The sequence below is a fragment of the Variovorax soli genome, from assembly GCF_031454625.1.
Lineage (GTDB): Bacteria > Pseudomonadota > Gammaproteobacteria > Burkholderiales > Burkholderiaceae_C > Variovorax > Variovorax soli_A.
Window position 1 is genome coordinate 110557 of record NZ_JAVDRF010000009.1, and the last position, 111029, is coordinate 221585.

The window sequence follows — 111029 nt, forward strand, 5'->3', positions numbered from 1 at the left end:
AGAGGCCGAGCGGCGACTCGTTGACCGGCGAGCCCTTGATGGAATAGAAGGGCACCTGCTCCATCAGCTGCTTCAGGCGCTCTGCGATCGAGCTCTTGCCGCCGCCGACGGGACCGAGCAGATAGAGGATCTGCTTGCGCTCTTCCAGGCCCTGCGCCGCGTGCCGGAAGTAGGAGACCACCTGCTCGATGGCGTCCTCCATGCCGTAGAACTCGCGGAAGGCCGGGTAGATCTTGATGACCTTGTTGGCGAAGATGCGCGACAGGCGCGGATCGTTGCGCGTGTCGACGAGCTCCGGCTCCCCGATGGCCTTGAGCATTCGCTCGGCCGCGGTCGCGTAGGCCGCGGGCTCCCGTTTGCAGATCTCGAGGTACTCCTGCAGGGAGAGGACCTCTTCGCGAGTCCGCTCGTAACGGGCGGCGAAGTTGCTGATGACATCCATAAACACCTCCATCGAGTCAGCGGGGCGCTGCCCGGAGTTTCCGTGCTGCACACATCGCATCGTTCGCAGGAATGGTGCCAGGTGAGTTGAGCACGCTTAGGAAAAACTCCTCGAGCAGTAACTTGGCTCAAAGCATAGAACAAACAACGCGTCGAGCAAATTGGTTTTCAAATAAGAACGAACCGTCCGTCTAAAAGTTCCAACGCGAAAGCGGCAGCAATGAGCATAAACGCATGTAAATCGAACCGGGTCTGCCATCACGCTCGAGCGCTCTGGCGACTTGCACCAAGGGCGATGTAGGACATCATCAACGATTCGCGCGGCGGCGTCAGCAAGGCCTGTGCAAAGACTATTCCGGCCACGACGTGAAGGCACGATGCGGCGATGCCAAAAGGTGCACAGGCTCCCGCCGTCTGTGCTTGAGTGCCCTCGCGCCGTTACTCCACCTTGCCGATCTTGCGGACTGCATCGATCATCACGGCCGCATCGGAGCGCCAGTAGGACTCGAACTCGGGGGCATCGAGGTAGGCGATCGGGCTGCCCGCCTTCTCGATGACCTGGACCACCGCCCGGTCCGCGGCCGCCTTGGCCGAAGCGGCGCGCAGCTTGCCGACGACGTCGTCCGGCGTCGCCGCCGGCACGAACAGCCCCGACCACTGCGCGAACTTCACCTTGAAGCCTGACTGCTCGAGGCTGGGGACGCCCGGCAGCGCGGCCAAGGGCCGGTCGCCCCAGTGCGCCAGCGCGCGCAGCTTGCCGGCCTTGATCTGCTGCACCACGGTGGCCGGGCCGCTGGCGATCGCATCCACCTGGCCCGCGAGCAGCGCGACCACGGCGGGACCCGCGCCGGTGTACGGGATGTGGGTCATGCGGAAGCCCGCGGCGTTCTTCAGCATCTCCATGGGCACGTGCATGGTGCCGTAGTTGCCGGAGCTCCCATAGTTGTAAGTGCCGGGCTTGCGGCGCGCGTCGGCGACGAACTCGGCGAGCGTCTGCCAGGGCGCGTCGGCCCGCACCACCAGCACGGTCGGGTCGGCCGTGAAGCGCGCGATCGGCTTCAACTGGCTCATCTGGTAGGCCGGCTTGCGCGCCAGGAGGGCGTCGGCCTCCGGCAGGATCGATATCGAGGACAGGCTCAGCAGTACCGTGTAACCGTCGGCGGGCGCGCGCGCCACGAAGCCGATGCCCACGGCCCCGCCGGCGCCCGCCCGGTTCTCGACGATCACCGACTGTCCGAGTTCGCGCGACAGGGCCTCGGCCACGGGCCGGGCCACCGTGTCGGCCACGCCGCCGGGCGGAAAGGGCACGATCATGGTGATCGGCTTCTCGGGCCAGTTCGATTGGGCCAGCGCGTTTGCCGCAATGCAGCAAGCAGCCGTGAGCAGGACGGCGCGCAGCCGCAGGGACCGTTGCATGGTGCGTGTCTCCGTTTTATGTATATATATGTGCATGAAATGAGATGCATGAGGGAGCTTCAGGCGAAGGCGTTTTCCAGCGTGCCCAGGCCATCGATCTCGATGCGGACCCTGTCGCCGGCCTTGAGATAGCGCGGCGGCGAGAAGCCCATGCCCACGCCCGCGGGCGTCCCGGTCGCGATCACGTCGCCCGGGTGCAGGGTGATGCCGCGCGAGCAGGTCTCGATCAACGTCGGAATGTCGAAGATGAAGTCGGTGGTCGGCGCGTCCTGGCGCAGTTCGCCATTGACCCAGCAGCGCACGCGGGTGCGCGAGCCGTCCAGCGCGTCGGCGCTCACGATCCACGGGCCCATGGGGCAGAAGGTGTCGAAGGACTTGCCGAGATCCCATTGTTGGTGGCGCATCTGCACATCACGGGCGGTGACGTCGTTCACGATGGTGTAGCCGAACACGTGGGCCATCGCGTCCGACCGCGCGATGTTGCGGCCGGCCTTGCCGATGACCACCGCCAGCTCGGCCTCGTAGTCGATCTGCGCGGAAATCGCATCGCCCGGCAGCCGGACCTCGTCGCCTGGGCCGATCACGCACTCGGGCACCTTGGTGAAGACGATCGGCCACTCCTGCGGGTTCGCGGCGTTGTTCTTGAACACCGAGCCCGACAGCTCCTTGGCATGGGCGTGGTAATTGCGCCCCACGCAGAAGAGGTTGCGGCGCGGCAGGGGCAAGGGCGCCTCGAGCTTCACGTCAGCCAGGTGCACGGGCTGGCCGGTCGGCGCGGGCCAGGCCGTGCCAGCGGCATGGTCCTCGATCAGGGGCAGGGCGCCGCGCTGCGCGCGATCCGCATCGAGGGGGAGGCGGTGGAGGGTGCTTCCGTCGTCTGAAACCAGGCCGACCTGGCGGCGGCCTTGATATTGGTAGGTGGCGATGCGCAAAATGACCTCCTTTGAGACCAAATGCTACCAATCGGATACCAATCTCACAACAAGGGGAGCGGCTTGGCGTGCTTGCTACGATAGCCGCCGCTCTTCGTCCCACCCTCGAACCTCGATCGTGTACACCGCCCTGACCCTGCGGGAAGCCATTCTCGACAACCTCCAGTCGCGCACGTGGCGTGCCGGCCATCGCCTGCCCACCGAGCGTGCGCTGAGCGGCCAGTTCGGCCTCAGCCGGTCGACGGTGCGCCGGGTCCTGGCGGAGCTGAAGGAGCTCGGCCTCATCACCCAGACCGTCGGCAGCGGAACGTATGTAAGCGCCGAGGTGGCCGCGGCGCTGGCGGGTCTGAGCGACGGGGAGGCGCCGCTCGCCACCAGTCCGGCGGAATTGATGAGTGCGCGCCTGGTGCTGGAGCCGGCGATCATCGCCATGGTGATCGGCAACGCCACCGCTGCGGATTTCTCGCGCATGGAAACGTGCTGCGAGAAAGGCGAGGCGGCCGCCACGCTCGAGGATTTCGAATTGTGGGACGGCCGTTTGCACGAGGCCATTGCCGATGCCGCGCACAACGCCTTCATTTCGACGGTGTTTCAGCGCATGAACGAGGTGCGGGCCCAGAGCGAGTGGGGCATGCTCAAGCGCCGCAGCGCAACGCCCGAGCGCCGGCTCGACTACCAGCGCGAGCACCGCCAGCTGGTCGCCGCCCTCAAGGACCGGGACGGCCCGCGCGCCGTGCAGCTCTGCACGGAGCACCTGGCGCACGTGCGGCGCAACCTGCTTGGCTTCTGAGCCCTTGGGCCCCAGCAATACCAATCAGGCCCAATTTCCCCAGCGGCCGGCGAACCCTGGGAAAGCGCCAGATCAGCTGAAGAACTCTTTCGCCTTGTCGAACCAGCCCTTGTCGGTCGGGCTGTGCTTGTTCCCGCCCTTCTTGAGCGACTCGTCGAGGTCCTTCATCAGCTTGCGCTGGTGCTCGGTCAGCTTGACGGGGGTTTCAACGCGGATGTGGCAGTAGAGGTCGCCCGGGTAGCTGGAGCGCACGCCCTTGATGCCCTTGCCGCGCAAGCGGAACTGCTTGCCGCTCTGGGTGCCGTCCGGGATGTCGATGGCGGCCGGGCCCTTGAGCGTGGGCACGCTGATCTCGCCGCCCAGCGCAGCGGTCGTGATGCTGACCGGCACGACGCAGTGCAGGTCGTCGCCGTCGCGCTCGAACAGCTCGTGCTTCTTGAGCCGGATCTCGATGTAGAGGTCGCCCGGCGGCCCGCCGTTGGTTCCTGGCTCGCCGTTCCCGGTGCTGCGGATGCGCATGCCGTCGTCGATGCCCGCCGGGATCTTCACCTCCAGCGTCTTGTTGTTCTTGATCTTGCCCTGGCCGTGGCAGGTGGCGCACGGCTCCGGAATGATCTTGCCGGTGCCATGGCAGGTCGGGCAGGTCTGCTGCACGCTGAAGAAACCCTGGCGCATCTGGACGACGCCATTGCCATGGCAGGTGGTGCAAGTGATCGGCTTGGTGCCGGGCTTGGCGCCGGTGCCCTTGCAGCTGCCGCAGTCGTCCCAGCTGGGGATGCGGATCTGCGCATCCTTGCCGTCGGCCGCCTCCTCGAGCGTGATCTCCATTGCGTAGCTCAGGTCGCTTCCGCGGAACACCTGTCGGCCGCCGCCGCCGCGGCCGGCGCGCGCGCCGAACACGTCGCCGAAGATGTCGCCGAAGGCTTCCGCGAAGCCGCCGAAGCCCTCGGGGCCGGGGCCGCCGCGCATGTTGGGGTCGACACCGGCGTGCCCATACTGGTCGTAGGCCGCCCGCTTCTGCGGGTCCGACAGCATCTCGTAGGCTTCCTTGACCTCCTTGAACTTGGTCTCGGCATCCTTGCTGTCGCCATGGTTGCGGTCAGGGTGGTGCTTCATCGCCAGCTTGCGATAAGCCTTCTTGATTTCATCCTCGCTCGCGTTCTTGGGAACGCCGAGGGTTTCGTAATAGTCGCGTTTGGTAGCCATGGTCGGTCGCAGTGGTCGAGAACGGAAAAAGGCCGGACCGCCTTGTCAGGAGATCCAGCCTCGTATCAGGATCGGGAAATCAACCCTTCTTGACTTCCTTGACCTCGGCGTCGACCACGTTGTCGTCCGCCGGCGCGCTGCCTGCAGCTTCCTGGCCCGCCCCCGCGGAGCCGCCGCCCGCCGCTGCGCCGGCTGCACCGGCCGCGGCCTGTGCGTCCGCGTACATCTTCTCGCCCAGCTTCTGGCTGGCAGTCATCAGCGTGTTGGTCTTTTCCTCGATCGCCGTCTTGTCTTCGGACTTCAGGATTTCTTCCAGCTCCTTGATGGCGGTCTCGATCTTTTCCTTCTCGCCGGCTTCGAGGCTCGCGCCGTGCTCGGCCAGCGACTTCTTCACGCTGTGCGCCATGGCCTCGCCCTGGTTGCGGGCCTGGGCCAGCTCGACCTTCTTCTTGTCCTCGGCTGCGTTGAGCTCGGCGTCCTTCACCATCTTCTGGATCTCGTCCTCCGACAGGCCCGAGTTCGCCTTGATGGTGATCTTGTTCTCCTTGCCCGTGCCCTTGTCCTTGGCGCCGACGTGCAGGATGCCGTTCGCGTCGATGTCGAAGCTCACCTCGATCTGCGGCGTGCCGCGCGCGGCCGGCGGGATGCCCTCGAGGTTGAACTCGCCGAGCAGCTTGTTGCCCGCGGCCACCTCGCGTTCGCCCTGGAACACCTTGATGGTCACGGCCGGCTGGTTGTCCTCGGCGGTGGAGAAGGTCTGCGCGAACTTGGTCGGGATCGTGGTGTTCTTCGTGATCATCTTGGTCATCACGCCGCCCATGGTCTCGATGCCGAGCGACAGCGGGGTCACGTCGAGCAGCAGCACGTCCTTGCGGTCGCCCGAGAGCACCTGGCCCTGGATCGCGGCGCCGACGGCCACGGCCTCGTCGGGGTTCACGTCCTTGCGCGGCTCGCGGCCGAAGAACTCCTTCACCTTCTCCTGCACCTTGGGCATGCGGGTCATGCCGCCGACCAGGATCACGTCATGGATGTCGCTGACCGACACGCCCGCGTCCTTGATGGCGGTGCGGCAGGGCGCGATGGTGCGCTCGATCAGCTCGTCGACCAGGCTCTCGAGCTTGGCGCGGGTGAGCTTGATGTTCAGGTGCTTGGGGCCCGACGCATCGGCCGTGATGTAGGGCAGGTTGATGTCCGTCTGCGCGCTGTTCGACAGCTCGATCTTGGCCTTCTCGGCGGCTTCCTTCAGGCGCTGCAGGGCGAGCACGTCCTTGCTCAGGTCCACGCCCTGGTCCTTCTTGAACTCGCCGATGATGTAGTCGATCACGCGCTGGTCGAAATCCTCACCGCCCAGGAAGGTGTCGCCGTTGGTCGACAGCACTTCGAATTGCTTCTCGCCGTCCACGTCCGCGATCTCGATGATCGAGATGTCGAAGGTGCCGCCGCCCAGGTCGTACACGGCGATCTTGCGGTCGGCGCGGTCCTGCTTGTCCAGGCCGAAGGCCAGCGCGGCAGCGGTCGGCTCGTTGATGATGCGCTTGACGTCCAGGCCCGCGATGCGGCCGGCGTCCTTGGTGGCCTGGCGCTGGCTGTCGTTGAAGTAGGCCGGCACGGTGATCACGGCCTCGGTCACGGCCTCGCCGAGATAGTCCTCGGCGGTCTTTTTCATCTTGCGCAGGATCTCGGCGCTGACCTGCGGCGGCGCCAGCTTCTTGTTGCGGACTTCCACCCATGCGTCGCCGTTGTCGGCCTTGACGATGCTGTAGGGCATCAGGTCGATGTCCTTCTGGACTTCCTTCTCCTCGAACTTGCGGCCGATCAGGCGCTTGACCGCGTAGATGGTGTTCTTGGGGTTGGTGACCGCCTGGCGCTTGGCCGAGGCGCCGACGAGCACTTCGCCGTCTTCCTGGTACGCGACGATCGAGGGCGTGGTGCGCGCGCCTTCCGAGTTTTCGATCACCCGCGTGGTGTTGCCTTCCATGATCGACACGCACGAGTTCGTGGTGCCGAGGTCGATGCCGATGATTTTGCCCATGTTGTTGCTCCTGAACGCGAAAAAGATGTTGTTGTGAACTTGTGGATAACCCGGCTCGATTCAAGGGAAGAGGCGGGGATTTCCTGTGGTTTTCGTGTGGGTGGCTCAGTTGGCCGGCGTGACGGTCACCAGGGCCGGGCGCAGGACGCGCTCGGCGATGGTGTAGCCCTTCTGGAGCACGCCGACGATGGTGTTGGGCTCCTGCCCTTCGGCCGGCACCACGGAGATCGCCTGGTGCTGGTGCGGATCGAACTTGCTGCCGGCGGCTGGCGCGATCTCGATCACCTTGTTGCGCTCCAGGGCGCTCTTGAGCTGGCGCAGCGTGGCTTCTGCGCCTTCGCGGATCTGCTCGGGCGTGGCGTCCTGGTGGGCCAGGCCGGCCTCGAGGCTGTCGAGCACCGGCACCAGACTCTCGGCAAAGGACTCGATGGCGAACTTGCGGCCTTTCGTGATTTCATCGTCGGCGCGGCGGCGCGCGTTCTGCACGTCGGCCTGGGCCCGCAGGAACTGGTCGGCCAGTTCGGCGTTCTTGGCCTTGAGTTCGGCGATCTCGGCGCCGGCGGCAGCCAGCGCGTCCGCTTCGTTGGCGGCTTGCGCGGCCTCCAGTTCCTCGGGGCTCGCTTCGCCCTGCAGGGTCTCGGGATTCGATGGATGGTTTTGCGGGTCAGTCATGCTCGAAAAGCCGGCGGCTCGCCGGGAACTGAAGAAAAAATTGAACGATCCGGGCCAACTGGGGCCGTTGCCGCGGATTTCAAGAAAAAAATGCGCCTCGGGAGGCGCATTTCGCGGGCCGGCGAGGGTGCCGCCGCGGCGCCTGTCTCAGTGGGCGTCGAGCAGCTCGACGTCGAACTTCAAGGTGGCATTGGGCGGGATCACCCCGCCTGCGCCGCGTGCGCCGTAGCCCAGGGCGGGCGGAATGATCAGGGTGCGCTTGCCGCCGATCTTCATGCCGGCGACGCCCTCGTCCCAGCCCTTGATCACCTGGCCGGCGCCCAGCGAGAAGGCGAAGGGGTCGTTGCGGTCGCGGCTGGAGTCGAACTTGGCGCCCTGCACGCCGTCGTTGAAGAGCCAGCCGGTGTAGTGCACGTGCACATGGTGGCCGGCTTTGGCTTCCGCGCCGTCGCCGACGACGCTGTCTTCGTACTGGAGGCCGGAGGGAGTGGTGGGCATGGCGGTCCTTGGGAAGTGGAGGAAAAGCCCCGCAGTTTAACGAGGCGCCGGGGGTGCCTCCGGCGGCGGCGGCACGAGCGGCTTGACCGGCGCCGGCGTGTTCTTCTTGACCTGGTTCAGCTGCCATTTCACCGCGAAGGCCTGCAGGTCGGAGAGGCGCTTGAGCAGGTCCTGGCCGCTGGGCGTCAGGCTGTAGCCCTCGCCGCCGTGGCTCACGATGCCGGCCTCGCGCAATTCCTTGATGCGGGTGTTGAGCGTGTTGGGCGTGATGTTGCCGACGCTGTCCTGCAGCAGGCGGAAGGTCTGGGCGTGGCCGTCGCGCAGCGCCCAGAGCACGCGCAGCGCATAACGGGCTTCGAGTAACGCGAGCAGTTGGCTGACGGCCGCGTTTTCCTTGCTGCTCATGGAACCGGTCTCCTCTGCACGGTGGCGATGACCACCGCCTGTTCTTGTGACTGGGGGCCGGGGACTATAGCCCAGAAGACTACGTGCTACAAGATTAATAGCTGTGCAGCAAAGCCCGCTGCGGCCGCCGAGGGCGAAGCCTCAGGCGAGCGGGTAGCGTGCCATCGTTTCGCCGAGCCGGACCGAAGCGCCTGGCGCCCAGTTCGCGTTGAAGTCCAGCGGCGGCTTCGGGAACAGCATGACGACTGTGGAGCCCAGCAGGAAGCGGCCCATCTCCTCGCCTTGCTTGAGCATGATGTGCTGATCGGCGTAGTGCCACTCCCGCAGCTCGCCACTGCGCGGCGGATTGACCACGCCGTGCCAGACGGTGGCCATGCTGCCGACGATGGTGGCGCCGACCAGCGCCAGCACGAAGGGCCCGCGTGTCGATTCGAACACGCACACCACCCGCTCGTTGCGGGCGAACAGGCCGGGCACGCCGCGAGCCGTGACCGGGTTCACCGAGAACAGCTCGCCCGGCACGTGGATCATGCGCAGCAGGCGGCCGTCGCAGGGCATGTGGATGCGGTGGTAGTCCTTGGGACTCAGGTACAGGGTGGCAAAGCTGCCGTGTGCGAACTGCGCGGCCAAGGCTGCGTCGCCGCCCACCAGCGCGGTGGTGCTGTAGCGGTGGCCCTTGGCCTGGATGATCTGGTCGCCCTCGATGACGCCGAACTGGCTGATCGCGCCGTCCACCGGGCAGACCAGGTCGGCCTGCGCGATCGGCCGCACGCCGGGCTTCAGGGCGCGGGTGAAGAATTCGTTGAAGCTCGGGTAGCTCGCGATGTCGCTGTCCAGCGCCTCCGCCATGTCGACGCCGTACTTGGCAACGAAGCGCCGGATGATCCAGGTCGTGAGCGCGCCGCGTTCCTTGCCCGCGACCCAGCCGGCGAAGTTGGTCAGCGCCTGCTTGGGAAAAAGGTACTGCGGCAGGACGGAGAGGCGGTCGGACACGAAGGGGCTTCCCGAAAAGGAAGGCGATTCTAGCCACCGCCTTTCCGGTGGCGTGCGGGACGGCGCCTACTCCGGCTTGATGTTCGCCGCCTTGATCACCTGCGCCCATTTCTCGACCTCGGCCTTCTGGAAGGCCGCGATCTGCGCGGTGCTCATGTCGGCCGGCTGCATGCCGAAGCCCTTGAGCTTCTCCTGCATCTCGGGCTCGGCCAGGATCTTGCGGATCTCGTTGTGCAGTCGATCGATCACCGGCGCCGGCGTGCCGGCCGGCACGAAGATCGCCTGCCACGACAGCACCTCGAAGTCCTTCAGTCCCGGCAGGCCCGACTCGGCCACCGTGGGCACGTCGGGCATGGAGGCCAGGCGCTTCGCCGAGCTGACCGCGATCGCACGCAGCTTGCCGCTCTGGATGTGCGGTCCGGCGACGACGGTCGTGTCGAACATCATGTCCACCTGGCCGCCGATCACGTCCTGGATCGCCGGGCCGCTGCCCTTGTAGGGCACGTGGGTGAACTTCACGCCCGACTTGTAGGCCAGCAATTCCAGCGTCAGGTGCTGCGAGGTGCCGGTGCCGGCCGAGGCCGAGGAGAGTCCGCCCGACTTGGCCTGGCTGGCGTCCAGCACGTCCTTCAGCGTCTTGTAGGGGCTGGCCTGCGGCACCACCAGCACCACCGGGTTCGTGCCGATCAGCGTCACCGGCGCGAAGGATTTCAGCGGGTCGTAGCCGATCTTCGGATAGAGGCTGACGTTGATCGCGTGCGAGCTGATGGTCCCGCCCAGCATCGTGTAGCCGTCCGGCGCGGCACGGGAGGCGATCTCGGAGCCCACGCTGCCGCCGGCGCCGCCCTTGTTGTCGACCACCACGCTGGTGCCCAGCACCGGCCCGAGCTTCTGGCCGATAAGGCGGGCCAGGACGTCGGTGGTGCCGCCCGCGGGGAAGGGCACGAGGTAGGTGATGGCCTTGCCCGTGGGCCAGGGGCCTTGCGCCAGAGCAGGCAGGGCCGGCAGGCCCGCGGCGAGCGAGGCGAGCGCGGTGCGCATCAGGGTGCGGCGTTGCATGAAGGTGTCTCCTTGAGTTCGGGGTACAAAAATGGCTGCGCGCTCACGGCGTCTCGACGATCTCGACCCAGTTCGGGTTCTTGCCGACAGGCAGCCGCTGGGGTGCGCCCAGGGCGCCCGAGGCGGTGTCGATCGGATACACCGAGGCGCTGTGGGACTCCTGGCCGACGGCGACCAGGAAGCGGCCGCTCGGATCGATGGCGAAGCCGCGCGGCGTCTTCTCGGTCGGCGTCTGGCCCAGCGGCTGCAGCCGGCCGGTCGCGGCGTCCACCTTGAAGGCCGACAGCGTGCTGGACGTACGCTCCGACGCGTAGAGATAGCGGCCGTCGGGCGTGAGATGCAGATCGGCCGCCCAGGGCTTGCCTGAGAAGCCCGTGGGCAGGACGGTGCTGCTCTGCTGCAGCTGCAGCGTGCCGCGGGCTGCATCCCAGGCATACACCTGCAGCCCGGCGTCGAGCTCGTTCAGCAAATAGACGAAGCGCTGCGCCTTGTCCCAGATGAAGTGGCGCGGTCCCGACTTGGCGGTGCCGATCGTCAGCGGCGGATCGTTGGGCGACAAGGCGCCGGTCTGGGCGTCGAAGCGCCAGCTCGAGACGTTGTCGCCGCCCAGGCTCGTCGCCAGCACGAAGCGATTGGCGGCGTCGGCGTGGATCGCATGGGCGTTGGGCGCCGTGGCCAGCAACTGCTGGATGGGGCCGACGCTGCCGGTTTTCGGGTCGATGCTGTTGACCGTGATCTTGTGCCCCGGGTAGGAGGCCGCGAACAGCCACCGGCCGCTGGCGTCGATGTCGATGTTGGCCATGCTGTCGGCCAGCGGCGCCTCGCCCAGCTTCTTCAGCTTGCCGCTGGCGCCGTCGATCGCGAAGCTCGCAACGCGGAAGGGCTGCGAGCGCAGCGCGGCGTAAAGGAAGCGCTTGTCGGGGCTCACGGCCATCGGCATCACCGTGCCGCCGACATTCACGGATTCCACGGGTTTCAGCGTGCCCTGGGCGCGGTCGAGTTCGAGCACCGAGATGTCCTGGCTGTCCGCGTTGGAGATGTAGACCCAGGTGGCGGCCGAGGCGCTGCCGCCGATCGCGGCGAGCGCCGGCACGAGGAGCAGCGAGAGACGGCGCAGTGCGCGCGAAGCGATGGTCGGATGCATGTTCTTCCTTCTTGTGTCGGTACTGGGAACTCGTTCAGGGCATGTACTGGCCGCCGTTCACCTCGAGGATCTGGCCCGTCACGTAGCCGGAGAGCTGTTCCGACGCGAGGTACAGAAAGGCGCCCACGCAGTCGTCGGGCTCCCCGATGCGGGCCATGGGGATCGTGGCCTTGAAGGACTCGAGCATCTGCGGCGTCGAGAACTGGTCGTGGAAAGGCGTCTGGATCACGCCCGGCGCGACCGCGTTGACGCGGATGCCGTCGGGTGCGAGTTCCTTCGCGAGGCCGCGCGTGGCGGTGCTGACGAAACCCTTGGCGCCGGCATAGAGCGAGGCCCCGGGGCCGCCGCCATGGCGCGCGGCCACTGACGAGACGTTGATGATGCTGCCGCCGCGACCCTGCGTCCGCATCAGCGGCACCACGTCACGGCAGAAGGCGAGCACCGAGCGCGCGTTGAGGTGCATCACCTCGTCGAAGAGGGCATCGTCGAACTCGGCGATCGGCACGCGCTTCACGAGGCTGCCCGCGTTGTTGACGAGCACGTCGATGCCGCCCCACCGCGCGCTGGCTTCCTGCACCATGCGGCGAATGGCCTCGGTGTCGCGCACGTCGCCCTGCAGCGCGAAGGCTTCGCCGCCGGCTGCCGCGATCGCGTCGACCACTGCGCGGGCCTGCCGGGCCGAGGCGTTGTAGTGCACGGCCACCCGCATGCCGCGCGCGGCGTAGGCCTTGGCGACGGCGGCGCCGATGCCGGTGCTGGCACCGGTGACGAGGGCGATCTTTCCCTTGAGATCTTCCATGGCTTGTCTTCCTTTCAGGTGACCGGTGCGGGGTTGAAAAGCACCAGCGCGTTGTGCAGCTTCCAGTGTTCGGCCCAGGTCTTCTTGCGCCCGCTGGCCACTTCGAGCATCAGCCGGAACAGCTCCCAGCCCACCTCTTCGATCGTGGCCTCGCCGTCGGCGATGCGGCCGGCGTTCACGTCCATCAGGTCGTGCCAGCGGCGCGCGAGGTCGCTGCGCGTGGCCACCTTGATCACCGGCACTTCGGCCAGTCCGTAAGGCGTGCCGCGGCCGGTGGTGAACACGTGCAGATTGATGCCTGCGGCGAGCTGCAGCGTGCCGCAGATGAAATCGGAAGCCGGCGTCGCGGCATAGAGCAGGCCCTTCTGACGCGCCTTCTCGCCCGGCGCGACCACGCCGGAGATCGGCGCGGAGCCGGACTTCACGATCGAGCCCATCGCCTTCTCGACGATGTTGGACAGCCCGCCCTTCTTGTTGCCGGGCGTGGTGTTGGCGCTGCGGTCGACGCGGCCCTTGTCCAGGTAGGCGTCGTACCAGGCCATCTCGCGGATCATGGCCTCGGCCACCTCCGGCGTGGCGGCGCGCGAGGTGAGCTGGTCGATGCCGTCGCGCACCTCGGTCACCTCGGAGAACATCACGGTGGCGCCGGCGCGCACCAACAGGTCGGTGCAGAAGCCCACCGCCGGATTGGCCGTGACGCCGGAGAAGGCGTCGCTGCCGCCGCACTGCACGCCGACCACCAGTTCGCTGGCCGGCACCGTCTCGCGCCGGCGGGCATTCAGGCGCTCCAGGTGCTCCTCGGCCTGCCGCAGGATCGACTCGACCATCGACATGAAACCGACGTGGGCGTCGTCCTGCAGGCACACCACGTCGAGCTTTGCGTCGGCCGTTTCGCCGATGTCGGCGATGTTGCGTTCGTCGATCAGCGGGATGGTGCCGGGCGGCATCAGGCGCTCGGGCTGCAGCTTCTCGCAGCCCAGGCTCACCACCATCACTTCGCCGCCGAAGTTGGGGTTGAGGCTGATGTTGCGCAGGGTTCGGATCGGGATGACCGCGTCCGGGGCATCGATGGCCACGCCGCAGCCGTAGCCGTGCTCGAGGGCCACCACGTCGTCCACGTTGGGGTACTTGGGCAGCAGCTCCTTCTTGATCCGATCGACGGCGAACGCGGTGACGCCGGCGACGCACTGCACGGTCTGCGTGATGGCCAGGATGTTGCGCGAGCCCACCGACCCGTCGGCATTGCGGTAGCCCTCGAAGGTGTAGCCCTCGAGCGGCGGCCACGGCGCAGGCTTGACGGTGGCGATCGGCAAGCCCTGCAGCTCGCGCGCGGCGGGCATCCTCAGCAGCCGCTCATGCACCCAGGCGCCGGCTTGGATGGGTTTGAGCGCGTAGCCGATCACCACGTCGTAGCGCCGCACTTCGCCGCCCTCGGGGATGTCGGCCAGCGCCACCTTGTGCGCCTGCGGCACCTTCTCGACCAGGGTCAGGCCGGACGCGAAGACGGTGCCCGCGGGCAGGCCGCCGTCGTTGGCCACGATCGCGACGTTGTCGCGCTCGTGCATGGTGATGTAGAGCGGCTGGCTGTTCTGAATGGTCGACATGGTATGGGTCCTCAGCGGTCGAGCGCGATGCTCTCGACCCAGTTCGGCCCGCGCCCCGCTGCGCAATCGCCCAGCGCGTTCAGCGCGCCCGTCTGCGCATCGATCGCGTACAGCGCGACCCGGTGCGAGCGCTGGCCGGCTGCGATCAGGAAACGGCCGTCGGGCGTCACATTGAAGCCGCGCGGCTGGGCCTCGGTCGGCACGTGGCCGACGAGCGTCAGCGTGCCGTTCTCGGCATCGACGCGGAAGGCCGCCAGCGTGCCCGAGCGGCGCTCGCTGCTGTAAAGAAAGCGCCCGTCGGGCGTGAGATGGATGTCGGCGGCCCAGGGCTCGCCGTCGAATCCGCGCGGCAGCGAGTCGAGGGTCTGCACCGTGCGCAGCGTGCCGCTGTTGCCATCGAGTGCCAGCACGTCGATGGCGGCGTCGAGCTCGGTCAGCAGGTAGACGAAGCGCGCGTCGTGGCCGAACGCGAAGTGGCGCGGGCTGGCCTCGGCATGCGGCTGCAGCGCGGCCGGCGTGTTCGGCGCAAGGCGCCCGCTCGCGGCGTCGAAGCGGAACTGCAGCATCACGCCGCTGCCCAGGCTGGTGGCGAAGACGAAGCGGTTCGACGGATCGGCATGGATCGCGTGGGCATGCGGCCCTGTCGGGAGCACCTGATGCGCTGCCTGCACGACGCCGTCCGCATCGATCGGGCTGACGGCGATCACGTTGCCGCCGTAGGACGCGCTGAAGAGAAAGCGGCCGCTGCGGTCGGTGGCGATCGAGGCCATGCTGTGCGGCAGGGCCGCGGCGCCGATGGCGTCGAGTCTGCCGCTTTTCGGATCGATCTCGAAACTGAGCACTTCGCGCGGTTCGGAGCGCCGCACCGCATAGAGGCGCGTGCGCGCCGGGCCGAGCGCGAGGGGCATGACTTCGCCGCCGACCTCGACGCGCTGCACCGCCGTCAGCGCACCGCGCTCCGCATCCAGGCGCAGCACCGAGATGTCGCCGCTTTCGGCATTGGAGACGTAGACGGCGTACATGTTCAGAACACCGGGTGACCGGTGATCAGCGACGGCAGCCAGGTCGAGAACGAGGGCACGTAGGTCACCAGCGTGATGGCGATGAAGATCGCCAGGTAATAGGGCCATGCGGTCTTGGTCGCTTCGCCGATCGAGATCTTGCCGATCGCGCAGCCGATGAACTGCACCGTGCCCACCGGCGGATGGACCAGCCCGAGTGCGCAGTTGAGCAGGAGCATCATGCCGAACTGCACCGGGCCGACGCCCATCTGGATCGCAAGCGGCAGGAACAGCGGCGTGGTGATCAGGATGTGCGCCGCCATGTCCAGGAAGATGCCGAGGAAGATCTGGATGATGTTGATGTACAGGAGCATCAGCCAAGGCGTGGTGGTCGCGGCCAGGAGGGCTGCCTCGATCGTGTCCGGGATCTCCAGGTATGCCATCTGGTAGCGCAGCATGTTGGACACGCCGATCAGCAGCAGGATCACGCCCGTCGTCTTCGAGGCCTTGGCCAGCGACTTGAGGAGATTGCGACGCGTCATCGTGCGGTAGACGACGACGGTCAGCAGCAGCGAATAGGTGACCGCGATGGCCGCCGCCTCGGTGGCCGTGGCGATGCCCTTCATGACGCTCACCAGGATGATCACGATCACCATCAGCCCGGGGATCGCCGCGACGAAGGTGCGCAGCACCATGCCCCAGCCCGGGAAGCGTTCGAGCATCGTGGTGCCGTCGGGGCGTTTCGGATAGCCGTACTTCGCGGCCTGCCAGTAAGCGGCGACCAGCATGCAGACCATGATCCAGAACACCGGGATCAGGCCCGCGAACATCAGGTCGCCGATCGACACGCCCTTGATCGTGTGGCCCGCGATCTCGCCGACGGCCGCCTGCGCCGCGAAGGCGTAGATGATCATGTTGTGCGAGGTCGGCATCAGCGCGCCCGACAGCGACGCATGGGTGGTGACGTTGACCGCATAGGCCGCGCTGTAGCCCTCGCGCTCCATCACGGGAATCATCACCCCGCCCATGGCCGAGGTGTCCGCCACCGGCGAGCCCGAGACGCCGCCGAACAGCGTCGAGGCCACCACGTTGGCCAGCCCCAGGCCGCCCTTCCAGTGGCCGATCAGGCTGCGCGCGAAGGCGACGATCTTGTCGGCAATGCCGCCGTGCAGCATCAACTCGCCGGAGAAGATGAAGAAGGGGATGGCGAGGAACGAGAACACGTTCATGCCCGACACCATCATCTGGATCGCGGTTTCGAAAGGCAGCCCTTCGAAGGCGAAGGTCAGCAGGCAGCTCAGCCCGATCGCGAAGGCGACCGGCATGCCGAGCACGAGGAAGATCAGAAAGCTCAGCGACAGCAGTGTCAGTGCCATGACGGGACGACCTCGTGGACGGTGAATTGAGCCGCGAGGTGCTCGATGGAAAACAAGGTGATGAGCACACCGGCGACAAGCACCGGCAGGTAGCGGACCGCCTCGGACAAGCCGATGGTGGGGATCGTGTCGTGGCGCGTCGACAACGCCATCTCCGCGCCACCGGCAAAGAGGGCAATGGCGAACGCGATGGTCAGCAGGTAGACGATGAACTTGCACCAGAACTGAGCGCGCGCGGGCAACGCCTTCACCAGCGAATCCAGGCCGATGTGCCCGGCGTCCCGGACGCCGGCCGAGGCGCCGAACATGGCGACCGAGATCACCAGCAGCAGCGCCACCTGCTCGACGTACGAAGGCGCGTCGTTGAAGACGTAGCGCAGCACAACGCCGTAGACGACGACCCCGAGCAGGCCGACCAGGCACGCGCAGGCCAGGTACATGGTCCAGCGCGACAGCCGCGCATTCAGTTGAGAGAACAGGTGCATCGTCGGGCCGTCACTTGGTGTCGACGATTTCCTGTACCAGCGCCTTCAGCTCGGGCGTGGTCGCGAACTTGTTCCATACCGGCTTCTCGACCTCGACGAAGCCCTTGCGATCGATGTCGGCCGCGGCGACGATCTTGGCGCCGCCCTTGATGACTGCCGCCTTGGCGTCCTTCTCGCGCGGCTCCCAGAGCTTCACGTAGTAAGGCACCGAATCCTTGGCCGCCTTGCGGATGGCTGCCTGCTCTTCCTTGGGCAGCGTGTCCCAGATCTTCTTCGAGAACACCAGCACCTCGGGCGTCATCACGTGCATGGTCTCGGAATAGACCGGCGCCGCTTCATAGTGCTTGGCTTCCTCGTACGAGGGATAGTTGTTTTCCGCGGCGTCCACCAGCCCGGTCTTCAGGCCCGTGTAGACCTCGGCGATCGGCATGGGGGTCGGCGATGCGCCAGTCGCCCCCACCAGGCTCACCATCAGGTCGGAGGGCTGGACACGGATCTTCAGGCCCTTCATGTCGGCGACCGTCTTGATCGGCTTCTTGGCATAGACGGAGCGCGCCCCGCTTTCGTACATGCACAGGCCGATGAAGCCGGCCTTCTCGAACGAGGCCAGGATCTTGTCGCCGGTCGGGCCGTACATGGTCTTGCGGAAATGGTCGATGTCGCGGAACAGGAAAGGCAGTGAAGGAATCACCGAATCCGGCACGATGCCGTGGAAGGACGCGGAGCTGACGCGCACCATGTCGAGCGCGCCGATCTTGACCTGCTCGACGGTGTCCTTCTCGGAGCCCAGCGAGCTGTCGGCGAAGATCTTGATCTTGTCCTTGCCACCCGTCGCGGCTGAGAGCTGGTCGCTCATGTACTTGACCGCCATGTTGGTCGGGAAGTCCTTGGCGTGGACCTCCGCGGAGCGGAAGTCACGTGCCTGGGCCTGCATGGCGGCAAGCGACAGGACGGCGGTCGCGATCAGGCTGAGCAGGTGGCTGTTTGAAGTCTTCATGTCTCTTCCTCTGTTTGAAATCGATGGTCTGGAAAAAGGCGTAGGAGGGGAAAGCTTGGCTTGTTCGAACGAGCCTTGCTCGGGGAAGGCGCCGCCCTGGCGGGAGGCATTGCAGTCGGCCGGCGCGCGCTGCGGGTGCGCCTCGGCCTCGGCGCCGGATTAGTCGAAGGGACCTTGCGCGGTGAAGGCACCGCCCTGGTAGATGGCGTTCGGGTCCGACGCCGCGACCGGTGGCTGCGCCTCGACCTTGGCGCGGAACACTTCCGAGCTGTCTTGCGGCACGTAGCCCAGGTGCGCGGCCGCGCTGTTGTCCCACCAGACATCGCGATTGGCCGACACGCCGTAGACCACGGTGTGCTTCACGTCCGGCGTGAAGAGCGACTTCTCGACCAATGAGGTGAGGTCGCGGTAGCTCAGCCAGGTGCTCATCATCCGGCGGTTGGCCGGCTCCGGGAAGGATGAGCCGATGCGGATGCTCACCGTCTCGATGCCCCAGCGGTCGAAATAGAACTGGGCCACGTCCTCGCCGAAGGACTTGGACAGCCCGTAGTAGCTGTCAGGCCGGCGCTTGGCGTGGGCGTCGATCGGCTCGGTTTGCTTGTAGAAGCCGATCACATGGTTCGAACTCGCGAACACCACGCGCTTGACGTCGTGGCGGCGCGCGGCTTCATAGAGGTGGAAGACACCCTTGATGTTGGCTTCGAGGACTTCCTCGAAGGGGCGCTCCACCGAGACGCCCCCCAGGTGCACGATCGCATCGCAGCCGGCGACCAGCGCGTCGACCGCGGCCTTGTCGGCGAGGTTGCAGGGCACCACTTCCTCGTGCGCGCCGGCAGCCGGCGCGAGGGCTGCGATGTCGGACAGGCGCAGCGTTTGCGCGAAGGTGGGCAGGCGCTCGCGCAGGATCTTGCCCAGTCCGCCGGCGGCGCCGGTCAGCAGAAGGCGGTTCAGGCGGGGTCGAGGGGAGGAGGGCTCGCTCATTTGTCTCTTGGAGTCGTAAGTTATCGGTTGTCGTACAACGTTCGCTTGATTATCATCAACGCATGTCGAGCCTGTCAACGGGGTCAACCTCAGCCGCCGAGCCGGCCGCCTTGAGCGGCAGCCCGCGCCGTCGCGGCCGCGGCCTGGCGCACGGCCTGGTCGACGACCTGGGCGAAAAAATCCGCAGCCAGCAGCTGCGGCCGGGCGACAAGCTGCCCACCGAGTCGGCCATCATGCAGGCCTACGGCGTCAGTCGCACCGTGGTGCGCGAGGCACTGTCGAAGCTGCAGGCCGGCGGGCTCGTGGAGACGCACCATGGCATCGGCACTTTCGTGCTGCCGCCGAAGGCGCCGGGCATGTTCCGGCTCGAGGGCTCGGACGTCGCGACCTCCGTCGACGTGCTGGCGGTGCTGGAGCTGCGCATCAGCCTGGAGACCGAGTCGGCCGGCCTGGCTGCCACTCGCCGCACCGAGGAGCAACTGCAGGCGATGCGCGAGGCGCTGGACGATTTCCAGCGCAACGTGGAGGAGGCGGGAGACACCGTCGCGCCCGACTTCCGCTTCCACCTGCAGATCGCGGAGGCCACGGGCAATGTGTACTTCGCGGACATCATGAGCCACCTGGGCACCACGATCATTCCGCGCACGCGCATCACCGCCATCCGCAATCACGACCGACGCGGCGAGTACCTGAGCCGCGTCAACCGCGAGCACGAAGAGATCTACGCCGCCATCGCGCGGCGCGATCCGGAGTCGGCCCGCGCGGCCATGCGGATCCATCTGACCAACAGCCGCGAACGCCTTCGCCTGGCGCAGGAGGCCGCTCGGCGCGAATCACAGGGCCCGGCGCCTGGCGGCAGCACGCCTGCAGCCTGAGCGCTTCGACGCGCCATGCTGGACAGGTTGCCGCTCTAGTTGTACGATGACTGATAACTAAGAATCTCAAGCCGACCTTCGAGTGTGCCCATGGCGCACTCGTCCTTACCTCCAGGAGACCTTTGACATGAAGTTGAATCGACGCGATCTCGTGCTCGGCGCCGTCGGCGCGAGCCTGCTGGCCGGCCATGCCTCGGCAGCCGATGCCTGGCCCTCGAAGCCCTTGCGCATCGTGGTGCCCTACCCACCGGGTGGCTCCTCCGACATCATTGCGCGCGCCATCAGCCAGCCGCTGTCGGAGGCGCTCAAGCAATCGGTGATCGTGGAGAACCGTGCAGGCGCCAATGGCAACCTGGGCGCGGATCTCGTGGCCAAGGCGCCGGGCGACGGGTACACGCTGCTCCTGTGCGACGTGGGCGCGCTCGCCATCAGCCCCTCGGTCTACACCAAGCTTGCCTTCGATCCCTCGAAGGACCTGCGCGGCGTCACCATGCTGGCCTACTCGCCGCACCTGCTGGTGGTGCACCCGTCGGTCCAGGCGAACAACCTGAAGGAACTGGTCGCGCTGTCGAAGAAGGCCGACTTGAACTTCGCCGTCACCGCCACCGGCAGCGCGCCGCACCTGGCCGGCGTGGCGCTGGAGCGCGCCAGCGGCGCGCGCTGGCAGTACGTGCCTTACAAGGGTGGCGTGCAGGCCATCCAGGACACGGTGGGCGGCCAGACCCAGGTGCTGATGAACGGCATGCTCGCGACCCTGCCGCACGTGCAGAGCGGCAAGCTCAAGGTACTGGGCGTCTCCAAGGCCACCCGCATGCCGCTGATCGGCGACGTGCCCACCATTGCCGAGCAGGGCGTGGCGGGCTTCGAGTCCGGCACCTGGCAAGGCTTGCTGGCGCCGCGCGGCACGCCCGACGCGGTGATCCAGCGCCTCAACAAGGAGCTGGTCGCCATCATCCGCTCGGCCGACATCCGCTCGCGCCTGGCCGGGCAGGGCGCCGAGGTCGTGACGATGACGCCGGCCGAACACGAGCAGTTCTTCAACAAGGAACGCGTGCGCTGGGCCAAGGTGGTCGACGCGGCGCAGATCAAGCTCGACTGACATCGGACATGGGCACGCCGAGGGCGCGAAGGTTTTCGCGTCCGGGCGTCCGCTGCCGTTCTTTTCTTCTTTCCAGGATCTTTCGATGAATCCCCAAGAACTCAAATCCATCATGGGCTCCGGCCTGCTGTCCTTTCCCCTGACCGACTTCGATGCCGAGGGCAACTTCGACAGGAAGGGCTACATCCGGCGCCTCGAATGGCTGGCGCCCTACGGCGCGAGCGCGCTGTTCGCGGCCGGCGGCACCGGCGAGTTCTTCTCGCTGACCGGCGAGGAGTACCCGGGGATCATCGAGACCGCCGTCCAGACCTGCCGCGGCAAGGTGCCGATCATCGCCGGCGCCGGCGGGCCGACGCGCTTCGCGATCCAGTGCGCGCAGGCGGCCGAGAAGGCCGGCGCGCACGGCATCCTGCTGTTGCCGCACTATCTGACCGAGGCCGGCCAGGAAGGCCTGGCCGCGCACGTGGAGGCGGTGTGCAAGAGCGTGAAGTTCGGCGTGATCGTCTACAACCGCGGGCAGAGCAGGCTCTATCCCGATACGCTGGCGAAGCTGGCCGAGCGCTGTCCCAACCTGGTGGGCTTCAAGGACGGCATCGGCGACATCGAGCTGATGAGCTCCATTCACCTGCGCATGGGCGATCGCTTCGCCTATCTCGGCGGGCTGCCGACGGCCGAGGTCTACGCGGCGGCCTACAAGGCGCTGGGCACGCCGGTGTATTCCTCGGCCGTCTTCAACTTCATTCCGAAAACCGCGATGGACTTCTACGAGGCGGTGGCGGCGGACGACATGGCCACGCAGCACCGCCTGCTCAAGCAGTTCTTCATGCCCTACCTGGAGATCCGCAACAAGGGCCAGGGCTACGCGGTGAGCATCGTGAAGGCCGGCGCGCGCATCGTGGGCCATGATGCCGGCCCGGTGCGCACGCCGCTGACCGAGCTCAAGACCGACGAGTACGATGCGCTGGCGGCACTGATCGACAAGCTCGGGCCGCAGTAGCCATCGCAGCGAGGCGACTGGCCCCGGCGCGGCGCCGCCCAGGCGCCCGCGCTTTTTTCGACCGACCCCAAGGACCCAGCCATGCAGAACTTCGACAATCTGATCAACGGCGAATGGCGCGCGGGCGCCAGCTACAGCCCCAACACCAACCCGAGCAACCTCGAGGACGTTCTGGGCCACTACGCGCAGGGCGATGCAGCGCAAGTGGACGAGGCCGTGGCCGCAGCGACCGCGGCCTTCCCCGGCTGGGCCACCGGCAGCGTGCAGGCACGCTCGGATGCCCTCGACAAGATCGGCAACGAGATCCTCGCCCGCAAGGAAGAGCTGGGCACCCTGCTCGCGCGCGAGGAGGGCAAGACCCGCGCCGAGGGCATCGGCGAAGCCACGCGCGCCGGCCACATCTTCAAGTTCTTCGCCGGCGAATGCCTGCGCCTGTCGGGCGAAGTGATCCCCTCGGTGCGCCCCGGCATCGGGGTGGAGATCACGCGCGAGCCGGTGGGCGTGGTCGGCCTCATCACGCCGTGGAACTTCCCGATCGCGATCCCCGCCTGGAAGATCGCGCCGGCCCTGGCGTTCGGCAACTGCGTGGTGCTCAAGCCCGCCGACCTGGTGCCCGGCTGCGCCTGGGCGCTGGCCGAGATCATCAGCCGCTCGGGCATTCCCGCCGGCGTCTTCAACCTGGTGATGGGCCGGGGCAGCGTGATCGGCAATGCGCTGGTCGACCACCCCGGCATCCATGCCATCAGCTTCACAGGCTCGGTCGGGGTTGGCCGCAACATCGCGGTGCAGTGCGCGACCAAGCACAAGAAGGTGCAGCTCGAGATGGGCGGCAAGAACCCGCAGGTGGTGCTGGACGATGCCGACCTGAACCAGGCGGTGGAGCTCAGCGTGCAGAGCGCCTTCTATTCCACCGGCCAGCGCTGCACGGCTTCGAGCCGGCTGATCGTGACCGAGGGCATCTACCCGAAGTTCATCGAGGCGATGAAGGCGCGCATGGCCAAGATCAAGGTCGGCGATGCACTGGCGCAGGGCACCGACATCGGGCCGGTCTCCAGCGAGAGCCAGTTGCAGCAGGACCTGGAATACATCGAAATCGGCCAGAGCGAAGGCGCCACGCTGGCCGCGGGCGGCGGTCGGCTCAAGCTCGCGACCGAGGGCTTCTACATGTCGCCGGCGCTGTTCAGTGAATCGGTGGCGAGCATGCGCATCAACAAGGAAGAGATCTTCGGACCGGTGGCGAGCGTGATCCGGGTGAAGAACTACGAGGAGGCGCTGGCTACGGCCAACGACACCGAGTTCGGGCTGTCGGCCGGCATCGCGACGACCTCGCTGAAGTACGCGACGCACTTCAAGCGGCACAGCCAGGCCGGGATGGTGATGGTGAACCTGCCGACGGCGGGGGTGGACTATCACGTGCCCTTCGGCGGACGCAAGGGCTCGAGCTACGGCCCGCGGGAGCAGGGCAGGTATGCGCAGGAGTTCTTCACGGTGGTGAAGACGGCGTACACCCTGGCCTGAGGTCTTCGATCCCTTCCCTCCGGGGGAGGGGCTCAGGCCGCCCGGCCTCGCCGCAGCCAATACTCGATCGCTTCGAACACCCCTTCGCTCAACAGCGCCAGCACCGCGGCCGGCACCGCACCCGCCACCAGCAGCCCGCGGTCGTTGAGCGCCAGCCCGGTCACGATGCGCTCGCCGAATCCTCCGGCACCGATGAACGCCGCGATGGTCGCGGTCCCGATGGCGATCGTCGTGGCCGTGCGCACGCCCGCCAGCAGCGTCGGCAGCGACAGCGGCAGCAGCACCAGCCGCAAGCTCTGCCCGCCGGTCATGCCCAGCGCCGTCCCGGCCTGGCGCAGTCCGGCCGGGACTTCGGCCAGCCCGGTCACGGTGTTGCGCATGATGGGCAGCAGCGAGTAGAGCGTGAGCGCGATCAGCGCCGGCAGTGTGCCGATGGCGCCGATCAGCGAGATGAGCAGCGCCAGCAGCGCGAGCGAGGGCACGGTCTGCAGCAGGCCCGTGAGCCCGAGCACCAACGCTCGAAGCCGCAGGTGCGGGAACACGAGGATGCCCAGCGGCACGGCAATGAGGATGGCCAACCCGACCGAGATCGCCACCAGCAGCAGGTGCTGGCGCGTGAGCCGGCCGAGATCGGCCCCGAAGAGCTTGGCCACGAAGCCGCGCGCGCCCCCGCTGCCTGCTGCGACGGCCTTCCCGCCCGCCTTGCCTTGCGCCAGGAAATCGCGAGCGATCGCATCGAAGGCCACGCCTTGCAGCTCGGCGCGCGCGTTCATCGCGATCATCGCGCGCTCGTCGATGCGGCCCTCCAGCTTCTGCAGCGCAGCCCAGGCGGCCGGCCAGCGCGCCGGTACATCGAGCCGGTACAGCACCACCGCGTCGTAGCGCGGGAAGAAGGCGCGGTCATCCGTGAGCACGCGCAGGCCGAGGTGCTCGATCTTGGCGTCCGTCGTGTAGATGTCGATGACGTCGATCTGCTTCGCCGCGATGGCGTCGTAGGCGAGGCCATGGTCCAGCCCCGTCGGCTTCTGTGCGATGCCGTAGCGCGAAGCCAGGCCCTGCCAGCCGTCGGCGCGGCCGATGAATTCGTTCGACAGGCCCAGTCGCAGCTCGGGATGGCGTGCCAGGTCGCTCAGCGTCTTCACGCCGAGGCGCTCGGCGTCGGCTGCGCGCATGGCGAGCGCATAGCCGTCGTTGAAGCCCAGCGGGATCGCGATGCCCAGGCCGAGCGGCGCCAGCGCGGCATTCATGGCTTCGCGCGTCATCGGCTGCGGGTTCTTGAGGATCTCCAGCGCCACCGTGCCCGTGTATTCGGCATAGAGATCGATGCTGCCCGAGCGCAGGGCCTCGTAGACGATCGCAGTGTTGCCGAGGCCTTGCCGCAGCTGCGGCGGGGCCGGCAGGTGCGGCAAGGCGGTCTGCGCCAAGACCTCCGCCAGGATGTAGGACTCGGTGAAGCGTTTCGAGCCGATGTGCAGGGTCGTGTCCTGCGCCTGCGAAGGCGCGGCCGCCCAGAGCAGGCCCAGGCAGGACAACGCGAGAAGCCGCAGGCGGCGCAGGCAATGCATGCGGGGCAGTGTATCGGCGTGCTGCGGATCGCGACAGGCCGCCTTCCTACAGTCGATCGTGCGCGGGGCTGATGCGATGCCGGTGGCGCCTGGCCGCACAGTGCGGCGGTGCGCATCAATTACGTCCGGCGGGGTCAAGGCAAGCCGCTGCTGCTGGTCCATGGACTGGGCAGCAGCTGGCGCTCGTGGCAGGGCATCCTGCAACCCCTGGCGGCCCGGCGCAGCGTGATCGCGATCGACCTGCCCGGCTTCGGCAAGAGCCCGCCGCTGGATGGCGCGGTCACGGTGGGAGCGCTGGCCGATGCGCTCGAGCAGTTTCTGCAGGAGCATGACCTCATCGGCACCGATGCGGCCGGCAGTTCGATCGGCGCGCGCCTGCTGCTCGAGCTGGCAAGCCGCGATGGCGTGCTGGGCTCGGTGGTCTCGCTGGGGCCGGGCGGCTTCTGGGTCGGCTGGGAGCGCTTCCTTTTCGCCGCGTCGGTCTGGCTCTCGTGCCGGCTGGCACGGAGCCTGCAATTCGCAATGCCGGCCCTCGTCTCGCACGGCTGGTCGCGCCACCTGCTGCTGGCGCGGTTCTCGGTCCAGCCGGCCGCGCTTCCGTTTTCGATGGTGCTCGAAGAAATGCGCAGCTACGCGTCCGCGCGCTCCTTCGAGGCCGTGCTGCTGGCGCTGCTGCGCGAGCCGGCGCAACGGGGTGCGGACGCGGGCCGCATGCCGGGGCCGCTGGTGATCGGCTGGGGGCGGCTCGACCGCATCTGCCTGCCGCGGCAGGCGGCACGCGCGCTGCAGCTCTATCCCGGGGCGCGCCTGCACTGGTTCGAGCGCTGCGGGCATTTTCCGCACTGGGATGCACCCGAGGAAACGACCCGCCTTATCCTCGAAGCCACGGCCGATTGACCCAAGCAACCGCCTAACCCCCGAAGGACTTCATTGGGCTCCGAACACAAGACGCAATCGAAGAAGAAGAGCGAGGCCCGGCCGGCGCCGACGCCGCCGTGGACCGACGTCCACGGCGCGCGGGAGTTGCCCGCAGTGCTGGTCGAGGGCTACAGCCTCCAGTTGCGCGGCGGGGAAGGCTTCCTGGGCGACCAGGCCAGCCAGACGGCCTTCCGCGAGCTGCTGGAACGGTGGCGCCGGCGACATCGCAAGAAGCGCAAGAAGGACCCGTTGGGCGAGCGCCATTCCCGGGAGCTGGCCAAGGGCACGCTCGATGCGGCCCTCAAAGAGGGCAAGGCCTCGGAGGCGACGGACGTGGTCCACGCGGCCATCGAGGAATTCGCCGAGGCGCTGGCCGATGTCATCCGCAGCTTCCTGCGCCAGCCCTCGTGGAAGGGGGTCCAGCGCATCGTGATCGGTGGCGGCTTTCCGGAAAGCGACGTGGGCGAGCGGGCGGTGCTGCAGGCGGCCGCCATCCTGCAGGAATTGAAGGTGCAGGTGGAACTCGCGCGCATCAGCCACGAGACCGACGACGGCGGGCTGCTCGGCTGGGTGCACCTCGCGCCACCCGAACTGCTGGAGCACTACGACGCCATCCTCGCGCTCGACATCGGCGGTACCAACGTGCGCTGCGGCATCGTGAAGACGCGGCGCAAGCGCGCGCCCGACCTGTCGCAGGCCAAGGTGCTGCGGCGCGAGAAATGGCGCCATGCCGACGAGGGCCCGAACCGCCGCGTTCTGGTGGCGCGGCTGGCCGACATGCTGGAAGAGCAGGTGCGCTACTGCAAGAAGAAGGGCATTCGGCTCGCACCCTTCGTCGGCATCGGGTGCCCGGGCCTGATCCGCAAGGACGGCTCGATCGCGCGCGGCGCGCAGAACATGCCTGGCGACTGGACCAGCGAGCATTTCCACCTGCCCACCGCGCTCGCCAGGAAGATCCCGACCATCCGCGGCGTCCCGACGATGGTGCTGATGCACAACGATGCCGTGGTGCAGGGCCTGAGCGAGCTGCCCTTCATGCGAGACGTGAAGCACTGGGCGGTGCTCACCATCGGCACGGGGCTGGGCAACGCCAGCTACAGCAATCGGGAGCCGCCGAAGAAATCCAGGGGCGCCTAAAGCTGGAAGGCGATGGTCAGCAGCAGCCCCTCCGCGACGTCGCGCACCAGTCCCGGCCGCCGCGCGCGGTAGGTCTCGCCGGCCGAGGCGGTGGTCTCGATCCACTGCGCCAGCCAATCGATCTGCTCGGCACCGTAGAACACCACCGCCGCCTCGTGGTTCAGCAGCAGGCTGCGCAGGTCGAGGTTGATCGAGCCGCACAGCGCGAGTTGATCGTCCACCACCACCGCCTTGGCATGGGCCATGAAGGGCAGCATGCGGAAGATGACGCCGGCGCGGGCGAGGTCGCGCATGGCGCGCGCGCGCACGAAGTCGGCCAGCCGGTGGTTGGATCGGGCGGGCAGCGCGATCGTGACCTGCACCCCGCGCCGCGCCGCCAGCCGCAGCGCATCGCGCAGGCCGTCGCCGGGCACGAAATAGGGCGTGATCGCGAGCAGCCGGTGCTCGGCGCGAAAGCATGCGTCGATCAGCAGCGCATGCGCCGTGTCCTCGGTCTGGTCGGGCCCGCTGGGCAGGAACTGCGCGAGCTCGCCCGTGACCGGTGTCTCGGCGGCGATGGCGCGGGGCTTGCGTCCGCGCACCGAGGCCCAGTCGTGGTCGAACTGGCGCGCCGCCGCCGCGGCCACGCTGCCCTGCAGGTCGAAGGAGAGGTCGTGCCACGCGTCCGGGTATTCGTCGTTGCCGACAAAGTATTCGCCAGCCAGGTTGCGCCCGCCCGACCACAGCCAGCTGTCGTCCGCGATGGTGAGCTTGCGGTGGTTGCGCAGGTTGCGCGGTCCCGTGCGGCGCAGGCTGAAGATGGGGCGGAACACGGCTACCTCGGCGCCGGCGTCGCGCAGCGTGTCGAAGTGTTGGCGCGGCAGCGACAGGGCGCCGAAGCCGTCGAGCAGCACGCGCACCTTGATGCCCTCGCGCGCGCGCCGCGACAGGCGATTGATCGCTTCGTGGCCCAATGCGTCGTCGCCGATGATGAAGGTGCAGACGTCGATGCGCTTGCGCGCGCCCTCGATGACCGCCCACAGCGCATCCCGCGCCGCGACGCCGTCGGCATGGAAGCGCACCTTGCAGGGTCCCGGCGGCGCGAGACCGAAGCTCTCGATCAGGTCGGCCGCCCAGTGCCCTGCCGGCGCCGAGCGCGATGGCCGCGGCGAGCCCCCGGGCCGCAGCTTGCGCTGGCCGAACAGCAGGTAAACGGGCAGGACGAAGTAGGGCAGCAGCACCAGGCCCATGACCCAGGCGATCGCGGTGGTGGGCGCGCGCTGCTCGCGCCGCGCGCGCGTGCTCAGCACGTAGACCAGCACCGCGAAGGTCACGACCAGCAGGTGCTGCGACGGCGAAGGCAGCCAGTCGAGCCAGTCGTCGATGCGGTTCACGCGAGGTGCGACTGCAAGGCCGCGGGGACCGGCCGGCCTTCGGAGGCCAGGAAGCGCATCATCGGCCCGACCACCGCGCGCACCGCGGGGCGCGCACCCACGCGCTCGCGCCAGGCCAGCAGGCGGGGCGTGGCGTCCGTCATGCCGGCGCCCTTGCGGTCGGCGAAGACCTGCGCCATGTAGAAGGCGATGTCGGCGAAGGTATAGGGGCCGGCCAGGTGCTCGGCGTGCGCCAGCCGCTGTTCCATCTGCGCGTAGAAGTGGGCGCAGGCGGCGCAGGCCGCCTGCGCCGCCTCGCCCTGCATGTCGTGCTGCAGGCCCATGAGCTTGATCACGTGCGGGAAGAACACCTCGTCGGACAGGTGCTCGATCTGGCGCGCCCGCGCTCGGCCGGCGACGTCACGCGGCCACAGCGGCGGCTCGGGCACCTTGTCTTCGAGGTACTCGAAGATCTGCGTCGAGTCGAAGAGCTCCACCTCGCCGTCGATCAGCACCGGCACCTGACGCTTGGGATTGATGCGCAGCACCTCCGGGTGCTTGGGGAGGTAGTTGTCGTCCTTGTCGAAAGGCACCATCACGGTTTCGACCGCAAGGCCCTTTTCGAGTGCCGCGATCTGCGCCTTGGCGCCGAACATGCTGAGGGGACCGGTGAAGAGCTTCATGAGGCGCGATCATGCCGCGACTTCACCGCGCGCGCACCTCAGCTAGCGCCCCAGACCTCCTGTGCGGTCTCCACCACCAGCCGCAGCTTCGCCCGCTGGGCCTCCACCGCGATGTTGTTGCCGTGCACGGTGCTGGAGAAGCCGCACTGCGGCGACAGCGCCAGCTGCTCCAGCGGCACGTACCTGGCCGCCGCCTCGATGCGCGCCTTGAGCTCGTCCTTGTCCTCCATCTCGCCGAACTTGGTGGTCACCAGGCCCAGCACCACGGTCTTGCCCTTGGGCAGGAAGCGCAGCGGCCGGAAGTCGCCCGAGCGCGCGTCGTCGTACTCGAGGAAATAGGCGTCCAGGTCCATCTCCTTGAGCAGCGCCTCGGCCACCGGCTCGTAGTTGCCGGCCGCCGCGTGGGTGCTCTTGAAGTTGCCGCGGCACAGGTGCATTGCCAGCGTCATGCCCGCGGGTTTCTGCGCCACCACCTTGTTGATGAAGGCGGCATAGCGGTGCGGCAGCTCGTTGGGGTCGTCGCCGCGCTGGCGGGCGGCCTCGCGCATCTTTTCGTCGCAGAGGTAGGCGAGGTTGGTGTCGTCCATCTGCACGTAGGTGCAGCCGGCCGCGGCCAGGGAGCGCAGCTCGTCGCCGTAGGCCTGGGCCACGTCGTCGTAGAACGCCGGGTCGAGCTCGGGATAGGCCTGCTTGCTGATGCCGGCGCGGCCGCCGCGGAAGTGCAGCATGGTGGGCGAGGGGATGGTGACCTTCGGCGTATTGCCGGCGGACACCTGGCTCTTCAGGTATTCGAAGTCCGCCAGTTGAATGCACTTCGCGTGGGTCACCTTGTCGATGACGCGCATCACCGGCGGCGCGAGTTCCTCGGTGCCGTCGGGCTTTCGGATGGTGACCGGGATGTCGGTCTTCACGCCGCCCAGCTGCTCGAGGAAGTCGATGTGAAAGTAGGTGCGGCGGAATTCGCCGTCGGTGATGCTCTTGAGGCCGATGTCCTCCTGGAACTTCACGATCTCGGTGATGGCCTTGTCTTCGACCTTGCGAAGCTGCTCGGGCGTGATCTCGCCCTTGGCCTTCTGCTCGCGGGCCTCGAGCAGGTACTTGGGGCGCAGGAAGCTGCCGACGTGGTCGTAGCGGGCAGGCAGGCGGGCATGTTCGGACATGGGGTGGCTCCGTCGAATCTGAAAAGAACGACCGATCGTAAACGCACATCGGTCGACTTGAATGGATACATAGAGACTGGTATTTACCCTTGAATAAGCCGGAAAGTATTGGCTTTCAGAGGATCAATGTATACATTGCGTATCCTATGAGCCGATCCCCAAGCCCCTTTCCCCTGAACGCCTGGTATGCCGCGGCCTACGACGTCGAGGTCAGGCACAGCCTGCTGGCCCGCACGATCTGCAAGCAGAAGCTGGTGCTGTACCGGCGCTCCGACGGGCAGGTGGCCGCGCTGGAAGACGCCTGCTGGCATCGCCTGATGCCGCTGTCACTGGGCCGCCTGGAAGGCGACGAACTGGTCTGCGGCTACCACGGCCTGGTCTACAACAGCCAGGGGCGTTGCACCCACATGCCGAGCCAGGAGACGCTGAACCCCTCGGCCTGCGTGCGCGCCTACCCGGTGGTGGAGAAGCACCGCTTCGTCTGGGTGTGGCCCGGCGACCCGGCCCTGGCAGACCCGGCCCTGGTGCCCGACATGCACTGGAACGACGACCCGGCCTGGGCCGGCGACGGCAAGATGATCCGCGTGGCCTGCGACTACCGGCTGGTGGTCGACAACCTGATGGACCTCACGCACGAGACCTTCGTGCACGGCTCCTCGATCGGCAACCGCGCCGTGGCGGAGGCGCCTTTCGTCGCCACCCACGGCGATCGCTCGGCCACCGTCACGCGCTGGATGGAGAACATCGACCCGCCGCCCTTCTGGGCCGGGCAGATCAGGCATGCCCATGGCTACGAGGGCAAGGTGGACCGCTGGCAGATCATCCGCTTCGAGGGGCCATGCACCGTCAACATCGACGTGGGCGTGGCCCCGGCGGGCAGCGGCGCGGTGCCGCGCGAGGGCCAGCCGGGCGACCGCAGCCGCGGCGTGAACGGCTACGTGCTCAACACCATCACGCCCGAGACCGACACGAGCTGCCTCTACTTCTGGGCGTTTGCGCGCAACTACTGCATCGGCGAGCAGCGCCTCACGCACGAGCTGCGCGAGGGCGTGGCAGGCATCTTCCGCGAGGACGAGCTGGTGCTCGAAGCCCAGCAGCGCGCCATCGACGAGCGGCCGGGACGCGAGTTCAACAACCTCAACATCGATGCGGGCGCGATGTGGGCGCGCAGGCTCATCGACCAGCTGATCGCGAAGGAAAAGCCGGCCGCGGCGCCGATCCCGATCCGGCCGCAGCCGGTGGCGCACCCATGAGCGCGGCCGAGCCGAGCGAGAACGGCAGCTCGCAGGCCGTCAAGGCCCAGCTGAGGCTGCGCGAGATGGTGCTGGCCGGCGAGCTCGCCGGCGGCGCGCGCATCACGGAGGTCGCCATCTCGGAGCTGCTGGGCGTCTCGCGCACGCCGGTGCGCAGCGCGCTCATGCGGCTCGAACAGGAAGGCCTGCTCGAAGCCTTGCCGAATGGCGGCTACGCAGTGCGCACCTTTTCCGAGCGGGACGTGGCCGATGCCATCGAGCTGCGCGGCACGCTCGAGGGCCTGGCGGCGCGGCTCGCGGCCGAGCGCGGCGCCGCGCCGGTGGTGCTTCGCGAGGCGCGGGCCTGCCTCAAGCGAATCGACGAACTGCTTAGGGAGCCTGCGCTCGACGACGCGGCCTTCTCCCGCTACGTGGCTTTCAACGAGCAGTTCCACCGGCTGCTGTCGGAGATGGCCGGCAGCCCGTTGATCGCGCAGCAACTGGAGCGCGCGACCAGTCTGCCCTTCGCGTCGCCCTCCGGTTTCGTGGTGGTGCAGGCCAATTCGCCGGCCGCGCGCGACATGCTCGTGATCGCGCAGGACCAGCATGGCCAGGTGCTCGATGCCATCGAGAACCGCGAGGGTACGCGCGCCGAGGCGCTGATGCGCGAGCACAGCCGAATCGCGCAGCGCAACCTGCGCGAGGCGCTGCATGGCACGCATCTCCATCCCCTGCCCGGCGTGCAGCTGATCCGCCGCCGGGCCTGACCATCTCTCCATCACGATGACAAACGAAGTCCACTGGATGCCTGCGCGCATCGCGGCCTGCCGCGATCTGACGCCCACGGTGCGCGAGTTCGAGATCACGCCCGAGACGGGTTTCGCGGCGGCGTATGAGCCCGGCTCGCATCTTCAAGTCCAGTTGCTGGTCGGCGCTCCTGGAACAGGCCGGATGCAGACCCGCCACTATTCGCTCGTCGGCGAGCCGGATGGCCGCGCATGGCGCATCGCCGTCAAGCGCCTGGACGACGGGCGCGGCGGCTCGCTCGCGATGTGGCGGCTGGCGCCCGGCGATCGCCTGCTGGTGACACAGCCGCAGAACCACTTCGGTCTCGACACGACGGCGCCCGGCTACCTGCTGGTGGCGGGCGGCATCGGGATCACGCCGATGGTCTTCATGGCCCAGCGCCTGGGTGCGCTCGCCGCCCGCCGCGGCATTGCCGTGCGCATGCTCTATGGAGCACGCAGCGCCGAGGAACTCGCCTACCTGCCCTTGCTGCAGAAAGCGCTCGGCGCCTCGGAGGCGTGCAGCGTGCAGGCTCACACGGGGAGCGCGCCCATCGATTTCGCCGCCGAGATCGAGGCCCTGCCGCGCGGCGGCCAGCTCTACACCTGCGGGCCGGTGCCGATGCTCGAAGCCGTCAAGCGCGCCTGGGCGGCGGCAGGGCGGCCGCCGGCCGACCTGCGCTTCGAAACCTTCGGCAGCAGCGGCCGGTTGCCCGCGCAGGCCTTCGAGGTGCGCATTCCTCGCCACGGGCTCAGCATCCAGGTGCCGGCGGACAGCAGTCTGCTCGAGGCACTGGAAGCCGCCGGGGTCCAGACACTGTGGGACTGCCGTCGCGGCGAGTGCGGCCTGTGCGCCATGGACGTGATTGCCGTCGACGGCGAGATCGACCATCGCGACGTGTTCCTGAGCGAGGACGAGAAGCGCGAGGGTCGACGCATCTGCGCCTGCGTCTCCCGCGCAGTGGGCAGCATCACCCTCGACTCCGCGTGGCGGCCCGACGCCTCGTGAAGTTCCCCCGCTGCGCGATGATCGCGCAATCGATCGAACGATCGCGCAGAAGCATGGCCGCGCGGCGGCGCCTTAGGTGTTTGCCGAGGCGCGAACTCCGTTTCAATTGATCACAATACGCCCCGTCCCGCTTCCATCCACAAGGAGACTTCCATGCAACGTCGCCACCTCATGCAGGCCGCGAGCCTCACGGCCCTCGCATTGGCCATGCCGCTGGCGCAGGCCCAGGGCAATACCTTCAAGATCGGCCTGGTGCTGCCGATGACCGGCCAGCAGGCCACCACCGGCCGCCAGATCGAGGCCGCGGCGCGGCTCTACATGGCGCAGAACGGCGACACCGTGGCGGGCAAGAAGATCGAGCTCATCGTCAAGGACGACACCAGCCTGCCCGACGTGACCAAGCGCCTGGCGCAGGAGCTGGTGGTGAACGACAAGGTCAACGTGCTCGCAGGCTTCGGCATCACGCCCTCGGCCATGGCCACGGCGCCCATCGCCACGCAGTCGAAGACGCCGATGGTCGTGATGGCGGCTGCCACCTCGAGCATCACCGAGGCCTCGCCCTACGTCGTGCGCACCAGCTTCACGCTGCCGCAGGTCTCGGTCGCCATGGGCGACTGGGCGCCGAAGAACGGTATCAAGTCGGTGGTCACGCTGGTCACCGACTACGGGCCGGGCAACGACGCCGAGAAGTTCTTCAGCGAGCGCTTCGCGCTGAACGGCGGCAAGGTCCTCGACAAGCTGCGCGTGCCGCTGCGCAACCCGGACTTCGCGCCCTTCCTGCAGAAAGTGCGCGACGCCAAGCCGGACGCGCTCTTCGTCTTCGTGCCCTCGGGCGCCGGCGCGGCAGTGATGAAGCAGTTCATCGAACGCGGCATGGACAAGGCCGGCATCAAGCTGATCGCCACCGGCGACGTCACCGACGACGACCAGCTCAACGACATGGGCGACGGCGCGCTGGGCGTTGTCACCACGCACCACTACTCGGCCGCGCACCCCTCGGCGCTCAACAAGAAGTTCGTCGACGCCTTCGAGAAAGCCAACAAGAACTTGCGCCCCAACTTCATGGCCGTGGGCGGCTACGACGGCATGCGCGTGATCTACGAAGCGCTCAAGGCCACCAAGGGCCAGGGCGGCGGCGACGCCTTGCTGGCCGCGATGAAGGGTCAGATCTTCGAGAGCCCGCGCGGCCAGGTGCTGATCGACGCCCAGACGCGCGACATCGTGCAGGACGTGTACCTGCGCAAGGTCGAGAAGAAGGACGGGCAGCTCTACAACGTCGAGTTCGACGTGATCAAGGCAGTCAAGGACCCGGGCAAGGCCAAGCAATAAGCTCATCCTCAGGCCGATGCTCACCATCCTCTTCGACGGCATCGCCTACGGCATGCTGCTGTTCGTGCTCGCCGTCGGCCTGGCCGTGACGCTCGGGCTGATGAACTTCATCAACCTCGCGCATGGCGCCTTCGCGATGGCCGGCGGCTATCTCACGGTGTTCGCGATGCAGAAGGCGGGCGTGCCGTTTCTGGCCTGCCTGCCGCTGGCCTTCGTGCTGGTGGGGCTGCTGGGCGCGCTGCTCGAGCGCACGTTGTACAGGCCGATGTACGGCAAGTCGCACCTGGACCAGGTGCTGTTTTCCATCGGCCTGGCCTTCATGGCGGTGGCGGCGGTCGACTTCTTCGTGGGGTCTTCGCAGCAGAACATCCACCTGCCCGAGTGGCTGCGCGGGCGCACCGAGATCGGCGACGGCGCGCTGCTGCTGGGCATGGGGCACTACCGCATCTTCATCATCGTGCTGTGCGCGCTGCTCACGGTGGTGCTGCAGCTCATCCTGTCGAAGACGCGCTTCGGCAGCCGCTTGCGCGCGGCGGTGGACGATCCGCGCGTGGCGGCCGGGCTGGGCATCAACGTCAACGTGGTGTTCCTGGCGACCTTCGCGGTGGGCTCGGGCCTGGCCGGCCTCGGCGGCGCGCTCGGCGCCGAGATCCTGGGCATGGACCCCACCTTTCCGCTCAAGTACATGATCTATTTCCTGATCGTGGTCTCGGTCGGCGGCACCTCTTCCATCACCGGGCCGCTGCTGGCCGCGCTGCTGCTGGGTATCGCCGATGTGGCGGGCAAGTACTTCATTCCCAAGATGGGGGCCTTCACGGTCTACCTGCTGATGATCGTGATCCTCATGTGGCGGCCGCAGGGCCTGTTCACCCGACGGGGTGGGCGCTGATGAGCGGCACCAATTCACGCGATGCGCTGCTCGCCCGGACGCGCTGGCGACCGTGGGAGTTCGTTTTCTGGGCCGTGGTCTTCGTGCTGCCGGCGCTGCTGCCGTCGAAGGCGCTGATGATCAACGAGATCGCGATCACGGCGCTGTTCGCCCTGTCGCTGGACCTGATCCTCGGCTACACCGGCATCGTCTCGCTGGGGCACGCGGCCTTCTTCGGCTTCGGTGCCTACACGTCAGCGCTCTTCGCCAAGCACGTAATGCCGGACCCGACCGTCGGCCTGCTGGTCGCCATCGCCGCGTCGGCCGCGCTGGGCGCCGTGGCCAGCATCACCATCCTGCGCGGCAGCGACCTCACGCGCCTCATGGTCACGCTGGGCACCGCGCTGCTGCTGCTCGAACTGGCCAACAAGCTGGACTGGCTCACCGGCGGCGCCGACGGGCTGCAGGGCGTGGTGATGGGGCCGGTGCTGGGCCTGTTCGACTTCGACCTCTACGGGCGCACTGCGGCGTGGTACTCGCTGGCCGTGCTGTTGCTGCTGTTCCTCGTCATGCGGCGCCTGGTGCAATCTTCCTTCGGCGCCACGCTCAAGGCGATCCGCGACAACCGGTTGCGCGCGATGGCGATCGGCATCCCGGTGGTCTCGCGCATCGCGGTGATCTACACGGTGGCCGCGGCGGTGGCCGGCGCGGCGGGCGCGCTGCTGGCGCAGACCTCCGGCTTCGCCTCGCTGGACGTGCTGGCCTTCGACCGCTCGGCCGACGTGCTGCTGATGCTGGTGATCGGCGGCGTGGGCTGGCTTTACGGCGGCATTGCCGGCGCCATCGTCTTCAAGCTGCTGCAGGACACGCTCTCGACCGTGACGCCGCAGTACTGGATGTTCTGGATCGGGCTGATCCTGGTGCTGCTGGTGCTGGTCGGGCGCGACCGGCTGCTCAGGCCCTGGACCTTGTTGACCAAGCGAACGGGTGGGGCGCGATGAGCGATACCGTGCTGTCCGCCACGGGTCTCGTCATGCGCTTCGGCGGCATCACGGCAACCGACAACGTGACGCTGAACCTGAGGCGCGGTGCGCGCCACGCGCTGATCGGCCCCAACGGCGCCGGCAAGACCACGCTGGTCAACCTGCTGACGGGCGTCCTCACGCCGACGGCGGGACGCATCGTGCTGGAGGGCGAGGACATCACGCGCCTGGCGCCGCATGCCCGTGTGGCGCGCGGCATGGTGCGCACCTTCCAGATCAACCAGCTCTTCGACTCGATGACGCCGCTGGAGACGCTGGCGCTGGTGGTGTCGCAGCGCGCCGGCCTGGGCGCGCAGTGGTGGCGGCCGCTGGGCGCGTCGGCCCAGGTCGCGGAACGGGCTGCGCAATTGCTGGAACAGTTCCACCTGGCCGACGTGGCACAGCAGCCGACGCGCGAACTGGCCTACGGCAAGCGCCGGCTGCTGGAGATCGCGATCGCCCTGGCCTGCGAGCCGCGCGTGCTGCTGCTCGACGAACCCGTGGCTGGCGTGCCGGCCGGCGAGCGCGAGGAGTTGCTGCAGACGGTGGCTGCGTTGCCGGCCGATGTGTCGGTGCTGCTGATCGAGCACGACATGGACTTGGTGTTCAGCTTCGCCGACCGCATGACGGTGCTGGTCAACGGCGCCTTGCTCACGGAGGGCGATCCCGACGCCATTGCCCGCGACCCGAAGGTCAAGGAGGTCTACCTGGGCCACGGAGCCGCGCATGTCTGAGTTGCTTCGCATCGAGAAGCTGAGCGCCGGCTATGGCGAAGCGGTGGTCCTGCACGACGTCTCGCTCGCCCTTGGCGAAGGACAAACGCTGGCGCTGCTGGGCCGCAACGGCACCGGCAAGACCACGCTGATCAACACGCTCGCCGGCGCGACGCGCCAGCACGGTGGCAGCATCATGCTCTCGGGCACGGCGCTGCACAGGCTCTCGCCGCACCAGCGCGCGGCAGCGGGCATCGGCTGGGTGCCGCAGGAGCGCAACATCTTCAAGTCGCTCACGGTGCACGAGAACCTGACGGCGGTGGAGCGGCCGGGCCGGTGGAATCCGCAGCGCGTCTACGAGATGTTTCCGCGCCTGGCCGAGCGCAAGCGCAACCTGGGCACGCAGCTCTCGGGCGGCGAGCAGCAGATGCTGGCGGTGGGGCGCGCGCTGGTGGTGAATCCGCGGCTGCTGCTGCTGGACGAGCCGCTCGAAGGCCTCGCGCCCATCATCGTGGAAGAGTTGCTGCGCGCCATCCGCCGCATCACGCAGGATGAAGGCCTGGCGGCCATCATCGTGGAGCAGCATCCGCAGGCCATCCTCGCGATCTCCGACGAGGCGGTGGTGCTGGACCACGGCACGGTGGTGCATGCCGATCGCGCAGGCACCTTGCGCGCGCAGCCCGAGGTGCTTGAGCGCCTGCTGGGCGTCTCGCGCTGAGCCCACGTCGGACCTACACTGGTCCGAACGGGATCAGCGCCACGGCGCTTCATCGACAGGAGACCCGAACATGGCAAGCATTCGACGCGAAACGCAGGTGGCCGCGAGCCCGGCGCAGATCTGGGAGGTGGTGCGCGACATCGGCGCCATCCACCGGCGCCTGGTGCCCGGCTTCGTGACCGACTGCAGGCTGGAGGGCGATGCACGCATCGTCACTTTCGGCAACGGTGTGGTGGCGCGCGAAGTGATCGTCGACGTGGACGATGCCGCGCGCCGGCTGGTCTGGTCGGCCAGCGGCGGGCGGCTCACCCATCACAATGCCTCGCTACAGATCTTCGAAGAGGGCGGCGGGGGCAGCCGACTGGTGTGGATCGCCGACCTGCTGCCGCACGAGATGGCGGGCCCCATCGCCGGCATGATCGACGAGGGCATGCGCACGATGAAGAAAACCCTGGAGGCGCAGGCCGACCCTCGGTAGCCCGGTCAGCGCACCGGTCACCAGCGGTCTGAACTCATCAGCGGTTCCCAGCGGCCCCCGCGCGGGCGATAGACGCCCACGCTGCCGTAGATCTGCTCGCCGTCGGGCCCGAACTTCATCACGTTGGTGACCGGGGCCATGAAGTCGAGCTCGCGAAGCTTGGCGGTCAGCATCTTCCCGTCGACCGACCTGGCCCGTTGCACGGCGTTGGAAAGCAGGTACATCGCATCGTAGGCGTAGTGCGAGCCGTACACCGGTGCGTGACCGTATGCAGTGCTGTAGGCCTCGACGAACTTCGCGCCGCGGTAGAACTCCGTCGGCTCCAGCACGGGCGACGTGGCGAAGACTTCGAGCGGGAGCTTTTGTGCCAGCAGCTTGTTCGTCTTGAGCGTGTCGCCGCCCACGATCTTGATGTTGTTCAGGCCGGCGTCCGCCAGCTGCTTGACGAGCGCGACCACTTGAAAGTCCGCGAGCGTCGTGACGATGGTCTCCACCGAACGGGTCTTCAACTCCTTCACCAGGGAGCCGAACTCGGTGGTCTTGTCGTCGAACGAGCGGCGCGCGGCGACGGTCCGGCCATGGGCATTGAGCGATTTTTCCGCCAGATCGGCCAACGCCTTGCCGTAGGACGAGCTGTCATCGACGACTGCACAGGCGCCTGCGCTATCGCTGAGCGTCGTGGCTGCAAAGGCGCCCATCGCGCGTCCCTGGATCGTGTCGCTGGCCACCAGTCGCAGCGTCGTGGGAAGGCCGAGCTGCGTGTACTTGGGCTGGGTGGAAATGGCGAGCTGCGGAATGTTGCTCGCCGCGTAGATCGGCGCGGCCTGGATGCTCACACCGGAATTGAGGTGACCGATGACCGCGACCACGCCCTCGTCGACAAGATGGCGCGCCACCTGTTCGCCGACGCGTGGACTCGATTGATCGTCGACGGCGACAACCTGGAAGTGCACGGTCTTCCCGTCTACCTGGACGCCGCTGGTGTTGATTTCCTTCACCGCCAGCTCGACGCCCTGGAGCATGTCCTTGCCCAGCGCGGCCAGCGGGCCTGAAAGAGGCTGAGCGACGCCGATCTTCACGGTGTCAGGTACCTTGGAGCAGGCGATGAGCCCGACGAGCGCGAATGCGGAAATGCCGGCAGCGACAAACTTCATGGAACCCCTCTGGAAAGTTGCAAAAAAATTCTAAGAGGGGTGCCGGAAAGAATGAGCGCACCAACAGATTTCGCGCGATTTCATGCCGCGATGATCCAGGGCGCTTGCGTGATGAAGAAGGCGCTCGAGGCGCCTGGGGTGGACGTTCAGTAGCCGACGGTGAAGCGCTGGCGCGAATGCGCGGGCTTCTCGATCTCGTCGGCCATCGCGATCGCGTAGTCCTCCATCGAGATCCAGCTCTTGCCCTGGGCATCGGCGAGCAGCTGGTCGCCGCCGGTGCGGTAGCTGCCTGTGCGCTCGCCCGGCTCGAGCAAGGCGGAAGGCGAGAGGAAGGTCCAGTCGAGTTCCTTCTCGGCGCGCAGTGCCTCCAGGAAGGTGCGGCCCGCCAGTGCCTCGGGCTTGTAGGCGGCCGGGAATTCGGGCGTGTCGACGAGCGCCTTGCCAGGCGCGATCTCGAGGCTGCCCGCGCCGCCCACGACCAGCAGGCGCGGTACGTTGGCCTTCTTGGCGGCCGAGACTGCGGTGGCCGCGTCGGTGCCCCCGGCGAAGTGCGTCGCACTGACGACGGCGTCGTGGCCGCGCAGCAGCGGCACCAGCGCGTCGAGCCGGGTGGCGTCGCCCTGCTTGAGCTGCAGGCCGGGCTTGGGCTGGACCTTGTCGATGTTGCGCGCGATGCCCGTGACGGTGTGGCCGCGTGCAAGCAGTTCGTTGGCAATACGGGAACCGACGCGGCCGCTGATGCCGAGAATGACGATGTGGCTCATGGAAGAACTCCTGGTTGAACAAACGAGAACAAGAAAAAGGGTCAGGCCTGCCCCGCCGCCTGGACCAGGTGCTGCTGCCAGGCCTCGGGCCTGCCCAGGAAGGGGCTGGCGTCGATGCGGTCGAGGCCGCCGTCGCCGCGCGCCAGCGCGAAGCTCGGGAAACCGCCGCCGCCCATGCGGGACAACAGCGCGCGGCTGGCAGCGACATGGCCGCGCGTGGGCTCGCCCGCATGCGCTTCGAACGCGGCGGCGAAGGCCGAGCTGTCGAGGCCGATGTCGGCAGCCAGTTCGCGCAGCACTGCGGCATCGGCGATGCGCCGCCCCTCGACGTAGTGGGCGCGCTGGAGGCGCTGGAGCAGATCGAGCCCGCGGCCTCCGAGTGTCTCCGCTGCAAGGATGGCCGTGGTCGGCGGTTCGGAATCCATCACCGCCTTGGTGTCGCGCAGCAGCCCTTCGAAGTAGGCCTCGCCGAAGGGCTGGGCGGTCAGTTGCGCGATGCGCCGGTCGTGCGGCAACACGTAGTCGCGCCACTGGGGCGTGATGGTGCGCCGGTTCGGGCCGGTCATCATGCCGCCGCCATGCAGCGTGATCGCGAGCCCCGGGACGGCGCGGCCTGCCTGCACCAGCGGTGCGGCGGCATAGCACCAGCCGCACAGCGGGTCGAAGACGTAATGAAGGGTGGAGGTGTTCATGCGATGGGCACTTCAGCAACGGAGTGGCAACGATCTTATGTTTCTCGATCCGATCGAAAAACCGCTTAGCATGCAAAGGTTTGTTGCTTGTATCGATCGGATCAAATGGACCGCATCACCGCCTCGCAGGTGTTCGTGAACGTGGCGGAGCGCGGCAGCATGACCGCGGCGGCAGAGGCGCTGGGCATGTCGCGCGCCATGGTCACGCGTTACCTGGCCCAGATGGAGGGCTGGGCCGGCGCCCGCCTGCTGCATCGGACCACGCGGCGCCTCAGTCTCACGGCGGCTGGCGAGGAGACGCTCGCGCGCTGCCGCCAGATGCTCGAGATCGCGGGGCAGATGCCGGTCGCGGCCGATATGCCGGCCGACGTCCCGCAGGGCCTGCTGCGCCTGAGCTGTGCGCAGTCGCTGGCGCAGGACGTTCTCGCATCCGCCGTGGCAGCCTATCTGCGCCAGTATCCGCAGACGGCGATCGACCTGAGCATCAGCAGCCGCACCGTCAACCTGGTGGAAGAGCGAATCGACCTCGCGATCCGGATCACGAACGACCTCGATCCGAACCTGATCGCCCGCCCTCTGGGCCACTGCGCCTCGGTGGTGTGCGCGACGCCGGCCTACCTGAGCGCGCACGGCACGCCGCGCACGCCGCAGGAGCTCGCGCTGCACAACTGCCTGACCTATTCGTACTTCGGCAAGAGCCTCTGGCAGTTCGGGCACAAGGGGCGCCAGGTTGCGGTACCGGTGGGTGGCAACCTCAGCGCCAATGAATCGTCGGTCCTGCTGACGGCCGCGCTCGAAGGCGCCGGCATCGCGATGCAGCCGGAGTACTCGGCTGCGCCGTGGGTGGCGAATGGCCGTCTGGTCGCGCTGCTGCCTGATTGGAGGCCGCTGGCGATGGGGGTCTACGGTGTCTACAGCTCGCGCCGCCAAATGCCGGCGGCATTGCGCGCGATGCTGGACTTTCTGGCGCTGCGCTTCAGCGACCCGCGCCACTGGCCGCCGGCGGCGCCTCCGGTCCCACGGCGCGGTACAGCGCGCGCACGAAGTCGGACTGCGTGATCATCCCGGCGAGGCGCCGCTCGCCATCGATGATCGGGATGTGGTGGTGCCCGCCTTCCGAGAACAGCGGCACCAGTTCGACCATCGGCCGTTCGTCGCTGGCCACGCGCACCTGCCGCGTCATGATCTGGCCCACCACCTCCGGCTTGCTCGACATCACGGTACGCGTCGCGCGGATGAAGTCGCGCAGGCGGCCGGCCAGGCCTTCATGGTGATCCAGGTCGATGTGGCGGAAGAAGTCGGCTTGGGTCACGATGCCGACCACGCGGCGCATGCGGTCGGTCACCGGCAGCGCCTTGATACGCCGCGCCTGCATCAAGGCCCAGGCCTCCTGCAGCGGCGTGCCGAACTCAACGGCCACCGGCGCTCGCGTCATGATGTCGGCGCAACGCACGGTGCCGAGCCGGCGGCGGTAGGACTCCAGCTCGGTCTCGCGGATCAGCGATTCGAGATCGTCGCGGCTGATGTCCAGCACCTGGTTGTAGCGCTTGAGCACCGCATCGACGTCCGCCGAGCTGAAGCGGGCGTCCGGCTGCGGGTCGCGCGGCTTGAGCTGCACATGCGGATAGCGCCGGCCGGTGAGGCTGTTGTAAAGCACGCCAGCCAGCACCATCAGCACGGAATTGGTCAGCACCGGATAGAGCGAGAAGGGGAAGTGCGTCGTCTGGCTCAGCACCGCGAACAGCGCCACCGCGCCGCCCGGCGGGTGCAGGCATCGCATCGCGAACATCAGCCCGATGGCCAGTGCGGGCGCCAGTGCGCTGGCCCACACCGGGTCCGGTATCCAGCGTGCGCAAGCGACGCCGACCAGCGCCGAGAACATGTTGCCGGCGATCACCGACCAAGGTTGGGCCAGTGGACTGGCCGGCAGCGCGAACACCAGCACCGCGCTGGCGCCCAGAGGCGCGATCAGCCAGCGGCTGTCCATCGATGAGCCCGTCATCTGCGAGAGCAGGGCAGTGACGAGGAGTCCCAGCCCTGCGCCGGCGACAGCGCGCAGCCGTTCGCGCGTGTTGACGTTGGTGCGCGCCGGCAGCCACGCCCGCGCGAAGGTCCGCAGCGCCTCGCGCGCCATGCTCAGGCGGCCTCGCCGACGACCCGGCGCCCGATCTCCGGCCAGCGCCCGTGCAGCCAGCCCCAGGCCAGCAGGCCCACGCTCATCATCCCGATGGAGGTGAGCGCCAGCGCCAGGGTCGAATGCATGACCAGGGGCGCAATGATGCCGGCCACGATGCCGTTGGCGGTCGAGCCGATCACGGCCTGCAGCGAGGACGCCATGCCGCGGCGCTCGGGGTGCAGGTCGAGCACCAGCAACGTGACCACCGGCACCATCAGTGCCCAGCCGAAGGCGAAGACCGCGAGCGGCCACAGCGCCCAGGCAGCGTGGGGCGGGAAGAGGGCGTTGGCAGTGACGTTGACCACCGAGGTCAGCAGCATGATCAGAAAGCCGTCGCGGATCTGCCGCTTGGGCGCCACCTTGCCCGCCATGCGGCCGCTGGCCCAGGCGCCACTCATGATGCCGCCGATGGTCAGCAGGAAGAACCAGAAGAACTGGGTCGGCGCGAGGGACAGGTGGTCGCCGAGGAAGGCGGGCGCCGCCAGCACGTAGAGGAACATGCCGTTGAAGGGCACGCCGCTCGCCAGCGCGAGCAGCAGGAAGCGCGGGTCGGAGCACAGGTTCCAGTACCCGCGCATCAGGTGCCGCACTTCGAAGGGCTGGCGCTGGCTCTGGTGCAGGGTTTCAGGCAGGAGCTTCCAGTTGGCCGCGAACAGCACCACGCCCACGGCGACCAGGAACCAGAAGACGCTGTGCCAGCCCAGGTGCACGAACAGGAAACCGCCGACGATCGGCGCAATGGCCGGCGCGACGCCGAAGTAGATCGTGACCTGGCTCATCACCCGCTGCGCCTCGGCCGGCGGGAACATGTCGCGGATCACCGCGCGCGAGACGACGATGCCTGCGCCGGTCGACAGGCCTTGCAATGCGCGAAAGAGCACCAGCTGCCCGATGGTCTGGGACAGCGCGCAACCCAGCGAGGCGACGGTGAACACTGCCAGTCCCCACAGCACCACCGGCCGCCGGCCGAAGCTGTCCGACAGCGCACCGTGGAACAGGTTCATGAAGGCGAAACCGAACAGATAGGCCGAGAGCGTCTGCTGCATCTGGGCCGGCGTCGCGCCGATGGTCTGCGCGATGCCCGAGAAGGCCGGGATGTAGGTGTCGATCGAAAAAGGCCCGAGCATGCCCAGCACCGCCAGCAGCACGGCTAACGCCCAGCGGGGCGCGTGCCAGAGTTTGTCGGCGTCGGGGTTCATGCGGCTCCAGGGAAATGAAAACGGACTTGGCCGTCCGGTCAAGTCCGTTTCGATTGCGCCACTGTACTTACAGCGTATCGATGAAGCTGCGCAGCTTGTCCGAGCGCGAAGGATGCTTGAGCTTGCGCAGCGCCTTGGCCTCGATCTGGCGGATGCGCTCGCGGGTGACGTCGAACTGCTTGCCGACTTCTTCCAGCGTGTGGTCGGTCGACATCTCGATGCCGAAGCGCATCCGAAGCACCTTGGCCTCGCGCGGCGTCAGGCTGTCGAGGATGTCCTTGACCACGTCGCGCAGGCCGGCCTGCATCGCGGCCTCGATCGGCGCCGTGTTGCTGCTGTCCTCGATGAAGTCGCCCAGGTGCGAATCGTCGTCGTCGCCGATGGGGGTTTCCATCGAGATCGGCTCCTTGGCGATCTTCATGATCTTGCGGATCTTGTCTTCCGGGATCTCCATCTTGGCGGCCAGGATGCCGGCGTCGGGCTCGAAGCCGAACTCCTGCAAGTGCTGGCGGCTGATGCGGTTCATCTTGTTGATGGTCTCGATCATGTGCACCGGGATACGGATGGTGCGCGCCTGGTCGGCGATCGAGCGGGTGATGGCTTGGCGGATCCACCACGTCGCATAGGTCGAGAATTTGTAGCCGCGGCGGTATTCGAACTTGTCGACCGCCTTCATCAGGCCGATGTTGCCCTCCTGGATCAGGTCGAGGAATTGGAGGCCGCGGTTGGTGTACTTCTTGGCGATGGAGATGACGAGGCGCAGGTTGGCCTCGATCATTTCCTTCTTGGCGTCGCGCGAGGACGACTCGCCCTCGTTCATGCGCTTGTTGATGTCCTTGAGCTCGGCCAGCGGCACCACCACGCGCGACTGGATGTCGGTCAGTTTCTGCTGCAGTTCCTGCACCGGCGGGATGTTGCGCGCCAGCACGGCGCTCCAGGGCTTGCCGGCGGCGGCTTGCTTCTCGACCCACTTGAGGTTGAGCAGGTTGGAGGCCACGCGATGACCGTTCTTGTCGTAGCCGCTGAAGTCGCGGATGAACTCGTCCTGCGGGAAGCCGCACTTGTCCACGATGATGCGGCGCAGCTCGCGCTCCTTCTTGCGCACGTCGTCGACTTGCGTGCGCACCAGGTCGCACAGCTTCTCGATGGTGCGGGCCGTGAAGCGGATGGTCATCAGCTCCTCGGACAGGGCGTGCTGCGCCTTCTGGTAGGCCGGCGTGCCGTAGCCTTCCTTGTCGTAGATCTTGTGGACCTTCTCGAAGAGGAGGGCGATGCGGTCGAAGCGGGTGAGGGCCTCGTTCTTGAGCTCTTCCAGCTTCTTGGTCAGGGCTTTGGAGCCGCCCTTGCCGTCGTCGTCGTCTTCCTCGTCGAATTCGTCGAAGTCTTCCTCGGCCACGTAGTCGTCGGCCTCGTTGGGGTTGGAGAAGCCGTCCACGATGGTGGAGATGACCACCTTGCCTTCACGGATCTCCTGGCCCAGGCGCAGGATCTCGGCAATGGTGGCGGGGGAGGCCGAGATGGCCTCCATCATCGCCATCAGGCCGCCTTCGATGCGCTTGGCGATCTCGATCTCGCCCTCGCGCGTGAGCAGTTCGACCGTGCCCATTTCGCGCATGTACATGCGCACCGGGTCGGTGGTGCGGCCGAATTCGCTGTCCACGGTCGAGAGCGCGGCCTCGGCCTCCTCTTCGGCTTCTTCGACGGTGGTGGCGGTCGGCGCGGTGTTGTTCAGCAGCAGCGTCTCGGCGTCGGGCGTCTGCTCGTAGACAGCCACGCCCATGTCGTTGAGCATGGTGACCACGACTTCCATGGTCTCGGCGTCGACCAGCTTGTCGGGCAGGTGGTCGGAAATCTCGCCGTGCGTCAGGTAGCCGCGTGTCTTGCCCAGGGTGATCAGCGTCTTGAGGCGGGACCGGCGCTTGGCCAGGTCTTCCTCGGAGAGCACGGTTTCGTCGAGGCCGAACTCCTTCATCAAGGCGCGTTCCTTCGCCTTGCTGATCTTCATGCGCAGGGGCTTGACCTTTTCCTCGGTCGCCGCGGGCTCGTCGCCGACCAGCTCGTCCTCGATGTCGGACAAATCGACATCGCTGGCCGGCGCTTCGGCGGCGGCCTTGGGCTTGCGGCCGCGCTTGGCGCCGCCGGCGGACGCCGCCCCGGCCGCCTTGGGCGGGCGGCCGACCTTGCGGGCGGACGTGGCGGGGGCGTCGGCGACCGCTGCTGCGGCGGCTTTTTTCGGTTCGGCGGTGGGAGACGTTTTGGTGGGCACGGTTTTCACTTTCGTTGCGGCGGTCGCCTTGGACACGGCGGTACCCGTCTTAGTTGCCGGCAGGGCCGCAGCTTTCAACGGTTTCTCTGCCGGCTTCTTGGCGATGGACACGGCGGGCTTCTTTGAACTGGGCATACGACCTCGTACAACAAGAATGGACCAACGGAATCACAGGCGCCAACAGCCCGGCGCAGGCGGGAGTACAAAAAACGGATAGGGGCGCACAAAAGGCTGGCGGCCTCTCGAACGCTCTTCAAAAGGCAAGATGTCGGGCGAACATTTGGTGTGCAGTCCTTGCGGTTTTGACCCGTATTCCGATGTGAATTCATCGAAAAGTGCGTTGCGCATCGAGTCGGCCCGGAGGTGCTGCTGTCGCTCTTGCCTATTTCGCTTGTTTGCGAAGCCTTACATTATAGCGCGCTGCGCATTTTTCAAGCAAGTTCACGCTAGCGCGGATGAAGGCGCGCGCGGAGCTCCAGCCGGCGTGCTTCCAGGGCCTTGTAGCGCTCCAGGGCACGTGGGTCGCTGCCGACGGCGGCGATCGCCTCGCTCTGCTGGGCCTTGAGCCGCTCGTCCAGCATGAAATCGAGCACATTGCGCAGCTCGCGCGCAGTCTCCGCCGCCTGCTCGCCCTCGGCATCGCCGACCGGGGCCCCGTCGGGGCCTGTCATGACGCGCAGCGCCAGCGCCTCGAAATCCAGGCCTCGCAGACCCTCGCGCAGCGCTGCCCAGGGCTGGACGCCGTGTTCGTGCAGTTGGCTGTCCAGCCAGGCGAAGAGCTGGCCGTGCTCCCGGGGCAGCTCGCACAGCAGGTCATGGAGCTCGTGAGGCAGCGCCTCCCATTCCGCCATGTTCGACAGCAGCAGGCGCGCGGCCACATCGGCTCGGCCGGGCGGCAAGGTGCGGCCGCGGGCGGGCGGGCGCGGGGACGAAGTGCGGGACGCGTACCGGTCTTCCCGCGGGCGGGCTCTGCCCTCGCGACGCTCGCGCGCGACGGAGCCGGCGGGGCGGGCCGCCCCGGGGGGCAGCCACAGCTCGCCTAGCTCCTGGGCATTCAGCTGCACCAGCTCCGCGATTTCGGTGAGCAGTTGCCGCTTGAGTGCACCTTCCGGCAGCGCGCTCCACAGCGGCCGCGCATTGCTGGCCATGTGGGCCCGACCTTCGGCGCTGCCCAGGTCGCAGCCCTCGCGGGCTACTTCGACCATGAAGCGGCTGAGTGGCGTGGCCTCGTTCACGAAGCGGGCAAAAGCGTCGGCGCCGAACTCGCGAATGAAGCTGTCGGGATCGTGGTCGGCGGGCAGGAACAGGAACTTGACGCTGCGCACGTCGGTGGCGTAGGGCAGGGCGCCATCGAGCGCCTTGCGTGCAGCGCGCCGGCCGGCGGCATCTCCGTCGAAGCTGAAGACCACCGATTCGGTGAAGCGGAACAGCTTCTGCACATGGTCCGTGGTGCAGGCCGTGCCCAGGGTCGCGACCGCGTTCGGGAACCCCAGCTGGGCCAGGGCCACCACGTCCATGTAGCCTTCGGTCACCAGCGCATAGCCGCGCTCGCGCAAGGCGGCGCGGGCTTCGTAGAGGCCATAGAGCTCGCGGCCCTTGCTGAAGACGGGTGTCTCGGGCGAGTTGAGGTACTTGGGCTTCTCGTCGCCCAGCACCCGGCCGCCGAACCCGATGCATTCGCCCTTGACGTTGCGGATCGGGAACATCACCCGGTCGCGGAAGCGGTCGTATCGCTTGCCTTCATTGTTTTCGTCGGCCTCCCCCGCGATCACCAGGCCGCTCTCGGCCAGCAGCGGATCGTCGTAGTCGGGAAACACGCCGGCCAGCGTGCGCCAGCCGGGCGGCGCGTAGCCGATGCCGAATTCCCGGGCGATTTCGCCCGAAAGGCCGCGGTCCTTGAGGTAGGCGATGGCGGCCGGGGACTGGCGCAACTGCTTGCGGTAGGCCTCGCCCGCCTTTTCGAGCACTTCGGACAAAGTGGCCTGCTTCTGTCGCTGTCCGGCCGCACGAGCCCGCTCCTCCGGCGATGCGTCGTCCTCGGGCACCTGAAGGCCGTACTGGCCGGCGAGGTCGTGCACCGCCTCGACGAAGCCCATGCCGGCGTGCTCCATCAGGAAACCGATGGCATTGCCGTGCGCCCCGCAACCGAAGCAGTGATAGAACTGCTTGGTCGGGCTGACGGAGAAGGAGGGCGACTTCTCGCCATGGAAAGGGCACAGCCCCATGAAATTGGCGCCGGCCTTCTTCAGCTGCACGTACCGCCCGACGATTTCCACCACGTCGGCGCGCGCGATCAGTTCCTGGATGAAGGAGGCGGGTATTGTCATGGCAAGGGGAACGGCAAATCATACGCAAGCCTCTCCACTCCTCCCCGGCGGGCGGCATACTGGCTGGACCGACACGGCACCGCATGATCCGCAGTTCCTACCTTCACGCCGCACCCCTGCTGCGCCACCCGCTGAAGTTCGCCTGGGAGGCACTGAAAGCTTTCAAGGCCAACCAGGGCTTGCTGCTCGCGGGTGCCGTGGCCTATTACGCCCTGCTGTCGATCGTGCCGCTTCTGATCGTGAGTGTGATCGCACTCTCCCACGTGATCGATCAGGAAGCGCTTCTCGGCGCGGTCGGACGCTACCTGGCTTGGTTGCTGCCGGGGCAGTCGGGTGCGCTGGTCGCGGAGCTGTCCAACTTCCTGACCCATCGCGACGTGATGGGACCGGTGCTGGTGGCCACGATGATCTTCTTCAGCTCGCTCGCCTTTACGGTGCTCGAGAGCGCCATGGCGGTGATCTTCCACCACCGCAAGGCGGACCATTCGCGCCATCTCCTGGTATCGGCGGTGATGCCGTACATCTACATCCTGTGCCTCTGCGTCGGGCTGCTGCTGGTGACGCTCGTGTCGGGCGCGTTGCAGGTGATCGGGCAGGAAAGCGTGGACCTGTTCGGCTACAGCTGGCCGCTGTCCGGCGTGTCGGGCGTGCTCCTGTACTTGCTGGGACTGGGCGGCGAGATCTTCATGCTGACTTCGCTGTACCTGGTCATGCCGGTCGGTCGACTGCGGCTGCGTCACGCGCTTCTGGGCGGCGTCACGGCGGCGCTGCTATGGGAGGTGACGCGCCGCTTGCTGGTCTGGTATTTCTCGACCTTGTCCCAGGTGAACGTGGTCTATGGCTCCCTGACCACGGCAATCGTGGTCCTGCTGAGCCTGGAGATCGCGGCCACGCTCGTGCTGTTCGGCGCCCAGGTGATCGCGCAATTCGAGCGCCTGGAGCGCACCGGCGGCCTGGGGGGGATCGAGGGTGAGGGAGAAGTCGACCGCTAGGGAGGCCAAGTCCCACGGTAGCGGGCTGGCTACCGCGGCGCCAGGCGGATGGCCCCGTCGAGGCGGATCACCTCGCCATTGAGCATATCGTTCTCGATGATGTGCTTCGCCAGTTTTGCGTAATCCTCGGGCGTGCCCAGGCGCGACGGGAAGGGCACGCTGGCAGCCAGTGCATCCTGGACTTCCTGCGGCATGCCGAACAGCATCGGCGTACCGAAGATGCCCGGGGCGATCGTCATGTTGCGGATGCCATTGCGCGCCAGATCGCGCGCGATCGGCAGCGTCATGCCGACCACGCCGCCTTTGGAGGCGCTGTAGGCGGCCTGGCCGATCTGGCCCTCGTAGGCCGCCACCGAGGCGGTGGAGATCAGCACGCCGCGCTCGCCGGTGGCCTCGGGCTCGTTCTTCGCCATGGCGTCGGCGGCGAGGCGGATCATGTTGAAGCTGCCGACCAGGTTGACGGTGACGGTCTTGCTGAACACGGCCAGCGCGTGCGGGCCGCTCTTGCCGACGGTCTTCTCGGCCGGCGCGATGCCGGCACAGTTGACCAGGCCGACCAACTTGCCGAGTTTCTGGGCAGCGGCCACCACGGCCTGGCCGTCTTCCTCCCGGCTCACGTCGCACTTGACGAAGACGCCGCCGATCTCCTTGGCGACCGCTTCGCCCTTGTCCGCCTGCATGTCGGCGACGACGACCTTGCCGCCGTTCGCGGCGAGCATGCGCGCCGTGCCTTCGCCGAGGCCCGAAGCGCCGCCGGTGACGATGAAAACCTTGCCCTCGATCTGCATGTGCTCAGCTCCTCAAAGAATGCTTCGTTGGGCGATCATAGAGCGCAAAAAAAGAGGCCCCGTCCGAAGATGGGGCCCTTGAATTGGATCCCGAAGGACCCAAGGAGACAATCGTCGCCCGCTCGAGGCGGGCTTGTTGCTGATCAGGCGCGCTTGCGGGCAGCGGTTTGAGCGGTGCTCTTGGCGGCGTTCACGGCCGTCGTCGAAACGGCCTGGAAGTTGGCTTCGGCCACGTCCGTGGCTTGCTTCACGGCCTTCTGGACCGATTCGAAGGCGTTGTTGGCGGCGGCCACGGCGCTCTTCATCACGGCGACGGCGGTTTCCGAACCGGCCGGGGCGTTCTTGGCAGCGCTGTCGACCAGGCCGACGAAGGCTTGCTGGGCTTCAGAAGCCTTGGACTCGAAAGCCTTCGTGAATTCGGCGCCGGTGCCCTGGGCGATTTCGTACAGGTGGCGGCTGTAGGCAGCGGTCTTCTCGGCCAGGGGCTGGAACAGGCCGGCTTGCAGGGCCAGCAGCTCTTGCGCGTCCTTGACGCTCAGGAGCGCTTGCGTGGTGCCGGCGGCTTCGGTGAGGGCGGCCTTGGAAGCGGTCACGTTCAGTTCGACCAGCTTCTCGACGCCTTCGAAGGCCTTGGTGGTGAGGCCGAACAGCGTTTCGACGTTGGCCTTGTGAGAGGCGATGATTTGGTCAGCGGTGAGTGCCATGTGGGAGCTCCAGTTGAATGAAAGGGTTGGGTTCGCGGTGCGCTGCTCCTTCGACTTTATGTTGCGGCGCAGCATGACGGAAGTATAGGCAGCGCCTTGGCGCTCTCCAAGAGGTTTTTGCTGCTTTGCAGCAATTTAGAAGCGACTTTCTAAAACCCTCCCGGGCAATGTTCCTGATGCGTGCTTTTTATTCGGGCCACTTCGTCCTGCCGCTGCCGCCCGGTCATCGGCCCGATGGGGCGCAACCCACTGCTGCGCGAGCAGATGGAGCAACACCTGCCCGCCGTCCGGATGTTGGAGGCGGCACGCGCCAGCGACGGCGAGCTCGCCCTGGCGCACACGCCGCAATGGATCGCAGCCATCAGCGACGGCAGTGTCGACGCGCAGGCCATGCGTGAGATCGGGTTTCCCTGGAGCGAAGCCATGGTCGAGCGCTCGCGCCGCTCGGTCGGTGCACTTTCGCCAAGACCCGCGTGGTCACGCTATTCGCGGTGGCCAGCGGCTACGGGCAGCGACATTGCCGAGACGGTGCGGGTGCAGCTCGCTACTTTCCCCGTGGCCTTCGACGACTGGGGGCGATGGCAGAATGCCCCAGCAAGAGGGCGTCGATGAGCGCCGCCCGCACCCGAATGCGCTCGGCACCGCAGACAGAGCCCCACACACTCCCGATGAGCGCCAGACCCACCCCCCACCACCGCAGCGCATTCCGAGTTTTCCGCAGCATCCCGACGCGCTGGGCCGACAACGACATGTACGGGCATGTCAACAACGTCGTCTACTACGGCTGGTTCGACACCGCTGTCAATGCACTGCTGATCGAGCGCGGTGCCTTGGACGTCCACCACGGCGACACCATCGGCTTTGTGGTGGAGACGCAGTGCAATTACTTCGCACCGCTGTCATTTCCGCAGACGGTGGAAGCCGGTGTGCGGGTGGCCCATGCGGGCAGCTCCAGCGTGCGATACGAGATCGCGCTGTTCGCCGAAGGCGCCGAAACCGCGGCTGCCCAGGGCCATTTCATTCACGTCTACGTCGACAGGACGACCCATCGGCCGGTGACGCTTTCTGCGGCACTGCAGGCCGTCGTCGACGAGCTGCGCGGCTAAGACCCGCGCAAAGAAAAAGCGGCGTCTGGTGGACGCCGCTTTGGCTATTGCCGGACTTGGCTCTTATTGCGTCTTGGTGGAGGCGGGCTTCATCATGTTCTTGATCTCGGCCTTGGCCTTGGTTTCGTCAGCCTTGGCCTGCTTTTCGCAGGCGCTCTTGGCGTCGCCCTTCTGGTCGTCGCACTTCTCCTTCGCGACCTCGTAATTGGCCTTCACCTTTTCTTCCTCGACCTTGCGCGCGTTCGAGTCGCTGGGCTTGTATTGCTGCTCGAGTTCAGCCTTGGCGACATTTTCCTTGCCCTTGGCTTCCTTGTCGCAGACGTCCTTGGCGTTGCCCTTCAGCGGGTCGCACTTGGCCTTGTCCATCTTGTAGTTGGCCTCGATCTTTTCCTTCGCGGCCTTGTATTCGTCGTGGGTCATCGCGCTGGCCTGCGCGGCCACCAGGCACGACGAGGCGATCGCGAGCATGAGCAAATTCTTCTTCATGAGATTCTCCTTTGATGTGAGGTTGCCGGAATCAGTACTTCTCGAACCACAGCGCGTCCGGCGTGCGGCCGTCGCGGTTTTCCCAGTCCTTGACCTGCCTTTCTGCTTCATCGCGACTGATTCCGTGTCTTTCCTGGATGCGTCCGAGCAGCTGGTCGCGCTTGCCGGCAATGACATCGAAGTCGTCGTCGGTCAGCTTGCCCCACTGCTGCTTGACCTTGCCCTTGAGCTGCTTCCAATTGCCTTCGATGGTGTCCTTGTTCATCGACCGATCTCCTTCAGATGAGAGGTTGGTTATGTCGCTGACCCATTGCATATGGCCGGCGTGAGACAACTCTGGCGTGCGGGTCTGAAGCGCGCGGTAGGACGCCCGGGGAACGGTCCGTAGGCACATGCCGACGCGGCCCGTGATAATCGGGCGCACGCAGAAACCGGACGCCAGCGCGCCGCATCATGATCATCCACAGCCTGCTCGATACCGACCTCTACAAGTTCACGATGATGCAGGTGGTGCTGCACCACTTCCCCGGCGCTCGCGTCGAGTACCGCTTCAAATGCCGAAACCCGGGAATCGACCTGGCGCAGTTCGCCGCACAGATCCGCGAGGAAGTCCGCCACCTGTGTTCGCTGCAGTTCCGGGATGCGGAGTTGAGCTACCTGCGCTCCATGCGCTTCATCAAGAGCGACTTCGTCGATTTCCTCGGGCTGTTCCGCCTCAACGAGAAGTACATCGACATCGTCCCCAAGGCCTCGGGCGAGCTCGATATCCGGATCGTTGGGCCCTGGCTGCACACCATCCTGTTCGAGATTCCCGTGCTGGCGATCGTCAACGAGGTCTACTTCCGCAACACCCGGCCGCACCCTGACTTCGCCGAGGGCCGGCGGCGCCTGGAGACCAAGATGGCGCAGTTGCAGGGGGAGGGGCTGCAGGACCTGAAGATCGCGGACTACGGCACCCGCCGCCGCTTCTCCAAGGACTGGCACGAGGAGGTACTGCGCACTTTGAGCGCGCGGCTCGGTCCGGTGACCTCCCCGTCGCAGCGCAACGTCGACAAGCCGCCGCAGTTCGCCGGCACCAGCAACGTGCTTTACGCCATGAAACTCGGCCTGATCCCGCTGGGCACCATGGCGCACGAGTACCTCCAGGCCTGCCAGGCGCTGGGTCCGCGACTGCGCGACAGCCAGGTCTTCGGCTTCGAGTGCTGGGCGCGCGAATACCGGGGCGACCTCGGCATCGCGCTGTCGGACGTCTACGGCATGAGCGCTTTCCTGCGCGATTTCGACATGTACTTCTGCAAGCTGTTCGACGGCGCGCGGCACGACAGCGGCGATCCTTTCCAGTGGGGCGAGCGCATGCTGGCCCACTACGCCGCCAACCGCGTCGATCCCCAGACCAAGACGCTGATCTTCAGCGACAGCCTCACGGTTCCGCGCACCATCGAGCTCTACCGGCAGTTCCGGGGCCGCTGTCAGCTGGCCTTCGGCATCGGCACCAACCTCACCAACGACCTGGGCTATGAGCCGCTCCAGATCGTGATCAAGATGGTTCGCTGCAACGATCAGCCGGTGGCCAAGCTGTCCGACACGCCTTCCAAGAACATGTGCGACGACGAGCGCTACCTGGCCTACCTGCGCCAGGTCTTCGAGATTGCGCAGCCGATCGCATGAGCCTGTCGTTGCACGTCCCCCGACGCCTTCGCCTGCTGGCTGCTGCCGCACTGCCCACCCTCACGCCCACCCTGGCTTTCGCCGCCGAAGTCGACGGCCGCGTGCTGTCGCCATGGTGGGGGCTGCCCTTTGCGGGCCTCCTGCTGTCCATCGCGCTGATGCCGCTCCTGACGCCGTCCTTCTGGCACCACCACGTCGGCAAGGTGTCGGCCGCCTGGGCGCTGGCCTTTTTGCTGCCGTTCGCGGCCATCCATGGCGCCGGACTGGCGGGCGCGCAGCTCCTGCATGCGCTGTTGGCCGAGTACATCCCCTTCATCCTTCTGCTCATCGCGCTGTTCGCGGTGGCGGGCGGCATCCACATCCGCGGCAACCTGCGCGGCACGCCGAGGCTGAACACCGCCATCCTCGCGATCGGGGCATTGCTCGCGAGCCTGATGGGCACGACCGGCGCCTCCATGCTGCTGATCCGCCCCCTGATTCGCGCCAACGACAACCGCCGCCACCGGGCGCACGTGATCGTGTTCTTCATCTTCATCGTGTCGAACGTGGGGGGCTCGCTCACGCCGCTGGGCGATCCACCTCTGTTCCTCGGCTTCCTGAAGGGCGTGGACTTCTTCTGGACGGCGCGCAACATCCTGCCGGAGACCCTGTTCGTCGTCGGGGTGCTGCTGGCGCTGTTCCATGCGCTCGACCGCTGGTACTACCGAAAGGAAGGCGTGCTGCCTTTCGATCCCACGCCCGACACGCGAGGCATCCGCTTCGAAGGCGCGGTCAATTTCTGGCTGCTGGGCGGCATCATCGTCCTGGTGCTGTCGAGCGGCATCTGGAAGTCGCCCGTCAGCTTCGACATCCATGGCACCGAGCTCGGGCTTCCCGGCCTCGTGCGCGATGCCGGGCTGGTCGCCATCACGCTGCTCTCGCTTCGGATCACGGCGCCGAAGGTCCATGCCGACAACCACTTCGGCTGGGCGCCGATGGCGGAAGTGGCGAAGCTCTTCGCGGGCATCTTCCTGACCATCATCCCGGTGATCGCGATGCTCAAGGCGGGCATCCACGGCCCTTTCGGCGCGGTCGTCTCGCTCGTGACGCGGCCTGACGGCCAGCCCGATCCGGCCATGTACTTCTGGGCCACCGGGGTGCTGAGCTCCTTCCTCGACAATGCGCCCACATACCTCGTGTTCTTCAACACGGCTGGCGGCGATGCGCAGATCCTCATGGGCACGCATGCTGCGACCCTGGTCGCTGTCTCGGCGGGCGCGGTGTACATGGGGGCCAATACCTACATCGGCAATGCGCCCAACCTGATGGTCAAGTCCATCGCGGAAAGCCGGGGTGTGCGCATGCCGAGCTTCTTCGGCTACATGGTGTGGTCGGGTGCCTTCCTGGTGCCGCTGTTCATCCTCTCCACCTTCATCTTCTTCCGCTGATCATGAGCAAACCCAAGATCCTCGTCGCCCGTTCGGTCTTTCCCGAAACCATCGCCCGGCTGGAAGCCCATTTCGAGGTCGAGTCCAACCAGGACGACCAGACCTGGAGCAAGCCGCAGCTGATCCAGAAGCTCCACGGCAAGCAGGGCGCCTTCACCACCGGCAGCGAGCGCATCGATGCCGAGGTGCTGGCGGCCTGCCCGGAGCTGAAGATCTGCGCCAACATGGCCGTGGGCTACAACAACTTCGACGTCGATGAGATGACCGCTCGCGGCGTGCTCGCCACCAATGCGCCCGACGTGCTGACCGAGACCACGGCCGACTTCGGCTTCGCGCTGCTGATGGCGACCGCGCGCCGCATCACGGAGAGCGAGCATTTCCTGCGCGCCGGCAAGTGGCAGAAGTGGAGCTACGACATGTTCGCCGGCTCCGACATCCACGGCGCCACGCTGGGCATCATCGGCATGGGTCGCATCGGGCAGGGCATCGCCAGGCGCGGCGCGCATGGCTTCGGCATGAAGGTGATCTACCACAACCGCTCGCGGCTCGATGCGCAGCTCGAGGCCGAATGCAAGGCCAGCTACGTGGGCAAGGAAGAACTGCTGAAGACAGCCGACCACGTCGTGCTCGTGGTGCCGTATTCGCCTGCCTCGCACCATACGATCGGTGCCGCCGAGCTGGCCCTGATGAAGCCGACCGCCACACTGGTGAACATCGCCCGCGGCGGAATCGTCGACGATGCGGCGCTGGCGGCGGCGCTGCGTGAAAAGCGACTCTCGGCGGCGGGCCTGGACGTGTTCGAAGGCGAGCCCAAGGTGCATCCCGCGTTGCTCGAGGTGCCGAACGTCGTGCTCACGCCGCACATTGCCAGCGCCACCATCCCGACGCGGCGCGCGATGGCCGAGCTGGCGGCGGACAACCTGGTCGGCTTCCTGGTCCACGGCAAGCCGGTCACACCGCTCAATCCCGCGGTGTTGGGAGGCAAGTAGACCTGCCATGTCTTTGCCGGAATCCTGGGTCCTCATCGGCCTCGCTGCCTTCAATGTCCTCCTGCTGCTCTGGCTGCTGCTGCGCAAGCCGCCCGCACCCGACCACAGCACACTGGTTGCCACGCTGGGCGCGGCTAACGAGCGCATCGAGCGCGAGCTGCGGCACGAGATCGGCGAGTCCTCCCGCGGCGCGCGGCAGGAGACGAGCCAGGCCTTTGCGACTTTCCAGCAGGCGCTCGTGCAGCAGGGGGCCGAGGCCATCCGCACGCAGAACGCCCAGATCGACGCCTTTGCGCAGCAGCTGAGCCTGTTGCAGAAGACGCTGGCCGATACCTTGAACACCCAGCTGCAGGGGCTGGCCGAATCGAACGCGCGGCGGCTGGCCGAGGTGCGCGCGACGATGGAGACCCAGCTGGCGCAGCTCCAGCAAAGCAATACGGCCAAGCTCGACGAGATGCGCAAGACCGTCGACGAGAAGCTGCAGAGCACGCTCGAGGCTCGCCTGGGCGAAAGCTTCAAGCAGGTGGCGGACCGGCTGGAGCAGGTGCACAAGGGCCTGGGCGAGATGCAGACGCTGGCCGTCGGCGTCGGCAGCCTCCAGCGCGTGCTGACCAACGTCAAGACGCGCGGCGTGTTCGGCGAGGTGCAACTCGAAGCGCTGCTCGAGCAGGTGCTCACGCCCGAGCAGTACGCCCGGCAGGTCGAGACCAAGCCACGCAGCGGCCAGCGGGTGGATTTCGCGATCCGCTTTCCCGGTCGCGGCACCGACGGCGCGCCGGTCTGGCTGCCGATCGACGCCAAGTTTCCGCGCGACGACTACGAGCGCCTGCTCGATGCGCACGAGCGCATCGACGCCGGCGCCGCCGAGCTCGCGGCGCGCGCGCTGGAGGCGCGCATCCGCAGCGAGGCCCGCTCGATCGCCGAGAACTACCTGGCTGCGCCGCACACCACCGATTTCGCGATCCTGTTCCTGCCGGTGGAGAGCCTGTATGCCGAGGTGCTGCGCCGCCCCGGACTGATGGACGCCATCCAGCGCCAGCACCGCGTCACATTGGCGGGGCCGACCACGCTGCTGGCGATGCTCAACAGCCTGCACATGGGCTTTCGCACGCTGGCGCTGGAGCAGCAGGCCTCCGAGGTGTGGAAGGTGCTCGGCGCCGTCAAGACCGAGTTCGAGCGCTATGGCGAATGGGTGGCGCGCATCAAGGAGCAGGTGGCCAAGGCTTCCGACACGCTCGACAAGGCCGATACCCGCGCCAAGCAGATGCGCCTGGCGCTGCGCAAGGTCGAGGCGCTGCCGGAGGCGCAGTCGCAGGCGCTTCTGCCGGGCGCCGACGACGGCGAACTGGGCACGTGAACGGCGCCCGGCCGCCACGGGGGGGAGCCAGCCGATGACCTCGGAGCTGCTGCGTCTGATCGCGGCGCAGATCCTGCTGCATGCGGCCATGGCCGGCATGCGCCTCGGTGCCCCCTTGCTGGCGCTGCAGCATGGCTACAGCGCGGCCGCGGTGGGCGTGCTGATCGCGCTGTTTGCGCTCACCCAGGTGTTCCTCGCACTGCCGGCCGGGCGCTTTGCCGACCGGCATGGGCTCAAGCGGCCACTGATGCTGGCGGTGATCGCCGCCTCCTCGGGTGCTGCGCTGGCGGCCGTCCTGCCGTCGTTCCCGGTGATGTGCCTGTCCGCGCTGCTGACGGGAGGCGCCACCGGCGCAGCCGTCATCGCCTTGCAGCGCCATGTCGGACGCGCCGCGAGCAACCCGGTGCAGCTCAAGCAGGTGTTCAGCTGGCTGGCGATCGCGCCGGCGGTCGCCAACTTCGTCGGCCCTTTCTGCGCCGGCCTGCTGATCGACCATGCGGGCCGCAGTCCGGCCGACCTGACGGGCTTCCGCGTCGCCTTCGCCGTGCTGGCGCTGCTGCCGCTGGCGGGCTGGCTCTTCGCGCGCCGCACGCGGGAGCTCCCGCCGGTCGCGACGATGGATGGCGGTGCCAGGCCGCGTGCCTGGGACCTGCTGCGGCAATCCATGTTCCGGCGCCTGCTGTTCGTGAACTGGCTGCAGTCCTCCAGCTGGGACGTGCACGCCTTCCTGTTGCCGATCCTGGGTCACGAGCGCGGGCTGGGCGCCTCGGTCATCGGGTCCATCCTCGGTGCATTCGCCATCGCGGCGGCCGTGATTCGCATCGTCCTGCCCCTGGCGGCCGCGCGGGCGTCGGAGCGCAGCGTGATCGCCACCTCATCGGTGGTGACGGCCATGGTGTTCGCGGTCTATCCGCTGCTGTCGTCGGCACCGGCAATGGCCGTCTGCTCGGTGGTGCTCGGCTTCGCGCTGGGGGCGGTGCAGCCGATGGTGATGAGCATGCTGCACCAGATCACGCCGCACACGCGGCACGGCGAGGCGCTCGGGCTGCGGTTGATGACCATCAACGCCTCCAGCGTCGCCATGCCGATGCTGTTCGGCTCGATCGGCGCGCTGATCGGCATCGGCGGCGTGTTCTGGCTGGCGGGGGGCGTGGTGGCGCTCGGGACGCGGGCGGTCTGGGGACTGAAGGCCTGAGCGCGGCCCCTGCGCAGGGCGCGCGGCGTCGCGACGCTGGGGCCGCAGGTGCACCGCCGAGTGCCGCCGCCTCCCGAACGGCCTGGAGAGATTCTTCGAGCGGGCGGGTTCCGCCTGTCGGCTCAGAGCTTGTAGAAGCGCTTGATCGCTGCCCAGGCGTCCTGCGGGGTGTCGACGTACTCGATGAGCTTCACGTCTTCCGGCGAGATCACGCCTTCCTCGGCCAGGAAGTCGAAGTTGATCAGCTGCTTCCAATAGTCCGAGCCGAAGAGCACGATGGGGACCGGCCGGGCCTTGCGGGTCTGGACCAGTGTGATCACCTCGAACAGCTCGTCCAGGGTGCCGAAGCCGCCCGGGAAGGCCACCAGCGCCTTCGCCCGCATCATGAAGTGCATCTTGCGGATGGCGAAGTAATGGAACTTGAAGCTCAGCGCCGGGGTGACGTAGGGGTTGGCTTCCTCCTCCATCGGCAGCGCGATCGCCAGGCCGACCGAGAGGCCGCCGCCCTCGTAAGCGCCGCGGTTGGCGGCCTGCATGATGCCGGGGCCTCCGCCGGTGGCGACGAAGAGCTTGTCCTCCGGGTCCTTGTCGTCGCTGTACTGGGCCACCAGCTTGCCGAAGGCGCGCGCCTTCTCGTAGTAGTGCGAGCTGCGCGCCAGCTTTCGCCAGCGCGCGGCGGCCACCGTGTCGCCGGCGGCGTCGGCCTGGGCGATCAGGGCGCCGGATTCTTCCTCGCTGCGAAAACGGGCGCTGCCGAAGACCACCACCGTGTTCTCGATGCCGTGGGCGCGCATTTCGAGGTCGGGTTTCATCAGCTCGAGCTGCATGCGCAGCCCGCGCGTCTCGCGTCGCAGGAGGAACTCGGGGTCGGCGAAGGCAAGCCGCGAGGGGTCGGCGTGGAGCGGAAGGCCCTTGTCGGCATGGGACTGGAGGGTGGCCCAGGCGTCGGCAAGGCGCTTGTTATGGAGGTCGTGTGCGTTGTTGGGCATGGTCTGTCGTCAGGGCGAGTCTCGGATTGTGCGCGCAGCAGGATCCGGGCCCGGGATGAAAAGGAGGCGCGGCATCAGAAGCGGCCGTGGCGGCCCTCGCCTGCGGCGAAACGGGCGGCGCCCGCGGCACCCTCCGCTGCAACGAGGGGCACTCCCAGCCGGCCCTCCTGCCGCAGCGCCTCCGCGAGCGGCAGGTTCCATTGGGCGTGGACGGAGGCGCGGTCGGCCAGCATGCATTGCTGCGGAAAGGCGGCCAGCTCGCGCGCCAGCGCCTCGGCGGCCGCGCGAGCCGTGCCCTCGGGCACGACGCGATTGACCAGGCCCATCGCCAGCGCCTCGTCGGCCGCCACCGGGCGGCCGGTAAGGATCAGGTCCAAGGCGCGGCCCATCCCGATCAGGCGCGGCAGCCGCACCGTGCCGCCGTCGATCAGCGGCACGCCGAAGCGGCGACAGAACACGCCGAGCACGGCGCTGCTTTCGGCCACCCGCAGATCGGCCAGCAGCGCGAGCTCCAGGCCGCCGGCCACCGCGTGGCCGCTGATGGCCGCAATCAGCGGCTTGGCCAAGGCCATGCGGGTGGGGCCCATGGGCCCGGTGCCGCCGCCTTCCGGGTCGAGCTCGTTGCGGCGTCCCGGATCGTTCATCGCGCCGAGGTCGGCGCCGGCGCAGAACACGCCGTGCTCGCCCCAGAGCACCGCCACGCGCTGGCTGTCGTCGGCTTCGAAGCGCTCGAAGGCTTCGCGCAGCCGCTCGGCCATGTCGCGGTCCACCGCGTTGCGCTGCCGGGGGCGGCTCATGACGATGGTGCTGACCGGGCCATCGATCTCGGTGCGTACGGAAGGGCTGTTCATGGCTGGAGCGTACGCAAAAAAGGCTCCCGAAGGAGCCTTTGACGCCGGCGGGGCAGCCGCTCAGACGCGCTTGCGGTATTCGCCCGTACGGGTGTCGATCTCGATCCGGTCGCCCTGGGAGACGAACAGCGGCACGGGGACTTCGAAGCCGGTGGCGATCTTTGCTGGCTTCAGCACCTTGCCCGAGGTGTCGCCCTTGACGGCCGGCTCGGTCCAGGTGATCTCGCGCTCGACGCTGGTGGGCAGCTCGACGGAAATGGCCTTGCCGTCGTAAAACACCACTTCGACCGGCATGCCGTCTTCGAGGTAGTTGAGCGCGTCGCCCATGTTCTCTGCCTCGACCTCGTACTGGTTGAATTCGCTGTCCATGCAGACGTACATCGGGTCGGCAAAGTAGGAGTAGGTGCAGTCCTTCTTTTCGAGCACGATCTGCTCCATCTTGTCGTCGGCCTTGAACACCACTTCGGTGTTGAAGTTCGCGATGAGGCTCTTGAGCTTCATGCGCACGGTGGCGGAGTTGCGGCCGCCGCGGCTGTATTCGGTCTTGAGCACGACCATCGGGTCCTTGCCGTGCATGATCACGTTGCCGGCGCGGATTTCTTGAGCGATTTTCATAATCAGGGTCTCTGGATGTTGGCCGCTCGGTGTGTCGGTGGGCTGGATCCTCGACACATTCACCGCGGCGGGTTCAGCGGATGAGTGCGGCAGGGCCCTTGGGAGCCTGGCCGGAAATCCGCAAAGCCCGCAATTCTAACTTTTTTGGACGACGAACCTCCGCAAGCGCTCCAGAAGGCCATCCTGCGCGAGGACGCGATCGCGTGCTGCGGCGGTGGCAGCCCGCCAGTGTGCGAGCGCCGACGGGCCGATCTCCGGCAACTCGCCCGCAGCCATTCCGTTCCAGAGGTGATGAAGGCGGCGCAGAGCGGGCGGGGCTTCCATCCAGTCCAGGAACGCGTCCAGCTTGCTGTGGTGGGCGTCGTCGTCCTGGGCATAGATCTGCCAGATGAAAGGAGCGCCGGCCCAAAGGGCGCGCACCAGCGAATCCTCGCCTCGCACGAAGTTCAGGTCGCACGCCCACAGCAGGTGGTCGAAGTCGGTCTGGGTCAGGTGGGGCAGCCAGTCGATGGACAGGGCGCCCCGCCGGGCCGGCCCTGGCGGCAGGGCGCGCGATGCCCGGCCGGCGGTCACCAGCAGGCGGGTGGGTTCGCCCGCGTGCTCGAGTCGGGCCAGCAGCGCGTCGAGCGCGGGCGGCTCGTAGCAGAACAGGCAGACCAGGCGTTCGCCGTTCCAGGGGATGTTCTGCCTGGCAAGCCAGGCGGCCCGGTCGAAGCGCTCGCGGCGTGCCGCCAGGTCGGCTTCGCGCATCAGGCCGCCCGTCGAAGGGGTGAAGCCGGGGTAGAAGAAGTGCTTGGTCAAGCCCGCGCCCGGGCCCTTGAACACCGGCGAGGCCAGGCCGTGGAGGCGTTCGACATAAGGCTCGGCCGAGAGGTATTCGAGGTTCAGCCATACGCGCCGCGCCGCGCCCGGAGGTGCCGGCTGCGCGAAGCGTGCAACGAGCTCGGGCGCGGGATCGCAGCCGAAGGCCTCGATCAGCACGTCGGGCGGCGGGGCGGCGTCGGCCTCCTGCGCGGCGCCGGCGGCGGTCCAGGCGACCACGCGTACATCGGGATGGCCCCGTGGCGCCATCCATGCCAGTGCCGACGGGTCGTCGATCCACAGCCGGACCGTGCCGCCGTCGGCCGCGAGCGCGCACGCCAGGCGCCAGCACACGCCGACATCGCCGAGGTTGTCGATGACCTTGCAGAAAATGTCCCATCGCATCGCGGGATACTCTACAGCCCGTTTCCCGGCGGCCCTCGCAGGATCGCGCCAGCACAATAGCGCCCGATGTCAGACACGCATTCCGATCAACTGCTCAGCGAGGTCGCGGCGCTGCCGCAACTGCCGGGCGTCTACCGCTATTTCGACGCCTCGGGCGCGGTGCTGTACGTGGGCAAGGCGCGCAACCTGAAGAAGCGCGTCGCCAACTATTTCCAGAAGAACCACGCCGGCACGCGCATCGGCCACATGATCTCGAAGATCGCGCGCATGGAGACCACCGTGGTGCGCTCCGAAGCGGAGGCGCTGCTGCTCGAGAACAACCTGATCAAGACGCTCAAGCCTCGCTACAACATCCTGTTCAGGGACGACAAGAGCTACCCCTATCTCAAGATCGCATCGCACACCTTTCCGCGCCTGGCGTACTACCGCGGATCGGTCGACCGCAAGCACCGCTACTTCGGCCCCTATCCGAGCGCGTGGGCCGTGAAGGAATCGATCCAGCTGCTGCAGAAGGTCTTCAAGCTGCGCACCTGCGAGGACACGGTGTATGCCAACCGCACCCGCCCTTGCCTGCTCTTCCAGATCAAGCGCTGCACGGGCCCTTGCGTGGGCTACATCACGCCCGAAGCCTACGCGCAGGACGTGGCCAATGCCGAGGCCTTCCTGATGGGCGACACCCAGGCGGTGCTCTCGCAGCTGGAGGCGCGCATGACGGCACATGCCGAGAAGCTGGAGTTCGAGCAGGCGGCCGAGCTGCGCAACCAGATGTCGGCGCTGTCGCGGGTGCTGCACCAGCAGTCGGTTGAAATCGCTTCCGACAAGGACGTGGACATCCTTGCGGTCAAGGTGCAGGGCGGCAAGGCTTGCGTCAACCTGGCGATGGTGCGCGGCGGCCGGCACCTGGGCGATCGCGCCTACTTTCCGGTACACGTGGAAGACGCGACGCAGATCCAGCAAGGCGCCCAGGACGCCGAAGGCGAGGAAGCCCCGGACGCGTTCGCGGAATCGGTCGAGGTCCAGGTGCTCGAGGCCTTCATTGCCCAGCATTACATCGACGTGCCGGTCCCGCCCACGCTGGTCCTGAGCGAGCTGGTGAGCCGCGCGCTGATCGAGGCCATCTCGCAACAGGCCGGCACCCGCGTCACGGCCGTGTTCCAGCCGCGCGAGCAACGCCGGCACTGGCTGGAGATGGCGCAGACCAATGCTGCCCTGCAGCTTGCACGCCTGCTGGCCGAGGAAGGTTCGCAGCAGGCGCGCACGCGCGCACTGGTCGACGCGCTGGAGCTTGCGCCGGACGATCTCGACAACTTCCGTGTCGAGTGCTTCGACATCTCGCACACGGCAGGCGAGGCCACGCAGGCCTCCTGCGTGGTGTTCGAGCATCACGCCATGCAGAACCGCGAGTACCGCCGCTACAACATCGACGGCATCACGCCCGGCGACGACTACGCTGCGATGCGCCAGGTGCTGCATCGGCGCTACGGCAAGCTGGCCGAGGCGATGGCGGCGGAGACCGATGCGCCGCCCGCGGGCGATGCGGCAGGTGTCGGTGCCGATGCCCGGCCCGGCACGCGCAGCGCGCGCATGCCGGACCTGGTGCTGGTTGATGGAGGCAAGGGCCAGGTGTCGATGGCGCGCGAAGTCTTCGGCGAACTGGGCCTGCCGCTGTCGCTGATCGTCGGGGTGGAGAAGGGCGAAGGACGCAAGGTCGGCCTGGAGGAACTGGTCTTCGCCGATGGACGCGAGAAGGTCTACCTCGGGCGCGATTCGGCGGCCCTGATGCTGGTGGCGCAGATCCGCGACGAGGCGCATCGCTTCGCCATCACCGGCATGCGCGCCAAGCGGGCCAAGGTGCGGGTGGGCGGAAGCCAGTTGGAGGACATTCCCGGCATCGGCCCCAAGCGGCGGGCGCGCCTGCTTCAACGCTTCGGCGGCATCCGCGGCGTGGCAGCGGCGAGCATCGAAGACATCGCTTCGGTCGATGGCATCGCGTTCGAGCTTGCGGAAGAAATCTACCGGGCGCTGCACTAGCCCCGCAAGGCGAGCAAGCCCGGGGCGAGCCATATACTCGCCGACATGTTCTGGACGCTTCCCACCATCATGACCTGGACGCGCATCGTCGCGATCCCGCTGATCGTGGGGGTGTTCTACCTGCCCGTGAGCGAGTCCATGCGCAACCTCGTGGCCACGGTGCTGTTCATCGTGTTCGCCGCCACCGATTGGCTCGACGGTTTTCTCGCGCGGCGGCTCAACCAGACCTCGGCCTTCGGCGCTTTCCTCGATCCGGTGGCCGACAAGTTCCTGGTGTGCGCGTCGCTCCTGGTGCTGGTGCATCTGAACCGTGCCGACGTGTTCGTGGCGCTCATCATCATCGGCCGCGAGATCGCCATCTCCGCCCTGCGCGAATGGATGGCGCAGATCGGCGCCGGCAAGAGCGTGGCGGTCCACATGATCGGCAAGGTCAAGACCGTGGTGCAGATGGTGGCGATTCCGTTCCTGCTTTTCAACGGCCTCCTGTTCGGGGCCATCGACACCGGCGCCTGGGGACAGTGGCTGATCTGGATCTCGGCAGTGCTCACGGTGTGGTCGATGATCTATTACCTCCAGAAGGCCATACCGGAGATCCGGGCCCGCGCCAAATGAGGGCCGTCGCAATGCCGGCGTCGGGATGGGTGCGGGCCATGCCCGCGGTCTTCGTGCTGATCTGGAGCACCGGCTTCATCGTGGCGCGCTACGGCATGCCCTATGCGCCGCCGCTCAAGTTCCTGTCCGTGCGCTATGCGCTGTCGGTTCTCTGCTTCCTGGCCTGGGTATGGGCCGCGCGCGTGCGCTGGCCGCGCGAGCGCGCGCAGTGGGGGCACCTGGCGGTCACCGGCATCCTGATGCAGGCCGGCTATCTGGGCGGCGTATGGGCGGCGGTTCGGGCCGGCATGGGGTCGGGGCTGATCGCTTTGCTGGTCGGCATCCAGCCCGTGCTCACGGCCATCTGGCTGTCGATGCGCGGCGGTTCGATCTCTCGCCGGCAATGGGCCGGCCTCGCGATGGGTTTCGCTGGGCTGGTGCTGGTGGTGCTGCGCAAGCTCGGGCAGGGCGGCGAGGTGAGTGCGCTGACCATGGGGTTGGCGCTGATGGCGCTCGTTTCCATCACTTCCGGAACGCTATATCAGAAGCGCTTCGTCGCGCCATGCGACGTGCGCATCGCGGGCGCGATCCAGCTGGCCGCCGCATTGCTGGCTACGTTGCCCTTCGCGGCCCTGGAACCGGACAGCATTCAATGGAACCTGCACTCCGGCGGCGCCATGGCCTGGTCGGTGCTGGCGCTGTCACTGGGGGGCAGTTCGCTGCTCTACATGCTGATCCAGCGCGGGACAGCGACGGCGGTGACCAGCCTGCTGTACCTCGTGCCGCCCTGCACGGCGCTGATGGCATGGCTTCTGTTCGCGGAGCCGATCACCGTGCCGACGCTGGTGGGCATCGCCATGACGGCGGTGGGCGTCGGCCTCGTGGTGCGCGGCGACCGCTGAATGAGCCCGCTCAGCGGGTGCGGCGTGCGGCGGGCTTCCACGGCTCGCCGCGAAAGCCGTCGAGCAGGAAGTCGAGCAGCGCGCGTACGCGCCTCGGCGTCTTGGGGCGCCAGGGGGCGACCCATTGGATGTCGGCATCCGGCATCGCGTACTGCGGCAGCAACTGCACCAGCTCGCCGGACGCAAGCTGCGGCGCGATGTCCCACAGGCTTCGCAGCATGACGCCGTGGCCGGCCAGGCACCAGTCGCGTACCAGCTCTCCCGAATTGCTGGCGAGCGGGCCGCGCACGCGCACCCTCGCGATGCTGCCGTCCCTGGCGTTGCGCAGCGACCAGAGCGTGGCATCGCGATCGCCGGCCTCGCCGCCGTTCTCGCGCGCCACCAGGCAATCGTGCGTTGCCAGCGCGGCAAGGTCCGCAGGCCGCCCGCGTCGCGCGAGGTAGCCGGGTGCAGCTGCGAGCACGCGCTGGTTGCGTGCGATCCGGCGCGTGACCCAGTCCTTCGCATGGTGGCGCTGCACCGGCCACAGCCAGATGGCGCCGTCGTAGCCGCCCGCGCCGAGCTCGGGCAATTGCTCGGTCAGCTGCAGTTGGATCTGCAGTGCGGGGTGGCGCGCCTGGAAACTCGCCAACGCCGGGCCCAGCCAGCGCCGGCCGAAGCCGAAGGTCGCGGCCAGGCGGATCGACCCCGCCAGTTCGTTCTGCCGCTCGCCGAGCTCGTTCTCGAGAGCCGCGAAGCCTTGCAGCAGGGCTTGGGCATGCAGGCACACTGTTTCGCCTTCGGCGGTGGCGCTGAGCCGGCGCGTGGTGCGATCGAACAGGCGCTGCCCGAGCCGTGCCTCGAGCGCACTCAGGCGCTTGGTGACGACGGAGGGCACGACGTCCAGCACGGCGGCCGCCCCGGCGAGGCTGCCGCGCTCGCGGATGGCCGTCACGAGTTCGAGGTCTGCGCGATCCATTGCTGCCATGATGGAAAGTATCAATTGGCCGATTGTTGCTTGCTCCGGTTCGCGACGCAACGCACAATTCCGCCGTGTTCACCGACTTCAGCAGCTTCGACCTTTCGCGCGACGGCGTCCGTGTGCATGGCCGTGTCGGCGGGCAGGGCGCGCCACTGCTTCTTCTGCACGGCCACCCGCAGACGCATGCCATCTGGCATCGCACCGCACCGGCGCTGGCGCAGCACTTCACGGTGGTCGCTGTCGATCTGCGCGGCTATGGCGATTCAGGGCGCCCGCAAGCCGATGCGCAGCACGTGCGCTACAGCAAGCGCGAGATGGCGCTCGATGCCCTGGCCGCCATGCATCACCACGGCTTCGACCGCTTCGGCGTGCTCGCGCATGACCGCGGCGCCCGCGTGGCCCATCGGTTGGCGATGGATCATCCCTCGGCCGTCGAGCGCCTCATGTTGCTGGACATCGCGCCCACGCTCGCGATGTATCAGAAGACCACGGAAGCCTTCGCGCGCGCCTACTGGCACTGGTTCTTCCTGATCCAGCCGCCGCCCTTGCCCGAGGCTCTCATCGAAGCCGACCCGGTCCGCTACGTGCGAAGCGTCATGGGCGCTCGCCATGCGGGGCTGGCACCCTTCGCCCCCGAAGCAATGGCCGAGTACGAACGCTGTATCGCGATCGAAGGCACCGCGCAAGGCGTGTGCGAGGACTACCGCGCATCGGCGACCGTCGACCTCGAGCACGATCGCTCCGACGTCGCCGCCGGCCGCAAGCTTGCCCAGCCGCTGCGCGTGCTGTGGGGCGAGCACGGTGTGGTGGGCCGCTGCTTCGACGTGCTCGCGCTGTGGCGCGAGCGCGCCCTCCAGGTCTCGGGCGGCACGCTGCCCTGCGGCCACTACATTCCCGAAGAGGCGCCGCGCGAGCTGCTGGCAGAGGCGCTGCCTTTCTTTCTCCAGCGCACAGACCCAGGACAGAGACCATGAGCAAGCACCGCATCGCAGTCATCGCAGGCGACGGCATCGGCAAGGAAACCATGCCGGAGGGGCTGCGGGTCCTCGATGCCGCCGCGCGCAAGTTCGGCATTGACCTGCATTTCGATCATTTCGATTTTTCCAGCTGGGACTATTGCGAGAAGCACGGCAAGATGCTGCCGGACGACTGGAAGGATCAGATCGGCGGCCACGACGCGATCTACTTCGGCGCCGTCGGCTGGCCCGAGAAGATTCCCGACCACGTGTCGCTCTGGGGTTCGCTGCTGTTGTTCCGCCGAGAATTCGATCAGTACATCAACCTGCGGCCGGCGCGCCTGATGCCCGGCATCATCGCGCCGGTGGTGCGGCGCGACGGCACACCGCGGCAGCCCGGCGAGATCGACATGTACATCGTGCGCGAGAACACCGAAGGCGAGTACTCGAGCATCGGCGGGCGCATGTACGAGGGCACGGCACGCGAAATCGTCATCCAGGAGACGGTGATGTCGCGCATCGGCGTGGACCGTGTCCTCAAGTTCGCATTCGAGCTGGCACAGTCGCGGCCGAAGAAGCACCTGACGAGCGCGACCAAGTCCAACGGCATCTCGATCACGATGCCGTACTGGGACGAGCGCGTGGCGGAGATGGCGAAGCGTTATCCCGGCGTCAAGCTCGACAAGTTCCACATCGACATCCTGACCGCGCACTTCGTGCAGCGCCCCGATTTCTTCGACGTGGTGGTGGCGAGCAACCTGTTCGGCGATATCCTGTCCGACCTCGGCCCGGCCTGCACCGGCACCATCGGCATCGCGCCGAGTGCCAACCTCAACCCTGACCGCATCACGCCATCGCTGTTCGAGCCGGTGCATGGTTCGGCACCCGACATCGCGGGCAAGGGCATCGCCAACCCCATCGGCCAGATCTGGTGCGGCGCGATGATGCTGGAGTTCCTGGGCCACAAGAATGCGCATGATGCGATCCTGGCTGCGATCGAGCAGGTCCTGGCGCCGGCGAGCGGCGCGCCGCGCACGCCGGACATCGGCGGTAGCGCGAACACGGCCGACGTGGGCCGTGCGATCGCACAGGCGCTTTGACTGCCGGCGCCTGAAAAGGACCGGCGCGAAACGCCACTAGAATCGCGGTCCTCGCTGGATTGCACTGAGGGATGTCGTATTGACACCCCGTGGACCAGTGGTTGTAATCCTTCTCGGCAGTGCGCTGCCGCGCGACAGAACTGCCATCCTTCTTTCTTAAACGAACCCCGTGGCTTCGTCACGGGGCCGGCACCGCTTCTGACGCTACCTGATCAACTAATTTTCCTGCAAGGGGTCCTTGTGAACAAAACCGAACTGATTGAGCACATCGCAAAAAACGCCGATATCTCCAAGGCCGCGGCCACGCGTGCACTGGAGTCGACCATCGGCGCCATTCGTACCACGCTCAAGAAGGGCGGCTCGGTCTCGCTCGTCGGTTTCGGTACTTTCGCTGTGGGTAAACGCGCTGCGCGCACGGGCCGTAATCCGCGCACCGGCGACGCGATTAAAATCAAGGCCGCCAAGATCCCGAAGTTCCGCCCCGGCAAGGCGCTGAAAGATGCGCTGAACTGATGGACGAAACCCGGTTGGGTGCTTAGCTCAGCTGGTAGAGCGGCGCCCTTACAAGGCGTAGGTCGGGGGTTCGAACCCCTCAGCACCCACCAACCGATGCAAAGGCGAACAGACAGTTCGCCTTTTTTGTTTTTCGCTACAGAGACTCCCATCCATGTTCGATTTCATCCGACAGCACAACAAAGCCCTGATGGTCGTCTTGTTCCTGTTGATCGTGCCGTCTTTCGTGGTGGTCGGCGTGCTGGATCGCTACCGGGCTTCCGGCGACAAGGGCGAGAAGGTCGCCAGCGTGGCCGGCGAGAGCATTCGCCGGCCTGAATGGGACGCACAGCACCGCAATGACATCGATCGCATCCGCCAGCAAAGGCCCGACGTGGACGCGGCGATGTTCGATACCGACGCGGAGCGCTTTGCGACCCTGGAGCGCATGGTGCGCGACCGCGTGCTCGCGGCCGCCGCGGCCCAGGACCACTTCGTGATGACGGAGCAGCGGCAGCTGGAGATCTTCCAGAACGATCCGAGTCTGGCCAGCTTCGTGGTCGTCAAGGATGGCAAGCGCCAGTTCGACCGCGAACTGTTCCTGCGCGCCACGGGCATGACACCCGAGCAGCACCAGGCTGCGCTTGCGGCGCAGACGGTGCGCCAGCAGGTCTTGAAGGGCATTGCGGACACTGCCTTTGCGTCGCCGGCGCAGGCCGCGGTTGCGCTCAACGCCTTCTATGACCGGCGCGAGATCCAGGTCGCGCGTTTCTCCCCCGGCGATTTCGCGACGAAGGTCAATGTGAGCGATGCGGACCTGGAGGGCTATTACAAGCAGCACCTTGCGCAGTTCCAGGTGCCGGAGCAGGCGAGCATCGAATATGTCGTGTTGGACCTCGAGGCTGCCAAGAAGAACATCGCCGTCAGCGAGGCCGACTTGCGGACCTATTACGAACAGAATAGCGGGCGCTTCGGAACGAAGGAGGAGCGGCGTGCCAGCCATATCCTGATCAGCGCACCCTCGGGCGCCCCTGCCGCGGAGCGTGAAAAGGCGCGCGCGAAGGCCCAGCAATTGCTGGCCGAGATCAAGAAGGCGCCGGGCAGTTTCGCCGACCTCGCGCGCAAGAATTCGCAGGACCCAGGCTCGGCGGAGAAGGGAGGCGATCTCGACTTCGTGACGCGCGGCGCGATGGTGAAGCCGTTCGAGGATGCGATGTTCGCGCTCAAGAAGGGCGAGATCAGCGACGTCGTCGAGACCGAATTCGGCTACCACATCATTCAGCTCAACGACATCAGGCCGGCCGTGGTGCCGCCTTTCGAGCAGGTGCGCGCGAAGGTCGAGGACGAGGTCCGCAGCCAACAGGCGACGCAGGAGTTCGCCAAGGCGGCGGAGACCTTCACCGATGCCGTCTATCAGCAGCCCGACAGCCTGAAGCCCGCGGCCGACAAGCTCAAGCTCACGATCCGGACTGCCGACAAGGTGGGGCGCACGCCGACGCCTGGGGCGACGGGTGTCCTGGCCAGCCGCAATTTTCTGAACGCCTTGTTTGCCGCCGATTCGCTCGAGCGCAAGCACAACACGGAGGCCATCGAAATCGGACCCAACCAGCTCGCATCGGGCAGGGTGACGCAATACAGCCCGGCAAGGGCGCAGCCCCTCGAGGAGGTCAAGGAAAAAGTTCGCGCGCAGCTCGTCGCCGAGCGCGCGGCAGCGCTTGCCAAGACCGAGGGCGAGACCAAGCTCACGGAATGGCAATCGAACGCCGCGGGCGCGAACTTCGGCGCGGCGGTGACGGTTTCCCGCCTCGACGCGCAGTCCCAGCCGACGCCAATCATCGAGAGTGCACTGCGCGCCGACCCGGCCAAGCTGCCGTCGCTGGTGGGGGTGGATCTGGGTGCGCAGGGCTATGCCGTCGTTCGTGTCAATAAGGCCGTCCCGCGCACGCCGCCTTCGCCCGAGGTGGCGCAGCAGGAGGCCCAGCAAGTCGCCATGGCCACGGCGGCGGCGGAGGCCGCTGCCTACTACGAGCTGCTGAAGAGCCGCTTCAAGGCCGAGATCCTGGTGCCGAGACCGGTGGATGGCGGCATCGTCGCCGGGCGGTAGGTTTTTTCCGGCTACAATTGCGGGCTCTGCGGTGGCTGTAGCTCAGTTGGTAGAGTCCCAGATTGTGATTCTGGTCGTCGTGGGTTCGAGTCCCATCAGCCACCCCAAACGCCTCAGATGAAAAAAGCGCCGGTCATTGGACCGGCGCTTTTTTTTGGGCGACAAACGCTTGCGGCAATTCGGACTTGAATTAGAATTCGCACTTCCTAATTCGGAGGAACCTTCACCGATGGCCTCAACACTTGCCGACATCAATTCCCAGATCAAGAAGCACGACGAGCAGATTGCGCAATTGCGCAAGCAAGCCGAGGAACTGCGCAATCAGGAGCGCGCGGGCGTCGTCGAGGAGTTGCGCAAAAAGATCGCAGAGTACGGCCTGACTGCGGCTGATTTGAAGCTCACGTCGCGCAGCAGCAGACGGGCAGCGCCCGCAGTCGCGGCAAAGTCCGCTGCAAAGTACCGCAGCCCGACCGGCGAAACATGGTCCGGTGGACGCGGCCGCAAGCCGCGCTGGATCACCGAGGCCCTGGCCGCCGGCAAATCGCTGTCCGACTTCGAGATCCGCTAGGTCTTTGTCCCCGCCATAGAAAAAGCCCGCGTCGCGGGCTTTTTCTATGGCAGCCATCGACCCTCAGTTGACCATGACGAGCTTGCCCTTGACGTTACGTGATCCCATGTGTGCATAGGCGGCCTTGAGCTCTGCCATGGGCATGGTCCGATCAATCACCGGCTTGATCTTGCCTTGCCCATACCACTTCGCCAATTCGGCCATCATCTGCGCATTGGCCTTGGGTTCGCGTTTGGCGAAATCGCCCCAGAAGACGCCGACCAGCGATGCACCTTTGAGCAGCATCAAATTGAGCGGCAGCGAGGGAATCGGACCTGAGGCGAAGCCCACGACCAGATAGCGGCCCCGCCAAGCAATGGAGCGGAATGCGGGCTCCGCGAATTCTCCGCCCACCGGGTCGTAAATCACGTCGGGACCTTTGCCGTCCGTGGCAGCCTTCACGGCATCTCTAAAGCCATTGGGAAGTGCCTGGGTGGTGTAGTTGATGGTGATGTCCGCGCCGATGGATTTACACAGCTCGCATTTCTCGTCTGTCGATGCTGCGGCAATGACCTTGGCGCCTGCGGCTTTGGCGATCTGGATGGCAGCGGTGCCGACGCCGCCGGCGGCGCCAAGCACCAGCACTGTTTCCCCGCCCTTGAGTTGCGCGCGATCCATCAGCGCATGCCAGGAGGTCGCGTAGATCATGATGAAGGCGGCTGCATCGACATAGCCGAAGCCCTCGGGCAGGGGCATGCAGAGTGCAGCAGGCGCGAGGGTGTGAGTTCCGAAGCCACCGGTCCCCGACAAGCATGCGACGTTCTGGCCGACGCGCAATTGGGTGACGCCTTCGCCGACGGCCGAGACCACGCCGGCGTATTCGGACCCCGGCACGAAAGGCAGCGGCGGCTTGATCTGGTATTTGTTCTGCACGATCAGGAGGTCGGGAAAGTTCAGGCTGGCCGCCTTGATCTCGATCAGCACCTGACCCGGACCGGGCGTGGGGGTCGGCAGTTCTTTCCAGGTCAGCGCGTCGACGCCGGTCGGGTTTTCGCAGAGCCATGCGTGCATGCTCGTGTCTCCTTGGGTGAATATGGGGCAACCGAATCCGGGCCATGATAGGCCGGGAGCCCTGCCAGGCAATGTCCCTGCCGTGACGCGCTCGCCGCCTACAATCGCGCGCACTACCAACGCCATGAAGATACTGATTTCGAACGACGATGGCTTCCAGGCTCCCGGCATCGTTGCGCTGCACGATGCGCTCAAGGAGGTGGCGGAAGTCGAAGTGGTCGCGCCCGAGCACAACAACAGCGCCAAGTCGAATGCGCTCACGCTCGCGGCGCCGCTGTATGTGCACAAGGCACACAACGGCTTTCGCTATGTGACCGGCACACCCGCGGATTGCGTGCACATCGCGCTCAAGGGGCTGCTCGACTACCGGCCCGACCTCGTGGTCTCCGGCATCAACAACGGCGCCAACATGGGGGACGACACGATCTATTCAGGCACCGTCGGCGCGGCCATGGAAGCGTACCTTTTCGGCATTCCCGCGATCGCCTTCTCGCAGATCGAGAAGGGCTGGGCCCATGTCGATGCTGCGGCGCGCGCGGCGCGACGGCTGGTCGAGCAGATCGAGCGTGAGCGCATGCTGGCCGGGCCTGCCTTCCTGCTCAACGTCAACGTGCCGAACCTGCCCTTCGAGGAGCTCAAGCCGATCAAGGTCTGCAGGCTGGGACGCCGCCATGCCGCTGAAAAGGTCATCATGCAGGAAAGCCCGCGCGGCGAAACCATGTACTGGATCGCCGGAGCGGGCAGCGCCAAGGACAGCGGCGAGGGCACCGACTTCCACGCGACGGCCGCCGGCCACATCGCACTGACGCCTCTGCAGATCGATCTGACCGACCACGCGCACCTCGAGCATTGGCGCGAGACTGTGGCGCGGCTGGGCGAGCGCGCCTGACTATGGCGAGCCAACGGCCCGGGTTTCCCGTGCGGCTCACCCCCACCGCCTCCGCGGCGACACGCGGACGGAGCTCGGCCGTTCCTGCGAAGCCGCTCGTTCATCACACGCCGTCGATGGCCTCCGATGCGGTGCGCGCGCGCATGGTGCAGCGGCTCGCCGCACAAGGCATTGCAGACGCGCGCGTGCTGCGAGCCATGAGCACGGTCGAGCGTCATCGCTTCGTCGATAGCGCCTTGGTCAACCAGGCCTACGAAGACACGAGCCTGCCTATCGGACTCGGCCAAACCATCTCGAAGCCCAGCGTGGTGGCGCGAATGACCGAACTGCTGCTCGGCGCACCCGCCTTGGCGAACAAGCCTGGGGATCGCCTGGGACGCGTGCTCGAGATCGGCACGGGTTGTGGCTACCAGGCCGCCGTGCTGAGCCACGTCGCGGCGGAGGTTTACAGCATCGAACGCCTGCGCGGCCTGCACGAACGAGCGCGCACGCATTTGCGCCCGTTCCGCCTGGCCACCGTGCACTTGCTGCTCGGCGACGGCATGGTGGGCTATGCGAAGGGTGCACCCTATGCCGGCATCATCGCCGCCGCCGGGGGCGATGCGGTGCCGGAAGCGTGGCTCCAGCAGCTCGCCGTGGGCGGCCGCATCGTTGCGCCGACACAGGCGTCGACCGGCGGACAGGCGCTCGTCGTGATCGACAAGACAGCGCGCGGACTGGAGCGCCGCGTTCTTGAGGCGGTCCACTTTGTCCCCCTAAAATCGGGAATTGCTTGAAGGAAGAACACATGCAGGGTATTGGCAATCGGGGCTGGCTTGCTGGCGTGACGCTGCTGGTCGCACTCTTGATTGCGGGGTGTGCCGCGAAGCGCGGGCCTGTTCTGGTCGAGGACCGCGGCACGATGATCGGTGCGCCGGCTGTTGCGCCGGTCGCGCCGGGGATGCCTCCCATCACCACCGATGCATCGGGCAAGCCGCTGCCTGGCATCGAGAACTATGGCAAGCCCGGCTACTACGCCGTGCGTCCCGGCGACACCATTCGCCGCATCGGCACGGAGACGGGCCAGAACTGGCGCGATATCGCGCGCTGGAACAATCTCGAGAACCCGGACCTGATCGAAGTGGGGCAGGTGCTGCGCGTGATCCCGCCTGCGGGCGCGGCCGCAACTGCGGCAGTGCCGCCTGCGTCCGCCGCCACCGATCCGGCGCGGACCGCTGCGGGAGCAAGCGGGGCTTCCGCCGCTGCGGCGCCGGCTCCCGCGACGGCTGCGAGCGCGGCCGCCAAACCCACGCCATCCATCGTCACGGCGTCGCCTGCGACACCGGCCGCGACCGCATCGGGCGACGAAGACGTGGGCTGGATCTGGCCTGCCCAGGGCTCGCTGATCGCCGGCTTCGACGACGCCAAGAACAAGGGCCTCGACATCGGCGGCAAGGCCGGCGACTCGGTGCTCGCTGCGGCCGATGGGCGTGTCGTCTACGCCGGTGCAGGCCTGCGCGGCTACGGCAACCTGATCATCCTCAAGCACAACAACACCTACCTCACCGCCTACGCTCACAACCGGACGTTGCTGGTGAAGGAAGACCAGTCGGTGCAGAAGGGACAGAAGATCGCCGAGATGGGCAACAGCGACGCGGACCGCGTGAAGCTGCATTTCGAGATCCGCCGCCAGGGCAAGCCTGTCGATCCGGCGCGCTATCTGCCCGCCCGCTAGGATCATGCATGGCCACCTCTCGCCTTCGTCGCGCTCAGATCGTGCGGCGCGCGGCGGGCAACGGCGGCGCAGTGCCCTTCGTCGCCTTCGGGCCAGCTGTTCCTGCAGACGAAGCGGCCGAGCTTGCAGGTGAGGCGGCACAAGAAAATTCGCGCGATGTCGCGCCGCTCGAAGTGGGCGGCGAGGGCGGCGATTCGCTGACCCTGTACCTGCGCGAGATCCGGCGCACGGAGCTGTTCACGCCTGACGAGGAATACCGTACGGCCTGCGCTGCGCGTGGAGGGGATTTTTCGGCGCGCCAGTCGATGATCGAGCACAACCTGCGGCTCGTGGTGAACATTGCCAAAGGCTATCTCGGCCGCGGCGTGCCGCTGGCGGACCTGATCGAAGAGGGCAACCTCGGCCTGATGCACGCGATCAACAAGTTCGAGCCTGAACGCGGCTTTCGCTTCTCGACGTACGCCACATGGTGGATCCGCCAATCGATCGAACGCGCGGCGATGATGCAGGGGCGTGCGATCCGCCTGCCAGTCCACGTGGTGCGCGAGCTGCAGCAAGTGATTCGCGCGCGGCGCACGCTGGAGGGCGATGCCGAGTTCGTCGCACAGCGACCTGACGGCGTGCGGGTGGAAGACGTGGCGGCGCTGCTGGGCCGCGAGGTGCAGGCGGTGGCCGATCTGATGGCTTTGGCCGAGGCCCCGCGTTCGCTCGATGCCGGTAGCGAACGCAGCGAGGACAGCTTCAGCCTGGCCGATACCGTGGCCTCCGAGGATGAGCGCAGCGACCCGACGGGGACCACTCAGACGCACGAAGTCGAGAAGCTCCTCGACCAGTGGATCCTCGCACTGAGCGATCGCGAACGCGAGGTGCTGGAAGGGCGCTACGGTTTGCATGACCGCGATCCGGAGACCCTGGAAGTGCTGAGCGTGCGCCTGGGCCTCACGCGCGAGCGCGTGCGGCAGATCCAGAACGAGGCCCTCGCCAAGATGCGGCGCCAGCTCGCGCGCGCGGGCGTGCAGCGCGACTCGCTCCTGTAGGCCCTTCGTCCGGGCGGCGATGCGGCCCTGAGACAATCCATGCATGACGGAATCGACAGGAAGCAAAGAGGCGCAGCAGGCCCACGATGAATGGCTGCAGGTCGAGTCGCTCGACCTCGACGCGCAGGGCGTCGCTCACAGGGAGAGCGGCATGGTGGTCTTCATCGAGGGCGCGCTGCCCTTCGAGGAAGTACAGCTCAAGGTGCAGCGCAGGAAGAACAATTGGGAGCAGGGCACCGTGACCTCGATCCGCCGCGAGTCCTCGCAGCGCGTGCGTCCCGGCTGTCCGCATTTCGGATTGCACCCCGGCGCCTGCGGCGGCTGCAAGATGCAGCACCTCGACACCGCGGCGCAGGTGGCGGTCAAGCAGCGTGCCCTCGAGGACAACCTGTGGCATCTGGGCAAGGTGCGGCCCGAGAACATGCTGCGGCCGCTCGAAGGGCCGGCCTGGCACTACCGGTATCGCGCCCGGCTGTCGGTGCGCCATGTGCTCAAGAAGGGCACGGTGCTGATCGGTTTCCACGAACGCAAGAGCCGCTATCTCGCCGACATGCAGGTGTGCCCGGTGCTGCCGGCGCGCGTCAGCGCCATGCTCATGCCGCTGCGCGAGCTCGTCGGATCGATGGACGCGCGCGACACCTGCCCGCAGATCGAATTGGCCTGCGGCGATGCACCCGACGGCACCGGACTCGGCGTGATCGCGCTGGTGCTGCGGCACCTGGAGCCGTTGTCTGCAGCGGACATCGCGCGCCTCAAGGCCTTCGCGGCGGTGAACGAGGGCGTGCAGTGGTGGCTGCAGCCGAAGGGGCCTGAGACCGTGCGGCTGCTGGAACCTGGCGGGCCGGCGCTGGCGTACCACTTGCCGGAATTCGGTGTCACGATGCCTTTCAAGCCGACCGACTTCACGCAGGTCAATGCATACATCAATCGCGTGCTCGTCAGCCGCGCCTTGCGCTTGCTCGACGTGCGGGCAGAGGAGCGTGTCATCGACTGGTTCTGCGGCCTTGGCAATTTCACGCTCCCGCTCGCGACCCGAGGGCGGGAAGTGCTTGGCATCGAAGGCAGCGATGCGCTGGTGGCCAGGGCCACGGAGAACCTGCTGAGAAACCAGGCCCCGACCTCTGTGCGAGGGGCGCTGGCCCCTACACGCTTCGTCGCGCGCAATCTGTTCGAGATGACTCCAGCGATGCTGGTCGCCGATGGCGCCGCGGACAAATGGCTGGTCGATCCGCCGCGGGAAGGCGCCTTCGCGCTGGCCAAGGCCCTGGCCGACCTCCATCAGCAGGAAGATCTGCCCAGGGATGGCTGGTCGCCGCCGAAACGGATCGTCTACGTGAGCTGCAATCCGTCGACGCTGGCGCGCGACGCCGGCCTGCTGGTGCACCAGGCGGGGTATCGCTGCACCTTGGCCGGCGTGGTCAACATGTTTCCGCACACGGCGCATGTCGAGTCGATCGCGGTTTTCGAACGGGCATGAAAAAGGGCCCGAAGGCCCTTTTCCGAGTGGCGGAAGGGTGCTCAGTCGCGCTCGCCGCCGAAGATGCCCAGAAGGGCCAGCAGGCTCTGGAACACGTTGAACATGTCCAGGTAGAGCGCCAGCGTGGCGCTGATGTAGTTGGTCTCGCCGCCGTCCATGATCTGCTTGAGGTCATAGAGCATGAAGGCCGAGAAGATACCGATCGCGGCGACTGAGATCGCGAGCATGCCTGCGCTGGAGCCCACGAAGACGTTGATGATGGCGCCGATCATCAGCGCCAATGCGCCGACGAACAGCCACTTGCCCATGCCGGAGAGGTCGCGCTTGATGACGGTGGCTAGCGAGGCCATCACGAAGAATACGCCGGCAGTACCGCCGAAGGCGGTCATGATGAGCTCCGAGCCGTTCTTGAAGCCCAGCACCATCGCGATCAATCGCGACAGCATGAGGCCCATGAAGAAGGTGAAGCCCAGCAACACCGGAACGCCGGCCGCCGAGTTCTTGGTCTTTTCGACGGCGAACATGAAGGCGAAGGCGCCGCCCAGGAACACCATGAGGCCGATGCCGCCGCTCAGCGAGCGGGTGATGCCGGTGGCGACGCCCAGCCAGGCGCCCAGCACGGTGGGCAGCAGGCTCAGGGCGAGCAGCCAGTAAGTGTTGCGCAGTACGCGATGGCGCTCTGCTTGCGGCAGCGCCTGGCCGTAGCCGACGGAAGTGGCAAGGGTGTTGACGCGGTCGTTCATTGCTGAAACTCCTGATGTTGGCTGCAACGCAGCAGTTGGGGTCATTCTAGGGGGCTGCAAGTGGCGGCCTCGGAAAAGACCCCCCTCCGCATGGCGCTAAGGCACACCCTTGTTTCGCAGGCATTCGATCAGGCACGGGCGCTATGCTCGGCACTTGCTCACTTTTTGCAAGACCATGAAGACCAAGTCATATCTCGAACTCGCCGACGTGAAGGCGATCGCCGGGGCGGCCGAAGCCGAAGCTCTCAAGAACAATTGGGCCGTGACCATTGCCATCGCCGACGACGCCGGCAACCTGCTGTGGCTGCAGCGGCTGGATGGTGCCGCGGCCATCTCGTCGCATATTGCGCCCGCCAAGGCTCGCACAGCTGCCATGGGGCGGCGCGAGAGCAAGGTCTACGAGGACATGGTCAATGGGGGCAGGACCTCCTTCCTGTCCGCGCCCGGGATCGATGGCTTGCTCGAGGGCGGCGTGCCGATCGTCAAGGAAGGTCAGGTGATCGGTGCAGTCGGCGTCAGCGGTGTCAAGTCCAACGAGGACGCCCAGATCGCCAGGGCAGGCATCGCCGCGCTCGGTCTCTGATCGGAAGCACCCAGGCAAAAACGCCGACCTCCGGGTCGGCGTTTTTCTTGAGCGTTCAAGATGGGAAAAAAAGCTTGGCTAGTCGGCGAAGAGCCGTTGGCTAGCAAAAAACGACCCTTTGGAGATCAGATCTCCTCGAGTCGCCCCACGATGAAACTTGCGCAGATGGCAGATTGAACCCTACTTGGTGAGGATCAGTTTGCCCAGTTTGGTGGCTTGCAGCCGGTACAACGATCCGTTGTGCAGGATGCCCACGATCTTGCCGCCCTTGAGAAGCTCTGCACTCTCGAGCAGGGCGGCGGGCCGCGTGTTCTCGCTGCTCGCGCGGCCACCACCGGCTTGGTCGAGCGAGGGATGGCTCAGGCTACTGAACGAGTTGGGCAGAGCTTGCATCGAAGATCCCTTTATCTGAACGATGTAGTAATGATAATTATTCTCAACAAAAAGTCAATCGCCAGGATTGTTTTTCCCATACGCACTTTGCAGACCGTCCCTACTTCGGTTCAGGCTCGGTGATGAAACCGATCTTGCGAACGCCCGTCTCGCGGGCCGCCGACATGACCTTCGCCACGCGCTCGTAGCGCACTGCCTTGTCGCCGCGGATGTGCAATTCGGGCTGCGGGTCCTTGGCGGCCTCGACGGCCAGCCGGGTGTTCATTTCGCTGTCGTCGATCCGCTGCTCGTTCCAGTAGTAGCTGCCATCGGCCGAAACCGTGAACACGATGTTTTGTGGTTTGGTCTGCTCGGGTTCGCTGCTTGCACGCGGGAGGTCGATGTTCACGGCATGCTTCATCACCGGCACCGTGATGATGAAGATGATGAGGAGCACCAGCATGACGTCGACCAGCGGCGTCATGTTGATCTCGTTCATGACCTCGTCCGGCTCGTCCTGGGTTCCGAAAGCCATGGGATTCCTCAGCCTTTCTTGAGCGGGACGACGGTGGCTTCGACGCTGCTTTGCACGCGGGCGCCCGTCACGAAGTAGGCATGCAGATCATGCGCGAAGCTGTTGAGCTTGGTCAGCACGAACTTGTTGCCGCGCACCAGCGCGTTGTAGCCGAGCACGGCAGGTATGGCGACTGCCAGGCCCAGCGCCGTCATGATCAGCGCTTCGCCGATCGGCCCAGCCACCTTGTCGATGGTCGCCTGGCCGGCCGAGCCGATGCTCATCAGAGCGTGATAAATGCCCCACACCGTGCCGAACAGCCCGATGAAGGGCGCCGTCGACCCGACGGAAGCCAGGATCGCGAGGCCGGTCTGCAGCCGGGCCGTGAATTCGTCGATACCGTTGCGCAGCGCGCGGGTGATCCAGTCGCTCACGTCGAGCGCATCGTGCAGATGCGCCTTGGTATTGCGATGATGGGCGGCCGCCTCGCGGCCCTCCAGTGCCAGCGCGCGAAAGGGGTTGCTGTCGTCCTTGCCGAGCTTGTTCAGCGCGGTGGCAAAGTCCTCGCTGTGCCAGAAGTCCTGGGAATGCTTGGCGAGGCGCTTGTACCGGATGATGTCCAACGCCTTGATCAGGATCACGATCCACGATGCAAGCGACATGCCGATCAGAAGCAAGGCCACGGCGCGGGTGACGAAGTCGCCCTGATTCCAGACATTCATCAGGCCAAAGTGGGAATCCATAAACGCTCCAAGGGAAAATTAGTTCAGTACGAAATTGACCGGAGCGTCGTAGGACATCGTTTGCGCGACACCGTCGACCTTGCCGGGTGAAAAGCGGCATCTCAGCATGGCCTCTCTTGCGGCCTCGTCCAGCCGATCAAAGCCGCTCGATCTGCCGATGGTGACCTGCTTCGGCGAACCATCCGCGCCCACGACGACCTTGACGATCACCTTGCCCTGCTCGCCCAGGCGCTTGCTCATGCTGGGATACACGGGCTTGCAACTCTGCGCATAGTCAGCGTCCGTGCTGGGCAATTGCACAGCAGGCGGCGCGGGCGGAGCAGGCGGCGGCGCCGGGGGTGCGGGAGGCGCCGGGGGTGCGATGGGTGCAGGAGGCGGGGGCGGCTCCGCCGTCGCCACGGGCGCGTTCGGTGCCGGTGTTGGTTTGGGCTCGCGGATGGCTTGCGGACGTGGCGGAGGGGGTGCCTTGGTGATCTGGGGTTTGGCTGGCGGGGGCGGCGGCGGCGGGGGCGGCTCCTGGGGCTTGGGCGGCTCGATGAATTCGCTCAGGATCTGCACCGGGACGACTACCTCGGCCGCGCGTCGCAGCAGGCCGCTTTGCAGGGCCCAGAGCGCGGCGACGTGAAAGAGCACCACGCCGCTGGCAATCAGCGCGTTGCGCGAGAGGCCCAGAACGGAAGGAGGCGGCGGGGAGAAGCGGTCAGACACGATTGAACATTGGACTGCCGGACGCTATCGAAGGTGCCGGATGCGGCAAACCGCTCGCTGTTATCTATGCAGGAAAAAAACCCACCAGGCCGAGGCCGTGACGATGATCAGGCTGATGCCGAGTGCCGAGAAGAGTTCCATGCCCTGCTTTCCGTGATGGCGCTGGCGAGCTGGATCGAACTCGGCTCCGATTCGCGGCTCAGCGCAGCGGTCGGATGGGAGGCGCTGCACTGCGCGACGACGTCGCGCGCGCAGCTCTCGCATTGGCCGCACTGGGTGGCGACGCCGAGTTCGAATTGCACTTCATCGAACGTCATTCCCGCGCGCACGTGGCGCGCGATTTCGCGGTCTGACACTCGGCGACATACGCAAACGATCATGGCGGTGGACGGAAGTCTGGCTGGCGGGTGATTAGGAGCCTCATTATAAATACGAATTCCTCGCATTTGCAATAACTATGAGCATCGTAGGGCGCGCAGCCCCGGAGCCGCCCGTTCGCCCGCCCCGTCCGGCCGCCCGGCTCAAACTTCGGCCCAGAGGCGCAGCAAGTTGTGGTAGTGGCCCGTGAGCGCCACGGTCTCCTCGCACTCACCGATTCGTGCGCGCAGCTTGAGGATGGTTTGGTCGAGTTCGAACAGCATGGCTCGCCGCCCATCGTCGCGCACCATGCTTTGGACCCAGAAGAATGCGCAGGTGCGCGCGCCACGCGTCACAGGGTGCACACGGTGCAGGCTGCTCGAGGGATAGAGGATCAGGTCGCCGGCGGGTAGCTTGACCTCATGAGCACCGTACGTATCGACCACTTCCAGCTCGCCGCCGTCATAGGCGTCCGGTTCACATAGGAAGAGGGTGCAGGAGAGATCGGTGCGCAACTGCTCGCCCGTGCCGGGCACGGAGCGCACCGACCCATCGACATGGAGGCCATACTGTTCGCCTCCTTCGTAGCGGTTGAACAGCGGCGGTACGAAGCGCAGCGGCAGCGCGGCCGAGAAGAAGAGGGAGTTTCGTGCCAGCGCCTGCAGAATCGTCCTGCCGAGTTTGCGCCCGACTGCGGAGTGCTCCGGCAATTGCCGGTTGCGCTTCACCTGCGCACCTTGCTCGCCGACGGTTTCGCGGCCGTCGACCCAGTCGGTGACGTCGAGCGCCGCGCGGATGTCGCGCACCTGCTGGGCGCTGAGGACATTGGGCACATGCAGCATCATCTTGTGGAGAGCGCTCTCATGAAAGAAGCCACGGCAAGCCGTGGCCCGAGTGTCGCATCGCGCGGGCGCGACGCGACGCTCTTCAGAATGTGAAATTGGCCGTGATCCGCCCAGAACGCGGAATGCCCGGCGAGTAACGATAGCCGCTCTTGTTGATCGCCGCGACGTACGCCTCGTCGAACAGGTTGTAGATGTTCAGCTGGATCTCGACGTTCTTGCTGACGCGATAGGAGGCCATCGCGTCGAACACCCAGTACGCCTCGGCGAAGGCCGGGGTACCCACAGCGGCGTCGAAGCCCTTGGTCATCTTGCCGTTGTAGCGTGCACCACCGCCGACCGTCAGGCCGAAGGGGAACTGGTAGGTCGTCCACGCCGTGAACGCCTGCTTCGGCGTATAGGCGAGAACCGTGATGCGATCTTGCGAATTGGTTGCGCCGTCGACCTTGGTGTTCATGGTCGTGAAGCCCGCGCTCACGCCCCAGTTGTCTGTGATTGCACCCGCCGCGCCCAGCTCGATGCCTTGCACGCGCTTCTTGCCCACCTGGGTGAAAACGGCTGCGTTGGTCGGATCCTGGACGACTTCGTTGCTCACCTGCGTGCGGTAGAGCGCCGCGTTCAGCGCGAGGCGTTTGTTCAGCACGTCCCACTTGGTGCCCACTTCATAAGTCTTGGCCTTCTGCGGCAGGAAGTCGGTGCGGCCGGCACTGTTGCTTGCACCGGCTGCGGCCAGTGCAAAGTTGGCCCCCCCCGGGGGCTGTGCGGCTGTCCCGTAAGCGGCGTAGAAGCTGCCGTTCTGGGCCGGCTTGTAGACGACGCCGAGCTTGCCCGTCAACAGCCCGTCCGACACCGACAGTTGATTCGATGTGATCGAACGCGACGGCAGAGTCAACACGGTGGAGTTGAAGTCGGTGCTGTAGTGGTCGTATCGCAGGCCGCCCGTGATCTGCCATTGCTCGTTGAGCTTGAGGGTGTCGAACGCATACAGGCCGATGGTGTCGGTCCGGCCATTGGAGCCCGTGCCGTTGCGCAGCCGGTTGTAGCCCACGACGTCCCGGTTCGGGTTATAGAGGCTTGCATCCGGCCAGGAACCGGCAGGCGCGAAGGTCGTGTTGACGCGAGCGAAGCCCGGGGCGAAGAAGTTGAGATTGTTCTGTTCTTCCCGCAGCAGTTCGAGACCCGCGCTGATCGAGTGGCCGATGCCGCCCGTATCGAGCTTCGCGGTCACGTTGGTCTGGTTCACGAAGATCCTGTTTTCCTGGTCCTTGTTGGTCGGCAGGTTGCGCCGAAAGGTCCAGGTGTTGGGCAGGCTGGGGTTCGGCGTGGCGAGGAAGCCCGAATTGTCCGCAGGCATGCTCCCGTTGGCTGCAAGGCCGCCCGGCAGGAACGATGTGAGCATGTAGTCCTGCGCGGTCCGTCCGATGCGGGTGGTATTGCGCAGCGTGACGTCCGGCGAAATGTCGCGCTCGACACGGGCGGTGAACATTTCCGAGGTCACGTGGTCGAAGTCCGAGCGCGTGCCATAGAAGTTGCTCGGATCGACGGGCGATGCGAAGTCCAGGAATGTGCGGCGGCGCGCGCCGAGGGCGAGCGCGTCCGGGTTCGAGTAGCCCGGCAAACCAATGGTCGGAACGCCGCCATCCGGAACGTTGTCCTGCTTGACATGCACGTAGTCGAGGAAGATGCGCGTCGGCGTGTTCAGGCCGATGGCCAGCGACGGCGCGACGGCCCAGCGCTTGTTCTTGACGAAGTCGCGGCCGGCAACGCCGCCGTCCTGCGCCACCGCGTTGAGCCTGAAGGCCGTGCCGGAGCCGTCCGCGCCGCTGATCGTCTTGTTCCAGTCGATGCTGGTGCGCGCGTAGTCGGCGCTGCCGAAGCTCACGGAGCCGGCGAAGCTGTCTTCGAGGCGCGGCTTCTTGGTGATGAGATTGATGTAGCCGGTGGGCGCGGTACGTCCCACGTCAGTGCTGGCCGGGCCCTTGACCACCTCGACCTGCTCGACGTTGAACACATCGCGCGAGACAGAGCCGAGGTCGCGGATGCCGTCCACGAAGATGCTGCTCGAGGTGTCGAAGCCGCGCATGAAGATCGTGTCGCCGGTGCTGGTGTTGCCGTTCTCGCCGAGAAAGAAGGTACCGGCGCCCGGGATGTTGCGCAGCGCTTCGGTCAAGGTGGTGGCGCCTTGTTCGCGGATGATCTGCTCGCGCACGACTGAGATGGTCTGTGGCGTGTCGACCAGCGGTGCGGTGAACTTCGGGTTGGCCGAGGTGTCGGCCTTGTAGTCGGCCGAAGCGCCCTCGACACGCACTTCCTTGAGGGTGCTGGTGCTCGTCTGCGCCGAGGCCGGTAACGCGCTCAGCGCGAAAAGCGTTGCAGCCGCAGCGCTGCCGAGGGGCGGCAATGCACGGGCGACGGCGTGCTTGCGGCTTTTGATGTAGGCCATGAAGGGCTCTCCGAAAAGGCTGATGTGAGAACTCGACTGGCTGGTCGCGCCGGACGTTCAGGTCGGGCGGGGATTGGCTGGGTGAGTTGAGTCGCGAACAGGGCGAGATCGGCTCGGATGATAATGAATCTCAATACCCTTGTTACCATTTACAAGTCCTGCCTCCTAAATTCACCCGGTTTCGTTGCCATGCGGCAACTGCTGCCGCCGGAGAAGATCCGTCGGCCGACGTCGCACGGTCGCTGCCTGCGGCGTCGAGAGTTCCGCGCGGTCCAGCGCGGCGTGCGCCACCTGCCGCGCCGGGTCGATCCGAGAACGGATGTGTGCGGGCCGTCAGCCCAAAAAAAAGCGGGGCTGCTTGAGCCCCGCCTCGATGTTGAGGATCGCCTTACTCGGCTTCACCCATCTGTGACTGCAGGTAGTTCTGCAGGCCGACCTTTCCTACCAGGTCGATCTGAGTTTCCAGGAAGTCGATGTGCTCCTCGGTGTCGTCCAGGATCTCCTGCAGCAGATCCCGCGACACATAGTCCCGAACAGTTTCGCAATGAGCGATGCCGTCCTTGATGGTGGCCTGGGCGCCCATTTCCGACTCGAGGTCGCACTGCAGGATCTCAGGTACGTCTTCGCCTATCCGGAGCTTGGCCAAATCCTGCAGGTTCGGGAGGCCGTCCAGCATGAAGATCCGATCCATGAGCTTGTCTGCGTGCTTCATCTCGCCGATGGATTCGTCGTATTCCTTTTTTGCCAGCTTGTCCAAGCCCCAGTGCTTGAGCATGCGGTAGTGAAGGAAGTACTGGTTGATCGCGGTGAGCTCATTCTTGAGCTGGGCCTGCAGATGGTCGATGACTTGAGGGTCGCCCTTCATGGCTTTTTCCTTGTTCTAGAAAGTGTCGATTGTGGGAGCGCCGTTGGAGGCCAGGCAAGAGAAGCCCTGTTCTGGCGCTTTGCATGCGTTTGATCGTAATAGGCGTTCGCATCGAGCCGCGGGCGGCAGCTCATAGTGCAGTGCAATATTTTTAATAGTTCATTACTATCAGAATGTGCTCATTAGTAGTTATACTAAACCCTCGCTTTCATCAGTCCACCTAGGAAACCCATTCATGTCCCTGATCAACACCGAAATCGTCCCTTTCAAGGCCACCGCCTACCACAACGGCAAGTTCGTCCCGGTCAGCAACGATAACTTCAAGGGGAAGTGGTCCGTCGTCGTCTTCTATCCCGCCGACTTCACCTTCGTCTGCCCGACCGAGCTCGGCGACCTGGCCGATCACTACGCTGAATTCCAGAAGCTCGGCGTCGAGATCTACGGCGTGTCGACCGACACCCACTTCACCCATAAGGCCTGGCATGACACTTCGGACACCATCGCCAAGGTAAAGTACCCCCTGATTGGCGACCCCAGCCAACAACTGGCCCGCGCCTTCCAGGTGCTGATCGAGGAAGGCGAAGACGCTGGTCTCGCCTACCGCGGCACCTTCGTCATTGACCCAGAGGGCAAGATCAAGACCGTCGAGGTGCACGACAACGGCATCGGCCGTGACGCCAACGAACTGCTGCGCCGCGTCAAGGCCGCCCAGTACGTTGCCGCTCACCCGGGTGAAGTCTGCCCGGCCAAGTGGACCGAAGGCGCCGAGACCCTCAAACCTTCCTTCGACCTGGTCGGCAAGATCTAAGCAGTACGTTAGCGCCAGGCCCGGGCGCAACCGCACCCGGGCCTTTCTATTTCCGTCTTCTGATTTCCAAGAGGTGAGTCCACCATGCTCGACGCCGGCACCAAAGCACAATTGAAAAGCTATCTCGATCGCATCACGCAGCCGGTCGAGATCGTCGCTTCGCTCGATGACAGCAAGGCGTCGATCGACCTGCAATCGCTGCTGAAGGATGTGGCCGAGTCTTCTTCGCTGGTGAAAGTCACCGAAAGCCGCGACGACAACCATCGCAAGCCGTCGTTCTCCATCAACCGGCCCAGCCAGAGCAACGGCCCGCGTTTCGCCGGTCTGCCGATGGGCCACGAGTTCACTTCGCTGATCCTCGCGCTGCTGCAGGTCGGCGGCTATCCGCCCAAGGTGGAGCAGGCCGTGCTCGAGCAAATTCGTGCGCTGGAAGGCGACTTCGAGTTCGAGATCTACATCTCGCTGACCTGCCACAACTGTCCGGACGTGGTACAGGCGCTCAACCTGATGGCGGTGCAGAACCCGCGCATCAAGACCACGATGATCGATGGCTCGCTGTTCCAGGAAGAAGTGAAGGAGCGCCAGATCATGGCCGTGCCTACCGTCTTCCTGAATGGCACCGAATTCGGACAGGGGCGCATGAGCCTGGAAGAAATTCTGGCGAAGATCGATACCAGTGGTGTCGAGCGCGAGGCGAAGAAGATCGCCGGTAAGGATCCATTCGACGTGCTGATCGTTGGCGGCGGGCCGGCCGGCGCGGCGGCTGCCGTCTACGCAGCGCGCAAGGGCATCCGCACCGGTGTCGCTTCAGAGCGTTTCGGCGGCCAGGTGCTCGACACGCTGGGCATCGAGAACTTCATCTCGATCAAGGAAACCGAAGGACCCAAATTCGCGCTGGCGCTCGAGGAGCACGTGCGCAACTACGAGGTCGACATCATGAACCTGCAGCGCGCCGCGGCGCTGGTACCGGGCAAAGAATTCATCGAGATCAAGCTCGAGAACGGCGCCTCGCTCAAGAGTCGCTCGGTGGTCATCTCCACGGGAGCGCGCTGGCGCAACATCAATGTGCCGGGCGAGCAGGAATACAAGAACAAGGGCGTGGCTTACTGCCCGCATTGCGATGGCCCGCTCTTCAAGGGCAAGCGCGTCGCGGTGATCGGCGGCGGCAATTCGGGCGTCGAAGCGGCGATCGACCTGGCCGGCATCGTGGGCCACGTGACGCTGATCGAGTACGACACGCAATTGCGTGCCGACGCGGTGCTGCAGCGCAAGCTCAAGATTCTGGCGAACGTCAAGGTGGTCACCAACGCACAAACCACCGAGATCACCGGCGACAAGCAGAAGGTCAATGGCCTGACCTACAAGGATCGCGCAACGGGCGAGAGCCACCAAGTTGAACTGGAAGGCGTGTTCGTGCAGATCGGCCTGGTGCCCAACACCGACTGGCTCAAGGGCACGGTGGACCTCTCGAAGCACGGCGAGATCGTGGTCGACGCCAAGGGTCAGACTTCGGTGCCCGGCGTGTTCGCGGCCGGGGATGCGACGACGGTGCCCTTCAAGCAGATCATCATCGCGGCTGGCGATGGTGCGAAGGCGGCGCTCAGCGCGTTCGACCACCTGATCCGCAGCTCGGCGCCGAACGAGCAGCCGACGGCCGCTGAGGCAGCGCTTTAGCGGGCGGTTCGACGCGCGAGACCCGAGAGATCCTCCATCAGCAGGCGCGCGGCGGGTGCGATCCACGGGATCGGAGGAAGAGGCGAGGGCTGGCGCTCTCCCGGGCATGAGGAGCCCTGCGCCGCGAAGGGTCGCAGCGGATCCAGTTCGGGCGGGCCGCCGCCCTCGAGGCTGGCTGCCGTACTGGCCAATGCGCGGTGGGCGGCCTCAGCCAGGGTGACCCACGCCGGGTGATCGCGCCCGGTCGTCGAGCTTTCGGCGAGGCGCCCGAGCGAGGCGGTGTCATGAGCGGTCCGAGCGACCAGCCGAGCGGTGACAGCGCAATGCCCTGCATCGCTGCGATGTGCCGTTGAGCGCCATAAGCTGGTCAGGCGCAGCCATAGATCGATTTCACGATCGGCGATGGTCGCCCGCACTGCCAGTTCGCGCAGCGCGAGTCGCATCTGGCCTGCTGTCGCTTCCTTCTCTTGCGCCGCCACCGGGAGCCGTCCTGGAAGATCCCGTTGCACTTGCTCGGCCATTTTCCGAATTGCGGACGCGCAGCTCGCGTCGAAGACCGCACGGGCGCCCGAGGCGACGCCCGTCAACGAAACCGCAAGGCCGCTCGCCACCCCGATCGCGATCTCCGCCATCCGCAGTCCGGCCACCTGGAGCGCCGGATGTCCCGCCGTGCCGCCACTCGAGAGCACGATCAAGGCGGCGATCGGCGCGCTGCGCATCGAAGGGCGCCACGCGCTGGCCGCTGCGAGGAAAGCCACGATGCCCAGTGTGGCGGCCGTGGAGTCCGTGCCGAGGTGGTGCTGCAGCCAGACACCCGCGAGACCCGTGCCCGCGCCTGCCGCAGTTGCACGCACCCGATCCCAGCCCGCTCCGATCGTTGAAGCCGTGCTGGGGCGCACGACGATCAAGGCGCTCATCACGGCCCAGAAGCTCTCGGGCAACCGGAGCGCCGCGGAAGCCAGGTAGGACAGCAGCACCGCCGATGCCAACTGGAGGCCCTGGCGCCAATGGGCATCGTTCATGCGCGGCGGGCCGGGCTTGCTTGAGGCTGCGGCGGCAGCTCAAGGCCTTCGGCCACACGATCGATGAGTTCGCACGCGGCGAGCAACTGCGCGCGCTCGCCCGCGCACAGCCGCGCCTCGATCGCGCAGGCGAGCGAAGCTTCCCTTCGATGGACTTCGGTGCCAAGCAGCCGTGCGCCCGCGGCGGTGAGCGAAAGGATGGATTTGCGGGCGTCGCCTCCATGGGCGCGGCGCTCCACCAGGCCCTCCCGCTCGATCTCCGCCAGCAGCCGTGTCAGGGTTTGGAGCTTGACGTGCTCGTGCAGCGCCAGCTCCGTCGGCGTCAGGGGGCCGCGCCGATACAGCTGTCCTAATACGCTGAGCTGGGCGTTGGCCGGCGAGTTGGCGGCACCTTGTGAGCGCAGATGGCGGTTCAGCTGCGAGACGGAGGCGCGCAGCCGAATGGCCGTACGCAGGGTATCGGCGGAAGGACGAGTCACCCGCCAATCATAAGATCGATCTTAGTAAATGACAAACGCGAAGGCTGGGCGCTCAGTAAGTCAGCCGCTCGGGACGCAGCTCCTGCAGGATGGTGGTCGCGATCTCTTCGATCGATTTCGTGGTGGTTGACAGCCAGCGGATGCCGGCGCGCCGCATCATGGCCTCGGCCTCGCTCACCTCGTGGCGACAGTTCTCGATGCTTGCGTAGCGGGAGTTCGGCCGCCGCTCATTGCGGATCTCGCTCAGCCGCTCGGGCTGGATGGTGAGCCCGAAGATCTTCTTGCGGTGCGGCATCAGCGCCGGCGGCAGCTGCCGGCGCTCGAAGTCTTCCGGGATCAGGGGGTAGTTGGCGGCCTTGAGGCCATGCTGCATCGCCAGGTAGAGCGAGGTGGGTGTCTTGCCGCTGCGGCTGACGCCCACGAGGATCACGTCGGCGTTGTCCAGGTCGCGGTTGCTTTGGCCGTCGTCGTGCGCGAGGCTGAAGTCGATGGCCTGGATGCGCGCGTTGTATTCCTTGCTTTTGCTCACGTCGCTGAAGCGGCCGATGCGATGGTTCGACTTCATCGCCAGCTCGATCTCGAGCGGCCGCACGAAAGTGCCGAACATGTCGAGCAGCATGCCCTTGCAGCCGGTCTCGATGACCTCCAGCACGTCCATGTTCGCCAGCGTGGTGAAGACGATCGGCCTCAGGCCTTCCATCTCGGCCGTATGGTTGATCCGCCGCACCGCCTGGTGCGCCTTGTCGACCGTGTCGGTGAAGGGCAGGCGCACATGGCGTGGCTTGATCTCGAACTGGGCCAGAACGGCGTTGCCGAAGGTTTCGGCGGTGATGCCGGTGCCATCGGAAACGAAGAATACGGTGCGTGTGTGCATGCTCGGCGGCCTTGTCGTGCGGCGCGCCGACCCGCTCGGCGCCTACAATCCGGCCCATTATGGGGAATGCAGCCCGGCCGTTCCCGTCGCCCTATCTTTCCATCCATGCACACCGCCCTCGCGCCCAGAGCAATCAGAACGATCGCGCGCCGCCGTCTGCATGCCGCCCCGGTTTCAACTTCTGGAGCTTTCCCATGTCTGCACTTTTCGAAGCGACCGCCCTGGTCGTACCTTTTGAAAACCTGAGGATGACCGACGTCGAGTCGGTAGGCGGCAAGAACGCCAGCCTCGGCGAGATGATTTCCCAGCTCCCGCAAGGGGTGCGCGTGCCCACCGGATTCGCGACGACCGCCCATGCGTTCCGGCAGTTCCTGGCTCACGATGGCTTGGCCGACCGCATCAGCGCGAAGCTCAAGAGCCTGGACACGGAAGATGTCCGCGCCCTGGCTGCGGCCGGGGCCGAGATTCGAGCCATGGTGGAGACCCAGCCCTTTCCTGCCGACCTGGCGCAGGCGATCAGGGAAGCCTTTGCCAAGCTCAGCGCGGGCAATCCCGAAGCCTCTTTCGCCGTGCGCTCTTCGGCAACCGCGGAAGACCTGCCCGACGCCTCCTTCGCGGGCCAGCAGGAGACCTTCCTCAACGTGGTGGGCGTCGACGACGTGCTGCACAAGATGAAGGAGGTGTTCGCTTCCCTCTACAACGATCGTGCCATCAGCTATCGTGTTCACAAGGGCTTCGCCCACGACGTGGTGGCGCTGTCTGCCGGCGTGCAGCGCATGGTGCGCAGCGACCTGGGCGCAGCGGGCGTGATGTTCACCATCGACACTGAATCCGGCTTCGATCAAGTGGTCTTCATCACCTCCAGCTACGGCCTGGGTGAAACAGTGGTGCAAGGCGCAGTGAACCCCGACGAGTTCTACGTTCACAAGCCGATGCTCAAGGCCGGTCATCGCGCAGTGATCCGCCGCAACCTCGGTTCCAAGCTGATCCAGATGGAATTCGCCAGTGCTGCCGAGAAGGCGGCGAGCGGCAAGCTGGTGAAGACCACGGACGTCCCGACCGAGCAGCGCAACCGGTACTCGCTAACCGATGAGGAGGTCGAGCAACTGGCCCGCTATGCGCTGGTGATCGAGGAACACTACGGTCGACCGATGGACATCGAATGGGGCAAGGACGGCACCGACGGCCAGCTCTACATCCTGCAGGCCCGCCCGGAGACGGTAAAGAGCCAGCAACAGGGGAAGGCCGAGCAGCGTTACAAGCTGCTGGCCAAGGGCCCGGTGCTGGCAGAGGGCCGCGCGATCGGCCAGAAGATCGGCACCGGCCCGGTTCGTTTGGTTCACAGCATCAGCGAAATGGACAAGGTCCAGCCCGGCGACGTGCTGGTGACCGACATGACCGACCCGAACTGGGAACCGGTGATGAAGCGGGCTGCCGCCATCGTCACCAACCGCGGCGGGCGCACCTGCCATGCGGCCATCATCGCGCGTGAACTCGGCATCCCGGCGGTCGTCGGATGTGGCGACGCCACCGACCTGCTCAAGGACGGCACGCTGGTAACGGTGAGCTGCGCCGAGGGTGACACCGGGTTCATCTACGACGGCCTGCTCGAGACCGAGGTGACCGAAGTGCAGCGCGGCGAAATGCCCGAAATCGACATCAAGCTGATGATGAACGTCGGCAATCCGCAGCTGGCCTTCGACTTTGCCCAGCTGCCGAACCACGGCGTGGGCTTGGCCCGACTCGAGTTCATCATCAACAACAACATCGGCGTCCATCCGAAGGCCATCCTCGACTACCCGAATGTCGATGCTGACCTCAAGAAGGCCGTCGAATCGGTCGCCCGCGGCCATGCATCACCGCGCGCTTTCTATGTCGACAAGGTTGCCGAGGGCATCGCCACCATCGGGGCGGCCTTCTGGCCCAAGCCGGTGATCGTGCGGCTGTCGGACTTCAAGTCCAACGAATACCGCAAGCTGATCGGCGGCAGCCGCTACGAGCCGGAGGAGGAAAACCCGATGCTCGGCTTCCGCGGCGCCGCGCGTTACCTCAGCGCTGATTTCGGCGAAGCCTTTGCCATGGAATGCGAGGCGCTCAAGCGCGTGCGCGGCGAGATGGGCCTGACCAACGTGCAGATCATGGTGCCCTTCGTTCGTACGCTGGGGCAGGCGGCCCGCGTTACCGAACTGCTCGGCGAGCACGGTCTCAAGCGCGGCGAGAACGAACTCAAGCTGATCATGATGTGCGAGGTGCCGAGCAACGCGGTCCTGCCGGAGGAGTTCCTGGAGTACTTCGACGGCTTCTCGATCGGATCGAACGACCTGACCCAGCTCACGCTGGGACTGGACCGGGATTCCGGTCTCGAGTTGCTGGCGGCGGACTTCGACGAGCGCGATCCCGCCGTCAAGGCACTCTTGGCCCGCGTGATCAAGGCTTGCAAGGACCAGGGCAAGTACGTCGGTATCTGCGGACAGGGGCCCAGCGACCACCCAGACTTCGCGGCTTGGCTGGCCGAACAAGGCATCGAATCGATCTCGCTCAACCCCGACAGCGTGATCGACACCTGGCAGCAACTCGCGAAGTCCTGAAGCGACCGGAAGAGCGGCGGGGCAGGTTTGCCTCATCGCATTACAACTTTCGTCACAACTTCTGTTTGTAATTTCGATGTCAGCTTCGTCTCGTCGCAATCACGTGCAGCTTTGATGCAAACTCGGCGCCCACGGGAGGGGAGCCGCCCGGACCGCTCGGGCAAGAGACCGTCCAGGTCCGAGAGCGCCGGGATTTCGCATTGAGGACGCCATGATTCTTGTCAAGACAGAAGCCGGCCAGCAGGTGTTCAAGGATCGTTCGGTCCGGCTCACGCCGCGCCAGCGATCGGCCTTCATCCTATTCGACGGCAAGCGCTCGGTCAGCGAGGTGCTCGAGGCCGGCATGGGCATCGGGCATGAAGACATCGATCAGATGGTCGAGCTCGGCTTACTGGGGCAGGTAGGGGGAATGGCCGAAGCGGCCAACGCCGGCACGGTGGCGATGCCGGCCGGCCTGCCATTGGCTGCCCAGCGGCCTGAGCGTCCGGGCGAAGCGTCGCCGCAGAACCAGGCGTCCCCGACGCCCGCCATGGGGTCGCGCTCGCCCCAGCAGCGTTACAAGGACGCCTATCCGATCGCGACGCAGCTCACCGGCAGCCTCGGACTTCGCGGCTTCAGGTTGAACCTGTCGATCGAAGGCGCCTCCACCTACGAAGAGCTGCTCGCACTTGCGCCCAAGATCCGTGCAGCCGTTGGTCAGGACAAGGCGCTGGCGCTGGATCGCGCACTGGGTCTCTAAGGGGCCCGACAGAGCGAGCACTCCGGTCGGGCGATAGGCTGCTACAATAGCCGGCTTTGCCTTGCCACACTGCGACTGACGCTGCAGGTGGCTTTATCCCTTCCACGGAAGACCCACAAGGAGTGCCATGCGTCACTATGAAATCATTCTGCTGATCCATCCGGATCAAAGCGAGCAAGTTCCGGCCATGCTGGAGCGTTACAAGGGCATGATCACCGCCGGCGGCGGCAAGGTCCATCGTGTCGAGGACTGGGGCCGTCGCCAACTGGCTTACCAGATCAACAAGCTCAACAAGGCGCACTATCTTTGCGTGAACATCGAGGCCGAGCAGGCGGTGATGGCAGAGCTCGAGCATGCCTTCAAGTTCAACGATGCCGTCCTGCGCCACCTCACCGTGGTCAAGAAGAAGGCCGAGACCGGCCCTTCGTCGATGATGAAGACGGTGGAGCGCGAAGAGGCCCGCAAGGCCCAGCAGGCCGAGTACGCCGCCAACAACAACTGATGATGGCGTGAGCGCTGCCGCAGCCAATCAGCTGGTGCTGACTGCCTGCGTTGCCGAGCTCGGTGCCTTGCGATTCACGCCCGCCGGCCTGCCTGCGATCGATCTGCGGCTCGAACATGAGTCGACGATGACCGAAGCGGCCCAGCCCCGGCAGGTCAAGGCGGCCCTCAAGGCCGTTGCGTTCGGCGCAGTGGCCGAGCGGCTCGCGAGGCAGGCGTTGGGAAGTCTCTGGCGTTTCCAGGGCTTTCTGGCCACACCGCGCAATGGCAAGCATCCAGTGCTGCACATCCAGGATTTTCAGCAAGATTAATTTTCGAGAGGTCCCACAATGGCCACGTTCAAGAAATTCAACAAGGACAAGCGTCCGAAGCGCAACACCCAGTCGCTGCTGTTCAAGCGCAAGCGCTTCTGCCGCTTCACCGTCGCAGGTGTCGAAGAAATCGACTACAAGGACATCGATACGCTGCGCGATTTCATCAGCGAGAACGGCAAGATCATCCCCGCGCGTCTGACCGGCACGCGCGCGATCTACCAGCGCCAGCTCAACACCGCGATCAAGCGAGCCCGCTTCCTCGCGATGGTGCCGTACAGCGACCAACACCGCGTCTAAGGAGGGAACACCATGCAAGTCATTCTTCTGGACAAGGTTGTGAACCTCGGCGTGCTCGGCGAGATCGTCAAGGTCAAGGACGGCTACGCGCGCAACTTCCTGATCCCCTCGGGCCGCGCCCGCCGCGCGACCGAAGCGAACAAGGCCGAGTTCGAAGCCAAGCGAGTCGAGCTCGAGAAGGCTGCGGCCGGCAAGCTGGCCGAAGCGCAAGCGCAGGGTGAGAAACTGGCCGGCACCGCCGTCAAGCTGACGCAGAAGGCCGGCGTCGACGGCCGCCTGTTCGGTTCTGTCACCAACCACGACATCGCAGACGAGCTCAACAAGCAGGGCTACAAGGTCGCGAAGTCGCAGGTGCGCATGCCGAGTGGTCCGATCAAGACCGTCGGCGACAGCACGGTCAGCGTCGCGCTGCACACCGACGTGGTGGTCGACATCACCGTCACGGTCTACGGCGAAAGCGCTTAAGCCTTCGGCAAGGAAAAAACAAGGTCGCTGCTGCGACCTTGTCCTTTCAGGGCCGCCTTCGGGCGGCTTTTGTTTTTGCAGCCGCAGTTGTCCCGCGCGCTGCACCGGTAAGTCACCGCTTATCCACAGCGTTATCAAGTGACGTGGCCCGTCATGCGCCTTAGCATGTGCGGCTGCAAGGAAGTACATGTCAGCCGTTTTTTCCTACGCCGACAACGATCCGTCGGCCGACCGCCAAATCGCGCAGTTGCGCATCCCGCCGCATTCCATCGAGGCCGAGTCGAGCGTTCTCGGCGGCCTGCTGCTGGACAACGGAGCCTGGGATCGGATGGGCGATCTGCTGGTGGATGGCGATTTCTATCGTCACGAGCACAAGCTGATCTACGCTGCGATCGGCGCGCTGATCAATGCCAGCAAGCCGGCCGACGTGATCACCGTCTTCGAGCAATTGCAGAACCTGGGTAAGGCCGAGGAAGTCGGCGGCCTGGTCTACCTGAACTCGTTGGCGCAGTACGTGCCGAGCGCCAGCAACATCCGCCGCTACGCGGAGATCGTGCGCGAGCGCTCGATCCTGCGCAAGCTGGTCAGCGCCAGCGATGAGATTGCGACGAACGCCTTCAATACGCAGGGCAAGTCGGTCGACAAGATCCTCGACGAAGCCGAGCAGAAGATCTTCAACATCGGCGAGGAAGGCTCGCGAATGAAGCAGGGCTTCCAGAGCATGGAATCCCTGGTGGTCGAGCTGCTCGATCGCGTGAGCGAAATGGCGGAGAACCCGAACGACATCACGGGCGTTCGCACCGGCTTCTACGAGTTCGACAAGATGACCTCGGGCCTGCAGCCGGGGGACATGATCGTGCTAGCGGCGCGCCCGTCCATGGGCAAGACCTCGCTGGCGATCAACATTGCCGAACATGTGGCGCTCAACGAAGGGCTGCCGGTTGCCGTGTTCTCGATGGAAATGGGGGCAGCCCAGCTGGCTGTCCGTATCGTCGGCTCGATCGGCCGCATCGACCAGGGACACCTGCGCACCGGCAAGCTCAGCGACGAGGAGTGGCCGCGCCTGACCGAGGCCATCGAGAAGCTGCGCAACGTGTCCTTGCACATCGACGAGACGCCGGGCCTGACGACCAGCGAGCTGCGTGCGAACTCGCGTCGCCTCGCGCGCCAGTACGGGCGGCTTGGTCTGATCGTGGTGGACTACCTTCAGTTGATGAGCGTTTCCAGCAGCATGAACGACGAGAACCGCGCGACCGCCGTGGGCGAAATCTCGCGCGGCCTCAAGATGCTGGCCAAAGAGCTCAAGTGCCCGGTGATCGCCTTGTCGCAGCTCAGCCGCGGCGTAGAAAGCCGCACCGACAAACGACCCATGATGAGTGACCTGCGCGAGTCCGGCGCCATCGAGCAGGACGCCGACCTCATCATGTTCATCTACCGTGACGACTACTACAACAAGGACAGCAAGGAGCCTGGCGTGGCCGAGGTGATCATCAGCAAGCACCGGAACGGCCCGACCGGCACCATGAAGCTGGCCTTTCTCAAGCCGCTCACCAAGTTCGAGAACCTCGCCAGCGGCGGCGACGATTTCTAAGGCTATTGCAGCCGCGACGGTTCGGGTTCCGCCGGATCAGCCTGCAGCCGACGCAGCATTTCGGCGAGCGTCTTGCCGGGCTCGTCTCGAAAGCGCTCCGGCATGACCTCGATGCGATCGATGCGGTCGATGCGGAAGCCGCGAAAGTCCTGCCGCAGCTCGCACCAGGCCGAAAACGTCCAGACCCGGCCCCAGTAGAAGCAGCCCAGCGGCCGCACCACGCGCTGACTCGGCGCCCCGCTGACGTCGTGGTAGTCCATGCGCAGCTTGTTGCGCGACTGGACCGCTTCGCGCAGGGTCTGCAGGCGCAGGCGCGTTCCATCGTCGAGCGCGATCGCCGGCGCGAACAGCGCCAGGCTCTCGGCCGACACGCGCGCAGCGGGCGGAAGCACCGACAGGATCTTGCCGAGTGCGGTCTGGATGTCTTTTGCCATCGCCGGATCGACCCAGCTCTGGGCCAGCCGTGCCGACGCCACCAGCGCCGCGGCCTCATCCTGGGTGAACATGAGGGGCGGCAGATCGAAGCCGGCGCCCAGCCGATAGCCGACGCCGGCTTCGCCTTCGATCGGGACGCCCTGTCGCTGCAGGTCGGCCACGTCGCGATAGATGGTTCGGTCCGACACCTCCAGCCGCTGCGCGAGGAAGGCGGCGGTCGTCAGGCGTCGCCCGCGAATCAATTGGACGATCTGGAACAGGCGGTCGGCACGGCGCATGTGGACAAGTCAAGGTCGAACGAGCTTCTTCTTCTGCAAGTCTTCCACGAAATAGCGCCGGCCGCGCTTGGGAAGAGGGCATCGATCTCAGTCCATCATCACGCCGATGTGGATGGCAACCTGGTCGGGGCCGCTGTAGGCCTCGAAATCGCTGCGGTAGCTGCGGCGGATTTCGGGGTGCTGCGAGAAATACTGCCAGATCGATTCCCACAAGGCCAGCACCATCTGGGGCATCTGGCCCTGGCCGGTGAAGACCAGGTAGTCGCCGGCTTCCACTTTCACGGCGGAAGGCCCGCCGGAGACCGCGACGCCGGTCGTCAGGTCGAAGGCGCCGGGGGCCTCGGGGTCGTAAGCGGAATACACGCCGTAGAGCCGCATGTCATCGATGCGGTTCGGCGTCATGGCATAGACGCGTTCGTCGAAGAAGCGCGTCCAGAGCTCGTTCATGCGCGCCAAGTGCGGTTCGTTCTCGCTGCGGTTGCTGGTGCGCACGGTAATGCCGGCAATGTTGAAGCCTTCGTGACGTTGAAGCTGAGGTTGCATGGTTCTCTCTCCGGGTAAGACGCCATGCTGCGCGCCGGCTACTGACAACGTCCTGTCAGCAGCCCCGCTGCCCTCGCGCAAAAGGCCGGCCTTGCGGCCGGGTTACAGCACGTCGCTTGCGAAGTCAGCCAGTCGCGAACGTTCGCCACGCGCCAGCGTGATGTGGCCGCTGTGAGGCCAGCCCTTGAACTTGTCGACCGCGAAAGTGAGCCCGGATGAGCCTTCGGTCAGGTAGGGCGTGTCGATCTGCGCCAGGTTGCCCATGCAGATGATCTTGGTGCCGGGCCCCGCGCGCGTGACCAGGGTCTTCATCTGCTTTGGCGTCAGGTTCTGAGCCTCGTCGATGATCACGTACTTGTTGAGGAAGGTGCGCCCGCGCATGAAGTTCATGCTCTTGATCTTGATGCGGCTGCGGATCAGCTCATTGGTGGCCGCGCGTCCCCATTCGCCTGCGCCGCCGCCGTCGCCTTTCGCCAGGAACTCGAGGTTGTCATCGAGCGCACCCATCCACGGGCCCATCTTCTCTTCTTCGGTGCCCGGCAGGAAGCCGATGTCCTCGCCCACGCTGACGGTGGCGCGGGTCATGATGATCTCGGTGTAGCGGCGGTCGTCCAGCACCTGGGTCAGGCCCGAGGCCAGCGCCATCAGTGTCTTGCCGGTGCCGGCCGTGCCGGTCAGCGTGACGAAGTCCACCTCCGGGTCCATCAGCAGGTTCATCGCGAAGTTCTGCTCGCGGTTGCGCGTGTTCACGCCCCAAACGGCGTTCTTGATCGAGCCGTAGTCCTTGAGCGTCTTGAGCACCGCCGTCTTGTCCCGGATCTCCGTGACGCGGGCGTACATGCTGGGTTCGCCGGGCGCCTCGAAGTAGACGAACTGGTTGATGTAAAGGTTGGGCACCAGCGGGCCGCTGACGCGGTAGAAGGTGCTGCTGCCGCTCTGCCAGCTCTCGAGTGGCTTGCTCTGCCGGGTCCAGAAATCGGCCGGCAGGGCCAACGCGCCGGAGTAGAGCAGGTCGCCGTCTTCCAGCGTCTTGTCGTTCTGGTAATCGTCCGCTGCGAGCCCCAGCGCGCGGGCCTTGACGCGCATGTTGATGTCTTTCGACACCAGCACGACTTCCTGACGAGCGCGTCCAGGGCTGTCCTTGGCGTAGAGGTCGCGCAGTGCGTGAACGACGCCGAGGATCTGGTTGTCCGCCTTGCCCTGGGGCAGGCTGGTCGGCAGCGCGTAGTCGAGCGGGTCGGTCTGGAAGAACAACTTGCCGCCGGCCTCCCGGTGGCCGGTGGTATCCAGCTTCAGGCCCTTGCCAATGTCGGCGCCCTGGGCAGCGGCGAGCGCGTCCAGCGTGCGGCTGGTCTGGCGGCCGTTGCGGGCGACTTCCGTCGTGCCCTTCTTGTGGCCGTCGAGTTCCTCCAGCACGATCATCGGTAGGAAGATGTCGTGCTCCTCGAAGCGGAACAGGCACATCGGATCGTGCAGCAGCACGTTGGTGTCCAGCACGAACAGCTTGGCGGCGCCGTTGGTGTTGCTGCGCTTCGCCTTGACGGGACCGGTCGCTGCCTTGGCCGCCGTGGCTGGGCGGCTTTCCTCGCCGCCTTGCGCGGGGGGCGATGGGGCCTTCAACCTCGGCAGGGGCGGTGTCTCGATGACTGCACCGCCTTCCGCGGCGTGGCGGTCGAACAGTTCGAGGGGCTGAGGCCCGCTGGACCGGGTCTCTTCAGCGCGCCGGTCGGAAGAGCGACGGCCGCTCTTTCCGTGCAGGGACCGGGCGGGCGCGTCGTGCGCGTCCGGCGAAAGCAATGCGGCGCGTTTCGTGGGGGCGGGTGGCAAGGGCATGGGGCGGTTCGCTCGCAGGAAAGAAGGGGCCAGAAAGCGAAAAAGCCGCCTGAAGACCCAAGCGGCTTTGTTCGGTGGATGCGGTCGCGGAGCTCAACGGCATGGAACCATTATGCACATCGGTCGTGACAGGTTCCGTGTTCGTTGCAGATCGCCAACGCGGCCTGCCAAAAGCGCACGAATGTTGCCGATCAGGCGCTTATTTCTTGAGGGCCTTGACCGCCTTGAGGACTTCATCGACGTGACCCGGCACCTTCAGGCCGCGCCACTCGGCCTTGAGCACGCCGTCGGCGCCGATCAGGAAGGTGCTGCGCTCGATGCCCTTGACCTTCTTGCCGTACATGATCTTGTTCTTGACCACGCCGAACATATGGCACATCTTTTCCTCGGTGTCCGCGATCAACTCGAAGGGAAGCTCGAGCTTCGCCTTGAACTCGTCGTGCGACTTCATGTTGTCGCGCGAAACACCGAAAACCGTGGCGCCGGCCTTCTCGAAATCCTTGTAGCGATCGCGGAACTGCATCGCTTCGGTGGTGCAACCGGGCGTGTTGTCCTTGGGATAGAAGTACATCACCAGCACTTGCCCGAGATGCGAGGTGTTCGAGACCTTGATACCGCCGGTGGCGTTGGCGTCGAATTCAGGGATGGGTTTATTGACAACGATCGCCATGAAACTTATTTTCTCCGTTTGATTCCACGTTCGAGTCGGGCTTTTGGCTCTCGCTCCTGGCTTGTGCTTCGAGCGCTCGATACGATGGAGATGGGTCGCCCACAATCGACCTTAATTGAGGACGGGCCGCCGGTTTGCAACCCGGTATTTTAGCTCGAAATACCCCCTATTGGCCACCTTGCGGCCTCTCGATCAGCAGGGCCGCGACCACGTGCCGGCCTTCTCCCGCCAGGATGTTGTACGTGCGGCAGGCTGCGCCCGTGTCCATGGTCTCCACACCCGTGCGCCGGGCCATCAGCGGCTGCAGCCATGCCGCCACGGGAAAGCGGATGCGCGCGCCGCTGCCGAAGATGATCAGTTCGGCACCCAGTGCAGCCAGTCGCGCGAAATGCTCCGCGCCCAGTTCGTCGAAGCGGCTGCAGTCCCAGTCGAAGCGCTCGCCGCGCGAGCCCACGACCACGCTGTTCTCGATTCGTTCGTTGTTCACGGCTACCCAACCGGGGCCGTGCGCAGTCAGGGTCTGGGCATCGGATTTGTCGGGCTGGAGCTTCATCTGGGAGGGTGGGGAACTGTGGTCAAATTATAAGTTTTCCCCCGTGCACCCCGCCCCTGGAGGGACTTTGAAACCGCTCAAGAAATCGGCCAAGCTGGCCAATGTGCTCTACGACATCCGCGGTCCGATCATGGACGCCGCGAAGCAGATGGAGGAAGAGGGCCAGAAGATCATCAAGCTGAACATCGGCAACCTCGCCCCGTTCGGCTTCGATGCGCCGGAGGAGGTCCAGCAGGACATGATCCGCAACCTCCCCGGCTCGTCCGGCTATTCGGACAGCAAGGGTATTTTCGCGGCGCGCAAGGCCGTGATGCACGAGACCCAGAAGCAGGGCATCGCCGGCGTCACGCTGGATGACATCTACCTGGGCAACGGCGCCAGCGAGCTGATCGCAATGGCCGCCAACGCGCTCCTGAACGATGGCGACGAGCTGCTGCTGCCTGCGCCCGACTACCCGTTGTGGACAGCGGTCGCGAGCCTGTCGGGCGGCAAGCCGGTGCACTACCTGTGCGACGAGGAGAACGGCTGGATGCCCAGCCTGGCCGACATTCGCGCCAAGATCACGGCGCGCACCAAGGGTATCGTCGTCATCAACCCCAACAACCCCACGGGCGCGCTGTACTCGGACGAACTGCTCCGGGGCATCGTGGCGATCGCACGCGAGCACAGCCTGGTGATCCTGGCAGACGAGGTCTACGACAAGGTTCTGTACGACGGCGTCAGGCACACCGCCTTGGCGAGCCTCTCGAAGGACGTGCTGACCCTGACCTTCAATTCGCTCTCGAAGAGCTACCGCTCCTGCGGCTATCGTGCCGGCTGGATGATCGTCTCGGGCGACAAGAAGATGGCACAGGACTACATCGAGGGCCTCAACATGCTCTCGAACATGCGCTTGTGCCCGAACGTGCCGGGCCAGTGGGCGATCCAGACCGCGCTCGGCGGATACCAGAGCATCAACGACCTCGTGGGCGCGGGCGGCCGCCTGCGCCATCAGCGCGACCTGGCCTATGAGCTGATCACCGCCATTCCGGGCGTCAGCTGTGTCAAGCCGAGCGCGGCGCTCTACATGTTCCCGCGGCTCGATCCCAAGGTCTATCCGATCGAGGACGACCGCCAGTTCTTCCTCGAAGTGCTGAAGGAGACCCGGGTCATGCTGGTCCAGGGCACCGGCTTCAATTGGGCGACGCCCGACCATTTCCGCATCGTGTTCCTGCCCCATGAGGAGGACCTGCGGGAGGCGATCCAGCGCATCGCGGATTTCCTCGAGCGCTATCGCAGCCGCAACGCATAGGGGCGGCGTGCCAAGGTTCCCAAGTTCCACAGTCAGACGAATCGAATGAAACCCATCCAAGTAGGCCTGCTCGGCATCGGCACGGTCGGCAGCGGTACCTTCAAGGTGCTCCAGCGCAACCAGGAAGAAATCAAGCGCCGCGCGGGGCGCGGCATCGAGATCACCATGGTCGCCGACCTCGACCTGGCGCGTGCCAGGGCTGCGGTGGGCGAGGGCGTGCAGGTGGTGAACGACGCGCGCGCCGTCATCGCCAACCCCGACATCGACATCGTGATCGAGCTGATCGGCGGCTATGGCATCGCGCGCCAGCTGGTGCTGGAGGCGATCGCGGCGGGCAAGCATGTGGTTACTGCCAACAAGGCGCTGCTGGCGGTGCACGGCACTGAAATCTTCGCGGCGGCCCACGCCAAAGGCGTGATGGTGGCCTTCGAGGCGGCTGTGGCCGGCGGCATCCCGATCATCAAGGCGCTGCGAGAAGGCCTCACGGCCAACAGCATCCAGTGGATCGCCGGGATCATCAACGGCACCACCAACTTCATCCTCTCGGAGATGCGCGACAAGGGCCTGGACTTCGCCACCGTGCTGAAGGAAGCGCAGCGCCTGGGCTATGCCGAGGCCGACCCGACCTTCGACATCGAAGGCGTCGATGCGGCTCACAAGGTCACGCTGATGAGCGCCATCGCCTTCGGCATCCCGGTGCAGTTCGACAAGGCGCACGTCGAAGGCATCACCAAGCTGGCCGCGCAGGACATCAAGTACGCCGAGCAGCTGGGCTACCGCATCAAGCTGCTCGGCGTGACCAAGCGCAAGGCCCAGGGCATCGAGCTGCGCGTGCATCCGAGCCTGGTGCCTGCCAAGCGATTGCTCGCCAACGTCGAGGGCGCGATGAACGCAGTGGTGGTCAACGGCGATGCCGTCGGTACCACGCTGTATTACGGCAAGGGCGCCGGCAGCGAGCCGACCGCCAGTGCGGTGATCGCCGATCTCGTCGACATCACGCGCCTGCATACGGCCGATGCGGCGCACCGCGTGCCGCACCTGGCATTCCATCCGGACGCGATGAGCGACCTGCAGGTGCTGCCGATGTCCGAGGTGGTGACCAGCTATTACCTGCGCATGCGTGTGGCCGACGAGGCCGGCGTGCTGGCGCAGGTGACGGGCTTGCTGGCCACGGCCGGCATCAGCATCGACGCGGTGCTGCAACGCGAGGCCGACGAGGTCGGCGGCGAGGGCTCGACCCAGACCGATCTCATCATCCTCACGCACGACACGCGCGAAGGCACGCTGGACGACGCGCTCGCCCGGCTGCAGGCGCTGCCGACCGTGCTGGCGCCGATCGTGCGCATCCGCAAGGAAGAGCTGTCCTGATGCGCTACCTGTCCACGCGCGGCCACCCGGAGCGCCGCCGCTTCTGCGAGATCCTGCTCGAGGGCCTGGCGCCTGACGGCGGCTTGTACCTGCCCGAGCGATATCCGCAGGTGGATGCCGCCACGCTCGCCAGGTGGCGCGGTCTGCCCTATGCCGAGCTCGCCTTCGAGGTGCTGTCGCTCTACGTCGACGACATCCCCGCCGCCGATCTGAAGGCGATCTGCGAGAAGACCTACACCGCCGAGGTCTTCGGTACGGCCGACATCGTGCCGCTGCGCGAGCTCGAGGACGGCGTGTACCTGCAAGCCCTGTCCAATGGCCCGACGCTCGCCTTCAAGGATATGGCGATGCAGCTCCTGGGCAACCTGTTCGAGTACGAGCTCGCGCGCCGCGGCGAGGAGCTCAACATCCTCGGTGCCACCAGCGGCGACACCGGCAGCGCGGCCGAATACGCAATGCGCGGCAAGAAGGGCGTGCGCGTCTTCATGACCTCGCCCGACGGTCGCATGAGTCCCTTCCAGCAGGCGCAGATGTTCAGCCTGCAGGACCCCAACATCCACAACATCGCGATCGCCGGCGTGTTCGACGACTGCCAGGACATCGTGAAGGCGGTGTCGAACGACCTCGACTTCAAGCGCAAGTACCGCATCGGCACGGTCAATTCGATCAACTGGGCACGACTGCTGGCGCAGGTCGTGTACTACTTCGCGGGGTATTTCCAGGCGACCGGCGACAACGCCAAGCAGGTCAGCTTCACCGTGCCCTCGGGCAACTTCGGCAACGTCTGCGCCGGCCACGTGGCGCGCATGATGGGGCTGCCGATCCGCACGCTGGTGGTGGCGACCAACGAGAACGACGTGCTCGACGAGTTCTTCCGCACCGGCGTCTACCGCGTGCGCTCGGCGGCCGACACGCACGAGACCTCCAGTCCGTCCATGGACATTTCCAAGGCCAGCAACTTCGAGCGCTTCGTGTTCGACCTGGTCGGCCGCGACGCTGCGAAGACGCGCGGCCTGTTCGAAGGCGATCTGGCCAAGGCAGGCCGCTTCGACCTGAGCGCCGATCCGGCTTTCGCCCAGGCCGCCACGCGCTTCGGCTTCGCGAGCAGTCGCAGCACCCATGCCGACCGCCTGGCGACCATCCGCGATACGGACAAGCGTTTCGCGACGCTGATCGACACCCACACGGCCGACGGCCTCAAGGTCGCGCGCGAACACCTGGCGCCCGGTGTGCCCATGATCGTCCTCGAGACCGCGCTGCCCATCAAATTCGCCGAGACCATCGTCGAGGCCCTGGGCCGGGCGCCCGAACGTCCCGCGCGATTCGAAGGCATCGAGGCGCTGCCTCGGCGCGTGGTCCAGCTGCCGGCCGACGCCGAGGCGGTGAAGACCTACATCGCCCGGCACTGTGCCTGAGCCGTCGAGCCGCGCATGAAAGTCATCGGATTCGCCGGCTTCTCGGGCGCCGGCAAGACCACCCTGGTCGAGCGCCTGATCCCCGTGCTCGGGCTGCACGGGCAGCGCGTCTCGGTGGTCAAGCATGCGCACCACAAGTTCGACATCGACCATCCGGGCAAGGACACCTACCGTCATCGCGAGGCCGGGGCCTTCGAAGTGGTGGTGGCCTCCGACAAGCGCCTGGCGCTGATCCGCGAATTCGAGCGGCCGACCCAGCTCGGCGTGCACGAGCTGATTGCCGAGCTCGATGCGAGCGTCGACTGGGTGCTGGTCGAAGGCTTCAAGCACAGCGATCTCCGGAAGATCGAAGTCTGGCGCGAGCCGGCGCAGGGGCAGGCACCCCGGCCCGCGCGTTATGCCGAGGATGAATTCATCGTCGCGATCGCCACCGACACGCCAGAGCACCTTCCCGCTGCGACGGCGCTGCCGGTCTTCGACCTGAACGACGTCGATGGCATTGGCACTTGGTTGCTGCAGAACGCGAGCCGTTTCGAGTACAAGGTGGATCGCCATGGCTGATGCTGCCAAACGCCCCCCCTTGATGCCGCTCGACGAGGCGCTGGCGCGGCTGCTCGCCGCCGCCACACCGCAGATGGCCATCGAGTCCGTGTCCACCTTCGAGGCCGACGGCCGCGTGCTCGCGCAGGACGTCCGCTCGGGCCTCACCGTGCCGCCGCGTGACAACAGCTCGATGGACGGCTATGCCGTGCGCAGCGCCGACTGCGCCGCGCCAGGCGCGGTGCTGCGGGTCGTGCAGCGCATCCCGGCCGGCACCGTGGGCACGCCGCTGGCCGCCGGTACGGCCGCGCGCATCTTCACCGGCGCGCAGATCCCTGAAGGCGCCGATGCGGTCGTGATGCAGGAAGACACCAGCGCCTTGCCCGATGAGGGCGGCCTGGGCAGCGTGCGCATCGAGATCGCGCCGGCCGCGGGCCAGTGGATACGCCGCGCCGGCGAGGACGTGGCAGCCGGCGACGTGGTGCTCGCGCGCGGCGAGCGCCTGACGCCCGCGGGGCTGGGGCTGGCGGCGAGCGTCGGCCTGGACCGGCTGCAGGTGGCGAGGCGACCGCGCGTCACGCTGCTGTCCACCGGCGACGAACTGGTGATGCCCGGCGAGGTCGCGCCCGAGGCCATGAAGCCGGGCTCGATCTACAACTCCAACCGGTTCTTCATGCGGGCCCTGCTCGTGCGCCTGGGGTGCGAAGTGCACGACCTCGGCATCGTGCCCGACCGCCGCGACGCCACCATCGAGGCGCTTCGCGACGCCTCCGAGCGCAGCGACCTGATCGTCACCACCGGCGGCGTTTCGGTCGGCGAGGAGGACCACATCAAGGCCGCGGTGCAGGCACTGGGCCAGCTCGACCTCTGGTCTTTGTCGATGAAGCCGGGCAAGCCTTTTGCCTACGGCCGCATCGGCAACGCCCACCTCACCGGGCTGCCCGGCAATCCGGTCTCCAGCTTCCTGACCTTCCTGTTGCTGGTGCGGCCTTTCCTGCTGACGCTCCAGGGTGCCCGGCGCGTGGCGCCGGCGCCGGTTGCGATGCGGGCCGACTTCGACTGGCCGCGCGCCGACCGCCGCCGCGAGTTCCTGCGCGCGCGCCGCAATGCCGCGGGCGGGCTGGACCTGTTCGCCAACCAGAGCTCCGGCGTGCTGACCTCCATGGTCTGGGGCGATGGCGTGGTCGACACGCCGGCCGGCCAACCGTTCAAGGCCGGCGACACGGTGCAGTTCATTCCCTTCTTCTCCCTGCTGAGCTGAGCATGAAGGTCACCGTGCGCTATTTCGCCTCGGTGCGCGAGGCCCTCGGGACCGGCACCGAATCCATCGAGACAAGTGCGTCCGACCTCGGCGCACTGCGCGACGAACTGATCGCGCGCGGCGAGCCGCACGCCAGCGCGCTGGCCCGCGGCAAAGCCGTGCGCATGGCGCTGGACCAGGTCATGAGCGCCGAAAGCGCTGCGCTGCGCGAAGGCCAGGAAGTGGCCTTCTTCCCGCCCGTCACGGGCGGGTGAGCGCGGCGTGCAGCTGCGACAGGCGCGCGCGCAGCGCATCGCCGGCGCGTCCTCGGCGCATGCAACGCGTCCTGCACCAGGCTGAACTGCGCGATCCGGCGCGGTGCCACAATCCCGCCATGAGCAGCCCGCGCGTTTTCATCCAGGCAGCCGATTTCGATCTCGCCACGGAGGTCGCCGCCCTGCGCGCAGACGACAAGCGAGTCGGCGCGGTCTGCAGCTTCGTGGGCATCGTGCGCGACCGAAACGACGGCGACGCGATCGCCTCGATGGAACTCGAGCACTACCCGGGCATGACCGAGAAGTCCATCGAAGCCATGATCGACGAGGCCCATCGCCGGTTCGATATCCTGGGCGCACGCGTGATCCATCGTGTCGGGCTGCTGCACCCGCTCGAGCAGATCATGATGGTGGCCGTGATCTCCGCCCACCGTGGCCAGAGCTTCCAGGCCTGCGAGTTCCTGATGGACTACCTGAAGACGCAGGCGCCGTTCTGGAAGAAGGAACAGACGCCCGAGGGCTCGCGCTGGGTCGATGCGCGCGTGGATGACGACGCGGCCCTGGCGCGCTGGGGCATCGAGGCCGGCAACGCCTGAGGCCGCCGCCCCGACCCGGAGGACCGACATCTACTGCGGCGTGAAGCCGCTCGCCTTGATGATGCCCGCCCAGGTCTGCGTGTAGCTGCGCACCCGGCCTGCGAACTGGCCCTGCGGCTCGTAGGCCACCGTCAGGCCCATGGTCGTGAGCTTCTGCTTCACGTCGGGCATGGCGAGCACCTTGGCGAGCGCATCGCCGAAGCGGTCGATGACCGGTTGCGGCGTGCCCACGGGCGCGAACACACCGTAGTAGGGCAGGTCTTCCAGGTTGGCGAAGCCCAGCTCGGTGAAGGTCGGCACCTGCGGCAGCAGCGCCTGGCGCTTGTTGCCAATGGTGGCCACGATGCGCAGCTTGCCCGCCCGGTGGTTCTCGATGAAGTCGGGCACCGAGGCGATGCCGGCGCTGATCTGGTTGCCCAGCATGTCCGCCGTCATCGGCGCGCTGCCGCGGTAGGGCGCCGCCTGCACATCGATCTTGTACTTGGTGCCGATCATCTTCACCAGGAACTCGGGTATCGAAGCCGGCGCGGGCACGCCGATGGTGTCCTTGCCGCCGCGCTGGGTGCGTACCCATTTCAGGTATTCGTCGAAGGTCTTCGCGGGCGTGCCGCCGGAGACCGCCAGCACGTTGGCGAAGGTCGCGAAGCCGGCCACTGGTACGAAGTCGCTGGCCGAGTTGTAGCCCGGGTTCTTCACGACCTGCGGCAGGATCGAGATGGTGTGGTCGTGCGACAGCAGCAGCGTGTGCCCGTCGGCCGGCGCGGCCTTGAGCGCCTGGGCCGCGATCTGGCCACCGGCGCCGGCGCGGTTCTCCACCACGACCGGCACGCCGAGTTGATCCTTGAGCTTCTCGCCCAGGGTCCGGGCGATCGCATCGGTGCCCGCGCCGGCGGGGAAGCCGACCAACAGCCGGATAGGCGCTCCTTGCTGCTGCACTTGCGCGAAGGCCGGGATGCCGGCCAGCGCCGCCGCCAGCCCCAGCGCAAGAACACGGCGCGACGTGCGCGGCGCGGCGGCCATCCACCTTGAACAGAACATGAGATCGACTCCAGACGTTGATGAGGAAAATGCGGACCGAGCAACTCGCGTGCCCAGCCGCCGGGAGGGCTATTCTGTACGAGCCCGACGCGGAAGACGGGGCGTGCTATCACCGGCCCTGGCTTGAATTTGCCGCGCGGAGCCCTAGATGACCGGGGATCGGAGTTTTCATTCATGCGCCAAGACAAACTCACCACCAAATTCCAGGAAGCCCTTGCCGACGCACAGTCGCTCGCCTTGGGCAACGACAACCCCTACATCGAGCCTGTCCACCTTTTGGTGGCCATGCTGCGCCAGGACGAGGGTCCCCGGGCCTTGCT

General features: G+C 66.4%; 112 protein-coding genes, 2 tRNA genes and 1 pseudogene (1 of these 115 running past the window's edge). 58 read left to right on the forward strand and 57 right to left on the reverse strand.

Annotated features, from left to right (window positions below; genetic code table 11):
- The 3 genes from J2739_RS19585 to J2739_RS19595 form a co-directional block, all read right to left on the reverse strand.
- Nucleotides 1–442: the beginning of a PrkA family serine protein kinase gene (locus J2739_RS19585; protein ID WP_309904666.1), read on the reverse strand. The gene continues 1481 nt to the left of window position 1, outside the view; the window shows 442 of its 1923 coding nt (coding positions 1–442); it begins with the start codon at nt 440–442; its stop codon lies beyond the left edge, outside the window.
- Nucleotides 443–879: 437 nt separating this feature from the next.
- Nucleotides 880–1857: a Bug family tripartite tricarboxylate transporter substrate binding protein gene (locus tag J2739_RS19590; RefSeq protein ID WP_309904668.1), complete on the reverse strand. Its 978-nt coding sequence runs from the start codon at nt 1855–1857 to the stop codon at nt 880–882.
- Nucleotides 1858–1916: 59 nt separating this feature from the next.
- Nucleotides 1917–2789, reverse strand: a complete 873-nt coding sequence (locus tag J2739_RS19595; protein ID WP_309904670.1) for a fumarylacetoacetate hydrolase family protein — start codon at nt 2787–2789, stop codon at nt 1917–1919.
- A gap of 118 nt (nt 2790–2907) precedes the next feature.
- Between J2739_RS19595 and J2739_RS19600 the strand changes: the two genes are divergently transcribed.
- On the forward strand, nt 2908–3579 hold the full coding sequence (locus J2739_RS19600) for a FadR/GntR family transcriptional regulator (protein ID WP_309904672.1): 672 nt from the start codon (nt 2908–2910) through the stop codon (nt 3577–3579).
- A 72-nt stretch (nt 3580–3651) separates the two neighbouring features.
- Here J2739_RS19600 and dnaJ read toward each other — a convergent pair whose 3' ends face one another.
- The 15 genes from dnaJ to J2739_RS19675 all read right to left on the reverse strand — a co-directional run bounded on the left by dnaJ (nt 3652) and on the right by J2739_RS19675 (nt 18831).
- The gene (gene dnaJ / locus J2739_RS19605) at nt 3652–4785 is read right to left on the reverse strand and encodes a molecular chaperone DnaJ (RefSeq protein ID WP_309904674.1); all 1134 of its coding nucleotides are present in this window, start codon (nt 4783–4785) and stop codon (nt 3652–3654) included.
- Between the two features lie 79 nt (nt 4786–4864).
- On the reverse strand, nt 4865–6817 hold the full coding sequence (gene dnaK / locus J2739_RS19610) for a molecular chaperone DnaK (protein ID WP_309904676.1): 1953 nt from the start codon (nt 6815–6817) through the stop codon (nt 4865–4867).
- A 105-nt stretch (nt 6818–6922) separates the two neighbouring features.
- A complete protein-coding gene (grpE, locus tag J2739_RS19615) occupies nt 6923–7489 on the reverse strand; it encodes a nucleotide exchange factor GrpE (RefSeq protein WP_309904679.1) in 567 nt (188 codons plus the stop codon).
- A gap of 147 nt (nt 7490–7636) precedes the next feature.
- Nucleotides 7637–7987 carry an FKBP-type peptidyl-prolyl cis-trans isomerase gene (locus J2739_RS19620; RefSeq protein ID WP_309904680.1) on the reverse strand — a complete coding sequence of 117 codons (351 nt, stop codon included), beginning with the start codon at nt 7985–7987 and terminating at the stop codon, nt 7637–7639.
- A gap of 36 nt (nt 7988–8023) precedes the next feature.
- Nucleotides 8024–8392: a winged helix-turn-helix transcriptional regulator gene (locus J2739_RS19625; RefSeq protein WP_309904682.1), complete on the reverse strand. Its 369-nt coding sequence runs from the start codon at nt 8390–8392 to the stop codon at nt 8024–8026.
- A gap of 141 nt (nt 8393–8533) precedes the next feature.
- Nucleotides 8534–9385, reverse strand: coding sequence for an archaetidylserine decarboxylase (gene asd / locus J2739_RS19630; RefSeq protein WP_309904684.1), 852 nt, complete (start codon nt 9383–9385; stop codon nt 8534–8536).
- Between the two features lie 66 nt (nt 9386–9451).
- The gene (locus tag J2739_RS19635) at nt 9452–10444 is read right to left on the reverse strand and encodes a Bug family tripartite tricarboxylate transporter substrate binding protein (RefSeq protein WP_309904686.1); all 993 of its coding nucleotides are present in this window, start codon (nt 10442–10444) and stop codon (nt 9452–9454) included.
- Between the two features lie 43 nt (nt 10445–10487).
- Nucleotides 10488–11588: a lactonase family protein gene (locus J2739_RS19640; protein WP_309904688.1), complete on the reverse strand. Its 1101-nt coding sequence runs from the start codon at nt 11586–11588 to the stop codon at nt 10488–10490.
- A 34-nt stretch (nt 11589–11622) separates the two neighbouring features.
- Complete coding sequence (locus tag J2739_RS19645; protein ID WP_309904690.1) at nt 11623–12387, reverse strand: SDR family NAD(P)-dependent oxidoreductase; 765 nt, start codon at nt 12385–12387, stop codon at nt 11623–11625.
- Nucleotides 12388–12401: 14 nt separating this feature from the next.
- A complete protein-coding gene (gene garD, locus J2739_RS19650) occupies nt 12402–13991 on the reverse strand; it encodes a galactarate dehydratase (protein ID WP_309904692.1) in 1590 nt (529 codons plus the stop codon).
- Nucleotides 13992–14002: 11 nt separating this feature from the next.
- Nucleotides 14003–15013, reverse strand: a complete 1011-nt coding sequence (locus J2739_RS19655; RefSeq protein WP_309904694.1) for a lactonase family protein — start codon at nt 15011–15013, stop codon at nt 14003–14005.
- 2 nt (nt 15014–15015) lie between these two features.
- The gene (locus J2739_RS19660; RefSeq protein WP_309904696.1) at nt 15016–16368 is read right to left on the reverse strand and encodes a TRAP transporter large permease; all 1353 of its coding nucleotides are present in this window, start codon (nt 16366–16368) and stop codon (nt 15016–15018) included.
- Nucleotides 16359–16853, reverse strand: a complete 495-nt coding sequence (locus tag J2739_RS19665) for a TRAP transporter small permease (RefSeq protein ID WP_309904698.1) — start codon at nt 16851–16853, stop codon at nt 16359–16361. Before J2739_RS19665 ends, J2739_RS19660 begins: the two co-directional genes overlap by 10 nt.
- Nucleotides 16854–16863: 10 nt before the next feature.
- Nucleotides 16864–17850: a TRAP transporter substrate-binding protein gene (locus J2739_RS19670; RefSeq protein WP_309904700.1), complete on the reverse strand. Its 987-nt coding sequence runs from the start codon at nt 17848–17850 to the stop codon at nt 16864–16866.
- A gap of 159 nt (nt 17851–18009) precedes the next feature.
- Nucleotides 18010–18831 carry an NAD-dependent epimerase/dehydratase family protein gene (locus tag J2739_RS19675; RefSeq protein WP_309904702.1) on the reverse strand — a complete coding sequence of 274 codons (822 nt, stop codon included), beginning with the start codon at nt 18829–18831 and terminating at the stop codon, nt 18010–18012.
- A 62-nt stretch (nt 18832–18893) separates the two neighbouring features.
- On the opposite strand from J2739_RS19675, the gene J2739_RS19680 reads away from it, so the two are divergent.
- The 4 genes from J2739_RS19680 (at nt 18894) to J2739_RS19695 (ending at nt 23320) form a co-directional block, all read left to right on the forward strand.
- Complete coding sequence (locus J2739_RS19680) at nt 18894–19706, forward strand: FadR/GntR family transcriptional regulator (protein WP_309904704.1); 813 nt, start codon at nt 18894–18896, stop codon at nt 19704–19706.
- Between the two features lie 127 nt (nt 19707–19833).
- A complete protein-coding gene (locus J2739_RS19685) occupies nt 19834–20805 on the forward strand; it encodes a Bug family tripartite tricarboxylate transporter substrate binding protein (RefSeq protein WP_309904706.1) in 972 nt (323 codons plus the stop codon).
- 85 nt (nt 20806–20890) lie between these two features.
- Nucleotides 20891–21802, forward strand: a complete 912-nt coding sequence (kdgD, locus tag J2739_RS19690) for a 5-dehydro-4-deoxyglucarate dehydratase (RefSeq protein ID WP_309904708.1) — start codon at nt 20891–20893, stop codon at nt 21800–21802.
- A gap of 81 nt (nt 21803–21883) precedes the next feature.
- Nucleotides 21884–23320, forward strand: coding sequence for an aldehyde dehydrogenase family protein (locus J2739_RS19695; protein ID WP_309904710.1), 1437 nt, complete (start codon nt 21884–21886; stop codon nt 23318–23320).
- A gap of 32 nt (nt 23321–23352) precedes the next feature.
- Here J2739_RS19695 and J2739_RS19700 read toward each other — a convergent pair whose 3' ends face one another.
- Nucleotides 23353–24885: a glycine betaine ABC transporter substrate-binding protein gene (locus tag J2739_RS19700; RefSeq protein ID WP_309904712.1), complete on the reverse strand. Its 1533-nt coding sequence runs from the start codon at nt 24883–24885 to the stop codon at nt 23353–23355.
- A gap of 108 nt (nt 24886–24993) precedes the next feature.
- Between J2739_RS19700 and J2739_RS19705 the strand changes: the two genes are divergently transcribed.
- Together J2739_RS19705 and J2739_RS19710 are read left to right on the forward strand one after the other, a co-directional pair.
- Nucleotides 24994–25782 carry an alpha/beta fold hydrolase gene (locus J2739_RS19705; RefSeq protein ID WP_309904713.1) on the forward strand — a complete coding sequence of 263 codons (789 nt, stop codon included), beginning with the start codon at nt 24994–24996 and terminating at the stop codon, nt 25780–25782.
- Between the two features lie 33 nt (nt 25783–25815).
- Nucleotides 25816–26940, forward strand: coding sequence for an ROK family protein (locus tag J2739_RS19710; protein ID WP_309904715.1), 1125 nt, complete (start codon nt 25816–25818; stop codon nt 26938–26940).
- Here J2739_RS19710 and J2739_RS19715 read toward each other — a convergent pair.
- The 3 genes from J2739_RS19715 to J2739_RS19725 are packed head-to-tail and all read right to left on the reverse strand — an operon-like array spanning nt 26937 to nt 30135.
- Nucleotides 26937–28313 carry a phospholipase D-like domain-containing protein gene (locus J2739_RS19715; protein ID WP_309904717.1) on the reverse strand — a complete coding sequence of 459 codons (1377 nt, stop codon included), beginning with the start codon at nt 28311–28313 and terminating at the stop codon, nt 26937–26939. The two genes, J2739_RS19710 and J2739_RS19715, sit on opposite strands and share 4 nt — an antisense overlap.
- Entirely contained in the window at nt 28310–28975 is a 666-nt protein-coding gene (locus J2739_RS19720; RefSeq protein WP_309904719.1) for a glutathione S-transferase family protein, read from the reverse strand. Before J2739_RS19720 ends, J2739_RS19715 begins: the two co-directional genes overlap by 4 nt.
- 38 nt (nt 28976–29013) lie before the next feature.
- On the reverse strand, nt 29014–30135 hold the full coding sequence (locus J2739_RS19725; RefSeq protein ID WP_309904721.1) for a 5-methyltetrahydropteroyltriglutamate--homocysteine S-methyltransferase: 1122 nt from the start codon (nt 30133–30135) through the stop codon (nt 29014–29016).
- A 146-nt stretch (nt 30136–30281) separates the two neighbouring features.
- On the opposite strand from J2739_RS19725, the gene J2739_RS19730 reads away from it, so the two are divergent.
- The 9 genes from J2739_RS19730 (at nt 30282) to J2739_RS19770 (ending at nt 38289) form a co-directional block, all read left to right on the forward strand.
- Nucleotides 30282–31388, forward strand: a complete 1107-nt coding sequence (locus J2739_RS19730; protein WP_309904723.1) for an aromatic ring-hydroxylating dioxygenase subunit alpha — start codon at nt 30282–30284, stop codon at nt 31386–31388.
- Nucleotides 31385–32134 (forward strand): GntR family transcriptional regulator, encoded by a 750-nt coding sequence (locus tag J2739_RS19735; RefSeq protein WP_309904725.1) that lies wholly within the window; start codon nt 31385–31387, stop codon nt 32132–32134. The genes J2739_RS19730 and J2739_RS19735 overlap by 4 nt, the downstream gene beginning before the upstream one ends.
- 16 nt (nt 32135–32150) lie before the next feature.
- Nucleotides 32151–33161 (forward strand): PDR/VanB family oxidoreductase, encoded by a 1011-nt coding sequence (locus J2739_RS19740; RefSeq protein ID WP_309904727.1) that lies wholly within the window; start codon nt 32151–32153, stop codon nt 33159–33161.
- Between the two features lie 153 nt (nt 33162–33314).
- Entirely contained in the window at nt 33315–34490 is a 1176-nt protein-coding gene (locus J2739_RS19745) for an ABC transporter substrate-binding protein (RefSeq protein WP_309904729.1), read from the forward strand.
- A 16-nt stretch (nt 34491–34506) separates the two neighbouring features.
- Nucleotides 34507–35379 carry a branched-chain amino acid ABC transporter permease gene (locus J2739_RS19750; RefSeq protein ID WP_309904730.1) on the forward strand — a complete coding sequence of 291 codons (873 nt, stop codon included), beginning with the start codon at nt 34507–34509 and terminating at the stop codon, nt 35377–35379.
- Nucleotides 35379–36359, forward strand: coding sequence for a branched-chain amino acid ABC transporter permease (locus tag J2739_RS19755; protein WP_309904732.1), 981 nt, complete (start codon nt 35379–35381; stop codon nt 36357–36359). Before J2739_RS19750 ends, J2739_RS19755 begins: the two co-directional genes overlap by 1 nt.
- On the forward strand, nt 36356–37114 hold the full coding sequence (locus J2739_RS19760) for an ABC transporter ATP-binding protein (protein ID WP_309904734.1): 759 nt from the start codon (nt 36356–36358) through the stop codon (nt 37112–37114). The genes J2739_RS19755 and J2739_RS19760 overlap by 4 nt, the downstream gene beginning before the upstream one ends.
- On the forward strand, nt 37107–37811 hold the full coding sequence (locus J2739_RS19765; RefSeq protein WP_309904736.1) for an ABC transporter ATP-binding protein: 705 nt from the start codon (nt 37107–37109) through the stop codon (nt 37809–37811). Before J2739_RS19760 ends, J2739_RS19765 begins: the two co-directional genes overlap by 8 nt.
- A gap of 70 nt (nt 37812–37881) precedes the next feature.
- Nucleotides 37882–38289, forward strand: a complete 408-nt coding sequence (locus J2739_RS19770) for an SRPBCC family protein (RefSeq protein ID WP_309904738.1) — start codon at nt 37882–37884, stop codon at nt 38287–38289.
- A gap of 17 nt (nt 38290–38306) precedes the next feature.
- Here J2739_RS19770 and J2739_RS19775 read toward each other — a convergent pair whose 3' ends face one another.
- The 3 genes from J2739_RS19775 to J2739_RS19785 form a co-directional block, all read right to left on the reverse strand.
- Nucleotides 38307–39443, reverse strand: a complete 1137-nt coding sequence (locus tag J2739_RS19775) for a branched-chain amino acid ABC transporter substrate-binding protein (RefSeq protein WP_309904740.1) — start codon at nt 39441–39443, stop codon at nt 38307–38309.
- 146 nt (nt 39444–39589) lie between these two features.
- Nucleotides 39590–40207 carry an NAD(P)-dependent oxidoreductase gene (locus J2739_RS19780; protein WP_309904742.1) on the reverse strand — a complete coding sequence of 206 codons (618 nt, stop codon included), beginning with the start codon at nt 40205–40207 and terminating at the stop codon, nt 39590–39592.
- Nucleotides 40208–40248: 41 nt separating this feature from the next.
- Nucleotides 40249–40899, reverse strand: a complete 651-nt coding sequence (locus J2739_RS19785) for a DsbA family protein (protein WP_309904744.1) — start codon at nt 40897–40899, stop codon at nt 40249–40251.
- Nucleotides 40900–41004: 105 nt separating this feature from the next.
- On the opposite strand from J2739_RS19785, the gene J2739_RS19790 reads away from it, so the two are divergent.
- On the forward strand, nt 41005–41958 hold the full coding sequence (locus tag J2739_RS19790; protein WP_309904746.1) for a LysR family transcriptional regulator: 954 nt from the start codon (nt 41005–41007) through the stop codon (nt 41956–41958).
- Here the strand turns inward: J2739_RS19790 and J2739_RS19795 are convergent.
- The 4 genes from J2739_RS19795 to dnaG form a co-directional block, all read right to left on the reverse strand.
- Nucleotides 41876–43033 carry an HPP family protein gene (locus J2739_RS19795; RefSeq protein WP_309904748.1) on the reverse strand — a complete coding sequence of 386 codons (1158 nt, stop codon included), beginning with the start codon at nt 43031–43033 and terminating at the stop codon, nt 41876–41878. The genes J2739_RS19790 and J2739_RS19795 overlap by 83 nt on opposite strands.
- Nucleotides 43034–43035: 2 nt before the next feature.
- Nucleotides 43036–44274 (reverse strand): multidrug effflux MFS transporter, encoded by a 1239-nt coding sequence (locus tag J2739_RS19800; RefSeq protein WP_309904750.1) that lies wholly within the window; start codon nt 44272–44274, stop codon nt 43036–43038.
- A gap of 67 nt (nt 44275–44341) precedes the next feature.
- Nucleotides 44342–46675, reverse strand: a complete 2334-nt coding sequence (gene rpoD / locus J2739_RS19805) for an RNA polymerase sigma factor RpoD (protein WP_309904752.1) — start codon at nt 46673–46675, stop codon at nt 44342–44344.
- A gap of 311 nt (nt 46676–46986) precedes the next feature.
- Entirely contained in the window at nt 46987–48867 is a 1881-nt protein-coding gene (dnaG, locus tag J2739_RS19810) for a DNA primase (RefSeq protein ID WP_309904754.1), read from the reverse strand.
- An 83-nt stretch (nt 48868–48950) separates the two neighbouring features.
- On the opposite strand from dnaG, the gene J2739_RS19815 reads away from it, so the two are divergent.
- On the forward strand, nt 48951–49859 hold the full coding sequence (locus tag J2739_RS19815; protein ID WP_309904756.1) for a YihY/virulence factor BrkB family protein: 909 nt from the start codon (nt 48951–48953) through the stop codon (nt 49857–49859).
- A gap of 29 nt (nt 49860–49888) precedes the next feature.
- On the opposite strand, the gene J2739_RS19820 is transcribed toward J2739_RS19815, so the two are convergent.
- Nucleotides 49889–50647 carry a 3-hydroxyacyl-CoA dehydrogenase gene (locus tag J2739_RS19820; RefSeq protein ID WP_309904758.1) on the reverse strand — a complete coding sequence of 253 codons (759 nt, stop codon included), beginning with the start codon at nt 50645–50647 and terminating at the stop codon, nt 49889–49891.
- 143 nt (nt 50648–50790) lie between these two features.
- Nucleotides 50791–51351, reverse strand: coding sequence for a phasin family protein (locus tag J2739_RS19825; RefSeq protein ID WP_309904760.1), 561 nt, complete (start codon nt 51349–51351; stop codon nt 50791–50793).
- A 176-nt stretch (nt 51352–51527) separates the two neighbouring features.
- Between J2739_RS19825 and J2739_RS19830 the strand changes: the two are divergent.
- Together J2739_RS19830 and J2739_RS19835 are read left to right on the forward strand one after the other, a co-directional pair.
- Nucleotides 51528–51807 (forward strand): annotated as a pseudogene (locus J2739_RS19830) (histone deacetylase); the annotation flags it as partial.
- Nucleotides 51808–52019: 212 nt separating this feature from the next.
- The gene (locus J2739_RS19835; protein WP_309904762.1) at nt 52020–52457 is read left to right on the forward strand and encodes an acyl-CoA thioesterase; all 438 of its coding nucleotides are present in this window, start codon (nt 52020–52022) and stop codon (nt 52455–52457) included.
- 63 nt (nt 52458–52520) lie between these two features.
- On the opposite strand, the gene J2739_RS19840 is transcribed toward J2739_RS19835, so the two are convergent.
- Both J2739_RS19840 and J2739_RS19845 read right to left on the reverse strand, forming a co-directional pair.
- A complete protein-coding gene (locus J2739_RS19840) occupies nt 52521–52943 on the reverse strand; it encodes a hypothetical protein (protein ID WP_309904765.1) in 423 nt (140 codons plus the stop codon).
- Between the two features lie 31 nt (nt 52944–52974).
- Nucleotides 52975–53208 carry a CsbD family protein gene (locus J2739_RS19845; RefSeq protein WP_309904767.1) on the reverse strand — a complete coding sequence of 78 codons (234 nt, stop codon included), beginning with the start codon at nt 53206–53208 and terminating at the stop codon, nt 52975–52977.
- Between the two features lie 188 nt (nt 53209–53396).
- Here J2739_RS19845 and pncB point away from each other — a divergent pair, with 188 nt between their 5' ends.
- From pncB to J2739_RS19870, 5 genes are read left to right on the forward strand one after another with little or no spacing between them, the layout of a single operon-like run.
- The gene (gene pncB / locus J2739_RS19850) at nt 53397–54611 is read left to right on the forward strand and encodes a nicotinate phosphoribosyltransferase (protein ID WP_309904769.1); all 1215 of its coding nucleotides are present in this window, start codon (nt 53397–53399) and stop codon (nt 54609–54611) included.
- Nucleotides 54608–56038: a sodium:proton antiporter gene (locus J2739_RS19855; protein WP_309904771.1), complete on the forward strand. Its 1431-nt coding sequence runs from the start codon at nt 54608–54610 to the stop codon at nt 56036–56038. Before pncB ends, J2739_RS19855 begins: the two co-directional genes overlap by 4 nt.
- Nucleotides 56039–56040: 2 nt before the next feature.
- The gene (locus tag J2739_RS19860) at nt 56041–57027 is read left to right on the forward strand and encodes a 2-hydroxyacid dehydrogenase (RefSeq protein WP_309904773.1); all 987 of its coding nucleotides are present in this window, start codon (nt 56041–56043) and stop codon (nt 57025–57027) included.
- Nucleotides 57028–57034: 7 nt separating this feature from the next.
- Nucleotides 57035–58384 (forward strand): DNA recombination protein RmuC, encoded by a 1350-nt coding sequence (locus J2739_RS19865; protein ID WP_405053916.1) that lies wholly within the window; start codon nt 57035–57037, stop codon nt 58382–58384.
- Nucleotides 58385–58418: 34 nt separating this feature from the next.
- Nucleotides 58419–59579 carry an MFS transporter gene (locus J2739_RS19870; protein ID WP_309904775.1) on the forward strand — a complete coding sequence of 387 codons (1161 nt, stop codon included), beginning with the start codon at nt 58419–58421 and terminating at the stop codon, nt 59577–59579.
- 122 nt (nt 59580–59701) lie between these two features.
- Here the strand turns inward: J2739_RS19870 and J2739_RS19875 are convergent, their stop codons facing one another.
- From J2739_RS19875 to earP, 4 genes are all read right to left on the reverse strand, one after another.
- Complete coding sequence (locus J2739_RS19875) at nt 59702–60568, reverse strand: LOG family protein (RefSeq protein ID WP_309904776.1); 867 nt, start codon at nt 60566–60568, stop codon at nt 59702–59704.
- A 74-nt stretch (nt 60569–60642) separates the two neighbouring features.
- A complete protein-coding gene (locus tag J2739_RS19880) occupies nt 60643–61419 on the reverse strand; it encodes a crotonase/enoyl-CoA hydratase family protein (RefSeq protein WP_309904778.1) in 777 nt (258 codons plus the stop codon).
- A gap of 60 nt (nt 61420–61479) precedes the next feature.
- Complete coding sequence (gene efp / locus J2739_RS19885; protein WP_309904780.1) at nt 61480–62034, reverse strand: elongation factor P; 555 nt, start codon at nt 62032–62034, stop codon at nt 61480–61482.
- A gap of 135 nt (nt 62035–62169) precedes the next feature.
- Nucleotides 62170–63240 carry an elongation factor P maturation arginine rhamnosyltransferase EarP gene (gene earP / locus J2739_RS19890; protein ID WP_309904782.1) on the reverse strand — a complete coding sequence of 357 codons (1071 nt, stop codon included), beginning with the start codon at nt 63238–63240 and terminating at the stop codon, nt 62170–62172.
- A 66-nt stretch (nt 63241–63306) separates the two neighbouring features.
- Here earP and uvrC point away from each other — a divergent pair, with 66 nt between their 5' ends.
- The 3 genes from uvrC to J2739_RS19905 are packed head-to-tail and all read left to right on the forward strand — an operon-like array spanning nt 63307 to nt 66764.
- Entirely contained in the window at nt 63307–65271 is a 1965-nt protein-coding gene (uvrC, locus tag J2739_RS19895) for an excinuclease ABC subunit UvrC (RefSeq protein ID WP_309904784.1), read from the forward strand.
- Nucleotides 65272–65316: 45 nt separating this feature from the next.
- On the forward strand, nt 65317–65883 hold the full coding sequence (gene pgsA, locus J2739_RS19900; RefSeq protein ID WP_309904786.1) for a CDP-diacylglycerol--glycerol-3-phosphate 3-phosphatidyltransferase: 567 nt from the start codon (nt 65317–65319) through the stop codon (nt 65881–65883).
- Nucleotides 65884–65921: 38 nt separating this feature from the next.
- Nucleotides 65922–66764 (forward strand): DMT family transporter, encoded by an 843-nt coding sequence (locus J2739_RS19905; RefSeq protein WP_309904787.1) that lies wholly within the window; start codon nt 65922–65924, stop codon nt 66762–66764.
- Between the two features lie 10 nt (nt 66765–66774).
- Here J2739_RS19905 and J2739_RS19910 read toward each other — a convergent pair whose 3' ends face one another.
- Nucleotides 66775–67722 carry a LysR substrate-binding domain-containing protein gene (locus J2739_RS19910; protein ID WP_309904789.1) on the reverse strand — a complete coding sequence of 316 codons (948 nt, stop codon included), beginning with the start codon at nt 67720–67722 and terminating at the stop codon, nt 66775–66777.
- Between the two features lie 74 nt (nt 67723–67796).
- Between J2739_RS19910 and J2739_RS19915 the strand changes: the two genes are divergently transcribed.
- The 7 genes from J2739_RS19915 to J2739_RS19945 all read left to right on the forward strand — a co-directional run bounded on the left by J2739_RS19915 (nt 67797) and on the right by J2739_RS19945 (nt 72945).
- Nucleotides 67797–68699, forward strand: a complete 903-nt coding sequence (locus tag J2739_RS19915; protein WP_309904790.1) for an alpha/beta fold hydrolase — start codon at nt 67797–67799, stop codon at nt 68697–68699.
- The gene (locus tag J2739_RS19920) at nt 68696–69781 is read left to right on the forward strand and encodes a tartrate dehydrogenase (protein ID WP_309904792.1); all 1086 of its coding nucleotides are present in this window, start codon (nt 68696–68698) and stop codon (nt 69779–69781) included. Before J2739_RS19915 ends, J2739_RS19920 begins: the two co-directional genes overlap by 4 nt.
- Nucleotides 69782–70021: 240 nt before the next feature.
- Nucleotides 70022–70294 (forward strand): HU family DNA-binding protein, encoded by a 273-nt coding sequence (locus J2739_RS19925; protein ID WP_007830705.1) that lies wholly within the window; start codon nt 70022–70024, stop codon nt 70292–70294.
- A gap of 16 nt (nt 70295–70310) precedes the next feature.
- A tRNA-Val gene (locus tag J2739_RS19930) sits at nt 70311–70386 on the forward strand.
- A gap of 62 nt (nt 70387–70448) precedes the next feature.
- A complete protein-coding gene (locus tag J2739_RS19935) occupies nt 70449–72377 on the forward strand; it encodes a peptidylprolyl isomerase (protein ID WP_309904794.1) in 1929 nt (642 codons plus the stop codon).
- Nucleotides 72378–72408: 31 nt separating this feature from the next.
- Nucleotides 72409–72484: transfer RNA gene (locus J2739_RS19940), tRNA-His, on the forward strand.
- A gap of 122 nt (nt 72485–72606) precedes the next feature.
- The gene (locus J2739_RS19945) at nt 72607–72945 is read left to right on the forward strand and encodes an H-NS histone family protein (protein ID WP_309904796.1); all 339 of its coding nucleotides are present in this window, start codon (nt 72607–72609) and stop codon (nt 72943–72945) included.
- 63 nt (nt 72946–73008) lie between these two features.
- On the opposite strand, the gene J2739_RS19950 is transcribed toward J2739_RS19945, so the two are convergent.
- Nucleotides 73009–73995, reverse strand: a complete 987-nt coding sequence (locus tag J2739_RS19950) for an NADPH:quinone oxidoreductase family protein (RefSeq protein ID WP_309904798.1) — start codon at nt 73993–73995, stop codon at nt 73009–73011.
- A gap of 124 nt (nt 73996–74119) precedes the next feature.
- On the opposite strand from J2739_RS19950, the gene surE reads away from it, so the two are divergent.
- From surE to rlmD, 5 genes are read left to right on the forward strand one after another with little or no spacing between them, the layout of a single operon-like run.
- On the forward strand, nt 74120–74884 hold the full coding sequence (surE, locus tag J2739_RS19955) for a 5'/3'-nucleotidase SurE (RefSeq protein ID WP_309904800.1): 765 nt from the start codon (nt 74120–74122) through the stop codon (nt 74882–74884).
- Between the two features lie 2 nt (nt 74885–74886).
- On the forward strand, nt 74887–75660 hold the full coding sequence (locus tag J2739_RS19960; protein ID WP_309904802.1) for a protein-L-isoaspartate(D-aspartate) O-methyltransferase: 774 nt from the start codon (nt 74887–74889) through the stop codon (nt 75658–75660).
- An 11-nt stretch (nt 75661–75671) separates the two neighbouring features.
- On the forward strand, nt 75672–76598 hold the full coding sequence (locus J2739_RS19965) for a peptidoglycan DD-metalloendopeptidase family protein (protein ID WP_309904804.1): 927 nt from the start codon (nt 75672–75674) through the stop codon (nt 76596–76598).
- 8 nt (nt 76599–76606) lie between these two features.
- On the forward strand, nt 76607–77635 hold the full coding sequence (locus tag J2739_RS19970; protein WP_309904806.1) for a sigma-70 family RNA polymerase sigma factor: 1029 nt from the start codon (nt 76607–76609) through the stop codon (nt 77633–77635).
- A gap of 43 nt (nt 77636–77678) precedes the next feature.
- Nucleotides 77679–79112, forward strand: a complete 1434-nt coding sequence (gene rlmD / locus J2739_RS19975) for a 23S rRNA (uracil(1939)-C(5))-methyltransferase RlmD (protein ID WP_309904808.1) — start codon at nt 77679–77681, stop codon at nt 79110–79112.
- 41 nt (nt 79113–79153) lie between these two features.
- On the opposite strand, the gene J2739_RS19980 is transcribed toward rlmD, so the two are convergent.
- Complete coding sequence (locus J2739_RS19980) at nt 79154–79855, reverse strand: Bax inhibitor-1/YccA family protein (RefSeq protein ID WP_309904810.1); 702 nt, start codon at nt 79853–79855, stop codon at nt 79154–79156.
- A gap of 175 nt (nt 79856–80030) precedes the next feature.
- Between J2739_RS19980 and J2739_RS19985 the strand changes: the two genes are divergently transcribed.
- On the forward strand, nt 80031–80438 hold the full coding sequence (locus J2739_RS19985) for a GlcG/HbpS family heme-binding protein (protein ID WP_309904812.1): 408 nt from the start codon (nt 80031–80033) through the stop codon (nt 80436–80438).
- 180 nt (nt 80439–80618) lie between these two features.
- Here the strand turns inward: J2739_RS19985 and hemP are convergent, their stop codons facing one another.
- The 8 genes from hemP to bfr form a co-directional block, all read right to left on the reverse strand.
- Nucleotides 80619–80831, reverse strand: a complete 213-nt coding sequence (hemP, locus tag J2739_RS19990) for a hemin uptake protein HemP (protein ID WP_309904814.1) — start codon at nt 80829–80831, stop codon at nt 80619–80621.
- A 100-nt stretch (nt 80832–80931) separates the two neighbouring features.
- The gene (locus J2739_RS19995) at nt 80932–81345 is read right to left on the reverse strand and encodes an ExbD/TolR family protein (RefSeq protein ID WP_309904816.1); all 414 of its coding nucleotides are present in this window, start codon (nt 81343–81345) and stop codon (nt 80932–80934) included.
- An 8-nt stretch (nt 81346–81353) separates the two neighbouring features.
- Nucleotides 81354–82067, reverse strand: a complete 714-nt coding sequence (locus tag J2739_RS20000) for a MotA/TolQ/ExbB proton channel family protein (protein ID WP_309904818.1) — start codon at nt 82065–82067, stop codon at nt 81354–81356.
- 18 nt (nt 82068–82085) lie between these two features.
- The gene (locus tag J2739_RS20005) at nt 82086–82778 is read right to left on the reverse strand and encodes an energy transducer TonB (protein ID WP_473774983.1); all 693 of its coding nucleotides are present in this window, start codon (nt 82776–82778) and stop codon (nt 82086–82088) included.
- A gap of 104 nt (nt 82779–82882) precedes the next feature.
- On the reverse strand, nt 82883–83155 hold the full coding sequence (locus J2739_RS20010; RefSeq protein ID WP_309904822.1) for a (2Fe-2S)-binding protein: 273 nt from the start codon (nt 83153–83155) through the stop codon (nt 82883–82885).
- Nucleotides 83156–83296: 141 nt separating this feature from the next.
- Nucleotides 83297–83977 carry a Fe2+-dependent dioxygenase gene (locus tag J2739_RS20015; RefSeq protein WP_309904824.1) on the reverse strand — a complete coding sequence of 227 codons (681 nt, stop codon included), beginning with the start codon at nt 83975–83977 and terminating at the stop codon, nt 83297–83299.
- An 82-nt stretch (nt 83978–84059) separates the two neighbouring features.
- Entirely contained in the window at nt 84060–86417 is a 2358-nt protein-coding gene (locus tag J2739_RS20020; protein ID WP_309904825.1) for a catecholate siderophore receptor Fiu, read from the reverse strand.
- 388 nt (nt 86418–86805) lie between these two features.
- Entirely contained in the window at nt 86806–87282 is a 477-nt protein-coding gene (gene bfr / locus J2739_RS20025; RefSeq protein ID WP_309904827.1) for a bacterioferritin, read from the reverse strand.
- Nucleotides 87283–87517: 235 nt separating this feature from the next.
- On the opposite strand from bfr, the gene ahpC reads away from it, so the two are divergent.
- Together ahpC and ahpF are read left to right on the forward strand one after the other, a co-directional pair.
- Nucleotides 87518–88090, forward strand: a complete 573-nt coding sequence (ahpC, locus tag J2739_RS20030; RefSeq protein WP_309904828.1) for an alkyl hydroperoxide reductase subunit C — start codon at nt 87518–87520, stop codon at nt 88088–88090.
- An 84-nt stretch (nt 88091–88174) separates the two neighbouring features.
- A complete protein-coding gene (gene ahpF / locus J2739_RS20035; RefSeq protein WP_309904829.1) occupies nt 88175–89764 on the forward strand; it encodes an alkyl hydroperoxide reductase subunit F in 1590 nt (529 codons plus the stop codon).
- Here the strand turns inward: ahpF and J2739_RS20040 are convergent.
- Genes J2739_RS20040 through ppsR form a run of 3 tightly spaced genes read right to left on the reverse strand, consistent with a single transcriptional unit; the run spans nt 89761 to nt 92139 of the window.
- On the reverse strand, nt 89761–90786 hold the full coding sequence (locus tag J2739_RS20040; protein WP_309904831.1) for an FUSC family protein: 1026 nt from the start codon (nt 90784–90786) through the stop codon (nt 89761–89763). The two genes, ahpF and J2739_RS20040, sit on opposite strands and share 4 nt — an antisense overlap.
- Nucleotides 90783–91265: a MarR family winged helix-turn-helix transcriptional regulator gene (locus J2739_RS20045; protein ID WP_309904833.1), complete on the reverse strand. Its 483-nt coding sequence runs from the start codon at nt 91263–91265 to the stop codon at nt 90783–90785. Before J2739_RS20045 ends, J2739_RS20040 begins: the two co-directional genes overlap by 4 nt.
- A 52-nt stretch (nt 91266–91317) precedes the next feature.
- Nucleotides 91318–92139: a posphoenolpyruvate synthetase regulatory kinase/phosphorylase PpsR gene (gene ppsR / locus J2739_RS20050; protein ID WP_309904835.1), complete on the reverse strand. Its 822-nt coding sequence runs from the start codon at nt 92137–92139 to the stop codon at nt 91318–91320.
- A gap of 194 nt (nt 92140–92333) precedes the next feature.
- Here ppsR and ppsA point away from each other — a divergent pair, with 194 nt between their 5' ends.
- The 7 genes from ppsA (at nt 92334) to dnaB (ending at nt 98634) form a co-directional block, all read left to right on the forward strand.
- Complete coding sequence (gene ppsA, locus J2739_RS20055; RefSeq protein WP_309904838.1) at nt 92334–94727, forward strand: phosphoenolpyruvate synthase; 2394 nt, start codon at nt 92334–92336, stop codon at nt 94725–94727.
- Between the two features lie 211 nt (nt 94728–94938).
- The gene (locus tag J2739_RS20060; protein ID WP_309904840.1) at nt 94939–95466 is read left to right on the forward strand and encodes a hypothetical protein; all 528 of its coding nucleotides are present in this window, start codon (nt 94939–94941) and stop codon (nt 95464–95466) included.
- A gap of 127 nt (nt 95467–95593) precedes the next feature.
- Nucleotides 95594–95968, forward strand: coding sequence for a 30S ribosomal protein S6 (gene rpsF, locus J2739_RS20065; protein ID WP_068683060.1), 375 nt, complete (start codon nt 95594–95596; stop codon nt 95966–95968).
- Between the two features lie 7 nt (nt 95969–95975).
- A complete protein-coding gene (priB, locus tag J2739_RS20070) occupies nt 95976–96278 on the forward strand; it encodes a primosomal replication protein N (protein ID WP_309904842.1) in 303 nt (100 codons plus the stop codon).
- A gap of 18 nt (nt 96279–96296) precedes the next feature.
- On the forward strand, nt 96297–96578 hold the full coding sequence (rpsR, locus tag J2739_RS20075; protein WP_007830781.1) for a 30S ribosomal protein S18: 282 nt from the start codon (nt 96297–96299) through the stop codon (nt 96576–96578).
- A 12-nt stretch (nt 96579–96590) separates the two neighbouring features.
- Nucleotides 96591–97043, forward strand: a complete 453-nt coding sequence (rplI, locus tag J2739_RS20080; RefSeq protein ID WP_309904844.1) for a 50S ribosomal protein L9 — start codon at nt 96591–96593, stop codon at nt 97041–97043.
- Between the two features lie 187 nt (nt 97044–97230).
- On the forward strand, nt 97231–98634 hold the full coding sequence (gene dnaB, locus J2739_RS20085; RefSeq protein ID WP_309904845.1) for a replicative DNA helicase: 1404 nt from the start codon (nt 97231–97233) through the stop codon (nt 98632–98634).
- A gap of 2 nt (nt 98635–98636) precedes the next feature.
- Here the strand turns inward: dnaB and J2739_RS20090 are convergent, their stop codons facing one another.
- The 5 genes from J2739_RS20090 to J2739_RS20110 all read right to left on the reverse strand — a co-directional run bounded on the left by J2739_RS20090 (nt 98637) and on the right by J2739_RS20110 (nt 102946).
- Nucleotides 98637–99347 (reverse strand): helix-turn-helix transcriptional regulator, encoded by a 711-nt coding sequence (locus tag J2739_RS20090; RefSeq protein WP_309904847.1) that lies wholly within the window; start codon nt 99345–99347, stop codon nt 98637–98639.
- A gap of 87 nt (nt 99348–99434) precedes the next feature.
- On the reverse strand, nt 99435–99890 hold the full coding sequence (locus J2739_RS20095; protein WP_309904849.1) for a GyrI-like domain-containing protein: 456 nt from the start codon (nt 99888–99890) through the stop codon (nt 99435–99437).
- 102 nt (nt 99891–99992) lie between these two features.
- Entirely contained in the window at nt 99993–101723 is a 1731-nt protein-coding gene (locus J2739_RS20100) for a PhoH family protein (RefSeq protein WP_309904851.1), read from the reverse strand.
- A 199-nt stretch (nt 101724–101922) separates the two neighbouring features.
- Entirely contained in the window at nt 101923–102393 is a 471-nt protein-coding gene (locus tag J2739_RS20105; RefSeq protein WP_309904853.1) for a peroxiredoxin, read from the reverse strand.
- Nucleotides 102394–102559: 166 nt separating this feature from the next.
- On the reverse strand, nt 102560–102946 hold the full coding sequence (locus J2739_RS20110; protein WP_309904855.1) for an Mth938-like domain-containing protein: 387 nt from the start codon (nt 102944–102946) through the stop codon (nt 102560–102562).
- A 67-nt stretch (nt 102947–103013) separates the two neighbouring features.
- Here J2739_RS20110 and J2739_RS20115 point away from each other — a divergent pair, with 67 nt between their 5' ends.
- From J2739_RS20115 to J2739_RS20145, 7 genes are all read left to right on the forward strand, one after another.
- Complete coding sequence (locus J2739_RS20115; protein WP_309904857.1) at nt 103014–104237, forward strand: pyridoxal phosphate-dependent aminotransferase; 1224 nt, start codon at nt 103014–103016, stop codon at nt 104235–104237.
- Nucleotides 104238–104282: 45 nt separating this feature from the next.
- Complete coding sequence (locus J2739_RS20120) at nt 104283–105605, forward strand: homoserine dehydrogenase (RefSeq protein WP_309904859.1); 1323 nt, start codon at nt 104283–104285, stop codon at nt 105603–105605.
- On the forward strand, nt 105605–107020 hold the full coding sequence (thrC, locus tag J2739_RS20125; protein WP_309904860.1) for a threonine synthase: 1416 nt from the start codon (nt 105605–105607) through the stop codon (nt 107018–107020). The genes J2739_RS20120 and thrC overlap by 1 nt, the downstream gene beginning before the upstream one ends.
- Nucleotides 107021–107035: 15 nt before the next feature.
- A complete protein-coding gene (mobB, locus tag J2739_RS20130; protein ID WP_309904862.1) occupies nt 107036–107581 on the forward strand; it encodes a molybdopterin-guanine dinucleotide biosynthesis protein B in 546 nt (181 codons plus the stop codon).
- On the forward strand, nt 107574–108821 hold the full coding sequence (locus J2739_RS20135; RefSeq protein ID WP_309904864.1) for a molybdopterin molybdotransferase MoeA: 1248 nt from the start codon (nt 107574–107576) through the stop codon (nt 108819–108821). The genes mobB and J2739_RS20135 overlap by 8 nt, the downstream gene beginning before the upstream one ends.
- Nucleotides 108822–108823: 2 nt before the next feature.
- A complete protein-coding gene (gene moaD, locus J2739_RS20140) occupies nt 108824–109075 on the forward strand; it encodes a molybdopterin converting factor subunit 1 (RefSeq protein WP_309904866.1) in 252 nt (83 codons plus the stop codon).
- A 119-nt stretch (nt 109076–109194) separates the two neighbouring features.
- The gene (locus J2739_RS20145) at nt 109195–109671 is read left to right on the forward strand and encodes a molybdenum cofactor biosynthesis protein MoaE (protein ID WP_309904868.1); all 477 of its coding nucleotides are present in this window, start codon (nt 109195–109197) and stop codon (nt 109669–109671) included.
- A 30-nt stretch (nt 109672–109701) separates the two neighbouring features.
- Here the strand turns inward: J2739_RS20145 and J2739_RS20150 are convergent, their stop codons facing one another.
- Nucleotides 109702–110709, reverse strand: a complete 1008-nt coding sequence (locus J2739_RS20150) for a Bug family tripartite tricarboxylate transporter substrate binding protein (protein ID WP_309904870.1) — start codon at nt 110707–110709, stop codon at nt 109702–109704.
- A gap of 174 nt (nt 110710–110883) precedes the next feature.
- Here J2739_RS20150 and J2739_RS20155 point away from each other — a divergent pair.
- Nucleotides 110884–111029, forward strand: a 146-nt coding sequence (locus tag J2739_RS20155) for a Clp protease N-terminal domain-containing protein (protein WP_309904890.1), incomplete at its 3' end; no start/stop codon positions are given.

Excerpts from the sequence above, each read along its gene's own strand:
- J2739_RS19590 (WP_309904668.1), bottom strand. The coding sequence starts at position 1,857 with ATGCAACGGTCCCTGCGGCTGCGCGCCGTCCTGCTCACGGCTGCTTGC.
- dnaJ (WP_309904674.1), bottom strand. The coding sequence starts at position 4,785 with ATGGCTACCAAACGCGACTATTACGAAACCCTCGGCGTTCCCAAGAAC.
- dnaK (WP_309904676.1), bottom strand. The coding sequence starts at position 6,817 with ATGGGCAAAATCATCGGCATCGACCTCGGCACCACGAACTCGTGCGTG.
- grpE (WP_309904679.1), bottom strand. The coding sequence starts at position 7,489 with ATGACTGACCCGCAAAACCATCCATCGAATCCCGAGACCCTGCAGGGC.
- J2739_RS19620 (WP_309904680.1), bottom strand. The coding sequence starts at position 7,987 with ATGCCCACCACTCCCTCCGGCCTCCAGTACGAAGACAGCGTCGTCGGC.
- J2739_RS19625 (WP_309904682.1), bottom strand. The coding sequence starts at position 8,392 with ATGAGCAGCAAGGAAAACGCGGCCGTCAGCCAACTGCTCGCGTTACTC.
- J2739_RS19635 (WP_309904686.1), bottom strand. The coding sequence starts at position 10,444 with ATGCAACGCCGCACCCTGATGCGCACCGCGCTCGCCTCGCTCGCCGCG.
- J2739_RS19640 (WP_309904688.1), bottom strand. The coding sequence starts at position 11,588 with ATGCATCCGACCATCGCTTCGCGCGCACTGCGCCGTCTCTCGCTGCTC.
- J2739_RS19645 (WP_309904690.1), bottom strand. The coding sequence starts at position 12,387 with ATGGAAGATCTCAAGGGAAAGATCGCCCTCGTCACCGGTGCCAGCACC.
- garD (WP_309904692.1), bottom strand. The coding sequence starts at position 13,991 with ATGTCGACCATTCAGAACAGCCAGCCGCTCTACATCACCATGCACGAG.
- J2739_RS19655 (WP_309904694.1), bottom strand. The coding sequence starts at position 15,013 with ATGTACGCCGTCTACGTCTCCAATGCCGAAAGCGGCGACATCTCGGTG.
- J2739_RS19660 (WP_309904696.1), bottom strand. The coding sequence starts at position 16,368 with ATGGCACTGACACTGCTGTCGCTGAGCTTTCTGATCTTCCTCGTGCTC.
- J2739_RS19665 (WP_309904698.1), bottom strand. The coding sequence starts at position 16,853 with ATGCACCTGTTCTCTCAACTGAATGCGCGGCTGTCGCGCTGGACCATG.
- J2739_RS19670 (WP_309904700.1), bottom strand. The coding sequence starts at position 17,850 with ATGAAGACTTCAAACAGCCACCTGCTCAGCCTGATCGCGACCGCCGTC.
- J2739_RS19675 (WP_309904702.1), bottom strand. The coding sequence starts at position 18,831 with ATGAGCGAGCCCTCCTCCCCTCGACCCCGCCTGAACCGCCTTCTGCTG.
- J2739_RS19680 (WP_309904704.1), top strand. The coding sequence starts at position 18,894 with ATGTCGAGCCTGTCAACGGGGTCAACCTCAGCCGCCGAGCCGGCCGCC.
- J2739_RS19685 (WP_309904706.1), top strand. The coding sequence starts at position 19,834 with ATGAAGTTGAATCGACGCGATCTCGTGCTCGGCGCCGTCGGCGCGAGC.
- kdgD (WP_309904708.1), top strand. The coding sequence starts at position 20,891 with ATGAATCCCCAAGAACTCAAATCCATCATGGGCTCCGGCCTGCTGTCC.
- J2739_RS19695 (WP_309904710.1), top strand. The coding sequence starts at position 21,884 with ATGCAGAACTTCGACAATCTGATCAACGGCGAATGGCGCGCGGGCGCC.
- J2739_RS19700 (WP_309904712.1), bottom strand. The coding sequence starts at position 24,885 with ATGCATTGCCTGCGCCGCCTGCGGCTTCTCGCGTTGTCCTGCCTGGGC.
- J2739_RS19720 (WP_309904719.1), bottom strand. The coding sequence starts at position 28,975 with ATGAAGCTCTTCACCGGTCCCCTCAGCATGTTCGGCGCCAAGGCGCAG.
- J2739_RS19725 (WP_309904721.1), bottom strand. The coding sequence starts at position 30,135 with ATGTCCGAACATGCCCGCCTGCCTGCCCGCTACGACCACGTCGGCAGC.
- J2739_RS19730 (WP_309904723.1), top strand. The coding sequence starts at position 30,282 with ATGAGCCGATCCCCAAGCCCCTTTCCCCTGAACGCCTGGTATGCCGCG.
- J2739_RS19735 (WP_309904725.1), top strand. The coding sequence starts at position 31,385 with ATGAGCGCGGCCGAGCCGAGCGAGAACGGCAGCTCGCAGGCCGTCAAG.
- J2739_RS19740 (WP_309904727.1), top strand. The coding sequence starts at position 32,151 with ATGACAAACGAAGTCCACTGGATGCCTGCGCGCATCGCGGCCTGCCGC.
- J2739_RS19745 (WP_309904729.1), top strand. The coding sequence starts at position 33,315 with ATGCAACGTCGCCACCTCATGCAGGCCGCGAGCCTCACGGCCCTCGCA.
- J2739_RS19750 (WP_309904730.1), top strand. The coding sequence starts at position 34,507 with ATGCTCACCATCCTCTTCGACGGCATCGCCTACGGCATGCTGCTGTTC.
- J2739_RS19755 (WP_309904732.1), top strand. The coding sequence starts at position 35,379 with ATGAGCGGCACCAATTCACGCGATGCGCTGCTCGCCCGGACGCGCTGG.
- J2739_RS19760 (WP_309904734.1), top strand. The coding sequence starts at position 36,356 with ATGAGCGATACCGTGCTGTCCGCCACGGGTCTCGTCATGCGCTTCGGC.
- J2739_RS19765 (WP_309904736.1), top strand. The coding sequence starts at position 37,107 with ATGTCTGAGTTGCTTCGCATCGAGAAGCTGAGCGCCGGCTATGGCGAA.
- J2739_RS19770 (WP_309904738.1), top strand. The coding sequence starts at position 37,882 with ATGGCAAGCATTCGACGCGAAACGCAGGTGGCCGCGAGCCCGGCGCAG.
- J2739_RS19775 (WP_309904740.1), bottom strand. The coding sequence starts at position 39,443 with ATGAAGTTTGTCGCTGCCGGCATTTCCGCATTCGCGCTCGTCGGGCTC.
- J2739_RS19780 (WP_309904742.1), bottom strand. The coding sequence starts at position 40,207 with ATGAGCCACATCGTCATTCTCGGCATCAGCGGCCGCGTCGGTTCCCGT.
- J2739_RS19785 (WP_309904744.1), bottom strand. The coding sequence starts at position 40,899 with ATGAACACCTCCACCCTTCATTACGTCTTCGACCCGCTGTGCGGCTGG.
- J2739_RS19790 (WP_309904746.1), top strand. The coding sequence starts at position 41,005 with ATGGACCGCATCACCGCCTCGCAGGTGTTCGTGAACGTGGCGGAGCGC.
- J2739_RS19795 (WP_309904748.1), bottom strand. The coding sequence starts at position 43,033 with ATGGCGCGCGAGGCGCTGCGGACCTTCGCGCGGGCGTGGCTGCCGGCG.
- J2739_RS19800 (WP_309904750.1), bottom strand. The coding sequence starts at position 44,274 with ATGAACCCCGACGCCGACAAACTCTGGCACGCGCCCCGCTGGGCGTTA.
- rpoD (WP_309904752.1), bottom strand. The coding sequence starts at position 46,675 with ATGCCCAGTTCAAAGAAGCCCGCCGTGTCCATCGCCAAGAAGCCGGCA.
- dnaG (WP_309904754.1), bottom strand. The coding sequence starts at position 48,867 with ATGACAATACCCGCCTCCTTCATCCAGGAACTGATCGCGCGCGCCGAC.
- J2739_RS19815 (WP_309904756.1), top strand. The coding sequence starts at position 48,951 with ATGATCCGCAGTTCCTACCTTCACGCCGCACCCCTGCTGCGCCACCCG.
- J2739_RS19820 (WP_309904758.1), bottom strand. The coding sequence starts at position 50,647 with ATGCAGATCGAGGGCAAGGTTTTCATCGTCACCGGCGGCGCTTCGGGC.
- J2739_RS19825 (WP_309904760.1), bottom strand. The coding sequence starts at position 51,351 with ATGGCACTCACCGCTGACCAAATCATCGCCTCTCACAAGGCCAACGTC.
- J2739_RS19835 (WP_309904762.1), top strand. The coding sequence starts at position 52,020 with ATGAGCGCCAGACCCACCCCCCACCACCGCAGCGCATTCCGAGTTTTC.
- J2739_RS19840 (WP_309904765.1), bottom strand. The coding sequence starts at position 52,943 with ATGAAGAAGAATTTGCTCATGCTCGCGATCGCCTCGTCGTGCCTGGTG.
- J2739_RS19845 (WP_309904767.1), bottom strand. The coding sequence starts at position 53,208 with ATGAACAAGGACACCATCGAAGGCAATTGGAAGCAGCTCAAGGGCAAG.
- pncB (WP_309904769.1), top strand. The coding sequence starts at position 53,397 with ATGATCATCCACAGCCTGCTCGATACCGACCTCTACAAGTTCACGATG.
- J2739_RS19855 (WP_309904771.1), top strand. The coding sequence starts at position 54,608 with ATGAGCCTGTCGTTGCACGTCCCCCGACGCCTTCGCCTGCTGGCTGCT.
- J2739_RS19860 (WP_309904773.1), top strand. The coding sequence starts at position 56,041 with ATGAGCAAACCCAAGATCCTCGTCGCCCGTTCGGTCTTTCCCGAAACC.
- J2739_RS19865 (WP_405053916.1), top strand. The coding sequence starts at position 57,035 with ATGTCTTTGCCGGAATCCTGGGTCCTCATCGGCCTCGCTGCCTTCAAT.
- J2739_RS19870 (WP_309904775.1), top strand. The coding sequence starts at position 58,419 with ATGACCTCGGAGCTGCTGCGTCTGATCGCGGCGCAGATCCTGCTGCAT.
- J2739_RS19875 (WP_309904776.1), bottom strand. The coding sequence starts at position 60,568 with ATGCCCAACAACGCACACGACCTCCATAACAAGCGCCTTGCCGACGCC.
- J2739_RS19880 (WP_309904778.1), bottom strand. The coding sequence starts at position 61,419 with ATGAACAGCCCTTCCGTACGCACCGAGATCGATGGCCCGGTCAGCACC.
- efp (WP_309904780.1), bottom strand. The coding sequence starts at position 62,034 with ATGAAAATCGCTCAAGAAATCCGCGCCGGCAACGTGATCATGCACGGC.
- earP (WP_309904782.1), bottom strand. The coding sequence starts at position 63,240 with ATGCGATGGGACATTTTCTGCAAGGTCATCGACAACCTCGGCGATGTC.
- uvrC (WP_309904784.1), top strand. The coding sequence starts at position 63,307 with ATGTCAGACACGCATTCCGATCAACTGCTCAGCGAGGTCGCGGCGCTG.
- pgsA (WP_309904786.1), top strand. The coding sequence starts at position 65,317 with ATGTTCTGGACGCTTCCCACCATCATGACCTGGACGCGCATCGTCGCG.
- J2739_RS19905 (WP_309904787.1), top strand. The coding sequence starts at position 65,922 with ATGCCCGCGGTCTTCGTGCTGATCTGGAGCACCGGCTTCATCGTGGCG.
- J2739_RS19910 (WP_309904789.1), bottom strand. The coding sequence starts at position 67,722 with ATGGATCGCGCAGACCTCGAACTCGTGACGGCCATCCGCGAGCGCGGC.
- J2739_RS19920 (WP_309904792.1), top strand. The coding sequence starts at position 68,696 with ATGAGCAAGCACCGCATCGCAGTCATCGCAGGCGACGGCATCGGCAAG.
- J2739_RS19935 (WP_309904794.1), top strand. The coding sequence starts at position 70,449 with ATGTTCGATTTCATCCGACAGCACAACAAAGCCCTGATGGTCGTCTTG.
- J2739_RS19945 (WP_309904796.1), top strand. The coding sequence starts at position 72,607 with ATGGCCTCAACACTTGCCGACATCAATTCCCAGATCAAGAAGCACGAC.
- J2739_RS19950 (WP_309904798.1), bottom strand. The coding sequence starts at position 73,995 with ATGCACGCATGGCTCTGCGAAAACCCGACCGGCGTCGACGCGCTGACC.
- surE (WP_309904800.1), top strand. The coding sequence starts at position 74,120 with ATGAAGATACTGATTTCGAACGACGATGGCTTCCAGGCTCCCGGCATC.
- J2739_RS19960 (WP_309904802.1), top strand. The coding sequence starts at position 74,887 with ATGGCGAGCCAACGGCCCGGGTTTCCCGTGCGGCTCACCCCCACCGCC.
- J2739_RS19965 (WP_309904804.1), top strand. The coding sequence starts at position 75,672 with ATGCAGGGTATTGGCAATCGGGGCTGGCTTGCTGGCGTGACGCTGCTG.
- J2739_RS19970 (WP_309904806.1), top strand. The coding sequence starts at position 76,607 with ATGGCCACCTCTCGCCTTCGTCGCGCTCAGATCGTGCGGCGCGCGGCG.
- rlmD (WP_309904808.1), top strand. The coding sequence starts at position 77,679 with ATGACGGAATCGACAGGAAGCAAAGAGGCGCAGCAGGCCCACGATGAA.
- J2739_RS19980 (WP_309904810.1), bottom strand. The coding sequence starts at position 79,855 with ATGAACGACCGCGTCAACACCCTTGCCACTTCCGTCGGCTACGGCCAG.
- J2739_RS19985 (WP_309904812.1), top strand. The coding sequence starts at position 80,031 with ATGAAGACCAAGTCATATCTCGAACTCGCCGACGTGAAGGCGATCGCC.
- hemP (WP_309904814.1), bottom strand. The coding sequence starts at position 80,831 with ATGCAAGCTCTGCCCAACTCGTTCAGTAGCCTGAGCCATCCCTCGCTC.
- J2739_RS19995 (WP_309904816.1), bottom strand. The coding sequence starts at position 81,345 with ATGGCTTTCGGAACCCAGGACGAGCCGGACGAGGTCATGAACGAGATC.
- J2739_RS20000 (WP_309904818.1), bottom strand. The coding sequence starts at position 82,067 with ATGGATTCCCACTTTGGCCTGATGAATGTCTGGAATCAGGGCGACTTC.
- J2739_RS20010 (WP_309904822.1), bottom strand. The coding sequence starts at position 83,155 with ATGATCGTTTGCGTATGTCGCCGAGTGTCAGACCGCGAAATCGCGCGC.
- J2739_RS20015 (WP_309904824.1), bottom strand. The coding sequence starts at position 83,977 with ATGATGCTGCATGTGCCCAATGTCCTCAGCGCCCAGCAGGTGCGCGAC.
- J2739_RS20020 (WP_309904825.1), bottom strand. The coding sequence starts at position 86,417 with ATGGCCTACATCAAAAGCCGCAAGCACGCCGTCGCCCGTGCATTGCCG.
- bfr (WP_309904827.1), bottom strand. The coding sequence starts at position 87,282 with ATGAAGGGCGACCCTCAAGTCATCGACCATCTGCAGGCCCAGCTCAAG.
- ahpC (WP_309904828.1), top strand. The coding sequence starts at position 87,518 with ATGTCCCTGATCAACACCGAAATCGTCCCTTTCAAGGCCACCGCCTAC.
- ahpF (WP_309904829.1), top strand. The coding sequence starts at position 88,175 with ATGCTCGACGCCGGCACCAAAGCACAATTGAAAAGCTATCTCGATCGC.
- J2739_RS20040 (WP_309904831.1), bottom strand. The coding sequence starts at position 90,786 with ATGAACGATGCCCATTGGCGCCAGGGCCTCCAGTTGGCATCGGCGGTG.
- ppsR (WP_309904835.1), bottom strand. The coding sequence starts at position 92,139 with ATGCACACACGCACCGTATTCTTCGTTTCCGATGGCACCGGCATCACC.
- ppsA (WP_309904838.1), top strand. The coding sequence starts at position 92,334 with ATGTCTGCACTTTTCGAAGCGACCGCCCTGGTCGTACCTTTTGAAAAC.
- J2739_RS20060 (WP_309904840.1), top strand. The coding sequence starts at position 94,939 with ATGATTCTTGTCAAGACAGAAGCCGGCCAGCAGGTGTTCAAGGATCGT.
- rpsF (WP_068683060.1), top strand. The coding sequence starts at position 95,594 with ATGCGTCACTATGAAATCATTCTGCTGATCCATCCGGATCAAAGCGAG.
- rpsR (WP_007830781.1), top strand. The coding sequence starts at position 96,297 with ATGGCCACGTTCAAGAAATTCAACAAGGACAAGCGTCCGAAGCGCAAC.
- rplI (WP_309904844.1), top strand. The coding sequence starts at position 96,591 with ATGCAAGTCATTCTTCTGGACAAGGTTGTGAACCTCGGCGTGCTCGGC.
- dnaB (WP_309904845.1), top strand. The coding sequence starts at position 97,231 with ATGTCAGCCGTTTTTTCCTACGCCGACAACGATCCGTCGGCCGACCGC.
- J2739_RS20090 (WP_309904847.1), bottom strand. The coding sequence starts at position 99,347 with ATGCGCCGTGCCGACCGCCTGTTCCAGATCGTCCAATTGATTCGCGGG.
- J2739_RS20095 (WP_309904849.1), bottom strand. The coding sequence starts at position 99,890 with ATGCAACCTCAGCTTCAACGTCACGAAGGCTTCAACATTGCCGGCATT.
- J2739_RS20100 (WP_309904851.1), bottom strand. The coding sequence starts at position 101,723 with ATGCCCTTGCCACCCGCCCCCACGAAACGCGCCGCATTGCTTTCGCCG.
- J2739_RS20105 (WP_309904853.1), bottom strand. The coding sequence starts at position 102,393 with ATGGCGATCGTTGTCAATAAACCCATCCCTGAATTCGACGCCAACGCC.
- J2739_RS20110 (WP_309904855.1), bottom strand. The coding sequence starts at position 102,946 with ATGAAGCTCCAGCCCGACAAATCCGATGCCCAGACCCTGACTGCGCAC.
- J2739_RS20120 (WP_309904859.1), top strand. The coding sequence starts at position 104,283 with ATGAAACCCATCCAAGTAGGCCTGCTCGGCATCGGCACGGTCGGCAGC.
- thrC (WP_309904860.1), top strand. The coding sequence starts at position 105,605 with ATGCGCTACCTGTCCACGCGCGGCCACCCGGAGCGCCGCCGCTTCTGC.
- mobB (WP_309904862.1), top strand. The coding sequence starts at position 107,036 with ATGAAAGTCATCGGATTCGCCGGCTTCTCGGGCGCCGGCAAGACCACC.
- J2739_RS20135 (WP_309904864.1), top strand. The coding sequence starts at position 107,574 with ATGGCTGATGCTGCCAAACGCCCCCCCTTGATGCCGCTCGACGAGGCG.
- moaD (WP_309904866.1), top strand. The coding sequence starts at position 108,824 with ATGAAGGTCACCGTGCGCTATTTCGCCTCGGTGCGCGAGGCCCTCGGG.
- J2739_RS20145 (WP_309904868.1), top strand. The coding sequence starts at position 109,195 with ATGAGCAGCCCGCGCGTTTTCATCCAGGCAGCCGATTTCGATCTCGCC.
- J2739_RS20150 (WP_309904870.1), bottom strand. The coding sequence starts at position 110,709 with ATGTTCTGTTCAAGGTGGATGGCCGCCGCGCCGCGCACGTCGCGCCGT.